Raw genomic sequence first — 114,261 nt, forward strand, 5'->3', positions numbered from 1 at the left:
TCGATAAGCGGGAAGAGTTCCTTGATCTCTTTCGGATCTACCAGGCGCACATTGGTGCCGAACGCCTTGCCGGAGGTTACCTTGCGCTTGATTTCTTCCATCCAGGCATCGTCACCGGTGCGGGCGATTTCAAGGCCGCCGACACGGGCGTAGCAACCCATCTTGTCGAAGAAGTCGATGGAATATTGGGTGGTCCAGACCGACAGGTAGTCGTGGCTGGTGGTGTAGCAGAAGTCGGAAGCATGCGCTGTTGACCCGATATCAGTCGGAATGCCGGATTTGTCGATGCCGACAACATCCGTCCAGCCGCGCTCGATCAGGTGGTGCGCCACCGATGCGCCGACAATGCCGCCCAAACCGACGATGACGACTTGTGCCTTGTCAGGAAATGCTGACATGATTCATTCCTCTTTAGTAGACCGGGGCGCTCAGCCAATTGCTCGCCCCTTTCTGCGTATCCCATCCACGACGGATTTATCTATTCCGACCAATACTGATGGACACCCGACAAGGTGAACCAGCCTCGATCATTTGGCCGCCAGTATTGCGGCAGATCGACTGCCAAAATAGCTCAATTGCGGCATGGCGGCATGTTGCCACGACACCTGGATAGTTTTACCGACGAGACCAAGGCATCGGGCGAGCATCTCGCCGCTCTTCAGACTCTATGCCGGAAATAGAGTAGGTTAAGACGCATCTGCACAAAGGTTGCTGGTCAACCTCTCTAAGACTTGACATAACGACACAAATTTTACTGTTCAGGGAGCCCCACAATGTCAGACGCCGCCGCCAGCACTGGCCGCCGTGGCCGATCAGCACGCCGGGAACGGCGCAAATCCGGTTCAGGTCTCGTAGGCGCGCCCTATATTAGCCGGGGTATTCCAAACTACGAAGTTCTGAGCGATGAAGGCGCCGCCATCATCGAAGCCAATGCAGATCGCATTTTGGCAGAAATTGGCTTGGAATTCCGGGAAGATCCGGACGTCTTGAACATCTGGAAGATCGCCGGTGCTGAAGTTGATGGCGAGCGTGTGCGCTTTCCGAAAGGCATGCTGCGCGAGATCCTGAAAACGGCGCCATCGCAATTCACCCAGCACGCGCGCAATCCAGCCCGCAACGTCGAAATTGGCGGCAACAATCTGGTGTTCGCGCCAGTTTATGGCCCTCCCTTTGTGACCGATCTCGATCAGGGCCGCCGCTACGGCACCATCGAAGACTTCCGCAATTTCGTGAAACTGGCCTACATGTCACCGTGGATGCACCATTCCGGCGGCACGGTCTGTGAACCGGTCGATCTTCCGGTCAACAAGCGCCACTTTGATATGGTCTATTCCCATATCAAATACTCCGACAAGCCATTTATGGGGTCTGTGACTGCTCCTGAGCGTGCCGAAGATTCGGTCCGTATGGCTCAGCTCACGTTCGGCGAAGACTTCGTCGACCAGAACTGTGTGATGATCCAGCTGATCAACGCCAATTCCCCGCTGGTGTTTGACGCAACCATGCTCGGCGCGCTGAAAGTCTACGCCCGCGCCAATCAGGCCTGTATCGTTTCGCCGTTCATTCTGGCCGGCGCGATGAGCCCGGTAACCGTTGCCGGCACGCTGGCCCAGGTTCTGGCGGAAGCATTGGCAGGCTGCGCCCTCACCCAGCTGGTGCGCGCAGGCGCTCCTGTCGTGTTTGGCGCCTTTGTCAGCTCCATCTCCATGCAATCCGGTGCGCCGACCTTCGGCAGCCCGGAAGGCTCTCTGCTGCTCAACGGCGCTGCCAAACTGGCCCGCCGGGCCGGCTTGCCGTTCCGCTCAGGCGGCTCATTTACAGCCTCCAAAGTGCCAGATGCGCAATCAGCGCAGGAAGCAGCTCAGACCATCACGGCAACCGTACAAAGCGGTGTCAATTTCTGCCTGCACTCCGCCGGATGGCTCGAGGGCGGCCTGTGTTCGTCTTACGAGAAATTCATCATGGACGCCGATCAGCTCGGCATGATGCACGTTCTGGCCAAGGGCATTGACGTTAACGACGAAACGCTCGCGATGGACGCACTGGAAGAAGTCGGCCCAGGCGGTCACTTCCTTGGCGCTGCCCACACGCAGCGCAACTTTGAGAGCGCGTTCTACCGCTCGTCTGTTGCTGACAACAATTCGTATGAGCAATGGCTGGCGGACGGTGAATTGGATGCCGCCTGGCGGGCCAACAAGATCTGGAAAGAGCAGCTGGCCGCTTACACAGGCCCAGAGCTTGACCCGGGCATCGACGAGGCCCTGCAAGCCTATATGGCCGAACGCAAGGCATCGTTCCCGGACAGCAACGTCTGACCGGAAAGGAACGACACGATGAAAGGCAGCTGCCTTTGCGGATGTGTCAGCTATGAAGTAACGGGGCCTTTGCGCCCCGTTATTGCTTGTCATTGCATCCAGTGCCGCAAGACTTCCGGACATTTCGTAGCCGCGAGCCAAGCGGCGAAGGGTGATTTACACATCACAGGCAGCGAACATCTCACCTGGTTCCGCTCATCTGAGACCGCAAAACGCGGATTTTGTGCGGTCTGCGGAAGCCAGATGTTCTGGGAGCCAGATGGCAAAGGTGTCGTTTCCATTATGGCCGGGACTTTGGATGGGGCCACTGGCCTGCACATCGACAGCCATATTTATTGCGAGTCAAAGGGCGATTATTACGAGTTGCCGCAATCGGATTTCGGCTAGAGCTCTTTGAATTGACTATTTCGGCTCAATCAGCGGCCAGCAATTTCCCCCACGAATTACAACCAAAACCCACAATCTTGAAATGCAGGTTTGATTGCCGCTGCGCCCTTGGTCTAACGTGCGCGGACTTCCCGTTCATTGGGCGCCCCATTGCGCCCCATTATCTCGATAGGCCGCCATGTCTTCTGAAACCGCGCAAGTTAAAAAGCTCGCTGACGACCTGACCCAATGGTTGACAGAAGACGCGCTTTCCGCCTGGCACGCTGGCGGCATTGCGCCTGATACGGGCGAATGTTTTGAAGTTATCGACTTGGAAACGAAGGCTGGAGTTCCGATAGACCGCCGGGCCAGGGTCGCCCCGCGCCAGATTTATTCCTTTCTGGAAGGGGCCAGGCTCGGCTGGAATGGCCCGGCTGAAGACATCGCCACCCGGCTTTGGGCCTGGTTTAGCGAAACCTACCGCATGGCCGATGGCACTTTTGCCGCCGCAGTTTCAATCGATAACACCCTGACGGATTCCAGGTTTGATCTTTACAATCAAGCTTTTGTTCTGTTTGCCCTCGCCCAGATGGCCGACAAGATCCCGGCCAGTGCCAGCACGGCTGAAACCGAAGCCAAATCACTCTTGGAAACCCTCTACAAAACTTACAAGCATCCCGACATTGGCTTCAGGGAAGATGTCCCGGACCGCATACCTTTACGCGCCAACCCGCATATGCATTTGCTGGAAGCCTGCATGGCCTGGGAAGCTGTCTCGAAGGACCCGGCCTGGTCAAACCTGACTGACGAACTGGCGGAACTCGCGCTGACCCGGTTGATTGATCCGGTGAATGGTGGTCTGCGCGAGTTTTTTGATCTTCACTGGGCCCCATTACCGGGAGATGAGGGGCGCACGATTGAACCGGGCCACCTTTTTGAGTGGGCCTGGCTGCTGGTCCGCTGGGGCACGTCGCGCCGCGATGCGGATGCGCTTGTGGCTGCGCGGCGCCTTTATGACATTGCTTGGACTTACGGGATCGATGAGAGCCGCGGCGCGGCTTTCATGGCCATCAATGACGATTTCAGCGTGCGCGACCCAATCGCCCGCCTCTGGGGGCAAACCGAATGGATCAAAGCTGCCATTGCGCTGGCCGGTATCTCCGCCGGGCCGGAACGGGAGGCCTATGTTGCAGACATCTCTTTGTCCGTCGCAGCCCTCTCGGCCTATTTTGAAGATGTTCCAGCGGGCCTATACCGCGACAAATGGAATGTCGACGGCACCTTTGAAGACGAACCTGCACCCGCCAGTTCGCTCTATCATATCGTGTGCGCCATCTCCGAATTGAACGCCTTTGCCAAGTCGCTGTAACCAGCCAAACCGGTAAATGGCGAAAGCAGAGCATGATGCGACGTTTTCCGCAATTTACAGAACAGCTTGGCGCTCTATAGGTGAGCACCAGACATGAAACAAAAAACCGGTCTTTCGGTTAAGGGAGGCGGAATGCCAGAAGCTCAAATCATCGACGGCAAAGCTATTGCGGAATCTGTTCGCGGCGAAATTACCGAGCGCGCTGCCAAACTCCTGAGCGAAACCGGCAAACGCCCGGGTCTTGCAGTGGTTCTTGTCGGCGAGGATCCAGCCAGCCAGGTTTATGTCCGCAACAAGGACCGCGCTGCGGAAGCTTGTGGTTTCCACTCCGTCAAACACACTTTGCCAGAAGATTCGAGCGAAGAGGCCGTTCTTGCGCTTGTTGATCAACTCAACAACGACGAAGACATTCACGGTATTCTGGTTCAGCTCCCCCTGCCCGGCCATATTGATGAAAGCAAAGTGCTGCGCCTGATCAAGCCGGAAAAAGATGTCGACGGTTTTCACCCGGTCAATGTGGGCCTGCTGACAGCTGGGGAGCGCGACAGCGCATTGGTTCCCTGCACGCCAGCCGGCAGCATGATTCTTTTGAAGCGCACATTGGGTGATACCCTTTCCGGCAAAAACGCCGTCGTTGTCGGCCGCTCCAACATTGTCGGCAAACCGATGGCGGCCCTTCTGCTTGCTGAAAGCTGCACGGTCACCATCGCTCACAGCCGAACGAAAGATTTACCGGACGTCGTCCGCGCTGCCGATATCGTTGTTGCAGCGGTTGGCCGCCCGGAAATGATCAAGGGCGATTGGATTAAGGCAGGCGCGACAGTCATTGACGTTGGTATCAACCGCATTCCAGCCCCGGAAAAAGGCGAAGGCAAGTCCCGCCTGGTTGGTGATGTCGCTTTCAATGAAGCAGCAAGCCATGCAGGCGCGATCACACCTGTGCCCGGTGGCGTCGGCCCGATGACCATCGCAATGCTGATGGTCAACACATTGACAGCTGCCCGCCGCTTGATGGGTCTTCCAGACGACGAGCCGCTGTTTTAAAGCACGTATTCGGGTGCCCGGATCTGCCGCCTTGCATTCAACCCGGGCCCGTGGTCTATCGACGTTGACAGCCTCTTAACCATGACGGCACTAAAATCCGTCATGTAGGGGCTGCAAACGCGGACAAGTCGCCGATTCAAAACGGTATTTTCCGTAATCTTGATTGGCGGCTTTGAACCTGAACAGGCGGCAGTAAGTGAAGGGTCTACCGTCTCAGGGATCGGGTTTTATCCGGTCCAAGCGCTTCAGCGCATCTTACGCAAGCATTTTAGCAAAAAATGCGGCGCGTTTTGCTGTGTCTGCGCGCAGGTTTCTGCCTTTGTTCATCGCTTTACCGCTGTTAGGCCTACCGGTTCCGGTAAATGCCGTTGAAATCTTCGGCTGGAAGTTTTTTGAAAGCGCCAAAGAAGAAGCCGAAGCCGTTCCGGATCCAATCTCTTATCAAGCCGAACTGTCCGTTTCGGACGGTGACGATGGTGAACTGGCATCAGAGCTGACGTCTGCATCCTTGCTGGTCCGTCAGCAGGAAAAGCCCCCGTCTGGAGAAGCCGGTCTGATCGCCCGTGCTCTGTCCGACCGGGAAAGGTTGATTGCCCGCCTTTATGCCGCTGGTCATTATGGCGGAACGGTCGATATCTCACTGAACCGATTGCCTCTGGAATCTGCGCTGGAGCGGGCTGGTTTGCCGGATACGCGGCCGGTGAATGTCCGCATTCTCGTAAACCCGGGCCCCACTTTCACATTTGGCAAAGTCTCGATTGAAAGCCGCAATAGCGAACTTTCGACCGACCCGTCTTTCTGGGGGCTCGCGCCCGGCGACCCAGCCGGTTCCGGAAAGATCTTGAGCGCCGAAAAACGCATTGTTTCGCTTCTGCGCGGCCGCGGCTATCCAAAAGCGAAAATCGCGGAGCGTCGGATTACAGCGGACCACGCAACGAAGACACTGGATGCTACGATTGTTGCCGATGCCGGCCCGAAGGCGCGCTTCGGGGCTGTCACGGTATCGGGAACCGACGTTACCAAACCCGGTTTCGTGGTTCAGCAGGCCATGATCCCGGAAGGTGGCACCTATTCGCCGGAGGATATTGCGAGAGCCCGCAAGCGCTTGAATGATCTTGGTATCTTTTCATCCGTGCGCTTTGTCGAGGGCGAAGTTGCGGGTCCAGACGGCACACTGCCAATCACCATCGAAGTCAGCGAGCGTAAGCGCCATGTAATCGGCGCCGGGGCCTCCTGGTCTAGTTCGGAAGGGTTCAGTGCGGAGGCATACTGGCGCCGGCGCAACCTATTCGGCGGCGGCGAAACCTTGTCTGTCGAAGGCTCAGTTGGCCGCATCGGGTCGGAGAACATTTCAAACCAGGAATACTCTGCTCGGGTGGCCTTTGAAAAACCTGGTGTTTTGGGCCCCTTGACCAGCTTCTCAACCAGCTTTGAAGCCCGGCAGGAAAATCCGGATGCCTATATCAGCCGGACGATGACATATGACGCATATCTGAGCCGCGAGTTCAGCGAAACGACGCGCGGACGGGTTGGTGCAAAAATTCAATATGCCGATGAAGAAGATGCATTTGGCGAAAACCAGTACCTGCTGGTTGGCCTGCCTGCAGATCTGACATTCGACAACCGCGACAACAAGCTCAATCCGTCAGAAGGCATCTTTGCTGCCGTGTTCGGCGAACCGGCCTATGACGCCAAGAACTCTAACGGAATGGGATTCCTGAAGGGCACGGTTTCGACCTACTACGCATTGGATGACGCCAAACGGTTTATCCTTGCAGGCAAGCTCTCTGCTGGATCGATCATCGCACCGTCGGTGTCCGCCGTTCCTGCGAACCGGCGTTTAATTGCCGGCGGCGGTGGCTCCATTCGCGGATATGCCTACCGCAATGTCGGGCCACGTTTGAACGGCGAAGTTGTCGGCGGCCGGTCGCTCGTAGAAATGTCAGGCGAAGTCCGGGTCAAAATCACGGATAAGATCGGCGTTGTCGGCTTTGTCGATGCCGGTAATGCTTACGAAGACACCATTCCCGACTTTTCTGACGGCTTGAAGGTAGGCGTTGGTGCTGGCCTGCGCTATTTTACCCCCATAGGACCGCTTCGCGTCGACGCGGCGGTGCCGTTGGATCCGGAAAAGGATGATCCGGATTTTGCCCTTTATGTCGGACTGAGCCAGGCCTTCTGACGCCAATGCGTTTTTTAAAACTCTCCTTGCGGATTCTGGGACTGCTTGCCGCAGTCGCCGTTGCAGTGCCACTATTTGTGATTGTTTGCCTGCAATTCCCGTCGGGACGGACTTTGCTTTCAAATGTGGCCAGTGACCTTGCCTCGAAACCCGGCCAAACTGTTGAGATTGATGATCTCTATATCGGCTTTGGTCTGGATGCTTCGGCCAAGAGGATTGCGATTGCAGATGGCACTGGCCTGTGGCTGGAAGCAGATACGATCAGTATCTCCTGGTCGCCGTCCCATTTGTTGTCCGGCTCATTGGATCTTGATACCGTCACGCTGAAACGGCTTGATTTCAACCGGTTTCCGCACGCAACAGACGCGGCTGATCCGTCCAGTGAAACCACGAATGCATCCCAATCATCCTTGGGACTGCCGTTCGACATTTCTTTGAATGCGTTGTCCATCGGTGAAATTAATCTCGGCGAACCAGTCCTGGGAGCTCCAATTGCCATGGCGCTCACCGGGTCCGGCACAGCTGCGCTAGAGCCGGCGGTGTTTGCAGCCGAGTTGAGCGTCAAACGGATCGATGGCGTTGACGGATTTTTGACCGCAAGCGCGGAGTTTGCTCCCGAAGACGAAACACTGACCTTCGACATCAAAGCGTCCGAGCCACGCGGGGGAATGGTGGCCCGGCTCATGGATGTACCCAATCTGCCGGCCTTGGGTCTGACACTGACAGGCAGCGGGCCGATTGATGATTGGGCTGCGGATCTGGCCATTTCCCTGGATGGACATCAAACCGTCTCTGGTAACGCGAAACTGAACAAAACTCTTGCCATCCGGAACCTGACCTTTGATTTGGATGGCGATCTAGCCCCGCTCGCTCCGCCGGAAATTCAAGCGTTTTTGCTCGGAACCACCCATGCGACAGGCAGTGCGGATTTTTCTTTGGACTTTGCGCCGTATGAGGGTGCGATTGATCTGAAAACGCAGACCGTCACACTGTCGGGCACGGGGGAAATCAATGAGGATCGGATCTCCGCGAAGGCCGATCTTGCCATCAATGCAGGAAATGACGCGCTGATTGCCGTTGACTTCGACGGACGCCGCGTTGCTTTTGGCCCAGTTAACGCGCAGCTTTCTGCCGATGGCCCTCTGAAGTCCGCCGACTGGACCGCGGAGGCCGGGCTGCAGTCGTTTCGGACAACAGAGGCCCAGGTTGACCGGTTCAAATTGGTGGCCAGTGGCGCTGGAGCGAATTTCACCTCCAATGCTTTGGCGACACCGTTCAAAATCGCTCTGGATGTCCAAGGGATTCAGGGGCAGACACCCCAAACACAGGCGCTGTCCGGCAGGCTTTCGGCCACAGCCAATGGCCACCTCAAGGCCGCTGAGAAGTCTATCAATTTGGTGACGTTGGATGTGAAATCCAATGTGGCCGATATTGGCCTCTCAGACACAGTCCTTTCGCAAGACAAAGCCGCTGGGAACGGGAATGTTTCTGTTTTCGATCTCGCGCTTTTATCCCGATTGGCGGGCCGTGATCTCGCAGGAGCGCTTGCAGCCAACCTCTCGTTTGATGTTAACCCGGCCGCACTCACCGGCACGGCCGAGTTTTCTGCTGCCGGGACCGATATAAAAACTGGCGTGCGCCAAGCAGATGCCCTCTTGCACGGCAAAACCGATGTCACCGGGTCGATCGCGCTCAACGGACCAGATTCGGTTTCAATCCAGGATTTGTCGGTCAAAAACGCCACTCTTAACGCCACAGCGGCCGCCGATTATTCAAATGGTGCGCTGAAATCAGACCTGTCTCTGTCTCTGCTTGAGCTCGCCCGAGCCGATCCCCAGTTGGGGGGCGCCCTTGATTTGAGCGCTAAAACCACCGGACCAGTCGACAAGCTTGAAATCTCGGCGACCGCCCGTTCAAAACAAATTCTTTTGGCCGGCACGCCGCTCGATAATCTGGATCTTAACGTCGACGCGATTGCCGACCGTACAGCGCCGTCTGCGGATATCAAGGGATCAGCCGATCTCAGCGGCCAGACTGTCTCAATTGATGTGGACTTGAAGAGCAAAAACGGTTCTGCCGGCCTTGACCCGCTCGCCATCCGCCTTGCGGGCAACAGTGTGACCGGCGCTCTTACCGTCGCAGATCTGGAAAAGCCGCTGGAGACCTTGAGCGGTGCACTGAAAATCGATGCACCGGACCTTGCTTCGATCTCGCCGCTCGTGCTCACAGATTTAAGCGGCAGCGTTAAGGGAACGCTGACAGCGGATCCGGACAAGACCAAGCTCCTGCTGGATCTGACGGGCGCCGATATTGACATCCCGTCCCTCAGTCTCGGGTCTCTCAGTTTAAAGGCGGATCTGGCCCAGCCATACGATCCCAGAAGCCTTTCCGCCCATCTTCAGCTCACCGATCTCATCACACCGGCAACGCCTGTGCGCAGCGCTGATATCACGGCTCGGCCAACCGGCGAAGGCACTGCTTTAAGTGCGGATGTAAAACTCGAAGAAGGTGCCGAAGATGGACTGTCGCTGTCCGCGCACTTAAGCCAACCTTCGACAGTTAGCTATACGCTGGCCCTCAACCAGCTGGCCCTGACGTACCAAGGCATCAAGAGCCAGCTCAAACAACCCGCGGCGATCCGCTATACAGACGGCACGGCGGAGATTTCGCCGCTGGAGCTGGCGCTTGGCAAAGGGTCTTTGTCGATTTCCGGCACTGTGGGTCAAACACTCGGACTTCAGGCGGCTCTCAATGCGGTCCCCCTCTCGCTTGCCAACGCCTTTGTTCCGGCCCTTGATATCGGAGGCACCCTCTCCGGCTCAGTTTCTGCAACGGGCAGTGCCTCGGTTCCGCAAGCGGATTGGACCTTAACCGGTGCGGGCCTAACCGCTGCGCCGCTTAAAGCAAATGGACTCTCCGCTTTGGGACTATCGTCCACCGGGTCGCTCAAAAACAATCAAATCAGCCAGCAGACCAAACTCACGGATGCCAGCGGCTTGTCGGTCAGCGCAGACGGCAGCATTGGACTCACGTCACCTCAGCCAATTTCGCTCTCTGTCGCGGGAACCATCCCGATGGCAGCCCTGAGACGCCCGCTGTTGGAAGCCGGGATCCGGGCAGATGGCGGTGTCTCCTTGAAAGGCACCGTGGGTGGCGGCGTCCAAGCGCCTGCCTACACTCTCACGGCCGCGCCATCCGGCTTAAAAATCACCAGCTTGTCGACCGGATTGACCGTGCAAAACATCCGGGGCTCTGCTGCAATCACTCAAGACCAGGCCTCTTTGAACGGCATCGCAGGTGATCTGGCAACGGGCGGATCGCTGTCGGCGACCGGAACCGTCGGCATGAAAAATGGGTCTCCTGCCAATCTGTCCTTGGCGCTGGATCGAGCCCGCTACATTGACCCTGGCCTCGTCAATGCCGAAGTCGATGCCAAGATATCCGTGACAGGGCCCCTGGCATCAGCCTCCGCCGCACCGCTGATTGGTGGAACGGTCACCATCAACAAAGCCGATGTTTCCATACCGGAATCGCTCCCTGGTGCGATCGCGCCTGTGGAAGTGCGCCATCTGCATGCGTCAGCCGCAGTCCGCCGGCAGGCCGCCGAATTGGGCGGCGGTAAAAAGCAAAGCGCTACAGAGCAAAAGAGCAATCCCCCCCGCCTCGACGTCCTGGTCTCAGCACCTGGTCGGATTTTTGTTCGTGGCCGGGGTCTCGATGCGGAGCTGGAAGGCAATCTTAAAGTGGTGGGTACCACAGCGGATCCACAAGCCGTCGGTGCGTTTTCGCTGCGCCGAGGGCAATTCGACATCCTGACTCGACGTTTAACCTTCTCGTACGGGCGGGCAACCTTCGAAGGGTCGATGACGCCGGTTCTCGATTTTGCCGCAACCTCAACGGTGAGCGACACCACCATCACGGTGAAAGTCACCGGCGATGCCGACAATCCGGAAATCAGTTTCACATCTTCGCCGGAACTTCCGCAAGATGAAGTCCTTGCCCTGCTGCTCTTCGGCAAACGGGTGGGCAATCTTTCGGCGTCGCAGATCGCCCAGCTTGGTGCTGCGATCGCCACGCTGACCGGTGGCAGTGACAGTGGTCCGCTCGCCCAAATCCGCAAGTCGCTCGGTCTCGATGCCATCGATATCGATACCTCCGGCGAAGACGGGCCTTCGGTTTCCGTCGGCCGCTATATCAACGACAACATCTACCTTGGCGTGGAACAGGGCACCCGCAGCGATTCCAGCCGGGTCAAAGTCGATATCGATCTCGACCGGGGATTGAAGGTTCGCGGCGAAGTCGGCGCAGACGGTTCCTCAAAGGCGGGTATCTTTTTTGAACGTGAATATTAAGGCGGCAATGGATTTTGGAGCCGGTTCTGGTTGTTTTCCGTCAAAACGCGTCAACTGCCACCGGTATTTTTAGCAGTTTTGCGGTAGAAAACCGCCACCCAGCTTTCTTTTTGCGACAATTCGCCTCCGGCCTGTTGCGGTGCACACCCAGAACGTGCGAGGTTCGCGCCATGACCCATCTTCACAAAATAGACTTGCCATCAGAGCCACAGGAATCCGTTTATCCCGCGGTCGAAATGCCTGAAGACAACGGATCAAATCACATGTCAAACCGCAGCAGCGACTACACTTTGGGTGAACGCATTTGTAAGGCACGCGATATTGCTGGTCTTTCGACTGCTCAGCTCGCCCGGCGCCTCGGCATCAAAACTGCAACAATGCATAGCTGGGAAAGCGACCGGTCCGAGCCACGCTCCAACAAGTTGATCCTGCTCGCCGGTATCTTGAACGTCAGCCCAACCTGGCTGCTCGTTGGACGCGGCTCTCCGCCCGTTGCAGAAGATGCAGCTGCTGATATCGACAGCATGCGCGTTGCCCTCGATCGGATCCAGAAACAAGCACAAGCGCTTGCCGACGAGATTTCCGTCCTTCAAAGCCGTCTCGGCGGAAGCTAATCCAGCCTTCTGCTCCCGATATTTACGGTCTACCGCCCAGCCAGGCGCATCAAGTCTTCTTAAATTGCGCCGGCGGGCAAAGCTGCTTTCCCGTGCCTTTTCCTCAGGAAGAGAGCCGCCGGTTACCAGGCGGCTACGCGCAATCTGATATTGCTGTTTCAATAAACGACAGCGCATGCCCTCAGAAATCTTGTCCTTATGCAGCAGGGCATTTGTAGGTTTCATATAAAAGCCCCCGGACATTGATTTTTCACGTGCGAATGGCCTTGCCAGACCCTTAGGCGAGCGCCTATCACATTGGCACTTAAGACCGGCACGCATCCGGATCCCGCCTCTTTAGCCACGGAGTTCTCCATGTCCCTCAACCCAGCGCTTTTGAAACAGCAGGTCTACATCGACGGTTCCTGGCAGGATGCCGACAGCGGCAAAACACTGGATGTTACCAATCCGGCGACCGGCGAAACCATCGGCACCATTCCGTTTTGCGGGCGGGAGGAGACAAACCGGGCAATTGCCGCGGCTTATAAAGCCATGCCGGCCTGGAAAGCCATGACGGCTGAAGCGCGCGCCACCGTCATGCACAAGCTGTGCGATGAGATCATGGCCGTGATCGACGATCTCGCGGTGCTCCTGACCACAGAGATGGGCAAGCCGCTCGCAGAAGCCAAAGGCGAGATTGCGCTTGGCGTCAAATACATCCGCTTCTTTGCCGAAGAAGGCAAACGCATTTACGGCGACACCATCCCCTCCCCTTGGGCCGACCGCCGCATCCTGGTGACCAAGGAACCGGTTGGTGTCGTTGGTTCGATCACGCCCTGGAACTTCCCGAATTCGATGATCGCCCGCAAGCTTGGCGCTGCCCTTGCTGCGGGCTGCACCATGGTGATGAAACCGGCTGAATTCACACCGTATTCAGCGTTGATCTACGGCATTTTGGCTGAAAAAGCCGGTGTCCCGGCCGGTGTGATCAACATCGTCACCGGTGATGCTCCGGCGATTGGCGAGGAAATGTGCGAAAACCCGCAGCTCAAAAAGATCACCTTCACCGGATCGACCCGGGTCGGCAAACTGCTTGCCGGCAATGCTGGCAAGAACATGAAGAAGATCTCCATGGAGCTTGGAGGCAATGCGCCCTTCATCGTGTTCGACGACGCGGATCTCGACAAAGCGGTTGAAGGCGCGATTGCGTCTAAATTCCGCAACTCCGGACAGACCTGCGTTTGCGCCAACCGGCTCTATGTTCAGGCGGGTGTCTATGATGCCTTTGCTGCAAAGCTGAAGGACGCCATCGCAGCCCAGTTGAAAACCGGCAACGGCCTGGAAAGTGGCAGCACGCAAGGCCCGCTGATCAACGAAGCCGCCTTGGACAAGGTTGCCGATCACGTGGCAGACGCGCTCGCCAAAGGCGGCGAACTTGTGAGCGGCGGCAAACGCAGCGATGGACCGGGCACGTTCTTTGAGCCAACCCTCATCACAGGCGCCACCGCCGACATGAAGGTGGCCAGCGAAGAAACATTTGGTCCGCTGGCGGCACTCTTCAAATTCGATACGGAGGAAGAAGCCATCGCCCGCGCCAACGACACGGAATACGGGCTTGCCTGTTACTTCTTCACCAAGGATCTCGGCCGCACGTTCCGCGTTATGGAAAACCTCCAGTACGGCCTTGTGGGCGTCAATGAGGGTGTAATCACCACCGAAGTTGCCCCCTTCGGCGGTTTCAAGGACAGCGGCATCGGCAATGAAGGCTCAAAATACGGCCTCGATGACTATCTGAACATCAAATACAGCTGCCTTGGCGGCTTGGGGATCTAAAAGCGTCGTAACTGGTCCTATAGCGGATTACGCAGAAAAAAGAGATTGAAAAGGCTGCCTACCCGGCAGCCTTTTTTGCACAGAGCGGTACCAGCGCCAACAGTGCTGCCAAACCGGCAAAGGCTAGCGTCAGTCCAATTGCATCGGCAATGAAACCGATTGCGGCCGGGCCAAGCAAAATCCCGGCATATCCGGCGGTCGCCACAACAGCAATCGCCTGACCGGATGGCATCTGCCGCTGCCGGCCGGCAAGGCTGAACAGCACAGGCACGATATTCGACGCGCCAAAGCCAATGGCCAAAAACCCGATCATTGCGATAAAGATGTTTGATCCCAAAGCCGCTAGAAGCACGCCGGCAATGGTCAATGTTCCACCCCAGAACAAGGTGTTGCGGCTGCCCACAGCCGCCACGAAACGATCGCCAAACAGGCGGCCGATCATCATCGCGACCGAAAAGACCATGAACCCGATCCCGCCTTCTGAGATTGCCACAAGACCCTTTTCGGTGATCAGCAGAGCGCTCCAATCAAGGACCGCCCCTTCGATTAGAAATGTTATTGCGGCCAGAGCTGCCAGCAAAAGGATGGCTCCAGGCGGGATCCGCTTGCGGCGGGTTGTTTCATCGGCCTGGCCTTTGCAATCCAGAAGGTTCGGTCCTGCAAACAGCAAGATGAGCAACGCAAGGCCTGCCGTCAGCAGCGCAGCAATGGGCGGTGTCAGGCCAATCGCCAGAAACAGCGTCATACCACCTGCTCCAACAAAACCGCCGACACTAAACTGAGCATGAAAACCGGACATCAGCGGCCGTTCAGAGGCGCTTTCAACCTCAACCGCGTGCGAGTTCATCGCCACTTCCAGAAGCCCTAGAAAGCCGCCGATGAGAAACACCGCGGCTATCAGCGACGGGACAGAGGCTAGCACGCCTAAAGCCGGAAAAACGACGCACAGCCCGGCCCCCCCATAAAGGATCACGTTTCTGGCGCCAAACCGTGTGCACAGCCCTCCTGCCAATGGCATGTAAACCACAGAGCCAATCCCTAGGCATAATAACAATAAACCGAGACCGGCCTCATCCAGCCCGGTGCGCAATTTGGCAAAGGGGATCAGCGGCGACCATGCGCCCATGATGAAACCGGGTACAAAAAACACCATCCGGGTGGCCAGGCGGGTTTCCGGCCGGTTGCTGGACACAGCAGCAGCGCGTGCAGTCATGACGATGTCCCTCCGGCCCGGTTTCTAGGCTCATCAGCGAATAGGAGTGTGTTTGTCCCGCTGGAATAGTTTTCGCGCTCGGCCAAAGGCACATCTGACTCCAGAACAAGATAATCCACCTGATCAAAAGCAGCGACCTTATGCGCCAGGCATGTACCCAGTTTTTCGCTGGTGACCAGTGCCGCGCATTGGGAACTGTTTTTGAGCACCGCCCGCTTTAATGCAGCCTCTTCGCCGTCATGAATGCTTAAACCGGTATTCCGGCTCAATCCGCAGGCGCCCAGGAACGCCAGGTCAAACCTGTAGAGCGACACATCAGCCACTGCCTGCACGCCGGTCGTACCGCCAATCTGAGGATTTAACAGACCGCCGAGCGCATAGACTGTGATCCCGTCCCGCTCCATCAATCGGGACAGCACGGGAACAGAATTGGTGACAACAGTCAAATCCAGATCATCCGGCAGCATGGCCGTCAGGGCGGCATTTGTGCTGCCAGCATCGAGATAAAGGCATTGGCGTTTTGTGATCAGTGGCAGGGCGGCTCTGGCCAAGGCTCGTTTTTGCCCCTGCCCGCGCTCTGCCCGTTCTGAATAAAGGCTTGGAACCGGCCGGAGCGGCATTGCCCCGCCGTAGACTTTTTCGCACAGACCCTCGGCCGCGAGTTTTCGCAGGTCTCGCCGGATGGCGTCCTCGGAAACGGAAAACTCTCGGGCAAGATCGGCTGCAAACACCGGCTCACCGCCATCCAGAGTTTTCAAGATCGCAGCGCGCCGCTGCTCGGGCAAATGAGAAACATTGGACATAAACATGCATTATCATGCACAAACATGCACATCAATATGCAAACTACCTGGATCCAAAACTCAATTTCTATGAGATTTTAGTCGGGAGTTTTTTGTAGCCACGACGATCAATTCATGGCTTGGCGACAATAGATACTCAAGCGCATTCTTTGATCATAAGGTTCAAGTCGCTGGCGCTCATGGGTTTTGCGAAGAGATACCCCTGTCCGATCCGGCACCCCAAATTGGTCAGTGTTCGGGCTTGCTCTTCCGTTTCGACACCCTCCATAACCGTTTCCATCCCGAATGCATCCGCCATATGAAGGACAGCTTCAATCAGGGCGACGTCTTTCTTGTTCTCTGAAACATTGGTTATGAACATTCGATCCAGTTTGATTTTGGAAAACGGATAGTTCGGGATGTAGCCAAGGGACGAATAGCCAGTACCAAAATCGTCCAGCGAAAAACGGCACCCCATGTCCCGAAGTTCCTCCATGCTTGACCGGAGGTCGATCGTCTCGTCGATAAAAAGGGATTCCGTTATCTCTAAGTCGAGGCGCTGCGCCGGAAACCCGCTAGTGTGCAGGGCGTCGTGAATCGTTGACACAATGTCGCCGCGGCTAAACTGGAGAGCCGAAACATTGATCGCCAACCGGATGGAGCTTCCCCAAGACGCTGCTTCGCGCATTGCCCTGTTGAGGACCCAAGTCCCCAATTCGACGATAAATCCATTCTCTTCGGAGATCGGAACAAATTCTGCAGGAGAAATCTCGCCAAGTTCGCCATGACGCCACCTAAGAAGTGCCTCAACACCAATGATGTTTCGGGTCTGCAAATCAACAAGCGGCTGATAGAACATTCGTAGTTCATCTCGAGAAATGGACTTGAAAAGCTCCATTTCCAATTCTCTCCGGCGATGCAGTTCCTCATTCATTTTTGGCTGAAAGGTTACAACCTCCACACGCTCATTTCTCCGCGCCCGCGCAAGAGCATTCCCCGACTTTTTCAGGAAATCATCAACCTCAAAGGTACCGTCATCAACGATGTAACCGGCATTCAATTGAACGGCTATTCGCGACCCTTCAATCATATAATCCTGACTAAAAACCTCGCGAATTTCTTGGACGACGCCACCATAAAATGCTGAGTTTTCACGTTCAGGAAAGGCGCCTGCAAAGACATCCGCCGTGAGGGCGCCCCAAGCATAACTCTGACCGAAATGCCGCTGCAGCCGTTGCGCAATCGCGGATCGCAACATATCGCCATAGGAATAGCCCAGAGAGGCAATAATCTGATCAAGATTGGAAATAGCGACTTGGACCATACAGAATTGGTCTCCGGAAGCTCGCATCTCTGAGACGCGCTGCGCAACCACCTCTTCGAAGCCATTGCGGTTTACCAAACCGGTGACAGGGTCATATTTGGCGAGATAAGACAGCCTTTCAGTGGCTTCCTGTTGTTCGGTAATATCCCTGCAAGTCAGGCAGGCCAAAGCTTCAGTTTCTTGTGTCTTGCCGGTCGTTCGTCCTTCAATCGCTTTTTCCGAACGGGTGACCACATATTCAATAATCCGGTGGTTACCGTCTTCATCAATCAAGCTCATTTGCTTCGGCACTGGCCGGATACCGATGGGCAAGGACAAAACCGCCACAGCTTCTTCAACTAACTCTTCAGGCAGCGCTTTTCCACCTTCCTCTCCGGCAACGTCCTTCAATCCAAAAAGGCTTCGGGCGACTTGGCTTGATGCTGTAACATTCCCTTTACGATCCAGCACAACGATTGCGTCAAAGCTATCGTCGAACACTTGTCCCAGCATCCGGATACTGTTCCGTTGCCGGATTTGATAGATCTGCGACAATAGTTTCTGCAGCCCAAGCTCCCGGAAAACAATAATGATCGCCGTTAGGAAGAGAAGAAACTGCGCGCTTGCGGTTGAGATCATAATAGGACGTTCTTGCAAGATCATATAGCTGGCAACTTCCAATGAAATCGAAGCCAGAAGCAAGATTGCGATCTTGATCCCTAGACCTTCTGCTTTGCTAAGCATGAACAGAAAGAATATGCAGAAGACTGCAACGACTGCCAGCACCTCCCCTTGAATTTGAAGGGCTCGGTCTTGCAGCAGCGTTTCGGCACCCAGTGCCTGAATGACAGCCCCTGGCAGCATGCCAAAGACTGGCGTTGGAAAAAGATCCCTTAGTTCCTGCGCGCTGGCACCGATGATGACTTTTTTGCCAAACAACTGTGTAATCGGCACGTTTCCATTCAAAACGTCTATCATGGAAACTGTTGGGATCTGATCTATCGCTATGCTGTAGTCGAGCCAAAATGAACCCAAAGCATTTCCCGAATACTCACCCAAGTACGCAGCGGCGGAAACCTCCTGGTTACCGCTCAACTCGTAGCCATAAAGATTGCGCCAGATCCTGCTGTCAGCTTCCACCGGAACCATGACGACAACCGGCCACGCAACATCTAAAAACTTGTCAATCGGTTGATTTAGGACTTCTTTGTCTGTCGCTTGAGAGCCACTTGCTGCTTGCCGAAAGGCAGCCAGGCTTACGTTACCAGCTCTTTCGATTGCATCCGCGAAAATAGAGTCTTCTGCATGACTTGAAACGGAACTGAAGTCGATATCAAAAACAATATCCGACACATCCATTTCGGTGAGCTGGTTGATCAGCCTGGCGTATGTGCTGCGCGGGACTGGCCAGACGCCGAGCTCATCGAGACTCCGGGCATCAATATCGACAAACACGATATCCCCGGATACTGGGCGATTTGAGGCCGCAAACCTCTGTTCCCAAATCGTCCGGTCAAGGGCGTCCGTGATGCCCAAAGACCGAAGGGCCAGAAGGCCAGTCAGCGTAACCAGCGCAATCAACAGAGCGCTGACCGCCCTTTTGTACCAGACCTGATTTGACCTAATGCGCATAGCGTAGCTTAGCTCTCGCCACTGGAGCCGTTGCCGTTTCCGTTGCCGCTGGAATTGCCGTTACCATTCCCGTTGTTTCCGGAATTGCCGTTGCCATTCCCATTGTTTCCGGAATTGCCGTTGCCATTCCCGTTGTTTCCGGAATTGCCGTTGCCATTCCCATTGTTACCGGAATTGCCGTTGCCATTTCCGTTATTTCCGGAATTGCCGTTGCCATTTCCGTTATTTCCGGAATTGCCGTTGCCATTCCCGTTGTTTCCGGAATTGCCGTTGCCATTCCCGTTGTTACCGGAATTGCCGTTGCCATTTCCGTTGTTACCGGAATTGCCATTTCCGTTGTTACCGGAATTGCCGTTACCATTCCCGTTGTTTCCGGAATTGCCGTTGCCATTCCCATTGTTACCGGAATTGCCATTTCCGTTGTTACCGGAATTGCCGTTACCATTCCCGTTGTTTCCGGAATTGCCGTTGCCATTCCCATTGTTACCGGAATTGCCGTTGCCGTTTCCGTTGTTACCGGAATTGCCGTTGCCATTCCCATTGTTACCGGAATTGCCGTTGCCGTTTCCGTTGTTACCGGAATTGCCGTTGCCATTCCCATTGTTACCGGAATTGCCGTTGCCGTTTCCGTTGTTACCGGAATTGCCGCTGGATTCCCCGTTCCCCGAAGACCCATTTGCGCCACCGCTGTTTCCGTTTCCGCCACCTGCACTGTTGCTGGCGCTTTGCCCCTGGTTAGTTGCGGAACCACCGGAAAAAATACCGCCGAAAAGCCCACCAGACCGATTGGTGTTGTTCGCGGGCGCCGCATTCGGTGCAGTTGGCGTATTGGGCGTGGCGAATGTCGAAGCTCTCGGCGTTCCCGGAGAGACAGCCGGCGCATTCACACCTGAGACAGACAATCCGGCTTTGTTTCCAGGAGCGCTCGTCGCTGTATGTCCGGCGCCTAATGAAGCCCGTTGACCTGTTGCGAGGTCTGAAACTTCCACCAGTCCCCGCTGAACAGAGACCCGCGCTTCGCGGGAGTTAACTGAAACCCCAAACTTAGTGCCCTTTACGACCGCTGCCAAAAACGGTGTTTCGACAGTAAAATGCGGGCGCCGCCGTTTTTGTACATCAACCGTCACTTTGCCCTTGCGCTGCAGTAGCGTCGTTTTGCCGTTCTGGCTGCGGTATTTTGAGATGGCGAACTTGGTGTTTGGACCCACCGAAATTGTTTCTGACCCACGCGCAATCAGAGCCCGTCCATTAGACCGCGTGGCCATAGTGTAGCCAGGCTCAAACACCATCCCACGCTTGACACGGAATGCCTTCACCTGCGGCGCGACAAAATAAACGACCCCGGACACGCGCTTTACAATCCACTGGGCACGCGCCTCCGCTGACCCGGCAAGAAAAACTACTAAGGAAAACACACAAACCGCCAGTATCGAGGCAGTTTTTTGACAAACGACCCTTACAAACGACTTCTTCTTAAAATTGCAAAACTTTGCAACCACCACCAAACACATCCCAAGTTACGCTGAGTGAACTTGGAGTGAATATGCATTGATAAATTTAACACTAAGTGAAAACCACTTCGCAAAACTGAAAACAAAATAAGAACACTACTACTGCGCAGGAGCGAGCAGACTGTCTTCGACCGAACGGAACACATCGACATGGTCAATGTTCATCTGCTCAATGCCGCAACGGATGGCTAGTTCAAACACCGACCGGTCGTCGCCATCATAGAAAAGCTGCGTGATCAATCCGGCCTCCCGGGCAGATTCAGCAAGGTCCACATCAAGATTATGCGCCTGAAACTCCAAAATGGCAGCCCCCTGGGCGACTGCCCGCTCGACCGATCCGACATGATCGAAGAGCACCATCAATCGGAGGTCCGGTACGCGGGCCCGGGTCTCGGCGCGAATTGCCTGATCAAACGAAAAGGTCCAGGCAGCTTCCAGCATGTCCCGGGTTTGCAGCATATCGCGTACCTCGGCCGGATCCCCTTCCTTGATTTCCGCATAAACAGCAATCCGGCCTTTGCAGGCATCCAGAAACGATGAAAACCGGGGCACCCGCTCACCAGCAAAGTCTTTCGAAAACCAGGACCCGGCATCCAGCTGATCAATCTCGGAGGACAGCATGTCCCCGAGACGCCCGGTGCCATTTGTCGTGCGGTCCACCGTCTCGTCATGATGGACATACAAAACGCCGTCGCGCGATGGTCTCACATCCAGCTCGACCACCTCCACACCATCGGCGATCGCCGCTTCAAGCGCAGCCAGGGTGTTTTCCGGGGCTTTCAAACTTGCACCACGATGGCAAACGATGGCAGCACGTTTCACGGCATTGCTCCTGAGGGTTCGAACGCACAGTTACACAGGTGTTCACGGGGAAAACGCTTCCGAAGAAGCTCAGTTTATAGCCATGCCTGAAAACCTTGATGGCATGATGACATCTGCGAAGATCAGGTTTTTCTTTAAAAAAAACAAGCAGCTATTTGCAATAGAGAGCCAACTCACCGAGGTTTCCGGCTGTTCTTTGGCAGTTTCCATCCAGGTTTTCCGCTCTTTTTGGCTCCCCGATTCGTTCGACGTCTAACAATCGAACATCAAATCACAAATTGTTCACCCAGCGAAAACAGTCAGTCAAATTGCACCACGGAAAAATCACATTAAGTGAACCATCAGCGTTCCAGACGAGCGTCTTCGACATTTTCTTGATGAGGTTCAAACATGATCCGTCTTGCGACATCCGCTTTCGCGCTTTCCCTCCTGGCCGGCACCGCCTTTGCCGAACCGGTGGCCTTCGACTTCGACAAGTCGCACTCCAACCTGTCGTTCACCTACAACCACCTGGGATATTCGACCACCGACGGCCGTTTTGGCGACTGGGATGGGACGTTGAAGATCGACAAGGAAACACCAGCGAATTCTTCAGTCGAATTCACCATCCAGATCGGCAGTCTCGACACCTTCTGGGCGGACCGTGACACCCATCTGAAAAGCCCGGACTTCTTCGATGCGGCCAAGTTCCCGGAAGCCACCTTCAAAAGCACCAAGGTCGCACAAACCGGTGAGAAACAGCTTGAGGTCACCGGCGATCTGACCCTGAAAGGCATCACCAAACCGGTCACTCTGACTGTCGATGTCACTGCCATGGGCGAACATCCAATGGCCAAGAAGGAAGCTGTTGGCTTTGCAGTCAGCACCGTTATCAAGCGCTCCGACTTTGGCATGGACATGTTCGTTCCTTATGTGGGGGATGACGTCACAATCAAGTTCCACACAGAAACGCTGACCACAACAGCAACGAACTAAACAAACACCGGGAAGTCTATCTGTAGACTTCCCGCCTGTTCCCTGAGGCAACGTCATGTACCGCAACACGCCCACCGGCTACGGCCGGATCGCCATTACGTTCCACTGGCTCATGGCTATGCTGATCCTTGGCATGCTCGGGTTTGGTCTTTATCTCGACCAGCTGCCCCAATCAGATCCGCGATTGTTTGGACTTTACCAGTTGCACAAATCGTTCGGGTTTGTGGTGCTGGCGCTCGCTGCGCTGCGCCTGATCTGGCGCCTGCTCAATCCGTCCCCGAGACTTCCGGACGGAATGCCAGTTTGGGAACGGCTCGCAGCGCATCTGGGTCATGTCGGCCTTTATGCCCTGATCTTTGCCATGCCGATCACCGGCTGGCTGATGGTTTCGGCGTCGCCCTGGGGCATACCAACCGTAATCTTCAATACGCTACCTGTGCCACATCTGCCCTATCCTGAGATGCTTGGCACCAAAGAACAGGCAGAAGGCTTTTTCAAAGCGCTGCATGCCTATGGCGCCTACCTGTTGATTGCCTTGATCCTTGTTCACATCGCCGCAGCATTAAAGCACCACTTCATCGCCCGGGACGATACTTTGAAACGCATGGTATCGACCGAACCAGCCCGCAGTTCCGATGACCTATTTTCTGAGAAAGCCGACGCATGACACTGAATTTTCGCCATTTCGCTGCAGCAGCCTTTTCTCTTCTGGCAGCCCCAACCGCGATCGCGGACGTTTGGACCGTCGACCCGGCACAGAGCACGCTGGCCTTTGAAGTTCAGCAAGGTGGCGCGGCGTTGACCGGGATCTTCGGCACTTGGTCCGCAGCCATCGACTTTGATCCAGACGCGCCGGAAAAGGCCCAGATTTCTGCAAACATCCGGCCGGCCAGCGCCACCACCGGCAATGCCCAATTCGACGGCACACTGCCAAATGCAGACTGGTTTGATGTTGCCTCCTTTCCGGAAGCCAAGTTCATCGCAAGCAATGTCGAACGAGTTGAAGGCAACAGCTATCGGGCGACTGGCACGCTCGACATCAAAGGCCTTTCCCATCCGATTATTCTGGATTTTTCGCTTGATATCGACGGAGATATCGCCAAGGCCACCGGCACTGCGACACTGAACCGGCTCGACTACAAACTTGGATCGGCTGTGGCCACCGACACCGTCGGCGACGCTGTCACCGTCACGCTGGACCTGACCGCGTCACGCTGACAATCCGTCCGACCTGGAATGCCGGTTTAACTGCGCGAGGCTGCCAGGCCGATGCCGCTGGCAACGAACAAGCCGCCAATGGTTTTTTGGACACGTGCCATGATCCGCCGCGACAGCTGCAGCGCACTTAACCGGTTTCCTAAGCAGCCGTAGATCATGGCGACCGAAAACGACACAATGGCGATCACGCCCACCATTCCGGCCAACTGGCTGCTCGCGGTTCCGGTCGGATCCAAAAACTGCGGGAAGAGCGCGGTGAAAAACACAATTGCCTTGGGATTGGCGGCAGCGACCAGAAATCCGCTCCGGAACAGGCGGAGCATCTGATCGGCCTCTGACCGGCCGGTCTGGTTGAGCTCAACTGCAGCGGCGGAACTGCGCCACATGGTAATCCCGAGATAGACCAGATAGGCGGCGCCAGCATATTTGATGACCATGAACAGGACTGCGGATTTGGCCAGAACAAGCCCAAGACCGGCGCAAGCCAAAATGGCTTGTAATACTGACGCACAGGCGTTTCCAGAAGCCGTGCCAAGCGCCCGCCTCCAGCCGAACTGTGCCCCGTGAGTAAAGGCCACCAAGGTACTCGGTCCTGGAATCAGTGAGGTCGAAAAGACGGTCACGGCAAACAAAGCCCAAAACGCAAAATCCATAAAGCCCCCGGCAGATCGGGTTCGAAACTGTTCGAACCATTGAAAACTTTGTCTTGTGCCATCTATTTCACAGACGTTAGTACAGCACAACGCCAAGCTGTTTATGACAAGGAGCTCAAAACAATGCGTCTAATGGCGCCTTGGCCTTTTTGAAACTATTGCTTATGAACACGCCACAGACCTTTGCCAGGGACCGGCTCTCCGCCCGGCCTAGCCAGATCAGGAAGGCTTTCCGTATGAACGCGCCCGTCACCCCGCCCGAATATCATCACAGCGCCCTTTTCCCGCAAGGCGAAGACACAACGCCCTATCGCAAGCTGACATCGGACTATGTGAAAACGGCTGAGTTCAACGGCGAAGACGTTTTGATGGTGGAACCCGAAGGCTTGCGCCTTCTGGCCGAAGAGGCGTTCAAGGACATCAACCACTTCCTGCGCCCAGGACATTTGGAGCAGCTACAAAAAATCCTCAACGACCCGGAAGCGACAGAAAACGACAAGTTTGTCGCCTTCGACCTTTTGAAGAACGCCAATATCGCCTCCCACGGCGTCTTGCCGATGTGCCAGGATACCGGCACGGCGATCATCATGGGCAAAAAGGGCCGCCGCGTGTGGACGTCCGGTGGAGATGAAGCCGCGCTGGGGGAAGGTGCGCGCGATGCCTATTTCAAGAAAAACCTGCGGTATTCGCAACTGGCGCCGATCTCCATGTTTGAGGAGAAAAATACCAAGAACAACATGCCGGCGCAGATCGAGCTCTATTCTGAGGGTGAAGACGCCTACAAATTCCTGTTCATGGCCAAGGGCGGCGGGTCTGCCAACAAGACCTTCCTGTTCCAGGGCACACCATCGCTGCTCACCCATGACCGCATGATCGAGTTCTTGAAGGAAAAAATCCTGACCCTCGGCACCGCCGCCTGTCCGCCGTATCACCTGGCGGTTGTCATCGGCGGCACCTCGGCAGAAATGAACCTGAAAACGGCCAAATACGCCTCTGCCCGCTATCTCGACGGTCTGCCGACCGAAGGTTCTGAAGATGGCCATGCCTTCCGCGACCTGGAGATGGAAGCCGAGATCCACAAGATGACCCAGGCGACCGGCGTCGGCGCACAATTTGGCGGCAAATACTTCTGCCACGATGTGCGGGTGATCCGCCTGCCGCGTCATGGTGCGTCCCTGCCGATCGGACTGGCCGTGTCCTGCTCCGCCGACCGCCAGGCGGTTGGAAAAATCACCAAGGACGGCATTTTCCTGGAGCAGCTGGAAATGCATCCGGAAAAATACATGCCCGAGGTGACCGACGAACACCTGGGCGGTGATGTGGTCAACATTGATCTGACCAAACCGATGCCCGAGATTTTGGGCGAACTCACCAAACACCCGATCAAGACCCGCCTATCACTCACCGGCCCGTTGATCGTTGCCCGCGACCTGGCACACTCCAAGCTGCGCGACCGCCTGGAAGCTGGAGAGCCCCTGCCCGACTACATCAAGAACCACCCGGTCTATTACGCCGGTCCTGCCAAAACCCCGGACGGCATGCCGTCGGGCTCCTTCGGCCCGACGACTGCGGGGCGGATGGATGCTTATGTCGATCAGTTCCAGGCCGCAGGCGGGTCTATGGTGATGCTCGCCAAAGGCAACCGCTCCGCGCAAGTGCGCCGTGCGTGTCAGGCCCATGGCGGCTTCTACCTCGGCTCGATCGGCGGCCCCGCCGCCCGCTTGGCGCAGGACTGCATCAAGTCGGTTGAGGTGGTCGAATTTGAAGAACTCGGCATGGAAGCCGTTTGGAAAATCGAAGTCGAAAACTTCCCCGCCTTCATCGTCGTCGACGACAAGGGGAACGATTTCTTTAAAGAGCTGAACTTGAGCTAATTTTCCGGGCTGTTGAAGAGCCCGGTCGATGGTTCAGTTCAAAACCAAGAAAGCCCGCTGGCTGCAAAGCTGGCGGTTTTTTTTGAATGCGATTTTTCATTGAATGTCATCCCCGGCTCGACCGGGGATCCAATCCACTTCTCTACTCCGGCCAGAGGTTTGGATTTTCAGGGCTAAGCCTCTTCCAAAGCAACAAAAACGCTCGGTTTGATGGATACGGGCATTGGATCCCGCAACACGTGCGGGATGACCGCTTCAAGTTGCCGCGAGACCTCGCCAATTCCTTCGTCATTGCCCGGCTAGACCGCGCTATCCATGCCTTGCCCTAGCCTCAAAGTGCACATGATCGAGTAGAAACGAAACGGGATAGATCACCGGATCAAGCCCGGAGATGACCGCGGAGGATGCGGTCCGCTAGGCACGCGGCGAAGGCAGACGGTATCAGATGGACCAGCCCGTCCTGCAATTCTCCGTGACCGGTAAGGCACCGGCTTGCCAAGTTCTTCGGCACGGTTCACATAGGATACTCAGAAATTTCAATCCGGTAGCAGGGACAGAAGATGTCAGAACCTCAAGATGCAGCTGCGCTGCGGGCCATTAAACCTGTCATATGTTATCCGCCGGAAACTCTGCCTGCTCCCAATCTTGAGCTTTATGCCAAGGCGCGTGAAGGCGCTGAGAAAATCGGCGAAGTGACCGTTCCTCCGCGCGAAGCGGCCTCAATCGACGTCCCTGAGGGCTGTTTTCTGAAGATCACCTCGATAGAGGGACCCCAAGTCGGCGATCTCAATCTGTTCAACAGCGCAGATCTTTCTGAGCGGTTTTATTCGGGCAAAACCCGGGCGCTGCACGGCACTCATGTAACAACCGGAGACCGGCTCTGGTCGAATTTCCCGACCTTGCGGCCTTTGGCAACGGTCACCACAGACACGCTTAATTGGTACGGCATCGATGAATTCGGCGGTTCGGTCCACGATGTCATCGGCACCCGGTGCGATCCTTATACCGGCCGGGCGCTTGGCGGACGGGACTATCACCACTGTTGCCACTCAAACCTCACACGGGAACTCGCCCAGGCAAAAGGATTGAGCCTTGAAGAGGCCGAAGCCTACGTGCATGACGTCCTCAATGTCTTCATGTGCACCGGCTTTACCCGGGACACCGGACAATACTTCATGAAGGCCAGCCCTGTGCGGCCCGGCGATTATCTGGAGCTGTTTGCTGAAATCGGACTTCTGGCGGTGATGAGCGCGTGCCCTGGAGGAGATTGCGGATCGGAACACTCCAGCGACACCGCCCCCTGCCACCCGATGCTGATGGAAGTTTTTCGGCCTCAGACCGGCACTTTGAGCGGCTGGCAGTCCCCTGCTATCAATCCTTACGACCGCAGCCACGGCCTTTGACAGGCAGAATCACTTTTTGACAAAGCGGCAATCTGTGCTCTGCATCACCCTTTTTGCTGCCGTACAGTTGTAACTTTTGCGTGCGTGTCCGGGTTTTTCTTATCTTACGCGCGGTTTCTGTTGCCCAATTGGTACAAAACCCAGCGCATGAACCGTGATCACGGACACGTGAGATAGGAAAATTGCTGTGCTTGCGCCATTATTGTTAACAGTGCGGCAAGGACGCTTTTTTATCTTTAGAGAATAGATTCGCACCTTCGTAAGAGGGCTGGGCGCTGATGGGGAAACACTATGAGAAAACTTTTTTATCTGGTAGCGGCGCTTGTGGCGGGAGCGGTGATGCTTCAAGCACCTGCGTTTGCACAAGGCACATACTTTGATCCGGTAGCCAAAAAATGGCTCACCATGAAATATCATCCGGGCGGACCGTCTCCGATCAAGCGCAAACGGGTCCGCTATGATGGGCCTTACAGCCCTGGAACAATCGTCATCGACACATCCGAGCGCCGCCTCTATCACATTCAGTCCAACGGCCGGGCCATGAAATACGGCGTTGGTGTTGGCAAAGACGGTTTCCAGTGGGCCGGCACACACCGGGTGACCCGTAAAGCCGAATGGCCGAGCTGGACGCCGCCGGCACAAATGCGGGCTCGTGAGCGCCGCAAAGGCCGGATCCTGCCGGCATATATGGAAGGTGGCCCGAACAACCCGATGGGCGCGCGTGCGCTTTACATCGGATCAACGCTTTACCGCATTCATGGCACAACTGAGCCGTGGACTATTGGTTCTGCCGTTTCATCCGGCTGCATCCGCATGGCCAACGAAGACGTCATTCATTTGTATAAGAATGTTGGTGTCGGCACGAAAATCGTCGTCAAGCGGTAACGCTTTTCCGACCACGACCAGAAAAAGCCGGGCCATTTGGTCCGGCTTTTTTGTTTGGGTTCGCAGTCTAGAGCGCCGGGCGTTCTAAGCAAAAAATCAAACAGGCTGCAATTGGGCATCTAGCAGGGCTAAAGCTGCGGCTTTTGCCGCTTCGGCCGGATCTGGATCGAAGCCCATATGGGCGGCAACGATGGCCCCTTCCTTCAAGACCAGGATCTGCCGCGCCAAGAGCTCAGGATTACGGGCGCCCGCCTCCCCTGCGATCTCGGTAAAGGCCTTTAACAGCAGCCGCTTGTGTTCGGCCGACTGAACATAGGCTGGGTGGTCGGGCTCCTGAAACTCAGACGATGCCTTAATGAACATGCAGCCGCGAAATGCCGGCTCGGAAAACCATTCCTTCAAGACATCAAAACACGCCGCGAGCTTTTCTTTCGGCGCGGCTTGTTTTTCGTCGAGACGGCGGAAAAACCAATTGCGGAAATTTTCGTCACGCAGCCGCAAGACCGCCAGAATCAATTCGTCCTTGCTGCGGAAATGTTTGAACATGGTGGTTTTGGAGATGCCGGTTTCTGCCACCAATCGGTCCATTCCGGTGGCGTGAAAGCCATCCCGGTAAAAGATCGTCAGTGCTTTGCGCACCAGTTCATCACGTTTGCTTGGCCGCATGAGGTTCCTTTCTGTACTAATCTGTAAATAGATATTTTCCTGCCATCTCGCAAGTCCCCTCAATAAGACCGTGCGAAAATGACGACCGGATAACCCACGCCGACAAGGGCTTTATCAAATTGGCAAAGGCGTTTTCCCAAGGAGTCCGGGCGCGTGCAGCCTCCCGCTTCTGACATTATCGGCGAAATTTTTCCGAACGCACCCTTGATTTAATGTACAGATCGGTACATATAAAATTCATAACTGAACAAATCGGTACTTACTACTCTGTCCATTTAATGAAAGGCGCTGTCATGTTTTCGATGAGACCTGCCTACCCTCCCGGAGTTTATGCTCTTGGCGCCGTGACCTGCCTTCTTCTCTTGACCCTTCACGTTCTACGTCCAGCTGGCGAAGACCAGCCTGCAGACCATCTAACCACCGCCCCATCTCACCACATTCTCGCCATGGAGTTTCCACTTGACTGAGACCCGTCCCCCATTGCCACCGTTCACCGAAGAAACGGCCCGGCAAAAAGTCCGCGCAGCGGAAGATGCCTGGAACAGCCGGCAGCCGGAAAAAGTAGCGCTTGCCTACACCCCTGACACCCAATGGCGGAACCGCTCGGAATTTCCGAAAGGCCGCGAGGAGGTCGCCCGGTTTCTCACTCGAAAATGGCAACGCGAACTGGATTACCGCCTCATCAAAGAGCTTTGGACGTTTGCAGCCAACCGCATTGCCGTCCGTTTTGCCTATGAATGGCGTGATGCGGATGGCCAGTGGTTCCGCTCCTACGGCAACGAAAACTGGGAGTTTGCCGAGAGCGGCCTGATGCACCGGCGTTTTGCCAGCATCAACGACCTCAAGATTTCCAAAGCTGAGCGCAAGTTCCATTGGCCGCAAGGCCCGCGGCCCGCTGACCATCCGGGCCTCAGCGATCTTAATGTCTAACACCTCCGGGAGGGAGCCTGTATGGCCCGCGCATTTTCAGAAATCGCCTTCACGAAAACGGTGCGGGCCATACAGGAGCAAAACGGTTCGCGGCGCAGCTACGCGCCCCTGGACGACCCTGAGATTGATCCTGGCAACCGGTTCACGACAAACGAGACCCGTTTTGTCGAAGCCAGAGACGGATTCTATCAGGCCACGATTTCGGAAACCGGATGGCCATATGTCCAGTTCCGCGGCGGACCAATCGGATTTTTAAAAGTCCTGGATCCCACCACTCTCGCTTATGCCGATTACCGCGGCAACCGGCAGTACATCAGCACCGGGAACCTGACTGATAACCGCAATGTCTGCCTATTTTTGATGGATTATCCGAACCGTACCCGGTTGAAAATCTGGGCGACAGCGGGACAAGTACCGCTCAAAGACAATGAAGATCTTTTGGACCACGTGCACGACAGCACTTACAGGGCGCTTCCGGAACGGATCATCCGCTTGAAACTCCAGGCCTTTGATTGGAACTGCCCGCAGCACATCCCGCAGCGGTTCACGCTGGCTGACCTCGCTCCCGGCATCAACGAATTGCGCAGCCGGATCCGTGAATTGGAAGAAGAAAACGAAGAGCTCAAAAACTTCCTGAACACAAAACAACCTGTCGCGGAATGAGCAATCTTTCAGTCTTTTCAAAAACCTGACATCAGGAGCAAACCATGTTTCTTGTTCCAATGCACCGCTGGATCCTAGTGGCGGGATTTTTTCTTTTCGGCATCCTACTGCCCGCGTCCGCCCTGGCTTCAGCGGATACCGCTTGCTTTTCCAGATCACCTCTGAATGCAAGAGCTGGAACAATCGATAGCCCACCACTCAAGATCAGTGTCTCAGGCAATCCAAATGGCGCCACGCTATTGCTCCTCACACAGTCCGAAACCTCGCCCCTCAGGGCAACTACTCGGCGCTTGTCGCGAGATCATCTGATTATTCGTCCCTGTATCCCGGCGAATCTTGGGCTCGATCGCAAGGGCTTGGAACAGAACGCCCAACAGCTCGTAGAGACGATCAGGGCGAATGGGTTTTCCAGATTTGTGCTCGCCTTCGATGCTGAATTTTCTGATTTGGCAGCCCGCATATTGGAGATTTCTGGCCAAAAACTTGCCGGCCTTATCGGCAGTAAAGCGTTGGGTGGCAATCAGTCTCAAAACCGCTTGGCCAAATTGGTGCGCACCTATTGGCCGGATACTGATCCGGATCTCTTCCAATCCATGCAAACCGTCATTACGGCCGAAGACGATCGGATCCAGGCGACCGTTGGTTTCCATCAGCCCACCGCAGCTGACCCAGGTGCCACCTGGTCGGCTCAGTTCCTACTTAGAGCCTATTCTAGTGCAGAAAAACGCGCACCGACTGACAATGCAGCTAGTTTAAGCGAAATGCTCGGACCGGATTGGGCGGAATTGACTACGGCAAGCGATTTGCCTGTGCTTATCTATCTGCCGGCAAATGCCCCTTCCTATGCAAATCAGACTATGCTGTTTTCACAAAAAGTATCTTCTTTTCTCAGCCGCCGGTCCAAGCCGGAAAGGGTTCCGGCAAAGATCAAGACCGCGTCCAACTAAGGCCAAGGTTAGCGGTTGAGGCCTTTGTCACCTAGCTCCTGCAGATATCCACCCCAGTGTTTGGAGCGCTCGGTCGCCAGTTCGTTTAGATAGGTCCAGCTGAAAATACCGGAATGGTGCATGTCATCGAAGTGAATGCGAACCGCATAGTTGCCGACCGGATCGATCTTCATGATTCCAACGTTCTTTTTTCCCGGCACCGTCTTTTTCTGGGATGGATCATGGCCCTGAACCTCTGCGGATGGAGAACACACACGCAGGTATTCCGCACTCAGCTCATGGCGCTCGCCATCGTCAAACGCAACTGAGAGCGTCTTGCGGTCCTTGGAAACGCGCAATTCAGTCGGCCAGGGCGTTGATTTGTCGGTCATCGTGTTTTCATCCGAAATCTCTAACAAAGGCTGCGCGACGATACCGGCACCGTGTTGCGGGTCAAGCAGCATTTTGTCCAGCCAATTTGACCGCTTCATAACCTGCGAGTGCAGCTTGACGGGCTTTGCTGTGATCGACGATCGGCAAAGGGTACGTCTCACCAAGCTGAACACCGGCTTCTGATAGTATTGAAGGCGGCGCTTCGAACGGCGCAAACAGATATTGGGTCGGCAAGGCATTCAATTCCGGTATCCAGCGGCGCACATAGTCCCCATTCGGGTCGAACTTGTGACCTTGTGAAATTGGATTGAAGATCCGGAAATAAGGCGCGGCATCCGCACCGGATCCGGCCACCCATTGCCAGCTTGCCGAATTGTTGGCCAAATCCGCATCAACCAGTGTATCGCGGAACCAGGCTTCGCCGTGTTTCCAATGAATGCGCAGGTGTTTGATCAGAAAACTTGCCACAATCATCCGCACGCGGTTGTGCATGTAACCTGTCTGCCAGAGTTCGCGCATGCCCGCATCCACCATCGGGTATCCAGTCTGCCCGCGTTGCCAGCTTTTGAGATCTTCTGCGCTGTCGCGCCAGGGGTAAGCATCAAAGGTCGGACGCCAGTTTTTCTCCGGCAGATCCGGAAAATGATAGATCAGATGATAGGCAAACTCGCGCCAGGCGATTTCGGACAGGAATTTCATACCGTCCCCGGCCAAAGCCGGATTGTGGGCCATCGCATGCTGCGTGGCCGACCAGATCTGGCGCGGTGAGATTTCGCCAAAATGCAGAGGCGCGGACAAACGAGACACATTCGGCAGATCCGGCCGGTTGCGTTTGTCTCCGTAACCACAAAGACCGCTCTCCAAAAACGCAATCAACCGCTTCTGGGCACCCTGCTCTCCCGGTTGCCAGATGGTGTCCCAGCCAGCTGCCCAGTTCGGCTTCTCCGGCTGCAAATCGAGTGCGCCCAAGTCTTCATCGTTGGCATAGGGTGTAAACACGATTTCTTCAGGGGCCGCGAGAGGCGCTGAAACGGCGAACTGCTGCGCGGCCTTCCAGAACGGCGAATAAACCTTGAAGGGGCCGCCGGTTTTGGTGGCCAACTCCCAGGGTTCAAACAACAATGACGCCTTGAAACTGCGCACGTCAATAAACTGAGCTTTCAGATCCGCTTTCAGATCGGAATCGCGTTGAATGGCATGTGGTTCATAACACCGGTTCCAATAAACGCTGTCCGCCCCACTTTCCTGCACAAGCTGTGGGATCAGATGCCTTGCGCAGCCGCGTAGAATGATGAGGCCCGGTAACTGCACCTTGAGCGCTGCCAGGCTGTGGTGCAACCACCATTTGCTCGCGCCACCTAAGGGATGGCTCTCGCCAATTTGATCTGGCGGCTCGTGAATGTAGACAGGCAGAACCGGGCCCCGCCGCGCAGCTTCAAGAAGTGCCGGGTTGTCCGAAATCCGCAAATCCTGCCGGAACCAAACGATTGTCGTCATGCAGCCTCTTTTCGGTTTGATTGAATACGCGTGCAAGCAGGTTCGGATCATTTCTTTTCCACTCCCCCCTCTGCCTAGTCGCCCAAAAACCAAATTTACTCGCGCTCTTGATTTAGTGCGATTTCGGACTATATAGTTCGATATCGCACTTTATAGGAGCTTGCCATGACTGTATCTCGCCGAAAAACCCTCGCCCTGCTGGGTGGCGGCCTAATCCTTGCCGCAACCGCTACGGCTGGTGCGTTTGTGGCGACACGTTCTCCAGAAAAGGCTCTCCAACCTTGGGAGAAGGCTGGCACCTATGATGACCCGCGCCTGTTTGCGTTGTCCTATGCCTTGCTCGCGCCAAACCCGCATAACCGCCAGCCCTGGCTGATTGAGCTAACTGGAGACGACGCCTTCCGCCTTCACCGGGATGAAACCCGCGAACTGCCGCATACTGATCCCCATCTTCGCCAGATTTTTGTTGGGCTTGGCTGTTTTCTGGAACAAATGGCGATTGCTGCAACCATCAAGGGCTTTAAGGCACAGATCGATCTCTTTCCAGAAGGATTGGACGGCCCGATTGCCGATGTGCGGCTCGTAGAAGGAGCAAAAGTCGACCGCTTGGCCGATCACATCATGGACCGGCGCTCGTGCAAGGAACCTTTTCAGGAAAAACCTGTTCCTACTGCTTTGCAGGATGAACTTCGCCAATACGGATCTGTCTGGACGAAACCTGGCGATGTTGACCGGATCAAAACCCTGACTTGGGACGCCTGGATGACGGAAATGAACACCCACCGCACACTCAAGGAGAGCGTCGACTTGATGCGTTTCGGCAAAGCGGAGATCAACGCCAATCCGGACGGCATTGATCTTGGCGGGCCGTTTCTTGAAAGCCTGATGGTGGCCGGTCTGCTGACCCGCGAAAGTCAGCTTGATCCAGCGTCTACCGGTTTTCAGGAAGGGGTGAAAATGTACAGCGACATGCTGAAGGCAACACCCGCTTACATCAGCCTGACGACACCGGCAAATAGCCGGGTTGATCAGATCGACGCCGGGCGCCGCTGGCTGCGGCTGAACCTGGAAACAACCCGTCTTGGCCTGGCTTTGCATCCGGTGAGCCAAGCGTTGCAAGAATTTGAAGAAATGGCGCCGCACTATGCTGAAGCGCATCGCCTGCTTGCCAAACCTGGCGAAACCGTTCAGATGCTTGGGCGCTTAGGTTTTGGCCCGGCGCCGGCGCGCACGCCGCGCTGGTCCTTGGAAACACGGATGATGAATGGATAACAGCTCGCGGCATACGCTCTTCAGCTTCTTCAACGAAGTCGGTATCATTGCACAATTGAGCCGGGCCGCTATGGAAGCCCGGCTGCCGGATGGGCTGACCTTGCCGCACTTCAGTGTCATCAATCATTTGATCCGAGTGAAAGACGGCCAGACACCGCTTGCTCTGGCCAAAGCTTTTCAAGTTCCCAAAACTACCATGACCCATACGCTCAGCGGATTGATTGATCATGGGTTCGTGGATATCCGGCCAAATCCCAAAGATGGCCGGAGCAAAACCGTCTGGCTCACAGAAGCTGGCAAAACCTTCCGGGAAGACGCGATCAAGTCGATTGATCCCGATATGACCGCGCTCAAAGATGCAATTCCGGAAGAAAAATTCGCCGAGATTTTGCCACTGCTGGCGGAAGTCCGCGCGTTTATGGATGCTTATCGGGACTGAAAATCCATTTTATTGGCACGCAAGAAAATGCATTGCCATGTAATCCCACAATTGCACCGAACCGTTTCAAAGGAATCCCCGGCGCAAGGTCGGGGAAACGTTCTGCAAACAGTTGTAGGGGAAAGATTAGGCCGGTACCGGGACTTTGGCTTCTTTGCGCAAGCGGCCGAAATGCTCGTCCCAACCAGCATCCAACGCGCTTAACATCATAAAGGCAGCTTCGCCGGCTGCATTCTCGATGCCTTCGTGTGTCAAGGTTAGCCGTGTCCCGCCAGCAGCTTCCTCCAAGATCCAGCTGACCGTCGTCAACGCACCCTGAAGCTGTTCAAAGGTAAACGAATAGACTAGCCGGTCGTATGGTCTCATTTCCAGGACCGTTCCCCAACACACGCGGGTCATGTCCTTGTGTTGGTTAAGCAGCGTATATTCTTTACCTTCCTTCAAATCCTCTTCAGCTGGATGAAACCAGCGCGCCAGCTTGTCCTTCTCCGTCAGAAAAGCCCAGACCACATCCTTGGGGGCATCGAGAATGATTGTTTTGGTCAATGTTGTTGCAGTCATTCCTTGGTCTCCTTTTGCTCTTTCATGTCCTTGGCAATTTCACGCTGCAGTTTGGAAAGTTTGCTGTCCCAGAAGCGGTCGAAGTATCCCAGCCACTCGAAAGCCGATTTCAGCGGTTCGGGATTAAGTTCATTGCGCCGTTCGCGGCCATGCACACGGGTTTTGATCAACCCGCCCTCTTCCAGGATCGTCAGATGTTTGTTGATCGCCGTGCGCGAGATTTCGAAACGGTCGGCAATATCAGCTATGGCCAGATCCTCGTCTGCCAGATGCAGAAGGATCTGGCGCCGGGTTTGGTCCGAAAGTGCCCGGAAAACGGCTTGTGGTCCGGAATTCATATTGCCTCCACTATATAACACCATTTGGTGTTATTTATATGTCACCTTTTGGTGTCACTTCAAGAGGTAGCAATAAATAATTCTCAATACCTCGATGTGCCGGCGTTTGATCGAAGTCACCGCCTGGAACGCGAATTCGTGCTTTAGGACAATTTGACAGACCGAAACTGGCAAGTTTACCGTCTGTCTGAAAAAGGATGGTCCGCTCCGCTTTCATTTGAACTCGGCGCGGAGAACTCCATATGATAGCCGGAAAGAACCGGTGGCGCGTGGGAGAGACATACGTGACAGACATTGAGGCTCAAAAGGCTGCTCAAGCCGCAACTAGCGGCCGGAAAACGGTTGCGCCAATGATCGACCCTTTCGGCCGTGCGGTTTCCTATCTACGGGTTTCAGTCACAGACCGCTGCGATTTCCGTTGTGTCTATTGCATGGCAGAAGACATGACCTTCCTGCCTAAGCGCGAAGTTCTCAGCCTGGAAGAACTGGACCGGCTGTGCACCGCCTTTATCGAAAAAGGTGTGCGCAAGCTGCGTCTGACCGGCGGCGAGCCACTGGTACGCAAGAACATCATGAGCCTGATCCGCAATCTTGGACGTCACCTGGACAGCGGCGCGCTGGAAGAACTGACGATCACCACCAATGGCTCACAGCTCGCTCGCTACGCCGATGAACTCTATGACTGCGGTGTGCGGCGGATCAATGTTTCTATCGATACGCTTGACCCGCAAAAATTTAAGGCCGTCACCCGCTGGGGCGATTTGGGCAAGGTTATGGATGGGATTCGGGCCGCGACTGAGGCCGGCGTGTCCATTAAGATCAACATGGTCGCGCTGAAGCAAGTCAATGAGCATGAAATCGTGCCGATGCTGGAGTGGTGCCACGAGCACGGCCACGATCTGACCTTGATCGAAACCATGCCCCTTGGCGAGATCAACGAAGACCGGACCGATCAGTACCTACCGCTGTCGACAGTAAGAGAACGCCTCGCACAGCAGTTCACCCTGACCGATATACCTTATAAGACCGGCGGCCCTGCCCGCTATGTCACGATTGAGGAAACCGGTGGCCGGATGGGCTTCATCACACCGATGACGCATAACTTCTGCGAAAGCTGCAACCGCGTCCGGGTAACCTGTACTGGCCAGCTTTACATGTGTCTTGGCCAGGACGATATGGCGGACTTGCGGGCGCCCTTGCGGGCATCTGAAGGCAACGGCCTCTTAAGCGATGCGATCGATGAAGCCATTGGCCGCAAACCAAAGGGCCATGATTTTGTCATCGACCGGACAAGCAACCAACCGGCAGTCTCCCGTCACATGAGTGTGACTGGTGGGTAGTCTCCGAATTTCAGAGAATCAATTCGACATACCGGCGTACTGACGTGCGCCGGTTTTATTATGTATTGGCAAACTCATTTTGCTGTTTTTCGCCAGCATATACAGCTGCCACCGAAATGATGCCGCCAACTCCGCCGACGAACATGACCAAGATCATCGACATTTCATCACCGCCGGCGACACCTGCAGAAATCATGTAGGCCACAAGGCTACTGACAACGGCCCCGACGCCAACTTGAAAGAAACTGACCAATCCGGCAGCCGTTCCCGCAAGCTCCGGCCGCACACTTACTGCGCCAGACTGCGCACTCGGAAGACTGATCCCATTTCCAAGACCAATAAAGAACATTGGGAGGAAGAAAAGTGGCCCGTTCAAACTGTCGGTTAGGGTTCCGGCAAGCAGCAACGACACACCAAAAAATCCGATCACAGCCCCACCTGCAATCATACGGATAATTCCGACCCGCGCGGCAATCCGTCCGGTAATATAGTTGCCGAGAATGTAGCCCAGCGACACCACCATCAAATAGAGGCCGATTTCCTTCGCCGTTAGTCCAAAGGAACTGACCGCGACAAAGGGCGCGCCCCCCAGATAGGCGAAATACAACCAGGCCATAAAGACGGCGACCGCGCTAAATGCCCAGAACATTTTTTCCCGGCATAGCAAATAGTAGCTGTTCCCGATTTTCTTCACACTGACCGGCGCCTTGTTGTGAATGGTTTCCGGCAGGTGCGTCCAGGAAAAAATGGCGACCCCAATCCCAAACACAAGCATCAAGATAAAGCCGCCCTGCCAGCCGTACTGCTCATCCAGAAAACCGCCAATCGCTGGGCCGATAGTGGGAGCGACCGCCATCCCCATCGTCACATAACCAATCATGCTGGCGGCTTGTTCCCGACCGTAAACATCACGCACCATTGCTCGTGCGAGAACAAGACCCGCACCGCCGCCAAACGCCTGAATTATCCGGGCACCAATCAAAAACTCAACGGTTGGTGCCAGCAAGCACAACGTGCTTCCGATCACAAAAAGGAACATCCCGGCGACAACCACGGGACGGCGGCCATATTGGTCCGATATTGGCCCCAAAATGATTTGGCCGACAGCGATGGCAATAAAGTAGAACGCCATCGTCAGTTGGATATCTCCAGCTGACGCCTCAAACGCCTTCATCATACCATCCATGGACGGCAAATAGATGTTCATTGCAAAGGGGGACAGGCTTGATATTGCCACGAGGATTGCAACGGATGGTATCCGTTTCGAATCGCCGGAGGGCTGTGCAGTCAGTTCAGTGGCCATAAAAAACGATCTTTCTACTGAACACAGACCTTAGAAACGACTGCTCAGGAAATCAATCTCAAAAATAGAATTCTGACCTAATTATCGCATAAGTTGCAGGTCAATTTTACTCTGCTGCGCCCAACCTGCGCTCGCGGATGAAACTATAGGTTCCTGAAAAAATAACAATAGCAATTCCGACAAGTGTCAGGACGTCGGGTATATCCCCCCAAACAAGATACCCCAGAGCAATTGCCCAGACGACTATCGAATACCGGAAAGGCGCCACTACAGCGATCTCTCCCAGCCTCATTGCCAAAATGATAAAAACATACCCTGCCAGAACAAAGCCTGCGGCACCGCTCAAATACCCGATTTCGGTGAATGATAATGGTACCCAACCGGAAGCAAATGTTAGCGCTGCTCCGAGTAGAGTGACAGCCACAAAACTGATCAGCGCGACTCCCAGTGTCGGAACATCGGCCGGCAACTGCCGTGTTGCCAGATCGCGCAGAGCCATGCAGCCGACACCGGCCAGGGCAATTAGCGAAAAGACATTAAACCCCTCAAGTCCCGGCCGGATGATGATTAAAACACCTGTAAACCCGATCATGATAGCGCTCCAACGCCGCCATCCGACCGGGCTTTTTAGAAAGACCGCTGCTGCCGCCGTCACGACAAGGGGCAAGACCTGCAAAATGGCCGTGGCATTGGCAATCGGCAATTGGAACAGGGCTGTGAGATAAAGCAAAGTTGCCGCTGTTTCGGCAAAAGCCCGAACCAGAACCGCTGGATGCATCAACACCCGTGCATTTTGGAACATGCCGGTCACATAACCGGCAATGCTCAGCACCGCGATACAGATCAAACCTCGAACAAGAATGATTTGGCCCAATGGCACAGCATCAGACGCCATCTTAACGAGCGTGTCGTTCAGTATGAACCCGGCCATCGCGACAAGCATCGCAGCGATTGCCTGGCTGTTCTTCTGCCGTTCCATGAAGACCTTAAAAGAACCGGGCAGCCACTCTGCCACTGCCCGGCCTCTCTTGAATGATTGAATTAATCAAAAACGATCGATGGCGCGGCCCGTCCGCCCCCAACGGTTTCAGCTTCGATACCAGCCACGACCTTGGCAGCGATCTCCTTATAAACTTGCGCCGCTGGCCCTTGCGGATCGGACACGACAATCGGTGTTCCCGCATCCGAAGTTTCGCGGATCTTCATCGCGAGCGGGATTTCACCCAGGAATGGAACATCTAGACGTTCGGCATCGGCGCGCGCGCCGCCGTGGCCAAAGATATCGTGCCGGCTGCCGCAATCCGGACATAGGAAATAGCTCATGTTTTCCACGACCCCCAGAACCGGCACATCGACTTTTTTGAACATCGCCAGCCCTTTCCGGGCATCGATCAGGGCAAGATCTTGGGGCGTTGACACGATAACAGCGCCTGCGAGCGGCACCTGCTGAGCCATGGTCAGCTGCGCATCTCCGGTTCCCGGAGGCATATCGACAACCAAAACATCCAATTCACCCCAGGCGACTTCCCGCAACATTTGGGTGAGCGCGGAAATCACCATCGGACCGCGCCAGATCATCGGCGTTTCTTCTTCCACCATGAACCCCATGGACATGACCTTGATGCCATAGCCTTCCAGGGGTTTCAGCATCCGCCCGGACAAGGCTTCCGGCCGGCCGGAAACGTTGAATAGACGCGGGACCGACGGGCCATAAATATCGGCATCGAGCACGCCGACCTTCAGACCGTTTGCTGCCATGCCCAGCGCCAAATTGGCCGTTGTCGTCGACTTGCCAACCCCGCCCTTGCCGGAGGCGACCGCGATGATGTGCTTGATGCCAGGCACTCCAGGCTTGGCAGACGACTGTTCCTCAGCCGGACGCTGCGGTGCCCGAGCTTGCGGTGCCGGACGAGACGGCTGGCTTGGAGCACTGCCTGGTGCGCGCTCAGCTGTCAGCGCAACCATGGCGTTTTCAACGCCATCAATTTCCTTGACGACCTTTTCCGCAGCCTGGCGCAAGGGCTCCAGTTCCTGAGCCCGTTCGGCCGGGACAGTGATTGAAAAAGCCACGCGACCATCGGACACAAAAACGTCCGAGACCAATCCCAGGGAGACAATATCTCCCTCCAGATCTGGCCCTTTGATCTGGCGCAGCCGGTCCAGCACAGCGCTCTTAACGGATTCACTCATGGAAGCGTCCTGTCGTTCACAGGTGACAACGGCCCCTCCACCGCAAATGTCACCTTCTTGGAAGATATGTGTCTTCGTTTCTTAGGGTCGTTGGGGTCTGGTTACAAGGTCTGGCGCCTGCGCGAGATTGTCTCCCTGACACTTGAAGGACAATGTTCTCCTTGACGCTTGGCTGTAGAGACAGAATAGTTTTCCTCCAACCAGATTCCGTTCCTTATTCGAGACACTTTATGACCACTTGTCTGATTACCGCAGCCAATCGCGGAATTGGCCGCGAACTTGTCCGCGCAGCCCTGTCGAAAGATTGGACCGTTTACGGTTCCGTGAGAACAGAAGACGCCGCTCGAGATGTTTCTGAAAGCTTCGACGGAAAAGTTACGCCACTGATTTTTGATGTGACCGATCATTCAGCCGTCAAAGCTGCGGCTGATTATTTGGACGCGCCGATTGACGTCTTGATCAACAATGCCGGCATAATCGGCCCCAAAAACCAAGACCCGCTGAATATGGACTACTCCGGATTTCAGGAAACGCTTGCCGTAAACACGTTGGCGCCGCTCGCAGTTGCACAGGCGTTCTTGCCTCATCTCCTCAAAGACCATCCCGGCAAGATTGTTACGATCTCCAGCCAGATGTCCTGGATGGGCTATCGAAAGCCCGACAAACTGGCCTACCGCGCTTCCAAGGCAGCAGTGAACAAGGTCATGCAGGGCTTGGCCACAGAGCTTGAAGACAAAAATGTTCCGGTCATTCTGATAGATCCGGGCTGGGTCCGCACCGATATGGGCGGCGATGGCGCCGACAATGACCCGGCCGATGTTGCCAAGGGTGTGATGGCCATTTCAGAAAATCTGACGGTTCAGGATACGGGCAAATTCTTCAAATGGACCGGTGAAGAACGCCCCTTTTAATGTCTAAGTACCTTGGAACCACAAAACATCAATAATCCGGAGTTCCCATGCCCTGGCCCGCCCCAATCACTTTGACCGGAACGCACGCCTCGCTCGTTCCCCTGACGATGCAACACGCCGATGATCTCGCCGAAGCATCTGCCGAAGGGGATCTTTGGAAGGCCTGGTATACGAGTGTTCCCAGACCAGACGGCGTGCGTGCGGAAATTGAACGTCGTTTGTCTTTGCAAGCATCAGGCTCCATGTTGCCCTTTACCGTGCTGACACCGGATGGCAAGGCCGTCGGCATGACCACCTATATGAACATCGACCCGGTTCATAAACGTGTTGAGATCGGCTCCACCTGGTACCGCAAAGCGGTTCAACGCACGGGGCTAAACACTGAATGCAAACTGATGCTTTTGACCCATGCGTTTGAAGACCTGGAGTGTATCGCCGTTGAGTTCCGCACCCACTTCATGAACCGGCAAAGCCGGACAGCCATTGAACGCCTTGGAGCGAAACTGGATGGCGTCTTGCGGTCTCACCAGCGCACCGCTGATGGCGCCCTCCGGGATACCGCGGTCTATTCGATTCTACCGCACGAATGGCCTGCGGTTAAGAATGGTTTAATGTTTAAGTTAGACGCCGCCCGATAAAGGAATTGCACACAGGAAGATCAACCAGTGTAATTTTACACAGTTTTCTTGCCCCTATCCCACAATAGGAAAGCACTGAATTCTGCACATCTCTTTGAGAATGCCACAAAGAAGTAATTTCTTCTTCCGCATTGGATCAGATTTTAAGCAAATGTGAGGAATTGAAGCGCAGGCTGGTTCTATCGGCAAACGGATAGGATAGACCAATGGAACTTTACCGCGCCTGCTTTCGAAGCAAGATCAAGTGGGACAAGATGCGCTTGCCTCTGCCTGATGAAATCGACAAGACTCTCTTGCGCATTCGCCGCATCAACCGCCGCGCTGGAGTGACCGGTGCGCTGCTTTTGGTTGACCAGCATATCATCCAGGTTTTGGAAGGTTATACCGGCCCCGTTCTTGATACAGTCTATTGCGTCATGAATGACCCACGCCTGCACGACATCGAAGGCATTATCCACGAACCGGCGGACTACCGCATGTTCCCCAATTCGCTGATGTTCTTCCGTGACCTGACCGACGGCATCGCGGCATCCCGACATGAAGAATTGCGCCCGCTGCTGGATCATCCAGGCGACGTCACCCGGGATGAAACCTATCTGGCCCTCAGCCTCTTCGCTAAAGAGCTGAGCGAAGGCCGGATGACCAACGATATGCTGATGATCTAACCGGGATTTGTTCCCGTTTCTGGACGGATGCGGGCCGAACTGATCTGGCCATGTCCTATCCGAGCAGCCTAGTGTGCCTTTCCCCATCGTTGGAATCGCACTTTCATGTTCGCCAAGCGTCCGTCTTTCCAGTCCTTTTCCGCAGGCCTGCTCGCAGCAATCGTTGGGTTTGCCAGCTCCTTTGCCATTGTCATTCAGGGTTTGCTTGCTGTCGGTGCATCAACAGCTGAAGCAACGAGCGGTTTGATGGCTCTCTCCATAGCTATGGGTCTGTGCGCGATCGTCGCCTCGTTATGGACCCGCATTCCCGTCAGCATCGCCTGGTCAACTCCGGGTGCCGCGTTGTTGGCGTCAGCCGGACCGGTAGACGGCGGTTTTGCGGCTGCGGTCGGAGCCTTTCTTATCTGCGCACTCCTTATTGTGCTGGCGGGTTTGATCCGCCCCTTCGGCCGCGCGGTGGCCGCCATCCCCAGCCCACTCGCAAATGCGATGCTCGCGGGCGTTTTGTTTGGGCTGTGCCTTGCCCCAGTCCGTGCTGTCGCAGAGATGCCCCTTTATGCGCTTGCCGTCATCCTGACGTGGGCTGTGGCCTTTCGGTTTGCTAGGCTCTACGCGGTCCCGCTCGCCATGCTGATGACTTTTGCCATTGCCTTTTCCGCCGGCGGCGCACTCGATCTGGCAGAAACTCCGGCGATTAACCAGCCTATCGCGATCACGCCGGTCTTTACCGTCGAAGCACTCATCAGTATTGCTTTGCCGCTCTTCATCGTGACGATGGCTTCTCAGAACATCCCGGGAATTGCTGTCTTGCGGGCCTATGGCTATCAACCAAACAGCGGTCCGTTGTTTACACTCTCCGGCATCTTCAGTTTGTTATCGGCTCCCTTTGGCGGCCACGCCGTCAACCTGGCAGCCATAACGGCTGCCATGTGTGCAGGAGAAGATGCGCACAAAGATCCGGAAAGACGGTATTGGGCGGCTGCAGCCTCGGGAGCCATCTACATCCTGTTTGGCCTCTTTGCCGGTTTGGTCATGGCTTTCGTCGCCGCAACGCCGGGCATCCTAATTGAGGCTGTTGCCGGTTTGGCTCTCCTTGGAGCCCTTGCCTTTTCGATCGGTGAAGCCACCAAAGCTGCCGAAACCCGGGACAGCGCCATCATCACTTTTGCGATTACCGCATCCGGTGTCAGCTTCTTTGGTGTATCAGGGGCGTTTTGGGGGCTTCTGGCAGGCGGAGCCTTTATGGCCTTGATGAAGTTGAGAATTGTAAACTAACACCTTGCCCTCAGCCATTTGCCTCCCATAGTGTCTGACAAGAAACAAATCTGGAGTTACGTGCCTGTGACGGCGCCTTACATTCTTCAACCCAATCCACTCAATCCGGCACTTTCAACAACGGTCACCGGTTTCGACCACACCGGCGCGCAAGTTGACACCAAAGTGGTGACGGAAAAGCCGCTGACCCTGTTCCTCAATTCCCAGGAAGTGGTCACGATGATGACTATTGGAGATCATCCGGATTTGCTCGCGGTTGGGTACCTGAAGAACCAGAACATGCTGGCGGACGATGATGTCATCACCGGCATCGATTACGATGAGGATCTGGAAGTCGTCATCGTGCGCACTGAGCGCGAAACCGACTATGAGGAAAAGCTGAAAAAGAAGGTGCGCACTTCCGGCTGCGCCCAGGGCACCGTCTTTGGCGATATTATGGACGGCTTTGAAACGGTTAGCCTGCCCAAAGACGCCCGGCTGAAAACCTCCTGGCTCTACAGCCTCACAAAGGCCATCAACACCACGCCGTCGCTTTATCTGGAGGCCGGTGCGATCCATGGCTGCGTGTTGTGCCGCGAAGATGCACCTCTGGTTTATATGGAAGATGTTGGCCGTCACAACGCCGTCGACAAGATCGCCGGCTGGATGCAGCTCAACAATGTACCAGCTGATGACAAGATCTTTTACACCACAGGTCGGCTAACCTCGGAAATGGTCATCAAGACCGTAATGATGGGTATTCCTATCCTGGTTTCCCGCTCCGGTTTCACTGCCTGGGGTGTGGAACTTGCCCGTCAAGCGGGATTGACGTTGATTGGGCGCGCTCGCGGCAAAAGGTTTCTGACGCTTGCGGGCGCGGAACGGATAGATTTTGACATGGACCCGGCCCTTGCGGAGGATGAACCGCGCGGCTCGGAACGCAAAGGGAGTAACAAAGCGGAATGACCCCGGGAATAACCCCGCTGACACGGGACAAGGTGCTCGGCTGTGTGCTGGCCGGAGGACAATCCCGCCGGATGGGCGGCGGCGATAAGACACTACTCGATCTCAACGGCAAACCCATGCTGGAGATCATTTTGGACCGCTTGTCCCCGCAGGTTCCGCAAATCGTGCTCAATGCAAATGGCGATGCCAACCGGTTCTCCAGGTTTCCTTATCCTGTTGTTTCAGATTCGATCGCCGGGTTTGCCGGCCCACTCGCCGGTGTTCTAGCAGGATTGGACTACGCGAGAGAAAATCTGCCGGATGTCTCGCATGTGATCTCCGTCGCAGGAGACACGCCATTTTTCCCAGTCGATCTCGTCGACCGTTTCCTGGCCACGACCCCTGCCGACAAACCTGTGATCGCGCTCGCCAGCTCAGCAGACAAACTCCAGCCTGTATTTGGCCTCTGGCCCGTAGCGCTTGCCGAGGATTTGCACGACTGGCTTGCCAAAGGTCAAAGCGGCAAGGTCCTCGCTTTTGTAGACCGTCATGACAGCATTGAAGTTGCTTTCGAATTGGATCAGGCAACCGGCCTTGATCCGTTTTTTAATGCCAACCGGCCGGACGACCTTGAAACGGCCCGCAGCGCGGCGAGTCTTTTAACCTCATGACCACCACTCCCGTTTTTGGAATCACCGGCTGGAAAAACTCCGGCAAGACACAACTTGTCACTCGTTTGGTTGCTGAGTTCACAGCCCGTGGCCTCAAGGTTTCCACCGTGAAACACGCCCACCATAATTTCGATATCGATAAGCCGGGCGCGGACAGCTACCGCCACCGGGAAGCAGGCGCTGTCGAAGTGGCGCTTGTATCAGGCCGCCGCTGGGCCTTGATGCATGAACTGCGCGATGAAGAGGAACCGCCCTTGTCGGCGATCCTGCCGCGTCTTGCCCCTTGCGACCTAATCCTGATCGAAGGTTACAAACGGGAAAACCACCCAAAGATCGAAGCGCGCCGGACAGAATCGGCAGACAAAGGCCCCTTGGCGCCGGAAGACAGCAATATTCTCGCCATTGCTGCCGATCACATGGTGTCCGATACGGCACTGCCTGTTTATGATTTGAACGATGTTTCAGGCCTTGCTGATTTCATCACCGCGCATCTTGACTTGGAAAGACAAGAGCCATGACGGCCAAGCCAGACTTGAACGACTGTTTTTTGCACGACAAGGATCGGCTTAAACACGCCGAGGCTCTGGCGATCCTGAAGGAGCGCATCCAGTCAGTCGCATCCGTCGAAACCGTTTCCCTGGATGATGCCCTTGGGCGTATCCTTGCCGAAGACATAACAGCGCCGCGCAATATTCCCCTGGCAGACAACTCGGCGGTCGACGGCTATGCGTTCCGGTTCTCCGATCATGACGAAGCCGGCGGATTCTTCCGTCTGAGCCAACGCGTGGCCGCAGGTCACAAAAGCGACCAACCCCTTGCCCCCTGGAGCGCCGCGCGGATATTCACCGGCGCAGTCATGCCGCCAGGTGCCGATACTGTGGCCATGCAGGAAGATTGCGAAACGCATCAGCAGGATGGTCAGGACTTTGTCATTGTCCCGCAAGGTCTGAAAAAAGGCGCCAATTGCCGGCTGGCAGGTGAAGATGTTCAAGAAGGGGCTGCGATCTTAACGGTCGGCCACCGGCTCAGGCCGCAAGACCTTGCCGCGATTGCGTCGACGGGTGTCGCTGAGATCGCTGTTTATCGCAAGCTGAAGGTGGCCTTGGTTTCGACTGGTGATGAACTCAGGCGTCCTGGTGATCTCATTACGGTTGGCGATGTTTATGATTCCAATCATTTCCTGCTGAACGGGCTTTGCTCACATCTCCCGGTCGACATCAAAGATCTTGGAATTTTGAAAGATGAAGCGGAGCTGATTGAAAACACATTGGCGTCCGCATCTCAGGAGTTTGACGTGATCCTAACCTCTGGCGGCGCTAGCCGCGGCGAGGAAGATCACATGCAGACAGCCCTGGCAAAACTCGGCCAGCGGCATATGTGGCAACTGGCAATCAAACCAGGCCGTCCTGTAATGTTCGGTCAGATCGGCTCTTGCATTTTCCTTGGCATGCCGGGAAATCCAGTGGCCGCCATGGTTTGCTTTATGCTCTATGCGCGCCCGGTCATCAGCGTGTTGGGCGGCGGCGCCTTTGTCGAACCGCAGCGCTTTCAAATCCCGGCAGATTTCGAGGTGCCGAAGAAAAAGCCCGACCGGCGCGAGTTTTACCGGGGCATTCTGGCGGCGGATGACACTGGGCGCACAGTTGCGCAGAAGTTTGCCCGCGACGGGTCCGGATTGATTTCCGGGCTCCGCGAAGCCGACGGTTTGATCGAAATTCCGGAAGAAGTGACGTCCGTCAACCGCGGGGATCTCGTATCCTTCCTGCCGTTCACGGGCATGGGCGTTTTGTAGAAAAGTCCCGGCTGGAGGCCGGGACCACTGTATTCGGGAAAATTGCCCAATCAGAACGTATAGGGCCAGTCGGCGGCAACAAAGCGGTAGGCATTGCCCTCATTGGCGAGATAACCAAAGCCCGGGAACGGAATGTGCGCGCCTGCGAACATCACCCGGTCGGTGGCCGCTTCGTCAAAGAACTTCTTACGCGTTTCAACCGCCTGAGCCGGATCGATATCAAAGGCAATGCCCCACTCCGGATACCGGGTTTGATACAGAAGCGTATGAACGACATCTGCTGCAATGATCAGCCGTTCGCCGTTGCTCTCCAGAACAAAACCGACATGACCCGGCGTGTGCCCAGGCAACGGTTTGGCCGTGATCCCTGGCAGGATTTCTTTGCCGGAATTAAACAACGTCTGGCGCGATTTATAGGCATCCGCGCTTTTGCGCGCGCCCAAGAAGAACGGCTTGAATTGTTCCGGAGCCGCATTCATCGCCCCATCGTCGAACCAGAATGCATTGTCGACTTCCGGCAGCAACAGTTCAGCATTCGGGAACATCTTTTCGCCGGCCGGTGTCAGCACACCAAATAAGTGATCGGGATGCATGTGAGTGATCAAAACCGCATCGATCTGCTCTGGTGTCACACCAGCGGCCGCCAGCGCCTTTCCGAGATGGCCAACGGTCGGCCCAAGGCTGTCGGATGTCCCCGCATCAATCAGCACCAACTTGTCGCCGGTGTTGACCAGATAGGCATTCACCGGACCGGTCAGCGCTTGGCTATCAATAAAAGCCGCTTTGCGAAGCTGGGATGCAGCCTCCTCGTCATATCCGAGGATCAGCTCAGGGCCCATACTCAAGTAACCATCAAGAAGTGCGGTGACTTCAAAGTTTCCAATCTTGCGGCGAATGGCACCAGCCATCGGCGCACCGGCCATTGGTGCTGCGGCCTGAGCGCCTGTTGAAATCAGGTTCAAACCACTCGCAACACCAAGCGCGGCACCACCCGTTAGGGCTCCACCCAAAAAACCGCGCCTGTTCATCGCGCTCTTTTCAATCGTCATGTCTGTCTCCAAAGCCGTTTGCCAAAACGCCCCCTAGAAGAGGCCGTGCCCTTTAGTTCATTTATTCTTCTGGATTTTAAAGGCGGCTATTTATTATAAGAACCAAAAGCCATCCTTATGAATGATGCGTATTTCCCGCATTTTGGAGACTTCGATGGATAAGTTGAGTGCTCTGACAAGTTTTGTACACGCTGTGCAACTGGGCAGTTTTTCCGCTGCCGCAAGCCGTCTAGGGGTTTCACAGCCAGCTGTCAGCCAGCAAGTCCGCAGCCTGGAAGACAAACTCGGCACACGCCTGATCAATCGAACGACCCGGCGCTTGTCACTCACCGATGCGGGAGAGCGGTATTTCGCTTATGCCAGCGACATATTGGAAAAGCTTTCCGAAGCCGACCGGTCCGTACAAAGTGCAGAGGCTCAAATGAGCGGCCGCCTGACCGTCAGCCTGCCCTATGCGTTCACCGAGCCCGTTCTTGCCGATTTCCTGACGCAGTTCAAAGCAACCTACCCGGCAATCTTCTTCGATGTTCAGCTGTCGGATGCCATGGTAGATGTGCAAAAGGACCAGATCGATGTCGCGATCCGCATGGGGCACATTCTGGATGACCGACTGATAGTAAAAAAACTCGGCGACATGCAACGCTGCCTGATCGCGTCCCCTGCCTATTTGGACAAAACCGGACGGCCACAAACGATCGAGGATCTGAAAAACCACGATTTCCTGCTTTATCCGCACATAGCCGACGCCGGATACATCGAGCTTATCAGCCCTTTCGGAAAACCAACCAAAGTACCGGTGTCGCCGACAATGGTGATTAACAACTCCGCAGCCCTAAGGCGCGCAGCGGTTGCCGGACTTGGTATCAGTACTGCGGTGACCTGGTTGTCCGAACCGCATTTCAACACCGGCGAACTGGAACTCATCCTGGCAGACTGGTCTTTCGGCGTGCATCCGGTGCACGCCGTTTATCCATCCTACCGCTTCATCCCGATGAAGGTCCGCCAATTTGTATCGGACCTTCAAGCTTATATGGCCGATCAGGTAGCCTTTGTCCAAACGGCTGCCGTTGCAGCAGAATGATCCACTTAGACTTCGTCGACAGCCACGACCCAGGTTTCTTTCAAGGCCTCGGCCTCCCACGCCTGCCAAGCGGCAGTCTCTCGTAGAGCTGCGCTGTAGCGGGCGGCAACCGGTGCATCGGTCAAGGTGTAGGTATCAAACCGGCTGACAACCGGCGCATACATGGCATCGGCGATGGTGAAATCACCAAACAGGAATGGCCCGCCTGAAGCGTCCAAGCACTCTTCCCAGATCTGAACGATGCGTGCGACGTCCGCTTTGACATCTTCTCCGACTGCACGCTCTTCCACCGGACGCCGCATGTTCATCGGGCACGCTCCGCGCAATGCGGAAAAACCAGAATGCATCTCCGCTGAGATTGCCCGGGCAAGCGCCCTTTCCTTCTGCCCCTCCGGCCATAGGCCAGCGTCCGGATACCGCTCGGCGGCATATTCCAGAATGGCCAGACTGTCCCAGACCGACAGATCTCCATCCTTCAAAACTGGAACTTTCATACTCGGAGAAAAATCCCGGAACTTCGGATTGCCGTTCTCAAAGTCAAACGGCACCAGGGTTTCCTTGAAGGCAATGCCCTTGTGCTTGAGCGCAATCCAGGGCCGGAACGACCAAGAAGAATAATTCTTGTTGCCAATGAAAAGCTCAATGTCCGCCATGATGTCCTGTCCACTTTGAATGAAGTCCGCTCGCGCCATACCGGTGCCAAGCTCCTGCCTGGCACTTCATGCCCGGTAAAAACTACCTAATGAGTTCAAGCGTTCGCTTCAAATTCAATAAGTTCATGAAAACCATAAGGAAGTTTCATGACCCAACTGCGGCACAACCCTTGCATGCGATAACCAGCATCAAGCCAACCACTCTAGGTCCCAAATGATTGCCTCTGCCCCACCACCAACCTTGGCTCAAACCAACACACTTTCAACTGAGCAAAGGTTGGAAAACAAACCGGTTTTCGACATGAAGGAAATCCGTGCGGAACTTGCCCGCCAATACGAGGCCTGGAAGGAACTGCCGGAAGACCAGAAACTGCGCCACTTGAAGCTGGAAAAACACGGATTGAGCGAACAGGACCTGGATAACCTGCCTGACGCTGACCGTGCCCATTTTGAACAGAAGATTTCCGAGGCGACGAACCGCCCTGCGTTTACCGTCGATGCACAAGACTTGGACAGCGGAGACGGAGTGTGCCGCCCAGTTCTGTCTCTTGCATCGGTCTTGGCAATCTCTGGTTCAAACGCTCCAGAACAAACGAATGAGACCAAACCGCCGCTAGGTTCAACCGAATAACGGGCAAATCCTGGCCGGAACAAAAAGCAATGATCCGCCTTCTGCTGGCCTGAATTTGACTTAAAGGAAACCCTGGTGAGGGAAAATTCTTTCCAGCAAGGGCCTTTGCGCGAAAAAAGGCAATTTTGCACTGTGTTTTTTTCCTAGGCCCGCTTGAAATTTGACTCGAAGTGTATGGAATAGGGCGGTCGGGCGAAATGGTGGGAGGAACCCACCCAAGACCCAAACAAAATACTAGGGGAATAAATATGCGTTTTGTGCGTATGGCCGCAGCTGCGGTTGCAGTCCTGGCCGCCGTCGGTGGCGCGGAAGCTAAAGACTGGTCCAAAGTCCGTATCGGTACCGAGGGCGCCTACCCTCCGTTCAACTCCCTGACCGCTGACGGTCAGCTGGTTGGTTTCGACATCGACATTGCCAACGCTCTTTGCGAAGAAATGAAGGTCGAATGTGAATTTGTCACCCAAGACTGGGATGGCATGATCCCCGCCCTTCAGGCTGGCAAATACGACGCCATTATCGCGTCCATGTCGATCACCGAAGAGCGTAAGCAGAAGGTCGACTTCACCAGCAAATACTACAACACACCGCCGGCAATCGGTGTTCCGAAAGATTCGAAGATCGCAGGCGTTTCTGCTGATGATCTCAAAGGTGTCCTTTTGGGCGCCCAGTCTTCCACAACCCACTCCAACTATGCCGAAGCGCACTTCCCGGACGCTGAGCTGAAGCTCTATCCGACAGCGGATGAGTACAAGCTGGATCTGGAAAACGGCCGCATCGACGCTGTGATCGAAGATGTTGTTGTTCTGTCCGACTGGCTGGCAACCGACAACGGCGCTTGCTGTAAGGTTCTCAACACCTTGAAGTCCGATCCGGTTATCAACGGTGAAGGCGCTGGTATTGCGATCCGCAAGGGTGAAGGCGAATTGAAGGACATGTTCGACAATGCGATCAAAGCGATCCTTGCGAACGGTAAGTACAAAGAAATCAACGACAAGTACTTCTCCTTCGACGTTTACGGCGGTTAATTTGATCGTCTTATGAAAATGGAGCGTGGCGCGGTCACCGTGTCACGCTTTACTGTGAGTCCAATCTCACACGACGGCTGGCGGGGCAGCCGGACAAAGAAACAACAAAAACAGAAAGAAGCGCCGGCCGATGAATGAAGCTTTGACGCTGTTGTCCTTTGGGGATCAGGGCTGGGGAGACACGATCGCCTCAGGGGTGCTGATTACTATTTCCTTAGCTTTGGCGACGCTGCCGTTCGGGCTTGTGCTCGGTTTTGTGATCGCGCTTGCCAAGAATTCATCTGAGCCCAGCCTGAAACTTGCGGCCAACATTTACACCACGATTTTCCGAGGCCTTCCGGAACTTCTGACGCTGTTTCTGGTCTATTACGGTGCACAAATTGCCATTCAGGAAGGGCTCAAGCTCGCCGGTTTCGATGTCTACTTCGAGGTCAACTCCTTCGCCGCCGGCATGGTCGCCCTCGCCCTTGTGTTTTCATCCTACGCGTCCGAAGCCTTCCTGGCGGCCTTCAACGGCATTCCACAAGGCCAGTATGAAGGCGGACATGCTTTAGGGTTGTCGCGCTTTCAAACGATGCGGCTGATCATCTTGCCGCAACTGATCCGCCTTGCCCTGCCCGCGCTTGGCAACCTGTGGCTCATTCTATTGAAAGAAACCTCGCTGGTTTCGGTGATTGGGCTTGCCGATCTTGTGCGTGAAGCTGGCATTGCCGCCCGCGTCACCAAGGAACCTTTCCTATTCTTCGGGGTAGTTCTGCTGGTTTATTTGCTACTCGCCATGATCTCTTCGGCAGGACTGATGCGCATTGAACGCTGGTCCAAACGTGGGGAGGCTGCACGATGACCGCCGCAAACCCGACCACGGGGACACTCCGTCCGCCTACCCCTCCAAAAAAGTGGACCAACACCCGGATTGTTGGTCACGTGCTGATGGCGCTATGGATCCTGTCCGGTGTCTATCTCGTCTATTTTTTGGGTTCCAACATCGCCAGTCCGTTCGTCCAAAAATACTGGCCGAAATATGTTGATGGGTTCATCCTAACCATCCAGATTGTTGGTGTGTCCCTCGTCCTAGGCGCACTGATATCCATCCCAATCGCAGCCGGGCGCGCCTCGCAGTGGAAACTGTTTTCCTGGCCCGCCTATGCCTATGTGAATTTTTTTCGCGGCACCCCGCTGCTCGCGCAGACCTTCATGGTCTACTATGGCTTTGGCGCCTTTAGCGCCGAACTGAAGTCGATCGGCCTGTGGTGGTTCTTCCGCGACGCTTGGTATTGCGTGATCTTCACGTTCTCTTTGAATACGGCTGCCTATCAGGCAGAGATTCTGCGCGGTGCGATCCAGAACGTGCCAAAGGGACAATGGGAGGGGGGCGAAGCTCTTGGGCTTTCAAGACCGGTGATCTTTTTCAAGATCATCCTGCCGCAAGCCCTGATGGTTGCGCTGCGTCCGTATGGCAATGAGATTATTTTGATGATCAAGGGATCAGCAATCGCATCCATCATCACGATCCTAGATCTGATGGGTGAAACGCGCCGGGCCTATTCCCGCTCCTATGATTTCCAGGCGTATATTTGGGCGGCAGTCGCGTATCTCATGATCGTGGAAACACTGCGCCGGGTCTGGGACAAACTCGAAGCCCGCTTGACCCGCCATTTGAAACGGTGACACCGGTCACCGTTTCATTGCTCTGGCATACTCTGACACGGTCCCTTTGCCCGGCCGCCTCCCCGCTGTCTTTGGAGAATTTCCATGTCCGCAAACAAACCACCATTTCATGCTGACACGCTGCTTGCCCATGGCGGCGGTGGATTTGACCAGGCGACCGGAGCGGTCGTGCCACCGATCCCTGTGGCGACTACGTTTGTCCGCGATGAAGACTATGCGCTGGTCAGCGGCGATCATCTTTACAGCCGTGATGACAACGACCTCTTCCGGAAAACTGAAGCGCTCCTGGCCACATTGGAAAACGGCGTAGATAGCCGCCTGTTTTCGTCTGGCATGGCCGCGATTGCAGCCGTCGCCCGGATTATCAAACCCGGCGGCACCTTGATGGCCCAATCGGGTATTTATTGGGGCACGACACTGTTCTTGCGCCAACATTGCGCCCGCAACGACATTGCCTTGGTCGAATGCGATGCCAGCGACATCGACACTTTGCGGGACGAACTCGCGATCACCAAACCAGACCTGGTCTGGCTGGAAGTTCCGAGCAACCCCTACTTGAAGGTTGCCGACATCAGCAATGTTTCCGACCTGTGCAAATCCGCAGGCGCCTTGCTTGCCGTGGATGCAACAGCCGCAACGCCATTAATCATGAAGCCGCTCACACTCGGTGCGGATCTGGTGATGCATGCGGCCACCAAGGCACTTAACGGGCATTCGGATCTTCTAGGCGGTGTCGTCACCACCAAAGATTCGACCTCAGACGCCTGGGACTTCATCTGTACTGAACGCAAGATGGCCGGCGCCGTCATGGGGTCCTTTGAAGCCTGGCTGCTGCTGCGTGGCCTCAGAACTCTAAGCCTGCGCGTGGAACGCATGAATGCCAATGCGATGGCGCTTGCCGAACATTTGGAAGCCCATCCCAAAATCGAAAAAGTTCTTTATCCCGGCCTTCCCAGCCACAAAGACTATGCGACAGCAAGAAATCAGATGACCGGTGGGTACGGGTCGCTGATGTCCGTACAAACACAGGGCGGCAAAGATGAAGCCTTGAAAGTCACGGGTGCGCTCAAGCTGTTCCAGCGCGCCACGTCTTTGGGCGGCACGGAGAGCCTGATTGAACACCGGCGGTCGATTGAAGGCGAAACCTCAGGCATTCCGGAAAATCTGCTGCGCCTATCCCTTGGCATTGAGCATATCGCTGATCTGATCGCGGATTTTGATCAAGCTCTCGCAAAAATTTAAGTGCCATCGGACTGTTCAGGCCGCAAAGACCGCATCCAGGAAATGAACGCCTTTAGCGCCGGACGTTGAACACCTGGTCTCGTCACGAGATGGTAACCCGCGCCGGAATGGAACCGGTCCTCAAACAAAACCTGCAAATTGCCCGTTTCAATGTCTGGTTCGATAAAAGCTCGGGCCGTCGCCGAAATGCCATCGCCCCGGCGCAGCCCTTCCAAAACCATGTATCCAGGCAGATGAGTGACATTTAGTTTGGCTTGCGGAACCACACCTTGCCGTTCCAGCCAATGCGCCAGTTCATTGGTGCCGTATTCCTGAAGCCAAGGGTAATCCAGGATGTCTTCAGGTTTCTCGATTTTGCGGTCACCAATGAGGCATTTGGCGCCGACCACCACGAAATTCGTTTTCAAAAACGGTTCTGACTCAAGGCCCGGCCAAGTTCCGCGGCCAAACCGGACAGCAAGATCCGTCCCTCCGGGTGTCAATTCCACAACTTCAGCGCTGGGATTGAGCATCAATTCGATATCCGGGTGCTTATGTCTGAAATCATTGATCCGCGGCATCAGCCAACTGACAGCAAAGGAAGGTGTCATGGTGATGTTCAGCGGACGGGCTGAAGCATTCCGGCTGATCGCTTCGATGGCCTCCCCAATCGCATCGAACCCTTTGCGCAAACCTTCGTAGAGTTGTGCACCTTCTTCTGTCAGCTCAACGCCCCGCCCGGCCCGATTTGTAAGCTGCACGCCAAGGTGTTTTTCCAGTGCTCTCACCTGCTGGCTGATCGCGGCATGGGTCACATTCAAATCGCGTCCCGCTGCGGACAGGCTTTTCGTTTCGGCAACGGCCGCAAATGCCCGAAGGCTGTTGAGTGACGGGATGGCACGCCAGTCCATATGTAATTTTTCCTTACACCACAAAATTCTTCCTGACTCGCAATAAGAGCCAGAAACAAGCACATTATCCTCACACAACCGAGCATGAGGATGTAAGTTCATGTTAAATATATATGCACAGAGCTTTATGGAAGCCAGCCGTTTTTCGTCAAACACCCGCCCCGACCCGCACACACATGCGGCTTTAGAAAAAATGACCGAACACAAATCCTTCGCACCGTTTTTTTGGGCCAAGCGGACCCAGAAGCGCTAAGGAACAGGCCTGACAAGCGCAACAGAATGCCGTAGAACCTGATGCAGTTCGTTGATACCAAAGGCCCGGCCGCAGCCGGGCCTTCGTCTGCAGGGGAGCCTTATTATGGCAAAGGTGGCATTTATCGGTCTTGGGGTTATGGGATATCCGATGGCGGGATACCTGAAGACCAAAGGCGGACACGACGTAACCGTCTACAATCGCACCACGGCCAAGGCCGAGAAATGGGCTGCTGAATATGGCGGCAGCTTTGCCAAGACCCCGCAAGAAGCCGCTGAAGGCTGTGATTTCGTCTTTGCCTGTGTCGGCAACGACGATGACCTGCGGTCCGTGACCACTGGACCAGACGGTGCGTTCCATGGCTTGAAAGAAGGCGCGATTGTTGTCGATAACACAACAGCTTCTGCGGAAGTTGCCCGCGAACTCTATTCAGTCGCCAAGGAAAAGGGCTGTGGCTTCATCGATGCGCCAGTGTCCGGGGGTCAGGCGGGCGCCGAAAACGGCGTTTTGACCGTCATGTGCGGCGGTGATCAGGATGTCTTTGACAAAGCCAAGCCGGTAATTGAGTGTTTTTCCAAGTTTGTCGGCCGGATGGGCGGCAGCGGCGCTGGTCAATTGACCAAGATGTGCAACCAGATCTGCATCGCAGGCCTGGTTCAAGGGCTGTCCGAAGCCATCCACTTTGCCGAAAAAGCCGACCTCGATGTCGAAGCCGTCATTTCAGCTATCCGCGGTGGCGCGGCCCAGTCCTGGCAGATGGAAAACCGTTGGGAGACTATGCGCGATGGCAAGTTTGACTATGGCTTCGCCGTTGACTGGATGCGCAAGGATCTGGGTATTTGCCTGAAGACCGCCAATGACACGGGCGCCCGCCTGCCCGTCACCGCTCTGGTCGATCAGTTTTATGCGGAAGTCCAGGCAATGGGCGGCAACCGCTGGGATACGTCCAGCCTGATCGCGCGCCTGCGGAACGCTGACAGGAGCTAAAACCAAATGAACCGCAAACCTTCAGCCGATGATTGGCCACTCGAGGCAGTACTCGAGGCATTGAAGGAACGCGGCTCAGAAGAAAACCGCGCCGGACTGGCGCGGTTTGGGATCGATGCATCCAATGCGTTTGGCGTTCCGATGGCTGTGCTGCGGCCCTTTGCGCGCCAGATTGGCCGGTCTGAGGACCGCGCACTGGAATTATGGGCGAGCGGTTATCACGAGGCCCGCCTGTTGGCGATCCTGACGATCCCGCCTAAGGCGCTTACAGACACTCAAGCCTGGGCCTGGCTGGCCGATATTCAATCCTGGGACTTATGTGACCAGTTGACCAATATCCTGGCGAAACGCGCTGGTTCTGAGGCGATGGTCGGCCCGCTGGCTGAAGAAGAAGGCGAGTTTTTGCGCCGGGCTGCCTTTGCCCTGATTGCTTGGCGCGCCGTCCATGCCAAGACGTCACCGGATACAGAGTTTCTAGCTTATTTTCCGCTGATCAAATCAGGGGCAACCGACCCGCGCAATTTCGTCTGGAAAGCGGTTCATTGGGCGCTCCGGCAAATCGGCAAACGCTCCGCCAGCCTGCATGGACCAGCATTGCAGTTGGCCAACGACCTTGTGTCCGCGCAAGACAAGCCCAGTCAACGCGTTGGACGCGAAGCCTTTCGCGAGTTGGACTCAGCAAAGGTCCGCGGGCGCCTCGGCCTTCCCGACGCGCCCTGACCTCAAGTTTGCCTATTCAGACACAGCTTCCTGCGCGATGGAGTCCAGCAGCGCGTTGACTTCGCCGATCGCAGCTTTTGAAGCTTCTGACCCGGTTTCGCTCAGCCGGCGGAACCCGACAGTCACGCTGCCCTCGGCATCCGGTGTGTCATAGACAAAGAGCGTGTATGGGCAATAGGCGATATTTGCTGCATCGGCCTCCATTGCCTTGCGGGAGAGGTCCGCCGAACAAAACAGCATGGCCTGGGCATTGGAAAAAATTTTCTTTGATCCGCCGACATCTGCAGATGTCCGCTCCAGCATCTCGCCGATGTGCGACGTGTAATCGATCACCAGACCGCGATTGACGATCGCGTTTTCAAGGCCAAACCGTACGTCCTCAAAATCTGCCTCGACCGTGTAAGCGGTCACGCCTTCGGGTACAGATCCTTTTTCCGCTGCACTTGCTGGCACAATTGGGGTGGCCGCTGCGAAAACTGCGGCCACGGTTATCGATTTCCAAAGTTCTATCACGATGTCCTCCCGTAACTTGTTTCGGGAGGTTAAAGCACAATGGCGGTCACCGCCATTGACACATCTCAATTTTTGAATGTTTTCTCGCCGCCCCTATCAGACCTCGACCTCCAGCGTGCCGATCGGGTTGGAACAACATGCCAGGATGTAGCCGTTTTCAACATCCTCATCGCTGATACCGCCAGAGTGGACCATGTGAACGTCCCCTGCGACCTTCTTGACCTTACAGGTTCCGCAAACGCCAAAAGTACATCCGGACGGGATGTTCAGACCGGCATCCTTTGCAACGGCCAGAACCGTGTCGGTTTCCGAACACCAGGCCGACACATTGGAATTTGTGAAAACGATCTGTGCCTGGGTGTCTTCCTGCGGCACAACATCGTCGAACTCCGTCAGTTCCTCTTTGGTTTCCGCTGGCGCCTGGAAACTCTCCTGATGATAGCGATCCATGTCGTAGCCGAGCGCGTTCAAAATCTCACGCACAGATTCCATGAACCCTTCCGGCCCACAGCAATAAACATCTCGATCCAGATAATCGTTGCACATGAGACCCAGCATCAGCTGGTTGAAATGCCCCCGGTAGCCAGTCCACACTTCATAAGGATCGTTCTGATTAACGACAAAATGAAGCTGCAGTCCGTTGGTACGGCACGCCATGTATTCCAGCCGTTTGCGGAAGATGAGATCCGCCGGCCGGTTTGCGCACTGAATAAAGCAAATGTCCGGCTCTTCCCCGCGCTCAAACAAAGTGGCCGCCATGGACATCATAGGTGTGACACCGGAACCTGCGGAGATAAACAGGTATTTGCCGTCAGGGCTCGTGGGCAAATGGAACAATCCGGCCGGTCCAAACGCCTTGATCTGCATCCCCTGCTCCAAGTGATCCAGCATCCAGCGTGTCCCGACACTGCCTTCCTGCGCCTTTACCGTTACCGACAGATAGGCTTGCGTCGCCGGAGATGATGAGATCGTGTAAGTCCGCTGCACATTACCGCCCGGCACAGGCAAGTCGAGCGTGATAAACTGTCCGGCCTTATAGACGAAACGTTTGCCCGACGGCGGGCGGAATGTGAAGGTTTTCACATTCGGCGCTTCCGGCAGAACGTTTACGCATTCCAAGGGCTCGCTGTCACTCCAGACAGGCGTATCCTTGTCTGGCATTGGAATCATGGCCATGACTTACTCCGCTGCTACGCGGAAACGGCCAATCAGACCGGCTTCCAGCGTCCGTGTGTACCAGTCGATGAACTGGATCACACCGCTTTCCTGCACCGGCGAATAGGGTCCGGGCTCATAGGCCGGCGAATTGATACCAATCTGATTTTCTTCAACAATCTGACGATCTTCATCATTGGTATGCTGCCAGACTTCTGTCAGCCGCTTCAAATCATAATCGACACCTTCCTTGGCATCCTTATGGACCAGCCAAGTGGTGCTGACCCGGGTTTCCTGTGGCCCCACCGGCAATACGCTGAACGTCAGAACGCTGTCAGACAGGAAATGGTTCCAGGTGTTCGGATAGTGGAAGAACAGGCAGGATCCGGCATTGTCGAACGGAATGGATCCAACACGACGGGACACAGCGGCCTTGCCATCCATGGTGTAGCTGACCGCATCGCCAAGGAACGGAATGCGCACAAAACGCCATTGTTCGTTGTCGTTGATCACATACTTGGACGGCAGCCCGGCGTTTTCGCAGCGCGCGATATGCTCCTTACCAAGATTGGATCCAGCAGCATCCGCGCCGCCAACAATATGCGGATCATCTGAAAACGTCCGGCAAAGTGAGGGGTGCGAACCGGAGCAGTGATAGCACTCGCGGTTGTTCTCCAGGACCAATTTCCAATTGCCCTTCTCGGTGATGGTCGACTGATGGGCAACTTTCAGGTTGGAAAGATCATGCGGGCCAAGATAGCGCTCCGCTTGTGCCTTCAGGTCCAAAACATCCGGCGCAACATCAGCTAAACAAATGAACACCATCCCGGAGATATCGGCACAGTGAACCGGCTTCAAACCGTGGTTCTCCGGCTTGAAATCTTCCCCCATTTCCCGGGCCCAGAGCAGTTTGCCATCCAGCTCATAGGTCCACTGATGATAGGGGCAGACCAGCTTCGGAGAGCTGCCCTTGGATGCCGAGCAAATCCGGCTGCCACGGTGGCGGCAGGAGTTGTGGAAGCTCCGGATCTGGCCGTCTGCACCGCGCACGATGATGATCGAATAGGCGCCAATCTCCAGGGTCACATAGTTGCCGGTCTTGGGCAGTTCGGCGGCTGGAAGCGCGAAAACCCACTCTTTGTGCCAGATGTTTTTCATGTCTGCCTGAAAAACATCCTCATCGGTGTAGAACGCCTGCGGCAAGGAGTATCCGGGGCGGCGGGACATGAGTAGCGAAAGAATCTCTGCATCGCTGCGCATACTGCGTCATCCTTTGTGAGCCGAGTCTAACGGCCATTGATTTGGCAGAAAATTGCCGTGCCTTGCCGCATGGCCATAGCTCAAAACCGGCATCGGCTTATTCACAAAAGACGTGCCGCAAATTCGGTCAGCCCTGCCGCTTTTCTAGATATCTTTCACTATCCTCAAAGCGTCATAGATTGCCGCATGTGTGTTACGGGCGGAAACCGCATCGCCAATCCGGTAGAGCGCAAAGGCCCCGCCGGGATTCGCGTCCATTGGTTGCGGACGGCCGAAGATGAGCGCCTCCTGATTGACACTCCCAAGGTTTTTGGATTTCGGCTTCAGGTCGAAATAGAGCTCATCCATCGGCACCGTGCCGTGATTGACGACGATCTGATCGAAGTCCCGCTCTTCAGTGAAGGCGGAATAGTCCGTGCCTATAACTGCCGACAGCATATTACCGGCCTTCCGGACCGCCTTCAGACGATACGTCACGGTTAAGCGAACGTCTTTGTCTTGCAGCGCCCTCATATAGGGCACCAGGTTCATGGCCATGACGTCCGGCGCAAACGACCGGTCGGGGGTCATGATTTCAACATGTGCGCCAGTGTTCGCAATTAACTCGGCTGCCTGCAACGCCGGATGGTCCCCGGCATCGTCATAGACCAGGACACGCTTGCCCGGCTTGACATCCCCGGCAATGATGTCCCAAGCGGAGACAACAAGATCGTTGCCCTCGCTTAACACCTCCTTATGCGGCAACCCGCCCGTTGCGACAATAACAACATCCGGATTTTCAATTTCAACATCATATGCTTCTGCAAATTTGTTGAAGTGAAACTTTACCCCCCTCTTTGCGCATTGTTCCATACGCCAATCGATAATGGAGATCATTTCTCTCCGCCGTTCCGACTGCGCAGTCAAGCGGATCTGTCCACCCGGGTCGGGAGCAGCTTCAAACACCGTGACATCGTGCCCCCGCTCACCTGCTACCCGGGCAGCTTCCATGCCTGCCGGCCCTGCCCCGACAACCACAATCTTCTTTTTCTCAGCAGTTTCGGGAATGTCATGCGGCATGGTCAATTCACGGCCCGTTGCCGCATTGTGGATGCACAGCGCATCGCCAGCCTGGTAAATCCGGTCCAAGCAATAGGTTGCCCCAACGCAGGGACGAATGTCCTCCTCGCGTCTTTCGGCGATTTTCTTGACCAATTGCGGATCTGCCATATGGGCGCGGGTCATCCCGACCATATCGAGGAGCCCCTCTGCAATCGCATGGCGGGCCGTGGCCACATCCGGTATTTTCGCTGCATGAAATGTCGGAAGACCGATTTCCTGTTTGATCCGACCGGCAAAGTCTAAGTGCGGCGCATTGCGCATGCCTTGCACAGGGATGACATCCGTCAATCCAGGGTCGGTGTCGATATGGCCACGGATCACATTGAGAAAATCGATATTTCCTGTTGCCTTCAAGCGCCGGGAGATTTCCAGCCCCTCATCTTCGGTGATCCCACCCTCCAAATCCTCGTCGGCCGTGAACCGGATACCGAGAATGAAGTCCTCACCAACCCGCGCCCGTACCGCGTCGATCACTTCCATGGAAAACCGCATGCGGTTTTCCAGCGATCCACCATAAGGACCTTCAAGCGTGTTGGTGACCGGAGACCAGAACTGATCCATTAAGTGGCCGTAGGCCTGGAGTTCAATGCCATCCATGCCACCCGCTTTCATGCGTTCTGCGGCGTCGGCATAGTCCTGAACAATCCGGGCAATGTCCCAGTCTTCAACCTGTTTTGGAAACGCCCGGTGTGCAGCTTCGCGCTCATGGCATGAGGAGACAGCCGGCAGCCAATCACCCTTGTTCCAGTGCGTTCTCCGGCCCAGATGCGTCAGCTGGATCATCACGGCGCAGCCGTGGTCATGACAGGCATCTGTGAGCCGTTTAATCCACGGCACCACCTCGTCCTTATAAGCAAGGATATTGTTGAACACTGGAGGCGAATTGCGCGACACCGCCGCCGACCCGGCAGTCATGGTCAAGGCCACGCCTGCTTTGGCGCGTGTCTCGTGGTACGCCCGGTAGCGGTCTTTCGGCATGCCGTCTTCGGGATAGGCTGGCTCATGCGACGTGATCATGATCCGATTTTTCAACGTCAAATGTTTCAGCTGATACGGCTGCAGCAAAGGATCCTTAGACATGCCTCTCCCTCAATGCCTTTCGCTCACCTCATGAGCGGAGATTTCAGAGTAAGAGCGATCCACCGGACTTGAAAAGCCGCAAAAACGACATTCATGTCGCTTTTGAAAACACATGTGTCAATTTCGCTTGTTTCCAGGGGCCGGCACTGCTACCGCACAAGAATGAAGAGCCCTTTGATCGACAAAACATCCGGATGGCGCGGATCGCGCGATGTCTGGGTACAAGCTGCTTATGAAGCCCTCATTGAAAGCGGAATCGACTCTGTAAAGGTCATGCCGCTGGCTGACCGGCTTGGCTTGTCCCGGACCAGCTTCTATGGCCATTTTTCAAGTAGACAGGATCTACTGGATGCACTGATCACCCTGTGGCAGACCAAAAACACGGGCAACTTAGTCAAGCGGACAGAAGACTACGCCGAGACGGTCACAGAAGCGGTGTTGAACATTTTTGATCTCTGGCTGCTTCCCGACCAGTTCGACTCCCGCCTGGAATTTGCCGTCCGCAACTGGGCGCACACTGATCCGAAGCTGGCGCGATTGCTAGATGAAGCCGATCAGATCAGGGTCGAAGCCCTGGAAGCGATGTTCACCCGCTTTGGACATGAACAGGCTTTTGCCAACGTCCGCGCCAATACGGTCTACCAGACCCAGATCGGTTATATCTCGATGAAAAAAGACGGCCCGTTTGAGCCGCTGGAGCCCCGGTTGGCCCGCATGCCGTTCTATGCTGAAATCTTCACAGGCCAGCCGGTCTCAGACGCAGAATTTGCCCGCTTCCGCGCCCGGCATCCGATTACGACGTAAAGTCGGCACTGTGGGTGAAAGGTTTGGAGTCAAAACCTGCGCCAAACTCGCGCGCGGCCTTAGCACCTTCAATACGAGGCATACCATTTGTGAGCTCCCGCAACATCAGCCCACATACGCTGATCATTAGGAGTGGAACAAAAGCAGAGAACTTCCTCACTGTCTCCCAATCGATAAAACCCAGCGCCGCCTGTATTAGCGGAGCGGCACCTACGATTCCGCCCAATACCTGCAACAACACCGTCCAGCGAGGTTTGCAGCGAAGTAACAAAAGCAATCCCACTGACACCAAAAGCCAATCGTATAAGATAAATGATGGGGAAGCGATACACATTGCGAAAACAACGACCGGCAATGAGCGGTCAACTGACAATTTGCGGCCCGAGAACCAAACCAACACTGTGCAGCACATCATGACCAAGACCTGACCTGCCATTTTTACAGTATCCGAGGCTCCGAGCTTGCCCAATGAATGACTGATGGTAATCATCGGCGCAAAGGCATCCCACAATTGAGTGGAATGCCCGCCAGCGCTTATTGATGAAAAAAAGGCTTCCCATACAGAAGACCCGTAAACCGCTAAAGTCAGGAAAAACAGAAACAGCGTTCCGAATGCCGCATAAGCGAATACTGGCCAGCTCCTCACAGAAATCAGGAAAACCGGCACGAGCAAACCGAATTGCGGTTTAATCGTTGCAATCGCTAGGGCAACTCCGCTCAATAACGGCATTTTTCGATGATTGATCAACGCAAATACTAGGAGAAAAATGAAAATCGGAGATATCTGAAGGATGCTGAAAGAAAAATACGCCCCACAAGACAAGACCGTAAGAACATATGGAGTTATGCCGAGGTTAAGCCGAAGCGAATATACCAATCCAATGATTGCAACCGAATTGAGAACTATGCCAACCGCCCTTGCGACAGGATATGGAAGATGCGCCAACGGTTCAAAAAACAGAAAAGCTTGAGGCGGGTTTAGGAACAAGAGCTCCTCATTGCTCTCAGAGAAAACGCTGGCAAAATGCTGATAATCATAGGCAAGGGCGGCGTTCCCTTCGAGAGCCAGCTGTCCACCACGATAAAACGCAGCAAAATCCTCAATTCCAAGTTCTCCAAGGCCCTTATCAAATTCAAGAAGCCCATGATCGCTGCCCAAAAACAACATCAGCATACCGATACTTGTGAAGATCGAAACTGCAAGAAAGACAGGACCTCCAAACGGCTCTTTCAAACCAATGATGTTGAAGATCTTGAAATCGACGGACTCCAAGCGTTGGGCAGAATTGAAAAAAAGTCTCAAAATATGAATCCTTCAAAAACAGGGAAATCAAAAACGGCTCCCAAACAAAGAAATTCATATTTTTACATTGTAAATAATGACTAAAATTTATCCATGCAATTTTTTCATTTAATCGCAATACGCGCATTCAGGACTGCATAAACAAAGTTCACCACCCCATCGCTTTGCAATATATGAGAGACTATCTGTCCGAATTATTCTTCGGTTTTTCTGCTGCGACATAGGCAAGAGGCAGAGCTGTGGTGTTTTTGATCTGCTCCATCGCAAATGTGGTCGAGACATCTGAAATATCGATCTTGGCGATCAGGCGCTTGTAGAACGAGTCATAGGCTTCAATGTCTGGAACAGCGACGCGCAACAGGTAATCCACTTGACCCGCCATCCGGTAGAACTCAACGACTTCCGGAAACTCCTGGATGACATCCGCGAATTTCTTCAGCCAATCTTCGGAGTGCTGGCTGGTGGTTATGGCTACAAAGGCTGTCACTTTCGCATTGACCTTTGCAGGGTCAAGCAGCGCCACCCGGCCGGTGATCACGCCGTCTTCTTCCATCTTTTGAATGCGCCGCCAGCACGGTGTTGTCGACAGGCCGACACGCCGGCCGATTTCGGCAACCGGCACTGTGCAATCTTCTTGCAGAATGGAAAGGATACGGCGGTCGATACGGTCAATCATCGGATTACCTGGAAATTCTTCGCGTTGAGATGCCCGTTAGCCGCCTTAGCAGCCAGGATTCGTTTTGCCCGTCAGGACCAGTTTCCGCAATATCGTCCTACGCGGCGGAAATGCAAGAGAAATTGAGATTTTTCTTCCAATTTCCTGGTCATTTTCCCTTGATAGAGACCGATCTTGGTGCGATCTCAGGCTGAGAATAGAAAAAAATTCCAAAACCCTGCTCGGATTGGAGATAAAAATGTCCGGCCTGTCCCTCAGCCTCAAGACGTTCGCAGCCGTTGCTCTGGCAGCCCTGATCCAGTTGACAGGCCTGACAGGTGCGGCACGCGCTCTGGACGCTGCGCCTTTGGTCAATACCGGTTGGCTTCATGACAATTTGGAAGACGAAGACCTCCTTGTTCTGGACATTCGATCCCCGCTCGCCAAATCGGGCAAAGAAGATTATCTCAAGGGCCACATTCCAGGCGCCGTTTGGAGCGAATACCCCGGCTACTGGCGGACATCCCGCGGCGACGTGACAGGTGTTCTGCCGTCCATTGAAAAACTTGAAGCCTCCCTGTCCGAACTCGGTGTCCATGAAGACCGGACAGTTGTCTTGGTGCCAGCCGGCACGTCCGATCTCGATTTTGGTGCAGCAGCCCGTATCTACTGGACCTTCAAATATCTCGGCCATGACAAGGTCTCGATCCTAAACGGCGGGTACGCTGCCTGGATTTCGGCCGGACATGCCGTTGAAACCGGTGAGATTGTTCCCGAAGGCGATATGTTTGTCGCCGAACCCCGGCCGGAGTTGCTTGTTTCTACGGATGAGGTTGCATCCCTTGTTGGCGGGAATGCACTGCTGCTCGACAGCCGCCCGCAAACGCAATTCGACGGTCTTGAAAAACATGATGATGCGACACGGTTCGGACATCTTCCAGGCGCCACGCATTTCGATCAGGCCCAGTTTTACGACCGTGCCACAAACACGTTAAAGTCAAAGGATCAGTTGAAAACACTCGCGGCCGAGGTTGCCGCTTCTTCGTCGGACCCGGTCATTGCTTACTGCAACACCGGCCACTGGGCGGCCACCAACTGGTTCGTACTGACGGAACTTCTTGGCTACGAAAATGTCGCGGTTTATGACGACAGCATGGTTGGCTGGAGCCGCCAAAGCGACCTTCCGATGATTTCTGCGAAGACGGCAACAAACTAGGAAAACTCCCCTGGGGAACACGCTCACACGTGGGCGGGTCCCACGCCTTGCGCCCGGCCCAACAGCCGGGCGATCTCTTTTTGCAGGACCGGCAGCAAGTCTGTTTCGAACCACGGATTTTTCCGAAGCCAGGCATTGTTGCGCCAAGACGGATGCGGCAAGGGAATAACGCGTGGCTTGGCAGCCGTTCCGCTGTTTTCGAAATAGCTTTTCCACGCTGCGACTGTGTCCGTCAGCGATCCCTTTCGAGCGTTACCTAAGTGATAGGCTTGCGCATATTGGCCGATCACCAAGATCAATTCGATCTGCGGCATGGCTGCAAACACCCGGTCATGCCAGGCTTTGCGGCACTCGCGCCGCGGCGGCAGATCTCCGCCCTTGGTATCCAGCCCAGGAAAACAGAACCCCATCGGAACGATCGCAAGTTTGTCCGGGTGATAAAAAACGTCTTCGCCAATCCCCATCCAGGCGCGTAACCGGTCTCCAGACGGATCAGTAAATGGCTTTCCGCTTTTATGGACACGAGTTCCGGGTGCCTGACCGCAAATACATATTCGCGCTTTTGACGATGTCTGCAGCACCGGTCTCGGCTGATGTGGCAGAGGCATTTTGTCCGGCGTCTCCACACAGATCCGGCAAGCCCGAATGTCATTAGACAGCGTTGCGATGCATTCCATTTTCCGCATACCAATCAATGATTTAATTTGAACAATCCGGTTAACTCTTTGCTTACCACAATTCTAGGCATGATCTTAAGGAATGGTGAGTCAGATTGAAGAAACAAGCATAATAGAAATAACCAATTGAACACCTTGGGCAGGCCAAATGGACACCGCCGCGTCACTCAAAGACGACGAAAGCCAGGCAATCGACCGCGAGCGCGCGCAACGCCGCCGGGAGATGGCCCGGTCAATTGGTGCACCCCGCAGCCGGCTTGGCGCTCCAGACCGTCAGCATTCAACGTTTGAACTGGAACGCCAGCATCTTTTTGCCGACACCCGGATCAACGCCGCGTTTGCGGTTCCCCTGCTTGTACTGATTGTCACTGCGATTTCGGTGATCTGGCTCAATCCGTTTTTCCTCGGTGCCTGGTTGGTTCTCACGCTGTGTACCCATCTGTTTATGGTGGTCACCAGCCACACCTATGAGCGTGCGCCATCAGACCAAAAAGCCCGGATTTATTGGCGCCGGCGATTCACTCTTGGCGATCTGTTTTATGGCTGTTCCTGGGCATCGTTTTTCCTATTGCCGCAATCGGAAAATGCCGGCGACGGCTTTGTGATTTTTCATTTCGCAACGCTGCTGATCGTCGTAGCCATGAACACGATGCAATCGGCAACCCTGCCCCGGTGCCTTCTGGTCAGCACATTGCCGATGACCTTGGTGGTTACGGCAACGTTCCTGCAGCAAATCGACCCAATCCATTACACGTTGGCGGCGATGGCCATTGGCGCTCAGGGGTTCTTCTTCATTTTGGGCAATCAGCTCCTAAAAAACGCCAACACCATGCTGGAGTACCGGGCGGAAAAAGATCACTTGATCGCGGAACTTGAAACCGCAAATGCCATGTCGGATGAAGCCCGGCGCCGTGCGGAAGCCGCCAACCTGGCCAAATCCCGGTTCCTGGCCACCATGAGCCACGAGCTGCGCACCCCCCTCAACGCCATCCTCGGATTTTCCGAAATCATGAAGGATGAGGTTCTGGGAGAAATGAAGAACGACACCTACAAGAGTTATTCAGAGGACATTCACGGCTCGGGGCAGCATCTGCTCAATCTGATCAACGAAATCCTGGACCTATCGCGTATCGAGGCTGGCCGTCACGAACTGCAAGAAGAAGCGCTGTACCTTGATGACGTGGTGGAAGAATGCGGAACCATGATGAAGGTTCGCGCCAACGCCAAGGACATCATCCTGCATCACACCCACGAGCCGGATATGCCACGGGTTTGGGCGGACGAGCGAGCCTTGCGCCAAGTCGTGCTGAACCTGATGTCCAACGCAGTCAAATTCACTCCTGTTGGCGGCGAAGTGCGCATCAAGGTCGGACGGACCAGCGATGATGGCCAGTATGTGTCCATCACCGATACTGGTCCCGGCATTCCCGAAGACGAAATTCCGATTGTCCTGGAGGCCTTCGGCCAAGGCTCTCACGCCATCAAAAGCGCAGAGCCGGGCACTGGCCTCGGCCTGTCCATTGTCCAAGCACTGGTGCATATGCATGACGGCAAATTTGTCATCAAATCCGAGCTTGGCGTTGGCACAGAGGCCATCATGACCTTGCCGCGCGCCCGGATAATGAATTACTCGCCAGACGTTGTCTGGGCAGATACGGAAAGCGGCACGTTCGACCTCGACAGCGCCCGCTCAGCCTAACTTCCAGGTAATTCTGCAGATTTCTAATCTGACTTTTCAGACACACCGGCATCAGCAAAGGTCGCCATGCCTGAATGGACTTCAGCGGCCGTCTTGACGATCCCGGCTGCGAGTGCGGCGCCAGATCCTTCACCAAGGCGCATTCCGAAATCAAATAGGGCGTCTTTGCCCATGTGGGTCAGCGCTTTGGCGTGCGCCTGTTCTGCCGAGACATGCGCAAAGAGGCAATGATCAAGCCCTTCTGGATCAAGCGCATAAACTACGGCCGCTGCCGCTGTTGCAACAAAACCATCCACGATCACCGGAACCCGCTGCAGCCGCGCCGCAATGATCAGGCCGGTCATGGCTGCAATTTCGCGCCCACCCGCCTTACGCAGAACCTCCAAAGGATCCTTTTCGCCCTTCAAACGGGCAACGGTTTGTTCAACTGCCTCGCGTTTGCGCGCAAGACCGCTGTCGTCAACGCCAGTCCCGCGGCCAACCCAGTCAGCCGCTGTGCCGCCGAACAAGCAGTTCATAACTGCGGCTGCCACGGTTGTGTTGCCGATGCCCATTTCGCCAAGACAGATCAGATCAATACCGCCGGCCAGAGCTTCCATGCCATAGGCCATGGTCGCTGCGCAGTTGGCTTCATCAAGCGCATCTTCCTTAGTGATGCTCGGCGTCGGCATATCGACGGCGAGGTCGAACACCTTCAGGCCAATGTCGTTGACCCGGCAGATCTGATTGATGGCTGCGCCACCCGCTGCGAAGTTTTCAACCATCTGCCGGTTGACCGCGCTTGGAAACGCCGAAACACCTTCATCCGCAACGCCGTGGGCTGTTGCAAAAATCGCAACCATCGGCCGGCTGACCTTCGGAGTGGCTTTGCCAGACCAGGCGGCCAGCCATTCGGCGATCTCTTCCAGACGCCCTAGAGACCCAGCCGGCTTTGTCAACTCCGCATCCCGCGCCTTGATCTTTTGCAACGCTTCTTCGTCGGGTCCCGGCATGGACTTCACAAGGTTGCGGATATCATCGAACGGCAGCGCGGTTTCGGACATGGACATGATGTTCACGGTTCTGGTTGAGGAGCGGGAAATTTCACCTGCCCCTTGGTCTCATTCGGTTGCCGTTCTATAACCCGGTCTTGGCAAAACTCAAGTTCCGGACCGGTCACTATGCGGCCTGAAAACGACCAAAATACTGAAACTTCATCTAAATCAATAGCGGAGTTTTCTTGGGATCAATCGAAGGTCTTCATCCCCAGGATGAGGGAGCTCTTCGCGGATATGGCCGCATGTGTGCGATTCTTCTCCCGATTGCCGCTGCCTGCGGTCAACACATCTGACACTCCAGCGGCACTGCCCGATTTTACCCGCATCCCCCGGGCCGCTCCCTTGGCTGGCGCATTTGTCGCACTGCCTGCCGCTGGCGCGGGCCTGCTTCTTGGCATGACAGACCTGCCGGCTTTGGTGATTGCAGTCGCAGTGGCTGCTGTCCTCACCATCGTCACCGGAGCCCTTCACGAAGATGGTTTGAGCGATGTTGCAGATGGTTTTTTCGGCGGAGCTACTGTCGAGAAACGTCTCGACATCATGAAAGACAGCCGGATCGGTGCCTTTGGCGCCGTTGCGTTGATATTTGCTATCCTTCTGCGGGTCGCATTAATCACGACGTTGCTTGACCGTTTTTCTGTTGCCGATGCTGTTTTGCTTGTTGTCACCGGCGAAGCCGTCAGCCGATTTCTGCTGGTCTGGCAATGGAACCGCCACCCGCTTGCCCGGCCCGACGGACTTGCCGCCCGGTTCGGGAAACCGGATGGAGAGGCTCTTCGCCAAGCGCTGCTCGTTACTGCGGTCCTGATCCTCCCGGCGGTTTTTAGCGTATCGCTGACAGGTCTGGCGCTCGGCCTGATTACAGGAGCAATCGTCGCGCTATCAGCGGGACACCTGGCTCTTAAGAAAATCAAGGGCACCACGGGGGATGTCCTTGGTGCAATTCAACAGCTGAGCGGGCTTGGATTCCTGACCGGTTTGCTTATGGTGATCTGACAGTTTCCGCTGGGAAAAGGCGCGGCCATTGATGGTAAGTACAGAGTCCAAATTGGCGGCAATCAGAGTGCCTGTTTTGGCCATTGCATTGGCGGTCCTGTTGACAGCGTGCGGCAGCCGGCCCGAAACGGGCGCGCTTGCCATCAGCACTCAGGCAGCGCCAAAGGCGGAAGTCCATGATATCCTGATTGCCACGACCCGCGAAAAAGACACGCGGCCAGACACCTACTTCAACGGCAACCGGTCTGAAACACTAAGTTTTGCAAAAGCCAGCATCTCTGTCCCGCCTACGCACCAACCTGGTGCCATCGAATGGCCGCGATCGGCACCTGGAAATCCGAACACAGACTTTGTCGCCCGCGAGGCCGGCTACGTTGAAAGCCAGCAGGCCTTTTTAACCCGGTTAAACCAGCAACTGCGGAAGCGACCGAAAGGCCAGCGCAACATCCTATTGTTCATCCACGGCTACAATACGATGTATTCTGAAGGGCTTTACCGGCTGACGCAGTTCGTTCACGATTCAAAAGCCGATGTAGTTCCTGTCCTGTTTACGTGGGCCTCCCGCGGACAAGTCACAGGATATGTCTATGACCTCAACAGCGCAGCAATCGCACGGGACAGTTTGATCGATACGCTTCAGTTGCTGAACAAAAGCGACGCAGAAACAATCTCGATCCTTGCCCACTCAATGGGGAACTACCTGTTGATGGAAACTGGCCGGCAAATGACCCGCCAGCAGTTCCAGTCCCTCGACCGGAAACTCAAACTTGTGGTCATGGCGGCACCAGATATCGATATTGATCTCTTCAAATCTACACTGCGGCGCAACGGCCCTCCTCGCAATCCTTACATTATCGTTGTTTCGAGAGACGACAGCGCCTTAAGGATATCTCGCAGAGTTGCTGGTGGCATCGAGCGCCTAGGCGCCTATTCGGATGACGAGGAGCTTGCCGAACTTGGGGCTATTGTGGTTGATGTGACGGACCTCCAATCTGATCAAACATCAAGTCACAGCAAGTTTGCGGCCCTGGCTCAATTCTCTCCCGAATTACGTCAAGCTTTGATTTCCAGCGGACTAACAGAAGTTGCCAGTATTGCTGGGCCTGTTAATCGCGGAGAAAACCTTGGCAACTTTGTCGGCAATACAGTCGCTCTTCCGATAAAAATCGTCACCAGCCCATTTAACTGACCTCGCCAAAGCTTATCCAGCCATTGCAACCGAATGGCGATCTTGGCACGGCCACATTTGAGTCCCATATCGCCCTCATGAAGTCACCATGCATCAAAACCTGCCAGATCGATCAAGCCAGCCAGCTCTGCATCGGCTGTTTTCGTACGCTGGACGAAATTGCCGGCTGGAGCGGGTTCTCTGATACCAAGCGGCAGTCCGTTTTGGACGAACTCGACACCCGCCGGTCGAAGCTTGCCGTAAATACGGGGACAGGCCGATGAATGGCCGCAGTCAGATCCGCGGGTTTGTGCTCGTTGTGCTGATCACGGTCATTGCCGCTGCTCTGTTTTACTACATTTTCGGCGACCCAACCGATCCGGAAAACCTCAATTTTGATGACACCGGGCCCCGTGTTGTCGCCCTCTCCGCCCTCGCCTTTGTGTTTTTGGCAAGCTTCATCTTCGGCCAGCCAAAGGTGCGCGACATTCTTCAAGGCACACTCTTTTGGGGTGGCCTCGGTCTCATTTTGGTGCTCGGCTACACCTACAAACACGATCTCGTGCAAGCCGGATACCGGGTTTTGGGAGCTCTCGCTCCCGGCATGGCGGTCACGCAACCGGACGGAACTATCTTGATTGTCCGCGATGCCGGCGGCCATTTTGTTGTTGATGGCGCAACCAATGGCAGCCGAACCCGGTTTCTGCTCGATACCGGTGCCAGTGCCGTTGTGCTGACCTATCGGGACGCTCAAAGGGCCGGGATCAAGGAACGGGACCTGTCTTTCTCGGTGCCCGTGTCAACCGCCAACGGCCGGACCTTGGTGGCGCCTGTTCGTATAGACACGCTCAGAATTGGCGATCACACCTTGCGCAACATCCGAGGCTTTGTAGCCCGTGACGGATCTTTGGATTCAAGCCTGCTCGGCATGACCGCGCTTGACCGCTTGAGAAGCTGGCGGATCGAAGGCGACCGCCTGGTCATGACACCGTAGGATCTACAGCCCGGCTGGCGAATGTTGCGCATTCCCGGACGACGCACAGCGAAGGTCCGGGATCTTACCCGATAACAATCAAATTGCAGGCAAGGTCACAAAAGTTGGTCCCGGATCAAGTCCGGGACGGCACGAATGGCTGAAAGTTATTCTGCTGCATCCGCATCGAAATTGGCGGGACTAACGGCCGCCAAAGCCCGTTCAACCACCTCTACGCCCGCCCCCGGCTTGATCGCTTCAACTGTCAGAATACGGCGCCAGGAGCGCGCACCAGGACGGCCATGGAACAAACCCAGCATATGCCGGGTCATATGGGCGAGTTTAACGCCCTTCGACAGCTGATCGTCCAGATAGGCCATTTGGCCGCGCACGGCCTCCCAAGGCGAGACATCATTGGTTTCAGCGCCGTAAAGCCTCCGGTCAACTTCGCCCATGATCTGCGGCGTGTGATACGCTGCCCGGCCAAACATCAAGCCGTCGAGCGTCTCCAGATACGGCTGTGCCTGATCCAGTGTTTCGAGCCCACCATTCAGCCCAATGAATTTCTCCGGCAACCGCTGTTTCAAGCAGACCACCCGGTCATAATCAAGCGGCGGAATGTCCCGGTTTTCTTTCGGGCTCAGTCCTTTGAGCCAGGCTTTGCGGGCATGCACCCAGAGCGCGTCGGAACCGGCGGCAAAGGTTGCATCGGCCATAGCATCAAGCGCCGGTTCTGGGTCCTGATCATCGACGCCAATCCGGCATTTCACCGTGACCGGAATATCCACCGCGTCTTTCATGGCGGCAACGCACTCGGCAACCAGTTGCGGTTCCTCCATCAGGCAGGCACCAAAGCGCCCGGATTGTACCCGGTCGGATGGACAGCCAACGTTGATGTTGACCTCGTCGTAGCCGAAGTCAGCCACGATTTTGGCCGCCTCCGCCATGGCTATGGGGTCAGATCCGCCAAGCTGACAGGCAATCGGATGTTCCAGATCTGAAAAGCCGACGATGTGCTGTCGGTCGCCATGGATCACCGCGCCCGTGGTGACCATTTCGGTATATAGCAGAGCATGCTTTGACAGCTGCCGGTGAAAAGCCCGGCAATGGCGATCTGTCCACTCCATCATCGGCGCCACGGCGAAGCGTGGATGATGGGTGGTGTAAAGGCGGTCATCGGTTGTCATGGCGCCTCCATATCATTTGGCACCCCAAGACGCAAAACCCGGATTTTTCGCAGGTCCAATGTGTGAAGCTCCCTCCCTGGTTATCCTGTCCAGAAGAACATTGTGGCGACCCAAAAAGCACGATCGGAGACACTATCCGGATCATCGTGCTTGCCTCTCCCAAGTCTCAATGATTAATTGGCTCTCTTTTCGGAGTTTTCTTCCCTTGGCACCGTCTTCTTCAAATGCCCCGTCCAATGCGCGGGCGGGCCTCTTCCTGATCTGTTTGGGCATCGGCAGCTTGTCGATCAGCGATGCGATCGCCAAGGAACTCACAGGCGGATATCCGGTCCTCGAAATCCTGTTTTTAAGAAACCTGATTGCCCTGCCGATCGTCGTTCTTTTGGTCTGGAAACTGTCGGGCCCATCGGCGCTGGTCTCCCGGCAACCGGTCGCTCACTTTTTGCGCGGAATTGTCTGGGTATTGGCCGCGACATGCTTTTTCACCAGCCTGAGATACCTCGGCCTCGCGGAAGCCACCACTTTGGTGTTCATCGCGCCAGTGTTCATTACGGCCATCTCCGCTTTGTTTTTAAAAGAACAGGTGGGTTGGCGGCGCTGGTCGGCCGTTCTGGCCGGGTTCATCGGCGTTGTCATTGTTGTGCGGCCAGGCGCTGGAACTTTTCAGACAGCGTCCATTCTGCCGCTCATAACGGCCTTTCTTTATGCTGTTTTCATGTTGAGCGCGCGCTGGCTCGACAAAAGTGAAAGCGCCTGGACCTTGATGCTCTATCAGGTGATCACCGGCGGGGTGCTGACCGCGATTGCCATGCCCTTTGTCTGGGTGACACCAAACCTTGACGATATCGGGCTGTTCCTCGGAATTGCCGTCTTTGGAACGGCCGGCGTCACCATGATTACCCAAGCGTTCCGGCTGGCGCCTGCCGCCACAATCGCGCCCTTTGAATATACTGCGCTTCTTTGGGCCACCCTGCTTGGCTGGCTGTTCTGGCGTGAAATTCCTGATATGGCGACTTACGCCGGTGCGGCGGTCATTGTCGCAAGCGGCATTTTCATCGTGTTGCGGGAACAAAAAGCCGGCCGGTAAATTCGACTGGTTTGCGAACATCCCGCCAAGTGTTTCTTCGAGTACATCCAACAGTCCATGTTGATCTGGGTCAACCCGGATAGCGATCAGATTGACTACCATCCCTGACGCTAAGTCGCTTAGCCGGCTCATTTTGCCTTGGAAGTTACGAACTGGTCTCGAGCAAACCTCGACGTCTCCGAGTAGGCATCGACGTCTAGGGACCTGTTTCCGTCGGTATGAACCAATTTCATTGAGGTACCGCCAAGATGAAAGCATCGGACTTTAGGAAAATCGAACGTGCGGCAAATATTAGCCGGACTGAAGTCGGCCGGCTTGGGACTGCCGTTCTCTTTATTGTCGGTGTCATGGTGTTTACCGGCGCCAAATTCGCCGGGATTGATCAGCTCTATCTATTGGTTGCAGCAGCGGTCATCGGAGCCTATATGGCCCTCAACATCGGGGCGAACGATGTTGCAAACAACGTGGGGCCTGCCGTTGGCTCCTTTGCCATAAGCCTAACTGGGGCAATATTTATTGCCGCCATCTTTGAGGCGGGCGGGGCCATTATTGCTGGCGGCGATGTCGTGGCGACTGTCAAAAAGGGGATCATTGATCCCGACAATGTCGGTGACCCGGATGTTTTTGTCTGGGTGATGATGGGGGCCTTGATGGGGGCAGCCATCTGGCTCAATGCGGCGACCTGGCTGGGCGCACCGGTATCCACCACGCACTCCATTGTTGGCGGCGTTGCCGGTGCCGGGATCGCCGCCACAGGTTGGGACATCGTCAATTGGGATTCTATGGCAAAGATTGCCTTCAGCTGGGTGGCGTCGCCAGTCACCGGTGGATTGATCGCAGCGCTTTTTCTTTATTCCCTGAAACGGCTTGTCTTTTTCAAAACGGATCCGCTGAGTGCCGCCCAAAAAGTGGTGCCCTTCATGATCGCCATCATGGCGTGCGCATTCACAACCTACATCGCCCTTAAGGGCATCAAAAAGATCATCAAGATCGATTTTCCAACCGCTCTGATGGCGGGATTGGTTGTGGCCCTATTGGCTTACATTCTGGTCAAACCGGTCATCACAAAAGCCGTTCCCCGGCTCGACAATACCCGCGAGGGTGTCAGCCGGCTGTTCACAATCCCCCTGATTTTGTCCGCAGCTCTGTTGAGCTTCGCCCATGGTGCCAATGATGTGGCCAATGCTGTTGGCCCTCTTGCTGGGGTTGTTGACGTGCTGACCGCCGGTGATGGCGGCGCCAAGGTTGCCATTCCGCTGTGGGTGATGGTGATTGGTGCGCTCGGCATCTCCGTCGGACTGGCTCTTTTCGGTCCGAAACTGATCCGCACCGTCGGCTCGGAAATCACGGAGTTAGACAGGTCACGCGCCTTTTGCGTGGCCTTGGCCGCGGCGATCACGGTGATCATCGCCAGCCAATTGGGCATGCCGATCAGTTCCACACATGTCGCACTCGGTGCCGTGTTCGGGGTTGGTTTTTTGCGCGAGTTCCTAGAACAACGGCTCGGCGGTGTTATCGAAAATGTAATGCAGCACCACAAAGATGACCCAAATTTCGATGAGGTCGAACAAGTGCTGATGAACTTCCAGAATGCCCCCGCTGAAGACAAAAAGCGGATCTTGAGCCAGTTGCGGAAAATGGGTTCAGAAGCCGTTATCGATGCCGCAGAGCGTAAGGTTCTTCAAAAAGCATTGAAACGCCAATTGGTAAAGCGCAGCGCTCTTTTGAAGATTGTTTCAGCATGGATCATCACCGTTCCTGTTTCGGCGTTTCTGGCGGCGTTGTTCTATTTTGTCCTTCGTGGGATGATGCTGCCTTAGGACATTATCGCCATGATGAAGAAATTACTCCTTCCGGCGATCTTGCTGGCGCTGAGCCTAGGCTTTTGGGCCAGCTCGGATTTTCAGGAAATCGCTGCTGGTGTCGCCATCTTTCTCTTCGGTATGCTCATGCTGGAGGACGGTTTCCGGCTGTTCAGCGGTGGCTTTTTGGAGACGGCCCTAGCGAAGGCGACGGGTTCCATCCCCAAGGCCCTCGGATTTGGAATAGTCACAACAACGATTATGCAATCCAGTTCCCTGGTGTCCGTGATCACCATCTCCTTCCTCAGTGCCGGGTTGATCACACTGGTTGCAGGTGTCGGGATCATTTTTGGCGCCAATATCGGCACCACAACCGGTGCCTGGCTGGTGGCGGGATTTGGACTTAAGGTCAAGATATCCGCTTACGCTTTACCGATGCTTGCAGTGGCCATTGTGTTGGTCTTTCAAAGCAACAAGTATCTACGCGGCGCCGGATTTGTTCTCGCGGGCCTTGGTTTCCTTTTTCTCGGAATCCACCACATGAAGGTCGGATTTGAATCCTTCAAGGATCAGTTCGATCTCACACGGTTCGCTTTGACCGGCCTGCTCGGTCTGGTCACCTATACCGCCATTGGTGCAGCCGCCACCGTTGTCATGCAGTCCAGTCATGCAACGATGGTGCTGATTATCACCGCCCTCGCCGCAGCTCAGATATCCTATGAAAATGCGCTGGCCCTAGCGATTGGCGCCAACATTGGCACGACCATCACGGCGATCATCGGATCACTAACGGCAAACTATCAAGGCAAACGCCTGGCGCTTGCACATGTTATTTTTAATCTAGTAACAGCCGGTGTGGCACTCGCCTTCATCGGCACACTCAGGGAAAGCGTCGATTATATCAGCACCCATGTTGGCATTGCCGACACGGATTACGCGCTGAAGCTTGCCGTCTTTCATACGGTGTTTAATGTCTTGGGCGTGGTTCTGATGCTGCCCTTGATGCGTCCGCTTATAGTCTTTCTTGAACGGGTTATCGCCGAGCCTGCAGAAGACACAAGCCGGCCGAAACACTTGTCTAAAGCGGTCGATGAATTCCCAGCCACGATCAAGATCGCCATGCGCCAGGAAGTCGGCCATCTCTATGAAAATGCCGTCGAATTGATCGTCCACGGCCTTAATCTGCACCGTCATGAGTTGTTCAACGCAACCGACATCGCCGCACTGGTTGACGCCAGTACAACGCCAGTAGAATTCGATATTGACGATCGCTATGAACGCCGGGTCAAAACGCTGTATTCGGCGATTGTCGAATTTGCGACACGGGTCGGAGCTCAGGACCTACCTGCCGATGTGATGGACGACATTTATATGATGCGCGACGCAGCCGGCCGGATCGTGCGCGCCGTCAAGGCAATCAAACACCTTCGGCGAAATGCGACCGGCTACACACTCCGTCATCGCGGTGTCATAACCGACCTTTACAATGACCTTCGGACCCAAATTGCCCGGGTTCTGGTCGAGATCCACAAACTGGACCTAGCAGAACCGGATGACCGCAGCAGCTTGTGGCTGGATATGGAACGGATCCTGGTGGAAACAGACGAACGCGACACCTTCTCAACGGTGGAAGACCTGATCCGAAAACGGCAAATCAGTGCGTCAGCGGCGACGTCTTTCCTGAATGATTCAAATTATGCCTACAGTGCGATGCGCGACCTTCTTGAGGCAACGCGGGCTTCTCACATAGAGCCGGAAACGGCGATGGCCGAGGTCGAACGGATCCTCGCACTGGACGAAGACGAAGTCTTGGAGCGGGCCATAGACGACGAAGACCAAGTTGGCGCGCCCCGCAAAGCGGCGAAACCCGTCAGACAGTCTGCATCTGACCGCCCCAAACACCGCAGCCACCCGAATAGATAGGTGGTCCCTACTATGAATGAAGTGGATCAAGACCGATGGGATTAGGCAAGAGTATTGAAAAACTCGACGACTACTACGGCCGGCTCGAACGGGGCAAAGTTGAGAAAATCAAATCTGCTCATGTCGAAAAGGTGATCGCCAAGCTTCATTCCAAGGAAAAGGCGCTTAAGAGTGATCTTGCCGAGTGCTCAAAAGACAGCAAAAAAAAGCGTCTCAAAAGCAAACTCTCTATTGTGTCGGAACAGTTGGAGCGCGCCAATTGGCTGCTTAAAAAAGTGCAGTAGGATTCTGTTTTTCGGTCGAATACCAAATCAAGGCAACGCCTTATATGGGTCTTCGCATGAAAACAGCTAAGCCTACAGATGCATTGTTAATGCGTTTCTATTCTTCTCAACTTCATACCGTGGACAACTAGGCGACGCTGCCTTGTTACCAATCGGGCGGGAGGACATCCCGCCCGTTGGTTCGTGCAGGGTTTTAGACCCGCTGGGTGAACGTCGTTTCCTTGACTAGGGACGCATAGTCCTTGGCGAGATCCAAAAACGCGTTGTAGCTCTTTTGGACTTCCGCAAAGCGCGGGTTGGCCTCCGCATTCTCCGCCATGACTTCAGCTACAGCCGGTTTTAGCGATGCAATCACATCGTCTGGGAACGCGCCGAACATAACGCCATCTTCCTTAAGGCTCTTCAATGCGACGGCGTTGAAATAATCAAACTGTGCGGTCGTCTCGACAGAGGCAGCGGCGGCAGCGTTTTCAATGACCGCCTGTAGATGTGCCGGCAGTCCGTCAAAAGCATCTTTGTTGACGACAATTTCTAGAGCGGCAGACGGTTCATGGAAGGCCGGGACATAGCAGTGCTTGGCCACTTTTTGGAGACCGAACGCCTGGTCCAGGAGCGGGCCAACCCATTCTGCAGCATCAATCGCACCGGACTGGAAAGACGGGAAGATTTCCGGAGGCGGCAGCAGAACGGCGTTGACGCCGAGTTTGCGCATGGCTTCCCCGCCGAGACCTGCGATCCGCATGTTCAGTCCGGCAAGATCTTGAAGGCTGTTGATCGGTTTTTTGAACCAGCCGGCTGCCTGAACACCAGAGTTGCCGGAATAGAACGGCTTCAAACCGCGTTCGGCATAGATTTCATCCCAGAGCTTCTGGCCGCCACCAAACTGGAGCCAGGCGGTCATTTCAACGGCCGTCATGCCGAAGGGAATGGCGGAGAAGAAATGCAAGGCAGAGTTCTTGGACGCAGCATAATAGGGTGTTGAGTGGCCGATCTCGGCCGTGCCCTGTTCAACGGCATCTTCGACGCCAAACGGTGGCACCAACTCGCCGCCGGAAAAGACTTTCAGAGTCAACTGACCATCGGACATGGCGTTGACGCGCGCGGCAAAGGTGGTGGCATTAGTGCCAACGCCCGGCGCCTTAGCCGGAAACGATGTCGGCATTTTCCACTCGATCTTGCCCTGTGCAATGGCAGGCGCTGCGAGCATCGCCGCCGGTGCGGCAACGGCACCGGTTTTTAGAAAGTCGCGTCTTTTCATCGATAGTCTCCCTCGGATTTTATTTGAACAAGACGTCCGGCAGCCAAGTCGCCATCGCCGGAACGGCGGCAACAAGAGCCAGAGCGAACAATTGCAGGACCACAAACGGCAGAACCGCGACATAAATGTCCCGGGTCTTGATGGCATCCGGTGCAACCGATCTGAAATAGAACAAGGCAAAGCCAAACGGTGGCGTCAAGAAGGATGTCTGCAGGTTAAGCGCAATCAGGACGGCAAACCAGACCGGGCTGATGTCACTTTGCAAAATGATCGGACCGACGATCGGCACCACAATGAAGATGATTTCGACGAATTCAAGAATGAAGCCAAGCAGGAAGATCACCAACATGGTCAAAAGCAACATTCCGTATGCACCGCCGGGCAAGGACTGCAGAAGTTCCGCAACATGTTCATCACCGTTAAAACCGCGGAACACCAACGACAAAATGCTGGCTGCAATCACGATGCCGAAGATCATGCCGGTGATGACGACCGTTTCACTCAGCGCGGAAACCAAAACCTCGCGGCGCGGCAGCGCGGCAATCACAGCCGCCAGCAATGCGCCTAGCAGAACTATCAACGTCAGTGAGATGATCGTTGCGCCGGTCCAGGCAATCTTTCCGCCGTCAAACTCCAAGCCGAAGATCCCGCTTTGGCGCAACGCCAGTAGCAGTACCGCCAGGACAGCGCAGGCGGATGCGATTTGGGCAGTTTTCCGCCCCTGCCCGGCTGCAGCGATCACCAGGGCGCCCGCAACGCCAACACCTGCCGCTTCCGTCGGCGTCGCCACGCCGACCAAAATGCTGCCCAGCACGGCAACGATCAGGCCGAGCGTCGGCGCAATGTTTTTAATAAGCTCCAGGATCGAAGCATCTGATTTGGCCGGGGGGGCGTCGGTTTCAGAGGCCTTACCGCGCAGGCGCAAAAGCACATAACCTGCATAAAATGCAACCAGCAGAAATCCAGGAAGCAGAGCGCCGGCAAACAGATCGCCGACCGTCACCGGATCCGGCGCAAAATTGCCAGCCTCCTGCTGGGCTTCAAAATAGGCATTGGAGACCTGGTCACCGAGCAGGATCAAAACGATCGATGGCGGGATGATCTGGCCGAGTGTGCCGCTGGCGCAAATCAGGCCGCTGCTCATATGTTTGTTGATCCCGGCGTTCAAAAGTGCCGGAAGCGTGATGGTGCCCAGCATAACAATGGTCGCACCGATGATGCCGGTGGAGGCCGCAATCAACGCACTGACCAGCACCACGGCCAATGCCAGGGCGGATTGATTTCCGCCGAGCGCCGCCGTCAGGCTTTTGAGCATCTTTTCGGCTTGCTGGGATTTTTCCAGCAGCAAACCCATGAGCACAAAAAGTGGCACGGCCAAAAGCAAGGGATTGCTCATCACGCCAAAGACACGCTGGGGGACGGCCTGAAAATACCCCATGTCGAATTGACCGGCACTTGCAGCAACCAACGCAACAAGCGTCGGAGCCCCTGCAATGGCCAGCATCACCGGTACACCCGACAAAATCCCGGCAAAAACGGCAAGCGCCAGAACAAAAAGCCACAAGATGTCAGGGGTCATGCAGAGCGTCCCCGCACTGCAGAGACCAGCCGTGTCAAAACCATGAGAACAATCAGCGCCGGCAGGATCACGAGACAGGTTTTGACAACAAAAAGCCCCGGCAGACCTCCAGTTTCGCGCGAGCCTTCCAGGATCACCCAAGAACTCTTCACAAGGGGAAAGGCGGTCCAGACCATCAGTCCGAAGACTGGCAAGGTCAACAGAAGATCCCCGGCCCAGTCAATTTTTTGGTTGATCCGGGAAGACCAATTTTGCCGGAAAACATCAACCCGCACATGGCGATCTGCGTCAAAGGTCACTGCAACGGACAAGGCGACAAGCGCCGCAAACGAGTAGCTGACGGCGTCTTGAAGTTCGACGAACCCGACACCGAGCAAATAACGCATCAGCACCATGGCAAGCTGGCACACGAAGACAATCGACGCGAGCCCGATGCATAACCAACGCACCGCAGACAAAACTTTCCGCATTCCTAATTCCGAAATCGATTATCCGATTAAACCGAACGGGTGTGCTCCGACACGCCGCCTGCACCTTAGTCAGCTCATTGATAGATGTACATATACAGCTGATTTATCCCGCCATTTTGAGCGCAGAAATTCAACCAGACAAAAAATCAATATCACATATTGCAAACGAACGTTCGTTCGCCGATATATTCTACGCGTGGTTTGCGGAGGAGCTCAATTTGTCGCGCGGGGTATTTGCCCACGTTCAAGGATCACCCGTTTGCCGAAATCCAGCTCTTCTTCGAACACAGCCCAACAATTCAATTGTCAAAGGCAAAATTCATTATGGCATTCCCTCACCTTCGAGTTTGCAAAGCTCTGGCTGCTGTTGCGTTCCTGTTTTCCAGCGCATCAATAGCGGCGTCAGAAACTCAGTTAAAATATGAAGTCCAGTTGGATGGAAAGCCGGTCGGCACGCTCGACCTTGACCAGCGTGCCAACGCCGACGGCGGCTATCGATACAAACTGACAACACGCATTCAGACAAAATTTTTCCTGAGCAAAATCGATATCCGCAGCAATCTGCGAGAAACCGTGACGAAGACAGGCCTTCTTCTGGAAGCTTCCAACAAGTTATCCGACGGCAAGAAAACCTATTGGACCAAAATTGAACATTCAGGCGGAGAGTATCTTGCCTTTGCGGCACAAATGAAAAACCAACAGGAAATCGAAAACGAAGAGCTGATCGGCCTCGCCAAGGAAGTCGTTGCCTCCGTGGTGCCGTACGCTGGAGAAACGATGGCAGTTGCTGAAATTCTTTTGTCTGATGAAAAGAACAATCCAAAGCACCAGCGATTGAAACCTGACCACTTCGATACAACCCTGATCAGCCTCCCCCTCTTTTGGCAACGGAACAACCAACAGTTTCCATCATCGTTTCGCATACTCGACACAGAAAACATGTCGGTATTTGAGGCCAAAACGGAGTATTTGGGCGCAAAACACCTTTCTTCCGGCGAGCTCCAAATCCCAGTTCGTCATTATCGGCTACAAGCTGGTGACGGCAATCCTATGGACATATGGTTTGCCACTGCGAACTCCGGCCTCGCCTATTTCGCCAAACTCAAAGGCAAAGAAGATGGCACTGCATTCAACGTTCAACTCATTGGAAAAAACTAGTCAACTGATTGGGTGCCAACGTCTTTTGGTTAGATGAATCAACTGATCTCAAAATCGTCCACGGCAATTTCCACCAATTGCAAATTTGACGCATTCTAATTTGCAATCCTATCTTGCCGCAACGCAGCAAATGCGCTAGGTCGGAGCCGGTTTTTTCTTTCGGCCCGGTCCTGGCCAAATCCCTATTCCTCCACCTCAGGGCTTGTCAGCCTCCCGGCCGGCCGAAAGTCTGTTCCACGATCCGTATTGGAGATATACAAATGCTCGGCAAAAAAGTTCCTTTTGTCACCTTCCGCACCCGCGTTCGAGACGAATCCATCGAAGGCCCGAATCCGTTCCGCTGGGAAGACAAAACCAGCGACGACTACTTCAAAGGCAAGAAGGTTGTTCTGTTCTCCCTTCCGGGTGCATTCACACCAACTTGCTCCACATTCCAGCTGCCGGACTTTGAAAAGCTGTCCGATGAGTTCAAGGCTGAAGGTGTCGACGAGATCTACTGCATCTCCGTCAATGACGCATTCGTCATGAACGCTTGGGCCAAAGCTCAGGGCGTTGACAAGGTCAAGGTCATTCCGGACGGCTCCGGCGAGTTCACCCGTAAGATGGGCATGCTGGTTGCCAAAGACAATCTGGGCTTCGGCATGCGATCCTGGCGGTATGGTGCGATCGTCAATGACGGCACCGTGGACCAGTGGTTTGAAGAGGAAGGTTTCTCCGACAACTGCGAAACCGACCCGTATGGCGTCTCTTCTCCGCAGAACATCCTGGAGAAGCTGAAAGCTTCTAAGGTTGAAGCCGCCTAAGATTTCTGCTTTTCCGATTTTTTAAAGCCCCGGGACACCAGTTCCGGGGCTTTTGTTTGACTGAAACTAAAGAACTTCAGCGCAACCGGAAACGCCATCAACAGGCATGATTTCAATATCACCGTTGGCGAGTGCGGCAGTCACAGCGTCCACATCATCCACGATATCGGCAACAAGCTCCCGATTGTGGTCGTCTACTGCCCAGCCAATTCCATTGTCTTTTGCGGATAGAACTTTCAAACCGCCGGACCACGTGCCATCTGCAACAGACTTCCAACTGTCGTAGGCAGCCTCATTCACCCGTTTCAAAGCGCTGGTAAGAACTGTTCCTGGAATAAAGCCATTCTGGTTGTCATCCACCATTATGACAAATGCACCTGCTGCTTTCGCAGCCTTTGCCACCCCTTCTGAGGCCAATCCGGCCGTTGCGAACACAACATCAGCGCCTTGGGCAAACATTTCTTTGCCAACCAGTTTGCCACGTTGAATATCGCGGAAGGACAAGATGTCTTGTCCAATGAATGCTGAAAGGATTTCTACATCGGACTTTGCGTGTTTCGCGCCTGCAGCAAACCCGCACATGAACCGCCGGACAGGCGGGATGTCCATGCCGCCGATTGTGCCAACGGTTCCAGTCTCAGTTTTGAGCCCGGCCACATAGCCAGCAAGAAATCCACTTTCATCATCGGCAAACAACACCGACCGCACATTGGGAAGGTCAGCAATGGCTGCATCGATGATCGTAAATTTGATGTCCGGGTATTTCTGCGCCACGTCACGAACCGCGTCGGAGTTTTCAAAACCGAGGATCAAGACATGTGTCACGCCATCAGCCGCGAAGTTCAAAAGAACCTGATGCGTTTCTTCTTTGCTTGTGCTGCTCCACTCGCGCAAGGAAATACCGAATTCTCCCGCAGCCCGTTCAGACCCCTCGGCAGCCAGTTGATTAAAGGACCCATCGTTTTTGGTATTGGTGTAGATAACCACACCAACAGGTTCAGCAGGAGCGCTGTAAACGAATCCTGAGACTAGAAGAAAAAGCGCGAGCCCCGATGCCAGGTAAAACTGCTTCAGCATTCCGCACATCCAGCAGGTGGCGTTGACAATTTCAAAGCGCTTCGCCCACTCAGCTGCAACTGAGCAACAGAGAAACGTGCACTTAAGGCGTATTACCGAAACAATAAACAGCTACAATTCGGTAAATACGTCCAACACTGCAACACTAAAGCTGTTTGTTTTTGCTAGACAATTCGCAAATTTACCTAACATAAGCCGGTCTTTAGCTGCCATTTTTCATCCGGCGCTGTTCATCATCGGAACGCAACTCGAGCCACATGGCGTTCAAAATCGCCAGGCAGCAAGCCAGTGGCATTCCAAGAACCCAGGCAAAATACCACATGGATGTCTCCTTTGTAGTGAGCCTCAATAGGCCGTGTGGTTGTCACGTTCGATGGTCTCTTCATCCACTTTGCCCCACAGCACCTTATAAACCCAGGCCGTGTAGAGGAGGATCATCGGCAGGAAGATGATGACGGCCACCAGCATGTTGAAGAGTGTGCGATGAGTAGACGATGCATCCCAGATGGTCAGGCTGGCATCCGGTTGAACAGAAGACGGCAAGATGAAGGGGAACATCGACACACCGACAGTCGCGATGTTGCCGAAAACAGCCATTTTGGAAAATACAAAGATCGGCATTTCAAGCCGGGTCTGTAGCAGGATCAAAGTGCCGGCCATGCCCACAAAACCGAAAACCGGCGCCAGCCAAAGAACCGGATGTGCAGCGTAGTTTCGGAGCCAGGCGCCCCCTTCGATCACCGCTTGTTTGGCAAGAGGGTTGGCCTGCATGTTTGGATCGACATCAGAGGTAATCCGGAACCCCTCAACGAAGCCGGTTGCAACCAGATAGCCGCCAGCCCCGAACAGCAGAATGCCCAACAAAGCGGCGAGCGTCCCCGTCCGGCGGGCCCGGACAGCAATTTCACCCGTAGTCCGCATCACCAGCCAGACCGCGCCATGCATGACAAGCATGGTGACGGATAACAGGCCGCACAGCAGCGGAAACGGTGAAAACAGATCAAAGAACGATCCCTCATAGGTCATGCGAAGGTCCGGATCGAGCCTGAACGGCACACCAAGCAGAACGTTGCCAACCGCCACTCCGAAAACCAGGGCCGGGACGAAAGAGCCGGTAAAGAGCGCCCAGTCCCAGGCATTGCGCCAGGCAGGATCAGGCCGCTTGGAGCGGTATTTAAAAGCCACCGGCCTTAGAATCATTGCGGCGAGCACAATGAACATGGCGAGGTAAAACCCGGAAAAGCTGATCGCATAAAGCGGTGGCCATGCAGCAAAAATCGCTCCGCCCCCGAGGATAAACCAGACCTGATTGCCTTCCCATGTGGCGCCAATGGTGTTGATCACCACCCTGCGCTCAATATCCGTTCCAGCAATGAAGGGCAGCAGCGTTCCGACCCCCATGTCGAAGCCGTCCGTGACAGCAAAACCGATCAGGAGAACACCGAGCAGCAGCCACCAAATCATTTTCAGGGTCGAATAATCGATGAATTCGTGAAGGATCATGACCGATTACTCCGCTGGAACTGGGGTTGCGTCTGACACAGCAGGCCGCACCGGTTTTTGGTGAGACGGGGCCGCCTCTCCATCGTCGGGACCGATTTTGATGTATTTGATCATAAGCGCGATTTCGATCACCAGGAGCACACTGTAGAGCGCGATAAATCCGGCGAGCGTCAGCAGCACTTCGGTTACAGACAGGCTGGAAACCGCTGCCGAGGTGGGCAGCATGCTTTCGATGATCCAGGGCTGCCGGCCATATTCGGCAACGAACCATCCCATTTCGCAGGCAATCCAGGGAAGCGGGATCGACCAGACCGCGATATGCAAGATCCAGCGGCGTTTTTCGGTCAACGTGTCGAGCCGGCCGGAGGAGGAGTAATAGAAAAACACCGCAGTCAGCAGGATGAAGAAGAAGCCGCAAGCGACCATGATCCGGAATGCATAGAACATCGGCCAGACATTCGGCACTGTGGACCAGGCCGCAGCCTCAACCTGCTCGGTCGTCGCCTCCATTGGCGTGTCTGTAAATGGCAGCAGCAGATAGGCGTAGCCAAGCGAGTTGGCGTTTTGCTGGAATGTCTCCCGCAGGTCCTCATCCGCCTCGGCCGGATTGGCCCGGATCTTCTGCAAGGCATCCCAGGCAACTGCCCCCTGCCGGATACGGTCCTTGGACCGATCGACCAGCTCCTTGATCCCCGGAATGACCGTGTTCAGAGACCGGGTCGCGATCAGGCCCATGACATAAGGCACTTCGATAGCAAAAGCGTTTTCGCGTTTTTCCATATCCGGCCAGGCAACCACGTTGAACGCGGCAGGAGCCGGTTCGGTTTCCCACATCGCTTCAATGGTGGCGAGTTTCATCTTCTGGTTCAAATTGGCTTCGTAGCCGCTTTCATCACCCAGTACGACCACAGACAATGCGGAAGCAAACCCAAAGGCCGAAGCAATCGCGACGGACCGCTTGGCGATCTGCATGTGCCGGCCCTGAAGCAGGTACCAGGATGAGATCCCAATCACGAACATCGCTGCGGTGACATATCCAGCCGAAACCGTATGCACAAATTTGGCCTGTGCCACCGGGTTGAACAACACATCGAAAAAGCTGGTCACTTCCATCCGCATGGTGTCGGGATTGAACATCGCGCCGACCGGGTGTTGCATCCAGCCGTTGGCGATCAGGATCCAGAGTGCGGAGAAATTGGTGCCGAGCGCCACCGCCCAGGTGGCCGCCAAATGCTGGCGTTTCGACAACTTATCCCAGCCAAAGAAGAACAGACCAACAAAGGTCGCCTCCATGAAGAAGGCCATCAGCCCTTCGATGGCGAGTGGCGCGCCAAAGACATCGCCGACATATTGGCTGAAATAAGCCCAGTTCATGCCGAACTGGAACTCCATGGTAAGCCCGGTCGCAACTCCGAGCACAAAATTGATGCCAAAGAGCGTGCCCCAGAATTTGACCATCCGCTTCCAGATCTCGCGGCCGGTCATGACATAGACCGTTTCCATCGTGGCCAGGAGGACTGACAGTCCAATGGTCAATGGCACAAACAAGAAGTGGTAGAGAGCTGTCATGGCAAATTGCAGCCGCGACAGGTCGACGACACTGAGTTCCATCATTTCCCCCTTTTCAAGCCGGGACGGCCTGAGCACATAACGGGGATCGTGGCTTACGCTCGAGAAGAGGTCAATGCGGCAGTTTCGACGCAGGATTGCATAAGGTTACAAAAATGCAGGCGAATTTTGTTCCAAAAGGGAAACAATAGCCGGCTTATTCGGCCGCCAGATCCAGTTTTCGCTGGTTGAGGAACAGGACACTGCCAGCCGATTCAAGCTCTATACGCTTGTGGGCAATCATCAAGACGGCCGCCCGTCCGCGGAAGGAAAAAAACCGTTCCAGAACATCCATTGTTGTGTCCGCGTCCAGCCCTTCGGTCATCTCATCAAGGATGAACAAATCAGGACTGGTCAGGAAAGCGCGCGCCAAAGCAAGGCGCCTTTGCTCACCGCCCGACAGGCCAAGCCCGCCCTCACCGAGCACCGTTTCCAGGCCGTCCGGGCTTTCTGAAATTCTTTGGGCAACGGCGGCTTGCGCCAATGCGATCCAAAGTTCCGTATCCGTTGCTGCCGGATTGGCGATCCGCAGATTCGCTGCGACCGTATCATTGAAGAGATGCGGCCGCTGGCTGAGAACAGTCACTTTTGAACGCAACTCTGCTTCCGGGATACTGGCAAGATCGCGGCCATTCAGCAGGATACGCCCCTGCCCGGCGCTGCGAAGCCGTGCTCCCAGCGCTGCCACCGTGCTTTTGCCGCACCCGCTTCGCCCGGCAATCGCCAGTGTTTCTTTCTCACCGATTTCGAACGCCAGATTGTCCAAAACATCCCGTTCTGCTCCAGGATAGCGGAATGAAACGGAATCGAATTTCAAAATTGCTTGGGACTGGTCGTTTTCAGGCGCAAAACGCTCTTCAACCGGTGTCTTTCGTGGCGTCGCCACTGTGTCCTTCTCAAGAAGGTAGTTGGTCCGGTTTGCAGCCAACTCCATGCGCGGCAGTTTAATCAAGCCGGAAAGAATGGATCCGAAGACTTCGGGAACAGCGATGGCAGCAAGCACCAGACCAATGGCAAGGCCCGGAGAAAGGTCGGCGGTAGAAACGGCCGCAGCAACAGCTATCAGCATAACGGCTACGAAGACTTGTCCGACAGCTGTGGAAAGACACGTTAAGCGAACAGATCGGCGCTCTTCTATGTCTTCAGCAGCACCTTGCCGTGTGTCTGCAGTCACTATGGTCTCGGCTACCGGCGCCAATCCACCAAACACTGAAAGATCCCGGCGACCAGATACCATGTCTGTTGCCCGCAGCCGCATAGCTTCGCTTGCGGCATCTGCGCGCCGGGCTGCATTTACATCCGCAGTTTTTGCCGCGAAAACAGCAAGCCCTGTCCAGATTACCAAGAACAAGGTTCCGCTGATCGCCACGATCACCGGCATCGAAAACCATACGGCAATCAACCCTACCGTCACCACAGCAATAACCGCGAAGGGGACAACCAGCCGAAGATAAATCCCATCCAGGGCCGCAATATCGACGGTCAACCGGTTCAACAAAAGCCCGGAGCGTTGTCCCCTTGCGGACCGGTCAGCCATCGCGGAGAACAATTTGTTCCTGAGATCACTTAAGAACCGGAAAGTCGCATCGTGGGTCAGCAAGCGCTCGGCGTACCGGCCGGCTGTGCGTGAAATTGCCAGCGCCCGGATCAGGGCGCTCGGCACAAAGATATTCAGAAAGATGCCGGTCGCCCCGGCAATTCCGGCAACGGTGATAAACCAGCCAGCCACACCAAGGAGAAGCAGACCAGATATTGCCGGAATGAGTGCGGCCAAAATCCCAAGGCAGAAGGATAGCCTGTTGTGCCGATATTGGCGGCAAATGAAGGTCCAGATGGCGGTCATACGATCGCCTCCATCACCTTGGCCCCGGCATAGCGGGCCAAATCGATCTTCTGTCCCGGCAAAGCCAAAACCGCCGGATTGTGGGTCGCGATCACAGCTGTCCGGCCTTCGCAGAGTTTCTTCAAACCGGAAATCACATCCGCGGCAGTTTCATCATCAAGGCCGGCGGTTGGCTCATCTGCCAGTAACAGAGCAGCACTCTTGCGCACTGCTGCGCGGGCCAGCGCGATCCGGCGGATTTCCCCCACCGACAGACCGAAGCCATCTTCGCCAAGCGGTGTTGCCAAACCGCGCGGCAATCCGCGGACAAGCGTTTCGGCCCCCGCCAACTGCAATGCAGCCCAAAGGTTGTCGTCGCTGACCTTATTCTCCGGGTTGGCGCCCCGCAGCAAATTGGCTTTCAAAGAGCCGTGAAACAGCTTCGGTGCCTGACCGAGCCACATGGTGTTTTGGCGAAGCTGGTGGGCAAAGTCCGGATCAAGGTTCTGACCGTTAATCCGAACCGCCCCACTGTTTGGCGAATGAAATCCGAGGATGCCATCGATCAACGTGGTTTTTCCGCTGCCGCTTGGACCAAACAAAAGTACCGTTTGGCCGGACGCAATCTGAAGATCAAAGTCTTCGTATATCGGCCGCTCGCCATAAGAAATCGATACACCGTCAAAATGGATCGCTGGCGGAGCCGAGAGGCCGCCATCTTGTGTGGCAGAAGCACCCTCTGACACCTGCCTCTCCGGCTGTGGCAAGTCTCGTGTCAGGGCCGTCAACTTTTCCTGTGCAGCCAGACCCGCCGCTCTGTCATGATAGGCCGCAGCAAATCCGCGTAAGGGAGCAAAAAACTCAGGCGCCAGCAGCAACACAAACAAACCGCCCCAATACGTCAGTGGAACGCCCCACGTTCCGAAGGAGATGTCGCCGAGCAGTGAGAAACCGATATAGACAGCGGCAAAGGCAATTCCAAGCGCGGAAAACAATTCCAAAACCGTGGAAGACAGAAAGGCGATTTTCAGAACATTCATCGTGCCCCGGCGAAAGCTGTCACCGGCTTGACGCACGTTTTCTTGCGTGCGGTCCAAGGCGCCAAACAGCGTCAGGGTTTCCAAGCCGCGGATCCGGTCCAGCAATGTACCACTGAGCCGGGTCAGTTCGTCCTGTTGATCCGCGCTCGCCTTTTTCGCTCGGATCCCGATCAGCGCCATGAACAACGGGATCAACGGGCCGCAGATCAATAGGATGATTGAGGCGATCCAGCTGATCGGCAGCACTGCCAGGACGATCACCAATGGCACGATTTTCACCCGCATCATCTGTGGCAGATAATTCCGGTAATATGGCCCGAGCAGATCGACTTGTTCGGTTAAATGCGCTGCAAAGGCGCCAGAAGACGGAAACAGCGCCGACGGTGAGACTTTTGCAGCAGCGGCCAAAAGGCTGGTCCGGGCAACGCTTTGAACGGTGCGCGCGGCGCGGCGCGCCATATTCATAGCAAAAGACTGAAGACCAACGCGCAAAAGGGCGAGCATCACCACGCCAACCGCAGCTGCAAAAACAGGCATCAAAGCACCTGTTGAATCAAGCGGTTTGCTGCTGAGCAAAAATGGCTCAAGCATCGATGCAGCGGCATATGCGATCAGCGCGGCTTGTGGAATCCAAAAAAGATCCGCAATTGCCAGGAGCCGTCCGGCCCGGCGCAATTGAGATGCCTCGTCTGGCCCTGGAACTCCAATCGGCGCCTGCGCCCCCTCTCCCGGTCTATATTCAGCGCCGGACGCCGCGGTCCTTTTGGTATTACGTCGTTTCATCAAAAGCTAATTGCCGCGCTCCCACCGCGAAATTTTTGAGGCGTTTTGTGTTCCGTCCTAGCCTCAATATCCATCCACGTCAGTCTTATACCCGGTATATTCCGTTTTCCATCAATCGCCATTGTTTACTACCGTTTTCAAGAGTGTTTCCGGTGATTTCTACCCAGGAAAGACCTTCAAACTGGCTCCGATACGAAAACGGGAAACCCGATAGGGTGTTTATCCAATCGATCCGGACAAAAGAAAATGACCTTCGTCAATTCCAGATCTGCGCCCAAAACAAATTTTGTTGGCTGTGATGAAGGACAAAAAACTTCTCAAATACAAACGAAACGGGCGGACCAAATGGCCCGCCCGTTTAAATTATTGTCCAGCAGATGAATTACTTCATCGTCGGAATGGAGAACTCCGCACCCTGCCGGATGCCCGACGGCCAGCGCGACGTGACCGTTTTTGTCCGGGTGTAGAACTTGAACGCATCCGGGCCGTGCTGGTTCAGATCGCCGAAGCCGGATTTTTTCCAGCCGCCGAAGGTGTGGTAGGCCAGCGGCACAGGGATCGGCACGTTAATGCCAACCATGCCGATGTTGATCCGGTTGGCAAAGTCACGTGCGGTATCACCGTCGCGGGTGAAGATCGCGGTGCCGTTGCCGTACTCGTGGTCCATGGCAAGGCCAATGGCTTCCTCGTAGGTCTTGGCGCGCACGGTCGACAGGACCGGACCGAAAATCTCGGTCTTGTAGATGTCCATATCCTTGGTGACATGGTCAAACAGGTGCGGGCCAACGAAGAAACCGTTCTCATAACCCTGCAGTTTGAAGTCCCGGTTGTCGACAACCAGCTTCGCGCCCTGATCAACACCCGTATTGATCAGGCGCAGGATGTTTTCTTGAGCCGCTTTGGTCACGACCGGACCAAAGTCAACGTCATCGCCAGCTGTCCAAGGACCAACTTTCAGCGCTTCAACACGCGGAACCAGCTTTTCAACGAGGCGATCGGCAGTTTCTTCACCAACCGGAACGGCAACGGAGATCGCCATGCAGCGCTCGCCAGCTGCGCCGAAACCAGCACCAACCAGTGCATCTGCTGCCTGATCCAGGTCGGCATCCGGCATGATGATCATGTGGTTCTTCGCGCCGCCGAAGCACTGCGCCCGTTTCCCGTTCTCAGCGGCCCGGTGGTAGATGTAATGCGCGATCGGCGTGGAGCCGACAAAACCAACGGCCTGGATGGTCGGGTTGTCGAGGATCGCGTCAACAGACTCCTTGTCGCCGTTGACAACGTTCAGGACGCCATCCGGCAGACCAGCTTCTTTCAAGAGTTCAGCCAGCATGAGCGGAACGGACGGATCACGCTCGGAGGGCTTCATGATCATGGCGTTACCGGCAACAAGCGCCGGCCCCATTTTCCAAAGCGGGATCATGGCCGGGAAGTTGAACGGCGTGATACCGGCAACAACGCCAAGCGGCTGGCGCATGGAGTACATGTCGATCCCAGGACCGGCACTGTCGGTGAATTCACCTTTGAGGAGATGCGGCGCACCGGTGCAGAATTCGATCACTTCCAGACCCCGCTGCACATCGCCCTTGGCGTCGACAAAGGTCTTGCCGTGTTCCGAAGACAGCTTTTCCGCCAGCTTGTCCATGTCGCGGTTGATGAGGTCGACGAACTTCATCATCACGCGGGCGCGCTTTTGCGGGTTCTGTGCGGCCCAGGCCGGCTGTGCGGCAGCAGCGTTTGCAACGGCAGCTTCCATTTCGGCAGTTGTTGCCAGTGCGACTTGCGCCTGCACTTCACCGGTGGCCGGGTTGAAGACGTCTGCGTAACGGCCGGAGGTGCCTTCGACACGCTTGCCGCCAATAAAATGACCGATCTTTTCCATTTGCGTTTCTCCCATGAAGTCCGATCGACTTGCCGCGCAGCTGAACGCCCCGCGTTGATCATGAACCTGTTGTCGCTTTTATTTTTGCAACATACAAGACGAGATAACCCGTATCCGTTGTGCATTTTTTATAGTTATATTAAATGCGTTTTGTTAGTTTTCCGTCATTGCCGGGCTTGAAGAGCCTGCGCCCGGCCTGAACGGGTGGCAATCCATACCGTGAATTCCGCTTCAATAACTGAGACCACGATCATTAGATAGGAAACGGCATGGATCACCGGGTCAAGCCCGGTGATGACGACGGTAGAGAAATTGAGCAAAATCATGAACTGGGACGACATCCGCATTTTTTTGGCAATTGCCCGCACTGGGCAGATCCTGGCTGCCGGCAAGCGGCTGGGATTGAACCATGCAACTGTTGCCCGGCGTTTAACAGCGCTTGAGGACAGCCTGGGCAAACGGCTGTTCGACCGCTCCACGTCCGGCTGCGTGTTGACAGATGCTGGAAGCCGGTTCTTTGAGCGCGCGGAAACAATAGAAGCTGAAGCGCTCGCTGCCGAAGCAGATCTTGGTGGCGACACGCCGGAAATCACCGGAACGGTGCGCATTGGTGCCCCAGACGGGTTTGGCGTTGCTTATCTCGCCCCCCGCCTTGGGCTTTTGACACACCAGCACCCAGGTTTGACGGCTCAGCTTGTCCCGGTCTCCCGCTCGTTTTCCCTCTCCCGGCGCGAAGCAGACATTGCAGTCACCATCGACCGGCCCGAAACCGGGCGGCTGATCGCAGGCAAGCTGGTGGATTACGCGCTCGGTCTTTATGCGTCCAAGACCTACCTGACAGAGCGAGGCACGCCCAAGAACTCAAGCGATTTAAGCGCGCACGACCTTATCGGCTATGTAGAAGACCTTCTTTATTCCGCGTCCCTCAATTACGGCACGGAGTTTTTCAAAGGCTGGTCTGCCCGCTATGAGATTGCGTCGGCCCTTGGCCAAACTGAGGCCGTCCGGGCGGGAGCCGGGATCGGCATCCTGCACGATTTTATCGCGCGCGCGGACCCTAACCTGGTTCCGGTCTTGCCGGACATGAAATTAAAGCGCGCTTACTGGATGGTGACCCACGAAAGTTCCCGCCCCTTGCGCCACGTCGCAGCCGTGCAAGACTTTTTGCGCGATCAGGTCGCGCGAGACCGGGCAATTTTTGGGTAGATCCGGTTTGTACTGATCTGAGCAGCGCCTGTGCCCAGTACATCAAAATGTGATTCAGAAAGAGAACAGGAAATCCGGTAAGCTTCGCCTTTTACAGGGAGGAAGTATCATGCCGCTTGCCCGTTTATGCCGTGCTGTCATCCTTTGTTTGATCATGACCACAGCGCCCGCACGCGCGAGCGACCAATTGCCAGAGCCGGAACTCGGTGACAACGGACTGCACATTCAGCCCTGGTTTCACGAAGGTTTTCTGGAACTGGCCGATGACTTGGCTGAGGCGGCAGACAACGGAAAGGATCTTTTGATCCTCATCGAACAGGCAGGCTGCCCCTATTGCCGGGAGTTGCACGAAGTGAACCTGCGCATTCCGCGGATTACAGACTACTTGAATGAGAAGTTTCTGGTCGTCCAGCTCGATATGCGCGGCTCACGGGAAGTCGTCGATTTCGACGGAACAGCAATGGAAGAGCGGGCGCTGGTGCGCAAATGGGCCGTCAACTTCACCCCGACGATGATGTTCGTGCCAAAGGAAGCGCTGGACGGCACCGGAACCGCGAAGGAGCGGACAGTGATGACGATGCCGGGCTACTTCAAACCCTTCCACTTCGACACGATGTTGCATTTCATCGCATCTGACGCTTATGACGGAGGCGATTTTCAGCGGTATCTGGATGAGCGGGCGCAGACACTCCGCGCAGCGGGGGAAAAGGTCGACATCTGGTAACCCCCTGCTCCGCATTCTGACCTGAGTTACCGCCACGTCTCGGTCGCAGCGATCCACTCGCGTGTCCGGCTTTCCGGGTCGGCATTCAAGGTAATGTCGGTAACAACTGCAGCGCTGTCGGCACCATGCTCGAAAACGCCAGGAATACGCTCCACATTGAGCCCGCCAATGGCAACCAGCGGCAGATCGCCGACTTGTTTCTTCCAGCGGCCGATCTTTTCCAGACCTTGCGGTGCCCATTTCATCTTCTTCAAAATGGTCGGATAGACCGGGCCCAGCGCGACATAATCAGGGTTCACAGAAAGCGCTGCGTCCAGCTCGTCACCATCGTGGGTGGACACACCCAATTTCAGACCCGCCTTGCGGATTTCCTCCACGTCGGCGTCCGCTAGATCTTCTTGCCCGAGATGCACAAAGTCACAGCCTTCGGAAATGGCGAGTTGCCAATAATCGTTCACGATCAATTGGCAGCCGTGTTTTTCACACACGGCCTTGGAGGCTTGGATCTGCCGGGCGATGTCCGTCTCCGGATGATCCTTGACGCGCAGCTGCACCAGTTTCACGCCAACCGGCACCAGCCGTTCGATCCAATCCGAACTGTCAACGATGAGGTAAAAAGGGTCGAGCTTCATTCAAAAACCGCCATGCCAATGACTGGAGTGGAAGGAACCGCCATATCGCGCGGCGCTAAAGGTTGGGCCTTATAAGCTGTTCGCCCGGCAGAAACGGCCTCACCGAAGGCTTTGGCCATGGCCACAGGATCTCCGGCCTTGGCAACAGCAGTGTTTAAAAGCACTGCGTCAAAGCCATATTCCATGACCTCCATCGCATGCGACGGACGCCCCAACCCGGCATCAACAACCAGCGGCACATCCGGGAAATGTGCCCGATAGGTTTCTAAACCATCCGGATCAATGGGGCCTCGCGCGGACCCAATTGGTGCGCACCAGGGCATCAGAACTTCACAGCCGGCGTCCAGCAACTTTTCTCCAACGATTACATCCGCCGTTGTGTAGGGAAAGACCTTGAAACCGTCTTCGATCAGGATCTTCGCAGCTTCCACGAGCCCAAAGACATCCGGCTGCAGGCTGTCGTGATGGCCGATCACTTCCAGCTTGATCCAGTCCGTGCCGAACACTTCCCGGGCCATTTTTGCCGTGGTGACCGCTTCCTTGACCGTGTGGCATCCGGCCGTATTCGGCAGCACTTTGACGTTCAATCCCCGGATCAGATCCCAGAACCCGCCCCTTCCAGCACCTGCTGCCATTTCCCGGCGCAGGGAAACCGTCACGATCTCCGTACCGGACGCTTTGACCGCGTCGGCAAGACATTGGGGAGATGGATATTGCGCAGTTCCCAAAAGAAGACGGGATTGCACCTCTTCACCATAAAATGAAACCACCGGTCAGCCTCCCTGGCGCGGCGACAGGATCTCGATCTTGTCACCCTCTTTCAAAACACAGTCCGCCCGCTCTTCAACCGGGACAAAGTCGCTGTTGAGAGCTGTTGCCAGAAACTCCGGCTCAAAGCCAAGTTCGGCAATCAGCACATCCAACGTTTTTGCGGAGACCGTCTGATCTTCGCCGTTGACGGTGAGGTTCATATCATCGCCTCATTGCATGATGAGAGAATTTGGTTTGCGGCCCTTTGAGCCATAGAGGGCGCCAGCAAAAAGCCATGCCGGTAAAAACCGTTGAGCGAGAATCGGTTTCCGTCCTGCCGGACTTGCGGAAAATTGTCGGCATAGGCCGGGCGGATGCCGGTACCGGTTTCGACAATCTGCGCTTCGGCGAAGGCCGGGTGAACAGCATAGGCAGCGTTCAAGAGCTCCATGAGCGAGCGGACTGTAACCGGCCCGTCCTGATCGCTTTCGATCATCGTCGCCCCGACCATGAAATGATGATTGTCCCGCGGCACGATATAAACGGGGATCCTTGGATGCAGCAGGCGGACCGGACGCGACAGAGTGACATCCGGGGCATGCAAGATTGCCATTTCCCCGCGCACACCGCGCAATCCCGTCTCCGAAGCTTTCATGCCGGTGCAATCAACTTCAATATCCGCCCCGGCTGACACCTCCGCCGGTGCCTGGCAAAACCGAACGCCTAGTTTTTCCAAATTGTCCTTGAGCGCTGTCAGGGCCTTGCGCGGATCGAGATGGGCTTCGTCTTTAAAAAACAGTGCCTTTGAAAACCGCCCGGCCAGATCTGGCTCCAACTCGTCAACATCCGCACCGTCAATCCAGTCATAGCCGCTCGTGCGACTAGCAAAACGGGAGAGCTCCGTTCTGTCACGCGGAGGCGCAACTACCAGCGTGCCCTTTATATAAACATGCCCGGGCAGCACCGCGTCCCACCAGCTCACCGCCTCTTTGCCCAATAAAAGAACGTCTTCTGCAGCATTCTCCCGCTCGCACCAGGGCGCCAGCATGCCGCCGGCATACCACGAGGCGCTTTTTGAGCCGGGTCCTGACGGATCCACAACGGTGACATCAGCTCCACGCGTTGCCAACTCATGAGCAAGCGCAAGTCCTGCAACACCCGCCCCTGTGACCACCACAGTTGTCCGGCCCGCACCGGGATTGGCGCTGGTCTGATGCTGAGCTGCAAGTGCAGGCGACACTGAAGACCGCATTGGAATATCCTCTTTCAAGCGGTAAGCCGCCTGCAAGGTTAGTCCTACTGGAAATGCGAGAAGAAGGTGTCCAGCGATCAAACCAGTTTCAGCAGATCACTGACGCAGCCTGCGCGACACAGACCGTCCCACCATCCCTTCGCCAGCATGACCTGGATCAGGTTCATCGGGTCCCTGCGCTGCACGGATTATCCGTGCCAAGCAGCATCTCAGCCTCCTTTCGCAGAGGCACCCCGGGTGAAGCTCTGACATGCCTCTTCCGGGACCGGACTGTCAAGGGGTGCTCTTAAAGCTCAAAACTCAAATTGCAGGTCCGTGGGACCGGGAACCTGGAAACGGACTGTTCAATAGACAAACACAAGCGGCTTCCCAATCTCTAGCTGCAATGCATAATTGGTTTTGGATGAGAGGTTTAAGGAGAGGTCTATGAGCTGGTTGAATGTTCCCGACCCCACGCCCGGAGATGCGGCAAGCTGCGATCCGATTGACACAATCATTGTCCCACGCACGTCCGATCTCGGTGGATTTTCCGTGCGCCGCGCCTTGCCGTCTGCCAGGCGGCGGATGGTCGGCCCGTTTATCTTCTTCGATCAGATGGGTCCCGCAGAGCTGCTGGTTGGCGGCGGTGTCGATGTCCGACCGCATCCGCATATCGGCCTTGCGACCGTCACCTATCTTTTTGAAGGCGAGATGTATCACCGCGACAGTCTGGGAACGGAAATTGCGATCTCACCAGGAGCTCTCAATTGGATGAATGCGGGTAAAGGCATCGTGCATTCTGAGCGCGAACGTCCCGAGCGCATGAACCAGACACGCCCGCTGTTTGGCCTGCAAAGTTGGGTGGCGCTGCCGAACAATCTGGAGGAAAGCGACCCGACCTTCCAGCACTTTGGCACGGAAGAACAGCCGGAATTTTCTGATCAAGGGGTCTCGGTGAAGCTGATTGCCGGTTCGCTTTATGGCCATAATGCGCCAGTGAAGACGGCAACAGAGATGTTTTACGCCGACATCCATTTGGAGCCCGGCGCAAAGGTCCCACTCGACGCTGGCTGGGAAGAACGCGGCATTTATACAATCGCCGGGCAAATCTCTATCGCTGGCCAGACTTTCGATCCGGCACAGCTTCTGGTCTTCAAGCCCGGCGATTCCCTGGTGATTGAAAACATCTCGCCCTATCCGGCTCGCTTTGTTGTTTTGGGCGGCGAACCAATGGATGGACAACGTTATATCTGGTGGAACTTCGTCTCTTCGTCCAAGGAACGGATCGAACAGGCCAAGGAAGACTGGCGCCAGGGCCGGTTCGACATTGTTCCGGGCGACGAGGAAGAATTCATCCCCCTGCCCGACCGGCCCGGGCCTTAATCCGATAGCGACAGCAAACAAACGGCCGCTTCACAATTTTGGAGCGGCCTTTTATCCGAAACCGGTGCGGAAACGGCTTTCGGTCACCATTGCCCTTGAAGGTCTGTCTTGCCCTTTATACAAGACAACGATGTTTCAAGGAGTTGTCATGCCCGCACAGCCACGTCCCATATTCCCAAAAGATACTCTCGCCCTGCGCTGGGAGATTATTGAGACGGCCCGTGCCTTGCCAAAACGCGGACTGACCAAGGGCACTTCGGGCAATGTCAGTGCCCGGACGACAGACGGCTTTCTGATCACACCGTCGGGAACGCCTTATGAGGAACTCACGGAAGCCAAGATTGTCGCAGTTGACCTCAACGGCTGTTACCGCGGAGACATCTTGCCGTCGTCGGAATGGCGCATGCACCTTGATTTTTATCTGGCGAAACCGGCCTGCGGTGCCGTCGTTCATTGCCATAGCCCGCGGGCAACGGCGCTTTCCTGCCACCGCAAGGGCATTCCCGCCTTCCACTACATGGTGGCACTGGCTGGCGGGGACCGCATCGACTGCGCCCGCTATGAGAGCTTCGGCACCCGCGCCCTCTCTAAAGCCATGATCGAAGCCTTAGGCGACCGGAACGCCTGCCTTCTCGGCAACCACGGACAAATTGCCGGTGGCCCGACACTCAAGAAGGCGCTCTCGGTCGCTGAAGGGGTCGAAGACTTGGCGGATCAGTATCTTTCATCCCTTGCGCTCGGCGAACCGGTCCTGCTGAATGAAGCCGAAATGGCGGATATTCTGCAGAAATTCAAAAGTTACGGCAAACAACCCGGCGAATTGAAAGACGGCCAAGACGCTGCCTTTGAACTGCCGAAGAAAGTGGGCTGATATGCGTCTGGGCATTGATTGGGGCGGAACCAAAATCGAAATCATCGCTCTTGGCGATGAAGGCGAGGAACTTTTCCGCCAGCGCACAGGCACGCCAAAAGATGATTACGACGGCTGCCTTCAGGCCGTCAAAAGTCTCGTTGAAGCTGCGGAAAAAGCGACTGGTCTGACCGGGTCTCTCGGTCTCGGCATTCCAGGGTCTCTGTCGCCCAAAACCGGGCTCGTGAAAAACGCCAATTCCACCTGGATGAATGGCAAACCGCTCGACAAGGATCTGGAAACGCTGCTGAACCGGCCAGTCCGAATCCAAAACGACGCCAATTGCCTGGCCGTTTCTGAAGCCACCGACGGCGCGGGCGCAGGCGCTCATATCGTGCACGCCGTGATCATCGGCACTGGGTCCGGGTCTGGCATCGCCATTGATGGCCACGCCCATCTTGGCGCCAACGGTATCGGCGGCGAATGGGGCGGCATCGCCCTGCCCTGGATGACGGCCGAAGAATTTCCAGGCCCCAAAAGCTGGATCGGTCATAACGGTGTGATCGATCTTTGGTGTTCCGGAACCGGATTTCAGCTGGACTACAAGGAAAAAACCGGTACCCCGCTCAAAGGTCTCGAGATCATCGAGCTCAAGCGGGCGGGCGATCCGGTCGCCACGAAGGTCTACCGGGATTATGTCAGCCGTCTGGCTCGTGCGCTCGCGATGTCGGCCAATCTTTTGGACCCGGACGTCTTTGTGCTCGGCGGCGGCATGTCCAACATCGCCGAACTCTACGACGACCTTCCGGATGCCATGCTGCCGTTTGTGTTTTCCGACACGTTCGAAACACCTATCCGCAAAGCCAAACACGGCGACAGCTCCGGTGTGCGCGGCGCCGCCTGGCTGTGGAACGATTGATCCGAGTTTTCATTTCTTCTGCCGTGCCGGACGCATCAGACCAGAAAACCTGAACCAAAAGAGATGCCCAAAAACAAAAATCCCGGCGCAAGGCCGGGACATTTGTTCGGTTCATGAGTGTAAATAAAAACTAACCTCTGCCCTTGCCCAGAGCGACAAAGACGATGCCGAGAGCAACGGCGGCGATGGCGCCGATTTTGGCTGCATTCGGGATTTCACTGAAAACCAGGTAGCCAAGACCGAGGCCTGCGACCGCTGCGACAGACCCGATTTGGCTCAGGTACACCGGTCCGGCGACCTGCTGAAGGCGGAAGTAGAGCCCGTACTGCACCGCGAAAGCTCCGATGTTTGCAATCAGCAGACTTGCTGCTGCCGATGTCCAATCGACCGGGATGACCGGGATTCCCATGGCCGCATTGAAGACAACCAGCGCCAGAAACGCGGTCACCATCATGCCAAGGGCCAGCTCGATTGCGGTCGCCCCATCCGGCCACTTTAAGGTCCGGTAGATGTTGCCGGCTGCCAGAAAGACTGGGATCGCCAGCGTGACCACCGACCAGAACGAGGCTTCCGCCGACACGCCGGCTCCGCCGCCCGCCAGCAGAACACCGCCAACAACCCCGGCCAAGACACCAATGCTGCGCAGCATTTTGAACCGCTCCAGGCCGATCAAAACGGCAAAGGCATAGGTCAAGACCAGAGGAAAGGCGAACGTCAGCGAGACAAAACTGGCTCCCACTTTGGGCGCTGCCATCACTGCGATCATATTAGGGGCGATGAAAAGAAGCCCGGTGATTGAAATGTAGGTCAGCAGCCGGATCTTGGCGGACCTTTCCCTCCGGCTTTCCCGGCCGCTTTCGGCGCCTAAGAGTTTCGTGACGAAATACAAAAGTCCCGCGCCGCCAATAATGGACCACTGCAACAGACCAAGCGGATGCCAGCCCACCATGGGCCCGGATTTTGCGAAGATCATCGACAGCGCCAGAAAACTGCCGACGATAAGCAGAAGAAACAGCGGTTGATCATAGAGCCGCGTCAAAAGAGACCCGCGATGAGATGCAGCGGATAAGGCGCCCTCAACAGTGGTTTTTGCTGTCTCCGACATAAGAAAGTCCTTTATGAAATTGCTCACGAACCAGACGGTTCGGCTTGTCGAGAATGAACATAATCATTTTTATCTTTATATCAAGATACTTTTTTGCAAGCTTCTTGAAGTCGATTGACAAACAGACTTGATTGACGCAGTTTCCGGCCAATCACAACAAAGCTGACCGTCCCCGCCACTCAACTTTTTTAGAGGCAAAGACTTGGTCGACACCGGCGCGCCAGGAAACAAACCATGACGAAGCCCCCTTCTGAGAAAACCAAGAATCCTCAACACCTCTTTGGTGATCCCGAAGATCTGTTGATCGACCGGGCTGAACGCGCCCAGCGCCAATGGCAGAAGGAAATTCCTGAAATCCGGGACCAGCTGACCCCGATGGTCGTCTTGGGCCGGCTCAACGAAGCCTCTCAGGTCATGAGCAATGATTTTTTGACCCCGGCCTATGCCAAAATCGGCTTGAAGATTGGCGAGTTCGATGTACTGGCAACGTTGGTTCGCTCCGGTCCGCCGTACAAGCTGACACCCACCGAGCTTTACCGCACCACAATGATGAGTTCCGGCGGCATGACGGCCCGCCTCGACAAACTGGAAAAAGCCGGTCTGGTGGAACGCTGCCCGCATCCGGAAGACCGGCGCGCGCTCACGGTCTGTGTCACAGATAAGGGACTGGACCTGATCAAGGGCATGATGCCGGACTACGTGAAAGCCCAGGCAACCGCCGTGGATGGTCTGACAACAGACGAACAGGACCAGCTTTCTGGTCTCCTGGAAAAACTCATCCGCTCCGCAAACGAAAAAAAGCCGGGGTGATCTAAAGTCTCGACGTTTAGTCCAAGACAAAGCGCGCTGTTTCCCGGCTGGCGGCTTTGCCATTTCGGACAAGCACCGCCTCTCCTTGATAGGTCCCGGCCTGCCAGCGCTTTTCCCGCAATTTCCGCCCGGAAAAAGCAACCCATTGCGCCTTGGTCTTTTCCATCGGTTTACCGGAAGAGGCTGCAAATTCTCCATCCGGCCCCTCCACCTTTAAAACCAGCCGGTCGCCCTTGCGCAAATTGATGGCTCTTGCAAAGAATACCAAGGCATCAGCAGAAGCGGACGGTTGTGAGACAGTGCCGCGTTCCAACTCGCCCGTTGATACTGGGCCACTGGCAAACCCGAGCTCTATCAGACTGCCCGCAGCATCCTTCAATAAATCGCCTGCTTCGGCTTGCCACAGCGACGTTTCCTGAACCGGCCCGGCTGCGGCGCATGCATCTTGAAATTCGGCCGACGGGCTACGCCCCAAAAACGGATCGAACACCGCACCGTCTTTTCGAACCGATAAATGCACATGGGCAAAGGCCGCAAGACCAGAATAACCGATCCGGCCAAGCTTCTGTCCGCGGGCGACCTTGTCTCCCGGCTGCACAGCAACGGACCCTTTTTGAAGGTGGCAGTACTGGGTTTCCCAGCCGTCTTCATGGACAAGAACCACGCCGTTGCCACACTCCCGTCCCACGATATCAGCCCGGTCTTTCTCTGTCTGCACAAGCCGGTCGGCCATGTCATTGCGGACACCGCGGACAATGCCGGCGGCTGCGGCCAGAACATTGGCTGTTGCTTTGGTGTTCAACACCCGGAAGTCTGTTCCCTTATGGCCATCATAGGCTGCTGCGCCGCAGGCCGCATCCAACACACCAGGCTCTGGATCAAGGTCGACGTAATTCTGGACAAAACAGTCTTGGCCCAGCTTACAGTCAACAGGCAAGCTGAGGCGGAACGTCTCCTTCGCCTGCACCGCTTCATGCAAAGGTACAAAAAAGCTCAGGGCGAAGACTGCCCTTGCAAACCATGAAAAAGCCTGTGCACGCGTCACATCAGATCCTATCAAAATAGACATGCCCCCCAGACACATAACCCGTGAAAACTGTCAAGGTTTTCCAAACGTGGCCACTGGCGCTGATCACATCCTAGAATTTCTAAAAAACCAAATGCCGAACATTATGTCAGCAACTGCCGACACAGGCGTTTTTCAAACAGATTCCTCCGTCAATTCATCCTCCAATGCCTGCCACTGCCTTGGGGAAACCGCCTCTTTTGAGGCTAGCAGCCAATAGGTCTGATGGTGCGGCAAGGAATCCTCTGACAGGCGGATCAGGTCTCCGGCGGCGAGCGCGGCTTGGCATAAGGGTAACGAGCCGAGCAAAACACCAAGGCCAGCCTTGGCCGCGGTCAAAGCCGAGGAAAACGTATCGAACCTATACTCCGGCAATGGCACGGCGGGTGCGCCAAACTGCAAGATCCAATCATTCCACCCCGGACGCGGACCAGACACGGCTATGCGCGGCAAGTCATGCCAGTCCTTTTTGCTCTTGAGAAGTTCGGGCGCGGCCACCGGCGCCAGAATTTCCTTATAAAGCGGCACCTTATAGGCCACCGGCCAGGTGCCCGTGCCATAGCGCACCCGGATGATGTCGTCGTCCTGCAACCCGTCTTCGGTAAGAACCATAGTTTTAAAGGAAAACTGCGCCCCCGTGGCGTCAGAAAGCCTGTTCAATCGGGACATGATCCATAAATCGATGATCGAGGTGCTGGCTGACACTGTCAACCGGTTGCGGCTGACACCAAACAACCCTTCGGAACTGTCACGCAGCCGGTCAAAAGCCGAGCGCACATGGGGCAACCAAGCCTCCCCTTCTACGGTCAAGGCGATGCTGCGCGGCTGACGCAGAAACAACTGCGTCCCCAAGAGTTTTTCCAGTTTTCCAATCCGCTGGCTGATCGCCGATTGGGTCAGCCCGGTCTCTTCAGCGGCTCCAGTAAAACTGCCGCAACGCGCCGCCGCCTCAAAGGCCCGCACCCACTCTAATGGGAGTTTGTCGAACTTTTGCTGAGCCATTACGAAATCACCATCTCAGACTGACAAATCATAATTTGAATTTATGCATAAACCACACGATCTTGAGCGCAACCCAATTAGGAGAGGCTTTGGGACATGATCGACGTTTCTATTCAAGATGGTGGCACCTATCTGACGCTTTCTGGCAAAGGCGCATCTTACCGCTTTCATGCCATCTGGCTGCGCGACAATGCCTGGGATGCGGAAACCCGCTCTTCCGGCAATGGTCAAAGGCTGATTGCCCTGCGCGACATCAGCCCGGATGTTTCCGTCTCGGCTGCAGAAGTCCGTGGCGGCACGCTGCATGTCACCTTCGCCCCGGAGCAAAAGACCGTCGAATATGCGCTCGATTGGCTTTTCGAGAACAGCTACGACAAGGAGCATACCTGTGAACGCGGCTGGACGTCCGCAACGATTGAACCTTGGGATGGCACCTTAAACTCTGCCGTTCCATCGGCAGATTTCTCCGCCGTTCAATCCAACCTTTCTGAAAAGCGTGCGTGGCTGGAACAGGTCGCAAGATACGGTTTTGGAAAACTGACCGGCGGCCCAACCGAAGATCAGGCTTTGATGAAAGTCGTCGACCTCTTCGGCTATGTCCGCGAAACCAACTATGGCCGCCACTTTGAGGTTCGCACAGAAGTCAATCCGACCAATCTGGCCTTTACCGGCCTGGGCCTGCAGGCCCACACCGACAACCCCTACCGGGATCCCGTGCCAACCGTGCAAGTGCTCTACTGCCTGGAAAGCTCGGCTGCGGGCGGCGAAAACATGGTCGTCGACGGGTTCCGCGCTGCGCTGCGCCTTCGCGCAGAAAACCCGGAATGGTTTGATGTCCTGAGCCGATATTGCGCCAAGTTCGAATATGCCGGTGAAGACGGCGTCATCCTGCGCTCGCGCCGGCCGATGATCGAGTTGGCGCCTGACGGTGAACTGATCGCCGTGCGCTTCAACAACCGCTCCGCCGCCGCGATCACAGATGTGCCGTTTGACGACATGGCCACGTATTACGCAGCTTACCGGCGCCTTGGGGAAATCATTGACGATCCGGCAATGGAAGTGACCTTCCGCCTGGAACCGGGTGAATGTTTCATCGTCGACAACACCCGCGTTCTGCATGCCCGCAAGGCCTATTCGGGCACTGGCACCCGCTGGCTGCAGGGCTGTTACGCCGACAAGGACGGCCTGTTGTCGACGCTGGCTTCCCTGCAATCAGAGCTGCCGGAGGTGGCGGAATGACGAAGCCGGATTTTTCCATCCTGACCCAGGACAACATCGTCGCGTTTCTCGGCGACATCTTTGAACGCTGCGGCGATGAGGAATATCTGGGTGAACCGGTCACCATGGCGCAGCACATGCTGCAAGGGGCGACAATCGCCGAAGAAAATGGCCTTGAGGAAGACATCATCGTCGGTGCCCTCCTCCATGACATCGGCCATTTCACGTCCGAATTCGGCACGTTTTCGATGAACGACACCGAAGACCGCTATCACGAAGAAGCCGGAGCAGAAGTGCTGTCAGCCTTTTTCCCATCGGTGATCACGGATTGTGTCCGCTATCACGTGGCGGCCAAGCGGTATCTCTGCGCCACCAAGCCGGACTATTTCGACCGCTTGTCGGACGCTTCTGTTCACTCCCTGAACCTGCAAGGCGGGCCTATGTCTGAGGAGGAAGTTGCAGAATTTGAAAAGAACCCGAACCTGAAAAAAATCATCCAGGTCCGCTATCTGGATGAAGCGGGTAAACGCGCAGACATGCAAACGCCCGACTTCTGGCACTTCGCACCGATGGTCCAAAAGATCGTAGACGGACACATGCAGACCCTGGCAGCCGAACGCACTGCTGATGCGGACACCGAGCGGGAGGCTGGATAAATGGCAAGCCCCGTCTGCCTCATCATCATTGACGGCCTGCGTCATGATACGGCAATTGACGAGTGCGGCTATCTGATGGCCGCCGTTGAAGCCAAACAAGCCCGGGTCTGGCAAATGCAGAGCTGCCTGCCGACCATCTCCGCACCGCTCTATGAGACCATCCACACCGGGCTCGCCCCGATCGAGCACGGTATCTTGAGCAATGAGGCGATCCGTCCGTCAAACAAACCGAATGTCTTCTCGGCCTTGAAGGCCGCTGGCAAAACCACTGGCGCCGTGGCGCATTCCTATTATCACACGCTTTACGGCGGATCGCCGTTTGACCCGTTTGAGCACACGGAAATCAACGATCCGGCAGCGCCGGTCCCCTATGCCCGCTACTATTCGATGGAAGGCTATTCAAAAGTCAATCCCGCCTTGCCGTCGGAGACCGATCTTTGCGCGCAGACTTGGCACCTCGCCCAGACCCATAAACCGGACTATCTTCTGCTGCATTCTTCCAGCTGCGATTCCCTCGGCCACTACTACACCAGCAATTCGGCCGAATACCGCCATCAGGCCTGGCGGGCCGACAACGCGCTCTCCCGGCTCATTCCAAGGCTCCGGGACGCGGGCTATGATGTCCTTGTGACAGCCGATCATGGCATGAACGAAGACGGCCACCATGCGGGCAATCAGCCCGGTTTGCGCGCTGTGCCGTTTTTTGTGTTTTCTGAGCGGTTCAAGGCTCCGGAAAGTGAAACGTTGGACCAAAAGGCGATTGCACCAACAATTCTATCCCTTGTGGGCATCCCGTTGCCTGAGACGATGAAAGCCGTGCCTTTGATTTGATCGTGGTGTGCGGCAATTCGCCTAAGGAACTTCAACAGGCCTTGATTTGCAATTCGTCAGGAGATGACCGACGTTCTGATCCACTTAATTTCCAGAACTATTGGACATCGACATGATCAAATGGATCGCGAGCCTCATCACTGCCGCAATGCTTATTGTGCCTGCCGCGGCGCAGGACGAATTGCAGATCAAGGACCTTCAAAAGGGCACGGGCGAAGAAGCCAATGTCGGCGAAACGGTGGTGGTTCACTACACCGGTTGGCTGATGGACGGCACCAAGTTTGATTCCAGCGTTGACCGCGGAACACCCTTCTCCTTCACCCTCGGCGAACGCCGGGTGATACCCGGCTGGGAACAAGGGGTCGAAGGCATGCAGGTCGGCGGTAAGCGCGAACTGATCATTCCGCCGCATCTGGCCTATGGCGCTTCTGGTGCAGGCGGCGTCATCCCGCCGAATGCCACGCTGAAGTTTGAAATCGAGCTGCTTGAGGTCAAGGCCAAGAAGTATTCCAATCTCGGTAATGACCAGTTGAAAGCCAAGCTGGCGGCCGGCGCCACTGTGATCGACATCCGCCGTCCAGACGAATGGAAACAGACCGGTGTTATCCCTGGCACCCATCTGGTAACCTTCTTCGATGCCTCCGGCAACACCAATCCGAATTTCGGCAAAGCCCTACAGTCGTTGATTTCCGGGCCGAACGATGAAGTCATCTTTCTGTGCCGGACCGGCGCCCGCAGCAAAGCTTTGTCGGAATATCTCTCAGGTCAAGCCGGCTTTACTCAAGTTGCCAATGTCACCAACGGCATCACCAGCTGGATTTCAGACGGCGGTGAGGTCACCGACGCCACTCAGCCGGAAAACTGCTGGCTGTGCTGACGACCTCGGAGGGCTAGTGCCAAAAACCTCTGCGGCTACACCCCCTCCGCCAGCTTCAGGCTCAGCCGGTTATGGGTTTCGATCACCGGCCCAATGTCCATTGTTGTAATCTGACCATCTTCCACAACCACCTTTCCGTTGATCACCGTGGTGTTGACGGTTTGAGGTGCGCAGAAGACGACGGCTGCGACCGGGTCATGTAGCCCGCCGGCGAAATTAATCGAATTCAAGTCAAGTGTGAAGAAATCTGCACACTTGCCTGTTTCCAAAGAGCCAATATCGTTTCGACCAAGTACGGAGGCGCCCCCGAGTGTTGCCAGTTCTAGAGCTTCACGCGCCGTCATCCATTCTCCTGCGCGCAAGGGATGTGCCGGCGGCAGAAGCGCATATTTGCTCGGACCTTCCGGCGGCTGCAAGCCCAGCTGAAGGCGGGCCAAAAGCATGGCCTGCCGGGCTTCCATCAGCATGTTGGAGCCATCATTGCTGGCCGAGCCGTCCACGCCGAGACCTACCTTCACACCAGCGGCCATATATTTCTTTACCGGCGCAATGCCCGAGGCAAGCCGCATGTTGGAGCACGGGCAATGGGCTGCGCCGCAGCCGGTCTTGGCAAACAGACGGATCTCATCGTCATCCACATGAATGGCATGGGCGAACCAGACATCGTTTCCGGTCCAATCCAGCCCTTCCATCCATTCCACGGGCCGTTTGCCGAAGCGCTCCAGGGTGTAGCGCTCTTCATCCTGCGTCTCGCACAAATGGGTGTGCAGCATCACGCCTTTGTCGCGGGCGAGCGCCGCGCTTTCACGCAGTAGATCTTCAGAAACCGAGAACGGCGAACATGGCGCCACGACCACACGGGTCATTGCATGGTCATTCGCATCGTGAAAGCGATCAATCACCCGGACGGTGTCTTTCAGAATGAAGTTTTCGTCCTCGACACACTCATCCGGCGGCAGCCCGCCTTTGCTTTCTCCGAGCGACATGGAGCCGCGGCTGGCGTGAAAGCGCACCCCAAGGTCTTTTGCTGCTTCAATCTGGTAATCGACCTTATTGCCACTTTGAAAGAGATATGTGTGGTCGAACACCGTGGTGCAGCCGGAGAGCGCCAGTTCAGCCAAACCAATCAACGTGCTCGCACGTGAGGCTTCCGGATCTGTTTTGGCCCAGATGCGGTAATGGGCTTTGAGCCAGGGAAACAGATTGTTGTTTTGCGCAGCCGGCAAATTGCGCGTCAGGGTCTGATTGAGGTGGTGATGTGTGTTTACAAAACCGGGCAAGACGATCTGCCCGGTGGCATCAATGACCTTATCCGCTGTTGTCGGCAGATCCTCCGTCGGCCCGACCTGCTTGACCACACCGTCAACGGCAAAAAGCCCCCCGCCCCGGATTTCCCGGCGCCCACCATCCATCGTGACAAGCATTTCGGCGTTTTTCAAAAGCAGGGTTTGGGACATCATAAATCTTTCAAAAAGGAAACGTTGCCGGCCACCCTAGCCGGTCGCTTTTATTCTGACCACGCTGAGCCCCCACGAAACTCTTTCAGGCCAAACCATAGAATATTGGATTTCTGACGGCAGCTTCCCCTTAGAGGCATCAGCGGCATACGCGTGCGTTGGCAAATGATGGAGTACTTCTGACACCGGAGAGCGTTTACTGACCGATTTAGAAAATTCTGTCTGTGGAACTGCAAGCCATTGCCACCCTCCTCACTTTCCATTAAAGCTTGCTCCATGATTAGAAACCTGAAAGCAGCTTGGTGGTGGCGCGGCGCGAAATAGGCGGCCAGCGATCACTCATGCTCTGACAGGATCGAACATTTCACCAAGGCCGCCGCGGGATACCGCTGGCGGCCTTGGTGCATTATAAGGCCGCCATTAGCTCCACAAAGGCCGGAAAATACGGGGACGTACCATGCCGCAACTGGCAGACCAGAGTTATGTAACGGACAGCGGGATCACGATCCTGCGCAGCTCACGCCCTTCCGACTATGAGACCGGAACATCCGAATGGATCGACCGGCTGGATTCTGAACGCGGCGCGGTCCTTGCCTCGTCTTACGAATATCCTGGCCGTTACACCCGTTGGGATATGGCCCTGGTGAACCCACCGCTGGTTATGGAAGCAGCCGACCGGAAAGTCGAAATCCGCGCCCTCAATGACCGCGGCAAAGTCTTGATACCTGCCATTGAAGCGGCTTTGAAAGACCATGTTGATGTTGAGGCCTATACGGCGACCGCAGAAAAGATCAATCTAACGGTCAAAAAACCGGATCGGGATTTCCAGGAAGAAGAGCGTTCGCGTCAGCCGTCGACCTTCTCCATTGTCCGGGCGTTGAAGGACATGTTTGCCTGCAACGACGATCAGCTCGGCCTCTATGGCACCTTCGGCTACGACGTCGCCTTCCAGTTCGAACCGATCGATCTGAAGCTGGAGCGCCCGGACGATCAGCGCGATGTGGTTCTGTTCCTGCCGGACGAAATCTTGATCGTCGACCACCACGGCAAACGCGCCTATGTGCTGGAGTATGATTTTGTCGTCGATGGTGTCTCCACTAAGGGACTGGAGCGGACCGGAGAAAAGCAGCAATACACTCCAGCCAACCGCGATCCGGGCCGCGGCGACCATGAACCAGGCGAATACGCCAAACTGGTCGATGAAGCCAAGGAATACTTCCGCCGGGGGGATCTGTTTGAGACCGTACCTGGACAGGTGTTTTATGAATCTTGCCCGAACCCTCCGTCGGCCGTTTCCAGGCGCTTGGCCCAGATCAATCCGTCGCCCTATTCCTTCTTCTTCAATCTCGGAAACAACGAATATCTGGTCGGTGCTTCACCGGAAATGTATGTCCGGGTAACCGGTGGCCGCCGGGTGGAGACTTGCCCGATTTCCGGCACCATCCGCCGCGGCAAAAATGCCATCGAAGACGAAGCCCAGATCCGTAAGCTCTTAAATTCGGCCAAAGACGAAGCGGAACTTACCATGTGTTCCGACGTCGACCGAAACGACAAGAGTCGGGTCTGTGTGCCAGGGTCGGTCAAAGTGATCGGCCGGCGCCAGATCGAGATGTATTCCCGGCTGATCCACACGGTGGACCATATCGAAGGCACCTTGCGCGAGGACATGGACGCGCTAGACGCGTTTCTCTCCCACACTTGGGCGGTGACGGTGACCGGCGCCCCCAAACGCTGGGCAATGCAATTCATTGAAGATCATGAGAAATCACCAAGGGCTTGGTATGGCGGCGCCATCGGTGCGGTTCTCTTTAATGGCGACATGAACACTGGCCTGACTTTGCGCACCGTGCGCATCAAGGACGGTGTTGCCCAGATCCGTGCCGGAGCGACCCTGCTCTACGACAGTATCCCGGAAGATGAAGAGGCCGAAACCGAACTCAAGGCCGAAGCCATGCGTGCGGCTGTCCGCGAAGCTGGACTTGCCATTAAATCGGCAGATGCCGGTGACGCGCACAAACCTGGAGAAGGTCTGAAAATCCTGCTGGTCGATCATGAAGACAGCTTTGTGCACACGCTGGCGAACTATTTCCGCCAAACCGGCGCGGATGTTGTGACCTATCGGACCCCGGTCGCTGACCACGTCTTCCATGATGTCAATCCGGATCTTGTTGTCTTGTCCCCTGGTCCCGGCAATCCCAAAGATTTCGATTGCGCGGCAACGATTGGCCGGGCCCGCGCCCGCGCGCTGCCGATTTTCGGTGTTTGCCTCGGACTACAGGCCTTGTCGGAGTATTTCGGCGCTGAGCTTGGCCAGCTGGATGTGCCGATGCACGGCAAACCGTCCCCCATCAGCGTTGAAGGCAATTCCCTGGTCTTTGACGGTTTGACTGCACCGGTGACCGTCGGCCGCTATCATTCTCTCTTTGCGAAACGGGACACACTGCCCAGCGAGATCCGCGTTACGGCTCAAACCGAAGATGGCGTCGTTATGGCAATCGAACACCAGAAAGAAGCGATTGCCGCCGTTCAGTTCCACCCGGAATCGATCATGTCTCTCGACCAGGACGCCGGCCACAAAATAATAGAAAACGTTGTATCCCGGCTGGTTCAAGCAAAACCGCTGGCCGAAACGGGGTAAAATTTCCTGACCAGGTCTCCTTACGTCACGGATTTACCGCTTAAGAGCTGCAGGATACGATCCTGCAGCTCTTTTGTTTTGCAGC

107 protein-coding genes and 1 riboswitch (1 of these 108 cut by a window edge) are annotated in these 114,261 nt (G+C 55.5%); of the genes, 61 read left to right on the forward strand and 46 right to left on the reverse strand.

What is annotated here, in order from left to right; genetic code table 11:
• Positions 1–398 carry the start of a GcvT family protein gene (locus ACOOFE_RS14535; RefSeq protein WP_420410718.1) on the reverse strand. The gene continues 2,164 nt to the left of window position 1, outside the view, so the window shows 398 of its 2,562 coding nt (coding positions 1–398); it begins with the start codon at positions 396–398; the stop codon falls past the left edge of the window.
• Between the two features lie 375 nt (positions 399–773).
• Between ACOOFE_RS14535 and ACOOFE_RS14540 the strand changes: the two genes are divergently transcribed.
• The 8 genes from ACOOFE_RS14540 to ACOOFE_RS14575 all read left to right on the forward strand — a co-directional run bounded on the left by ACOOFE_RS14540 (position 774) and on the right by ACOOFE_RS14575 (position 14,054).
• Positions 774–2,315 (forward strand): trimethylamine methyltransferase family protein, encoded by a 1,542-nt coding sequence (locus tag ACOOFE_RS14540; protein ID WP_420410719.1) that lies wholly within the window; start codon positions 774–776, stop codon positions 2,313–2,315.
• Positions 2,316–2,333: 18 nt separating this feature from the next.
• Positions 2,334–2,702: a GFA family protein gene (locus tag ACOOFE_RS14545; RefSeq protein ID WP_420410720.1), complete on the forward strand. Its 369-nt coding sequence runs from the start codon at positions 2,334–2,336 to the stop codon at positions 2,700–2,702.
• A gap of 178 nt (positions 2,703–2,880) precedes the next feature.
• Positions 2,881–4,050 (forward strand): AGE family epimerase/isomerase, encoded by a 1,170-nt coding sequence (locus ACOOFE_RS14550; protein ID WP_420410721.1) that lies wholly within the window; start codon positions 2,881–2,883, stop codon positions 4,048–4,050.
• 132 nt (positions 4,051–4,182) lie between these two features.
• Entirely contained in the window at positions 4,183–5,094 is a 912-nt protein-coding gene (gene folD, locus ACOOFE_RS14555) for a bifunctional methylenetetrahydrofolate dehydrogenase/methenyltetrahydrofolate cyclohydrolase FolD (RefSeq protein WP_420410722.1), read from the forward strand.
• Between the two features lie 196 nt (positions 5,095–5,290).
• The gene (locus ACOOFE_RS14560) at positions 5,291–7,276 is read left to right on the forward strand and encodes an autotransporter assembly complex protein TamA (RefSeq protein ID WP_420410723.1); all 1,986 of its coding nucleotides are present in this window, start codon (positions 5,291–5,293) and stop codon (positions 7,274–7,276) included.
• A 5-nt stretch (positions 7,277–7,281) separates the two neighbouring features.
• Positions 7,282–11,628, forward strand: coding sequence for a translocation/assembly module TamB domain-containing protein (locus tag ACOOFE_RS14565; protein ID WP_420410724.1), 4,347 nt, complete (start codon positions 7,282–7,284; stop codon positions 11,626–11,628).
• Positions 11,629–11,891: 263 nt separating this feature from the next.
• A complete protein-coding gene (locus ACOOFE_RS14570; RefSeq protein ID WP_209010734.1) occupies positions 11,892–12,242 on the forward strand; it encodes a helix-turn-helix domain-containing protein in 351 nt (116 codons plus the stop codon).
• A gap of 354 nt (positions 12,243–12,596) precedes the next feature.
• Positions 12,597–14,054 (forward strand): NAD-dependent succinate-semialdehyde dehydrogenase, encoded by a 1,458-nt coding sequence (locus ACOOFE_RS14575; protein ID WP_420410725.1) that lies wholly within the window; start codon positions 12,597–12,599, stop codon positions 14,052–14,054.
• 58 nt (positions 14,055–14,112) lie between these two features.
• Here the strand turns inward: ACOOFE_RS14575 and ACOOFE_RS14580 are convergent, their stop codons facing one another.
• The 5 genes from ACOOFE_RS14580 to ACOOFE_RS14600 all read right to left on the reverse strand — a co-directional run bounded on the left by ACOOFE_RS14580 (position 14,113) and on the right by ACOOFE_RS14600 (position 21,317).
• A complete protein-coding gene (locus ACOOFE_RS14580) occupies positions 14,113–15,267 on the reverse strand; it encodes an MFS transporter (RefSeq protein WP_420410726.1) in 1,155 nt (384 codons plus the stop codon).
• Entirely contained in the window at positions 15,264–16,070 is an 807-nt protein-coding gene (locus ACOOFE_RS14585; protein ID WP_420410727.1) for a DeoR/GlpR family DNA-binding transcription regulator, read from the reverse strand. The genes ACOOFE_RS14580 and ACOOFE_RS14585 overlap by 4 nt, the downstream gene beginning before the upstream one ends.
• Before the next feature lie 136 nt (positions 16,071–16,206).
• The gene (locus ACOOFE_RS14590; protein WP_420410728.1) at positions 16,207–18,984 is read right to left on the reverse strand and encodes an EAL domain-containing protein; all 2,778 of its coding nucleotides are present in this window, start codon (positions 18,982–18,984) and stop codon (positions 16,207–16,209) included.
• A gap of 8 nt (positions 18,985–18,992) precedes the next feature.
• The gene (locus tag ACOOFE_RS14595) at positions 18,993–20,399 is read right to left on the reverse strand and encodes a FecR domain-containing protein (protein WP_420410729.1); all 1,407 of its coding nucleotides are present in this window, start codon (positions 20,397–20,399) and stop codon (positions 18,993–18,995) included.
• A 195-nt stretch (positions 20,400–20,594) separates the two neighbouring features.
• Entirely contained in the window at positions 20,595–21,317 is a 723-nt protein-coding gene (locus ACOOFE_RS14600; RefSeq protein ID WP_420410730.1) for a glycerophosphodiester phosphodiesterase family protein, read from the reverse strand.
• Here ACOOFE_RS14600 and ACOOFE_RS14605 point away from each other — a divergent pair.
• The 4 genes from ACOOFE_RS14605 to ACOOFE_RS14620 all read left to right on the forward strand — a co-directional run bounded on the left by ACOOFE_RS14605 (position 21,301) and on the right by ACOOFE_RS14620 (position 23,510).
• Positions 21,301–21,573, forward strand: a complete 273-nt coding sequence (locus ACOOFE_RS14605) for a hypothetical protein (protein WP_420410731.1) — start codon at positions 21,301–21,303, stop codon at positions 21,571–21,573. The genes ACOOFE_RS14600 and ACOOFE_RS14605 overlap by 17 nt on opposite strands.
• Positions 21,574–21,707: 134 nt before the next feature.
• Complete coding sequence (locus ACOOFE_RS14610) at positions 21,708–22,292, forward strand: YceI family protein (RefSeq protein ID WP_420410732.1); 585 nt, start codon at positions 21,708–21,710, stop codon at positions 22,290–22,292.
• Between the two features lie 55 nt (positions 22,293–22,347).
• Positions 22,348–22,959, forward strand: a complete 612-nt coding sequence (locus tag ACOOFE_RS14615; protein WP_420410733.1) for a cytochrome b — start codon at positions 22,348–22,350, stop codon at positions 22,957–22,959.
• Entirely contained in the window at positions 22,956–23,510 is a 555-nt protein-coding gene (locus ACOOFE_RS14620) for a YceI family protein (protein WP_420410734.1), read from the forward strand. The genes ACOOFE_RS14615 and ACOOFE_RS14620 overlap by 4 nt, the downstream gene beginning before the upstream one ends.
• Positions 23,511–23,536: 26 nt before the next feature.
• Here the strand turns inward: ACOOFE_RS14620 and ACOOFE_RS14625 are convergent, their stop codons facing one another.
• Positions 23,537–24,163, reverse strand: coding sequence for a LysE family translocator (locus ACOOFE_RS14625; RefSeq protein WP_420410735.1), 627 nt, complete (start codon positions 24,161–24,163; stop codon positions 23,537–23,539).
• 236 nt (positions 24,164–24,399) lie between these two features.
• Between ACOOFE_RS14625 and ACOOFE_RS14630 the strand changes: the two genes are divergently transcribed.
• The 3 genes from ACOOFE_RS14630 (at position 24,400) to ACOOFE_RS14640 (ending at position 28,325) form a co-directional block, all read left to right on the forward strand.
• Positions 24,400–26,037: a fumarate hydratase gene (locus ACOOFE_RS14630; protein WP_420410736.1), complete on the forward strand. Its 1,638-nt coding sequence runs from the start codon at positions 24,400–24,402 to the stop codon at positions 26,035–26,037.
• 560 nt (positions 26,038–26,597) lie between these two features.
• A complete protein-coding gene (locus tag ACOOFE_RS14635) occupies positions 26,598–27,440 on the forward strand; it encodes an urea carboxylase-associated family protein (RefSeq protein ID WP_420410737.1) in 843 nt (280 codons plus the stop codon).
• Between the two features lie 291 nt (positions 27,441–27,731).
• Complete coding sequence (locus tag ACOOFE_RS14640; protein WP_420410738.1) at positions 27,732–28,325, forward strand: L,D-transpeptidase; 594 nt, start codon at positions 27,732–27,734, stop codon at positions 28,323–28,325.
• A 96-nt stretch (positions 28,326–28,421) separates the two neighbouring features.
• On the opposite strand, the gene ACOOFE_RS14645 is transcribed toward ACOOFE_RS14640, so the two are convergent.
• Complete coding sequence (locus ACOOFE_RS14645) at positions 28,422–28,991, reverse strand: TetR/AcrR family transcriptional regulator (RefSeq protein WP_420410739.1); 570 nt, start codon at positions 28,989–28,991, stop codon at positions 28,422–28,424.
• A 459-nt stretch (positions 28,992–29,450) separates the two neighbouring features.
• Here ACOOFE_RS14645 and ACOOFE_RS14650 point away from each other — a divergent pair, with 459 nt between their 5' ends.
• From ACOOFE_RS14650 to ACOOFE_RS14660, 3 genes are read left to right on the forward strand one after another with little or no spacing between them, the layout of a single operon-like run.
• Positions 29,451–29,921: a DUF1348 family protein gene (locus ACOOFE_RS14650; protein WP_420410740.1), complete on the forward strand. Its 471-nt coding sequence runs from the start codon at positions 29,451–29,453 to the stop codon at positions 29,919–29,921.
• A gap of 21 nt (positions 29,922–29,942) precedes the next feature.
• Positions 29,943–30,584 (forward strand): pyridoxamine 5'-phosphate oxidase family protein, encoded by a 642-nt coding sequence (locus ACOOFE_RS14655; protein ID WP_420410741.1) that lies wholly within the window; start codon positions 29,943–29,945, stop codon positions 30,582–30,584.
• Positions 30,585–30,628: 44 nt separating this feature from the next.
• On the forward strand, positions 30,629–31,531 hold the full coding sequence (locus ACOOFE_RS14660; protein ID WP_420410742.1) for a hypothetical protein: 903 nt from the start codon (positions 30,629–30,631) through the stop codon (positions 31,529–31,531).
• Positions 31,532–31,539: 8 nt separating this feature from the next.
• Here ACOOFE_RS14660 and ACOOFE_RS14665 read toward each other — a convergent pair whose 3' ends face one another.
• The gene (locus ACOOFE_RS14665; protein WP_420415581.1) at positions 31,540–31,902 is read right to left on the reverse strand and encodes a gamma-butyrobetaine hydroxylase-like domain-containing protein; all 363 of its coding nucleotides are present in this window, start codon (positions 31,900–31,902) and stop codon (positions 31,540–31,542) included.
• Positions 31,903–31,963: 61 nt separating this feature from the next.
• The gene (locus ACOOFE_RS14670; protein WP_420410743.1) at positions 31,964–33,400 is read right to left on the reverse strand and encodes a cryptochrome/photolyase family protein; all 1,437 of its coding nucleotides are present in this window, start codon (positions 33,398–33,400) and stop codon (positions 31,964–31,966) included.
• A 165-nt stretch (positions 33,401–33,565) separates the two neighbouring features.
• Here ACOOFE_RS14670 and ACOOFE_RS14675 point away from each other — a divergent pair, with 165 nt between their 5' ends.
• Positions 33,566–34,672, forward strand: a complete 1,107-nt coding sequence (locus ACOOFE_RS14675; protein ID WP_420410744.1) for an Acg family FMN-binding oxidoreductase — start codon at positions 33,566–33,568, stop codon at positions 34,670–34,672.
• Positions 34,665–35,111 (forward strand): MarR family winged helix-turn-helix transcriptional regulator, encoded by a 447-nt coding sequence (locus ACOOFE_RS14680; protein WP_420410745.1) that lies wholly within the window; start codon positions 34,665–34,667, stop codon positions 35,109–35,111. The genes ACOOFE_RS14675 and ACOOFE_RS14680 overlap by 8 nt, the downstream gene beginning before the upstream one ends.
• Before the next feature lie 126 nt (positions 35,112–35,237).
• Here the strand turns inward: ACOOFE_RS14680 and ACOOFE_RS14685 are convergent, their stop codons facing one another.
• On the reverse strand, positions 35,238–35,672 hold the full coding sequence (locus ACOOFE_RS14685; protein WP_420410746.1) for an SRPBCC family protein: 435 nt from the start codon (positions 35,670–35,672) through the stop codon (positions 35,238–35,240).
• Positions 35,669–36,010 (reverse strand): ArsR/SmtB family transcription factor, encoded by a 342-nt coding sequence (locus tag ACOOFE_RS14690; protein ID WP_141187018.1) that lies wholly within the window; start codon positions 36,008–36,010, stop codon positions 35,669–35,671. Before ACOOFE_RS14690 ends, ACOOFE_RS14685 begins: the two co-directional genes overlap by 4 nt.
• A 350-nt stretch (positions 36,011–36,360) precedes the next feature.
• Here ACOOFE_RS14690 and moaA point away from each other — a divergent pair, with 350 nt between their 5' ends.
• Entirely contained in the window at positions 36,361–37,350 is a 990-nt protein-coding gene (moaA, locus tag ACOOFE_RS14695) for a GTP 3',8-cyclase MoaA (protein ID WP_420415582.1), read from the forward strand.
• A 58-nt stretch (positions 37,351–37,408) separates the two neighbouring features.
• Here the strand turns inward: moaA and ACOOFE_RS14700 are convergent, their stop codons facing one another.
• The 3 genes from ACOOFE_RS14700 to ACOOFE_RS14710 form a co-directional block, all read right to left on the reverse strand.
• Positions 37,409–38,653 carry a multidrug effflux MFS transporter gene (locus tag ACOOFE_RS14700; RefSeq protein WP_420410747.1) on the reverse strand — a complete coding sequence of 415 codons (1,245 nt, stop codon included), beginning with the start codon at positions 38,651–38,653 and terminating at the stop codon, positions 37,409–37,411.
• A 106-nt stretch (positions 38,654–38,759) separates the two neighbouring features.
• A complete protein-coding gene (locus ACOOFE_RS14705; RefSeq protein ID WP_420410748.1) occupies positions 38,760–39,668 on the reverse strand; it encodes a DMT family transporter in 909 nt (302 codons plus the stop codon).
• Between the two features lie 26 nt (positions 39,669–39,694).
• Positions 39,695–40,843, reverse strand: a complete 1,149-nt coding sequence (locus ACOOFE_RS14710) for an Mrp/NBP35 family ATP-binding protein (protein ID WP_420410749.1) — start codon at positions 40,841–40,843, stop codon at positions 39,695–39,697.
• Positions 40,844–41,073: 230 nt separating this feature from the next.
• Between ACOOFE_RS14710 and ACOOFE_RS14715 the strand changes: the two genes are divergently transcribed.
• The 8 genes from ACOOFE_RS14715 to glp all read left to right on the forward strand — a co-directional run bounded on the left by ACOOFE_RS14715 (position 41,074) and on the right by glp (position 47,719).
• On the forward strand, positions 41,074–41,754 hold the full coding sequence (locus tag ACOOFE_RS14715) for an SDR family oxidoreductase (RefSeq protein WP_420410750.1): 681 nt from the start codon (positions 41,074–41,076) through the stop codon (positions 41,752–41,754).
• Between the two features lie 47 nt (positions 41,755–41,801).
• On the forward strand, positions 41,802–42,392 hold the full coding sequence (locus ACOOFE_RS14720) for a GNAT family N-acetyltransferase (protein ID WP_420410751.1): 591 nt from the start codon (positions 41,802–41,804) through the stop codon (positions 42,390–42,392).
• Between the two features lie 206 nt (positions 42,393–42,598).
• A complete protein-coding gene (locus tag ACOOFE_RS14725) occupies positions 42,599–43,057 on the forward strand; it encodes a BLUF domain-containing protein (RefSeq protein WP_141187023.1) in 459 nt (152 codons plus the stop codon).
• A 105-nt stretch (positions 43,058–43,162) separates the two neighbouring features.
• On the forward strand, positions 43,163–44,332 hold the full coding sequence (locus ACOOFE_RS14730; protein ID WP_420410752.1) for a benzoate/H(+) symporter BenE family transporter: 1,170 nt from the start codon (positions 43,163–43,165) through the stop codon (positions 44,330–44,332).
• Between the two features lie 66 nt (positions 44,333–44,398).
• A complete protein-coding gene (fdhD, locus tag ACOOFE_RS14735) occupies positions 44,399–45,277 on the forward strand; it encodes a formate dehydrogenase accessory sulfurtransferase FdhD (RefSeq protein ID WP_420410753.1) in 879 nt (292 codons plus the stop codon).
• Positions 45,274–45,927 carry a molybdenum cofactor guanylyltransferase MobA gene (mobA, locus tag ACOOFE_RS14740; RefSeq protein WP_420410754.1) on the forward strand — a complete coding sequence of 218 codons (654 nt, stop codon included), beginning with the start codon at positions 45,274–45,276 and terminating at the stop codon, positions 45,925–45,927. Before fdhD ends, mobA begins: the two co-directional genes overlap by 4 nt.
• Positions 45,924–46,445 carry a molybdopterin-guanine dinucleotide biosynthesis protein B gene (mobB, locus tag ACOOFE_RS14745; RefSeq protein WP_420410755.1) on the forward strand — a complete coding sequence of 174 codons (522 nt, stop codon included), beginning with the start codon at positions 45,924–45,926 and terminating at the stop codon, positions 46,443–46,445. The genes mobA and mobB overlap by 4 nt, the downstream gene beginning before the upstream one ends.
• On the forward strand, positions 46,442–47,719 hold the full coding sequence (glp, locus tag ACOOFE_RS14750) for a gephyrin-like molybdotransferase Glp (RefSeq protein ID WP_420410756.1): 1,278 nt from the start codon (positions 46,442–46,444) through the stop codon (positions 47,717–47,719). Before mobB ends, glp begins: the two co-directional genes overlap by 4 nt.
• A 50-nt stretch (positions 47,720–47,769) precedes the next feature.
• Here the strand turns inward: glp and ACOOFE_RS14755 are convergent, their stop codons facing one another.
• Positions 47,770–48,768, reverse strand: a complete 999-nt coding sequence (locus tag ACOOFE_RS14755; RefSeq protein ID WP_420410757.1) for an MBL fold metallo-hydrolase — start codon at positions 48,766–48,768, stop codon at positions 47,770–47,772.
• Positions 48,769–48,922: 154 nt separating this feature from the next.
• Here ACOOFE_RS14755 and ACOOFE_RS14760 point away from each other — a divergent pair, with 154 nt between their 5' ends.
• Positions 48,923–49,849, forward strand: a complete 927-nt coding sequence (locus ACOOFE_RS14760; RefSeq protein ID WP_420410758.1) for a LysR family transcriptional regulator — start codon at positions 48,923–48,925, stop codon at positions 49,847–49,849.
• Between the two features lie 5 nt (positions 49,850–49,854).
• Here ACOOFE_RS14760 and ACOOFE_RS14765 read toward each other — a convergent pair whose 3' ends face one another.
• The gene (locus tag ACOOFE_RS14765; RefSeq protein WP_420415583.1) at positions 49,855–50,502 is read right to left on the reverse strand and encodes a glutathione S-transferase family protein; all 648 of its coding nucleotides are present in this window, start codon (positions 50,500–50,502) and stop codon (positions 49,855–49,857) included.
• A gap of 214 nt (positions 50,503–50,716) precedes the next feature.
• Here ACOOFE_RS14765 and ACOOFE_RS14770 point away from each other — a divergent pair, with 214 nt between their 5' ends.
• The 5 genes from ACOOFE_RS14770 (at position 50,717) to ACOOFE_RS14790 (ending at position 55,068) form a co-directional block, all read left to right on the forward strand.
• On the forward strand, positions 50,717–51,133 hold the full coding sequence (locus tag ACOOFE_RS14770; RefSeq protein ID WP_420410759.1) for a hypothetical protein: 417 nt from the start codon (positions 50,717–50,719) through the stop codon (positions 51,131–51,133).
• A gap of 248 nt (positions 51,134–51,381) precedes the next feature.
• A complete protein-coding gene (locus ACOOFE_RS14775) occupies positions 51,382–52,158 on the forward strand; it encodes an ABC transporter substrate-binding protein (RefSeq protein ID WP_168206431.1) in 777 nt (258 codons plus the stop codon).
• 130 nt (positions 52,159–52,288) lie between these two features.
• On the forward strand, positions 52,289–53,002 hold the full coding sequence (locus tag ACOOFE_RS14780; protein ID WP_141187032.1) for an ABC transporter permease: 714 nt from the start codon (positions 52,289–52,291) through the stop codon (positions 53,000–53,002).
• Entirely contained in the window at positions 52,999–53,826 is an 828-nt protein-coding gene (locus ACOOFE_RS14785; protein WP_420410760.1) for an ABC transporter permease, read from the forward strand. Before ACOOFE_RS14780 ends, ACOOFE_RS14785 begins: the two co-directional genes overlap by 4 nt.
• An 84-nt stretch (positions 53,827–53,910) precedes the next feature.
• Positions 53,911–55,068, forward strand: coding sequence for a trans-sulfuration enzyme family protein (locus ACOOFE_RS14790; RefSeq protein ID WP_420410761.1), 1,158 nt, complete (start codon positions 53,911–53,913; stop codon positions 55,066–55,068).
• Here ACOOFE_RS14790 and ACOOFE_RS14795 read toward each other — a convergent pair.
• Complete coding sequence (locus tag ACOOFE_RS14795; protein ID WP_420410762.1) at positions 55,065–55,958, reverse strand: LysR substrate-binding domain-containing protein; 894 nt, start codon at positions 55,956–55,958, stop codon at positions 55,065–55,067. The two genes, ACOOFE_RS14790 and ACOOFE_RS14795, sit on opposite strands and share 4 nt — an antisense overlap.
• A 358-nt stretch (positions 55,959–56,316) precedes the next feature.
• Between ACOOFE_RS14795 and ACOOFE_RS14800 the strand changes: the two genes are divergently transcribed.
• Together ACOOFE_RS14800 and ACOOFE_RS14805 are read left to right on the forward strand one after the other, a co-directional pair.
• Positions 56,317–57,198, forward strand: a complete 882-nt coding sequence (locus tag ACOOFE_RS14800; protein WP_420410763.1) for an NAD(P)-dependent oxidoreductase — start codon at positions 56,317–56,319, stop codon at positions 57,196–57,198.
• Between the two features lie 6 nt (positions 57,199–57,204).
• Positions 57,205–57,918, forward strand: coding sequence for a DNA alkylation repair protein (locus tag ACOOFE_RS14805; protein WP_420410764.1), 714 nt, complete (start codon positions 57,205–57,207; stop codon positions 57,916–57,918).
• Positions 57,919–57,930: 12 nt separating this feature from the next.
• Here ACOOFE_RS14805 and ACOOFE_RS14810 read toward each other — a convergent pair whose 3' ends face one another.
• From ACOOFE_RS14810 to ACOOFE_RS14825, 4 genes are all read right to left on the reverse strand, one after another.
• On the reverse strand, positions 57,931–58,431 hold the full coding sequence (locus ACOOFE_RS14810; RefSeq protein WP_420410765.1) for a DUF302 domain-containing protein: 501 nt from the start codon (positions 58,429–58,431) through the stop codon (positions 57,931–57,933).
• Between the two features lie 96 nt (positions 58,432–58,527).
• Positions 58,528–59,607 carry a 2Fe-2S iron-sulfur cluster-binding protein gene (locus ACOOFE_RS14815; RefSeq protein ID WP_420410766.1) on the reverse strand — a complete coding sequence of 360 codons (1,080 nt, stop codon included), beginning with the start codon at positions 59,605–59,607 and terminating at the stop codon, positions 58,528–58,530.
• Between the two features lie 3 nt (positions 59,608–59,610).
• The gene (locus ACOOFE_RS14820) at positions 59,611–60,846 is read right to left on the reverse strand and encodes an aromatic ring-hydroxylating oxygenase subunit alpha (protein ID WP_420410767.1); all 1,236 of its coding nucleotides are present in this window, start codon (positions 60,844–60,846) and stop codon (positions 59,611–59,613) included.
• Positions 60,847–60,990: 144 nt separating this feature from the next.
• Complete coding sequence (locus tag ACOOFE_RS14825) at positions 60,991–63,027, reverse strand: FAD-dependent oxidoreductase (RefSeq protein ID WP_420410768.1); 2,037 nt, start codon at positions 63,025–63,027, stop codon at positions 60,991–60,993.
• Positions 63,028–63,201: 174 nt separating this feature from the next.
• On the opposite strand from ACOOFE_RS14825, the gene ACOOFE_RS14830 reads away from it, so the two are divergent.
• Positions 63,202–63,831 (forward strand): TetR/AcrR family transcriptional regulator, encoded by a 630-nt coding sequence (locus ACOOFE_RS14830; protein ID WP_420410769.1) that lies wholly within the window; start codon positions 63,202–63,204, stop codon positions 63,829–63,831.
• Here the strand turns inward: ACOOFE_RS14830 and ACOOFE_RS14835 are convergent.
• On the reverse strand, positions 63,821–65,134 hold the full coding sequence (locus ACOOFE_RS14835; protein ID WP_420410770.1) for a glycosyltransferase 87 family protein: 1,314 nt from the start codon (positions 65,132–65,134) through the stop codon (positions 63,821–63,823). The two genes, ACOOFE_RS14830 and ACOOFE_RS14835, sit on opposite strands and share 11 nt — an antisense overlap.
• Positions 65,135–65,315: 181 nt before the next feature.
• The gene (locus tag ACOOFE_RS14840) at positions 65,316–65,807 is read right to left on the reverse strand and encodes an Lrp/AsnC family transcriptional regulator (protein ID WP_420415584.1); all 492 of its coding nucleotides are present in this window, start codon (positions 65,805–65,807) and stop codon (positions 65,316–65,318) included.
• 241 nt (positions 65,808–66,048) lie between these two features.
• On the opposite strand from ACOOFE_RS14840, the gene ACOOFE_RS14845 reads away from it, so the two are divergent.
• The gene (locus ACOOFE_RS14845; RefSeq protein WP_420410771.1) at positions 66,049–67,005 is read left to right on the forward strand and encodes a sulfurtransferase; all 957 of its coding nucleotides are present in this window, start codon (positions 66,049–66,051) and stop codon (positions 67,003–67,005) included.
• Positions 67,006–67,028: 23 nt separating this feature from the next.
• Here ACOOFE_RS14845 and ACOOFE_RS14850 read toward each other — a convergent pair whose 3' ends face one another.
• Positions 67,029–67,613: a uracil-DNA glycosylase family protein gene (locus ACOOFE_RS14850; RefSeq protein ID WP_420410772.1), complete on the reverse strand. Its 585-nt coding sequence runs from the start codon at positions 67,611–67,613 to the stop codon at positions 67,029–67,031.
• A gap of 217 nt (positions 67,614–67,830) precedes the next feature.
• Between ACOOFE_RS14850 and ACOOFE_RS14855 the strand changes: the two genes are divergently transcribed.
• The gene (locus tag ACOOFE_RS14855; RefSeq protein ID WP_420410773.1) at positions 67,831–69,381 is read left to right on the forward strand and encodes a sensor histidine kinase; all 1,551 of its coding nucleotides are present in this window, start codon (positions 67,831–67,833) and stop codon (positions 69,379–69,381) included.
• A 23-nt stretch (positions 69,382–69,404) separates the two neighbouring features.
• Here ACOOFE_RS14855 and cobT read toward each other — a convergent pair whose 3' ends face one another.
• Complete coding sequence (gene cobT, locus ACOOFE_RS14860) at positions 69,405–70,430, reverse strand: nicotinate-nucleotide--dimethylbenzimidazole phosphoribosyltransferase (RefSeq protein ID WP_420410774.1); 1,026 nt, start codon at positions 70,428–70,430, stop codon at positions 69,405–69,407.
• Between the two features lie 222 nt (positions 70,431–70,652).
• Here cobT and ACOOFE_RS14865 point away from each other — a divergent pair, with 222 nt between their 5' ends.
• The 4 genes from ACOOFE_RS14865 (at position 70,653) to ACOOFE_RS14880 (ending at position 73,576) form a co-directional block, all read left to right on the forward strand.
• Positions 70,653–71,414 carry an adenosylcobinamide-GDP ribazoletransferase gene (locus ACOOFE_RS14865; RefSeq protein ID WP_420410775.1) on the forward strand — a complete coding sequence of 254 codons (762 nt, stop codon included), beginning with the start codon at positions 70,653–70,655 and terminating at the stop codon, positions 71,412–71,414.
• Between the two features lie 31 nt (positions 71,415–71,445).
• Positions 71,446–72,603, forward strand: a complete 1,158-nt coding sequence (locus ACOOFE_RS14870) for an alpha/beta hydrolase (RefSeq protein WP_420410776.1) — start codon at positions 71,446–71,448, stop codon at positions 72,601–72,603.
• Positions 72,604–72,680: 77 nt separating this feature from the next.
• A complete protein-coding gene (locus ACOOFE_RS14875; RefSeq protein ID WP_420410777.1) occupies positions 72,681–72,866 on the forward strand; it encodes a DUF1289 domain-containing protein in 186 nt (61 codons plus the stop codon).
• Positions 72,863–73,576: a retropepsin-like aspartic protease family protein gene (locus tag ACOOFE_RS14880; RefSeq protein WP_141187049.1), complete on the forward strand. Its 714-nt coding sequence runs from the start codon at positions 72,863–72,865 to the stop codon at positions 73,574–73,576. Before ACOOFE_RS14875 ends, ACOOFE_RS14880 begins: the two co-directional genes overlap by 4 nt.
• A 146-nt stretch (positions 73,577–73,722) precedes the next feature.
• Here ACOOFE_RS14880 and dusA read toward each other — a convergent pair whose 3' ends face one another.
• Entirely contained in the window at positions 73,723–74,742 is a 1,020-nt protein-coding gene (gene dusA, locus ACOOFE_RS14885) for a tRNA dihydrouridine(20/20a) synthase DusA (RefSeq protein ID WP_420410778.1), read from the reverse strand.
• A 205-nt stretch (positions 74,743–74,947) separates the two neighbouring features.
• Here dusA and ACOOFE_RS14890 point away from each other — a divergent pair, with 205 nt between their 5' ends.
• The 4 genes from ACOOFE_RS14890 to ACOOFE_RS14905 all read left to right on the forward strand — a co-directional run bounded on the left by ACOOFE_RS14890 (position 74,948) and on the right by ACOOFE_RS14905 (position 79,838).
• Positions 74,948–75,829, forward strand: coding sequence for a DMT family transporter (locus tag ACOOFE_RS14890; RefSeq protein ID WP_420410779.1), 882 nt, complete (start codon positions 74,948–74,950; stop codon positions 75,827–75,829).
• Between the two features lie 248 nt (positions 75,830–76,077).
• Positions 76,078–77,649 (forward strand): inorganic phosphate transporter, encoded by a 1,572-nt coding sequence (locus ACOOFE_RS14895; protein ID WP_420410780.1) that lies wholly within the window; start codon positions 76,078–76,080, stop codon positions 77,647–77,649.
• A 12-nt stretch (positions 77,650–77,661) separates the two neighbouring features.
• The gene (locus ACOOFE_RS14900; RefSeq protein WP_420410781.1) at positions 77,662–79,554 is read left to right on the forward strand and encodes a Na/Pi cotransporter family protein; all 1,893 of its coding nucleotides are present in this window, start codon (positions 77,662–77,664) and stop codon (positions 79,552–79,554) included.
• 35 nt (positions 79,555–79,589) lie between these two features.
• Complete coding sequence (locus ACOOFE_RS14905; RefSeq protein WP_420410782.1) at positions 79,590–79,838, forward strand: hypothetical protein; 249 nt, start codon at positions 79,590–79,592, stop codon at positions 79,836–79,838.
• A gap of 193 nt (positions 79,839–80,031) precedes the next feature.
• On the opposite strand, the gene ACOOFE_RS14910 is transcribed toward ACOOFE_RS14905, so the two are convergent.
• Genes ACOOFE_RS14910 through ACOOFE_RS14920 form a run of 3 tightly spaced genes read right to left on the reverse strand, consistent with a single transcriptional unit; the run spans position 80,032 to position 83,145 of the window.
• The gene (locus ACOOFE_RS14910; RefSeq protein WP_420410783.1) at positions 80,032–81,096 is read right to left on the reverse strand and encodes a TRAP transporter substrate-binding protein; all 1,065 of its coding nucleotides are present in this window, start codon (positions 81,094–81,096) and stop codon (positions 80,032–80,034) included.
• A gap of 19 nt (positions 81,097–81,115) precedes the next feature.
• Positions 81,116–82,675 carry a TRAP transporter large permease gene (locus tag ACOOFE_RS14915; RefSeq protein WP_420410784.1) on the reverse strand — a complete coding sequence of 520 codons (1,560 nt, stop codon included), beginning with the start codon at positions 82,673–82,675 and terminating at the stop codon, positions 81,116–81,118.
• Entirely contained in the window at positions 82,672–83,145 is a 474-nt protein-coding gene (locus ACOOFE_RS14920; protein WP_141187054.1) for a TRAP transporter small permease subunit, read from the reverse strand. The genes ACOOFE_RS14915 and ACOOFE_RS14920 overlap by 4 nt, the downstream gene beginning before the upstream one ends.
• Before the next feature lie 159 nt (positions 83,146–83,304).
• Between ACOOFE_RS14920 and ACOOFE_RS14925 the strand changes: the two genes are divergently transcribed.
• A complete protein-coding gene (locus tag ACOOFE_RS14925) occupies positions 83,305–84,303 on the forward strand; it encodes a DUF6134 family protein (protein WP_420410785.1) in 999 nt (332 codons plus the stop codon).
• A gap of 260 nt (positions 84,304–84,563) precedes the next feature.
• Positions 84,564–85,106: a peroxiredoxin gene (locus tag ACOOFE_RS14930; RefSeq protein ID WP_420410786.1), complete on the forward strand. Its 543-nt coding sequence runs from the start codon at positions 84,564–84,566 to the stop codon at positions 85,104–85,106.
• Positions 85,107–85,172: 66 nt separating this feature from the next.
• Here ACOOFE_RS14930 and ACOOFE_RS14935 read toward each other — a convergent pair whose 3' ends face one another.
• From ACOOFE_RS14935 to ACOOFE_RS14970, 8 genes are all read right to left on the reverse strand, one after another.
• Complete coding sequence (locus tag ACOOFE_RS14935) at positions 85,173–86,183, reverse strand: BMP family lipoprotein (protein ID WP_420410787.1); 1,011 nt, start codon at positions 86,181–86,183, stop codon at positions 85,173–85,175.
• Positions 86,184–86,385: 202 nt separating this feature from the next.
• On the reverse strand, positions 86,386–86,505 hold the full coding sequence (cydX, locus tag ACOOFE_RS14940) for a cytochrome bd-I oxidase subunit CydX (RefSeq protein ID WP_420410788.1): 120 nt from the start codon (positions 86,503–86,505) through the stop codon (positions 86,386–86,388).
• 23 nt (positions 86,506–86,528) lie between these two features.
• Entirely contained in the window at positions 86,529–87,686 is a 1,158-nt protein-coding gene (cydB, locus tag ACOOFE_RS14945; protein WP_420410789.1) for a cytochrome d ubiquinol oxidase subunit II, read from the reverse strand.
• 6 nt (positions 87,687–87,692) lie between these two features.
• Positions 87,693–89,297: a cytochrome ubiquinol oxidase subunit I gene (locus ACOOFE_RS14950; protein ID WP_420415585.1), complete on the reverse strand. Its 1,605-nt coding sequence runs from the start codon at positions 89,295–89,297 to the stop codon at positions 87,693–87,695.
• A gap of 154 nt (positions 89,298–89,451) precedes the next feature.
• Positions 89,452–91,137 carry a thiol reductant ABC exporter subunit CydC gene (gene cydC, locus ACOOFE_RS14955; protein WP_420410790.1) on the reverse strand — a complete coding sequence of 562 codons (1,686 nt, stop codon included), beginning with the start codon at positions 91,135–91,137 and terminating at the stop codon, positions 89,452–89,454.
• Entirely contained in the window at positions 91,134–92,939 is a 1,806-nt protein-coding gene (gene cydD / locus ACOOFE_RS14960) for a thiol reductant ABC exporter subunit CydD (protein ID WP_420410791.1), read from the reverse strand. Before cydD ends, cydC begins: the two co-directional genes overlap by 4 nt.
• A gap of 382 nt (positions 92,940–93,321) precedes the next feature.
• Complete coding sequence (locus ACOOFE_RS14965; RefSeq protein ID WP_141187062.1) at positions 93,322–94,821, reverse strand: CoA-acylating methylmalonate-semialdehyde dehydrogenase; 1,500 nt, start codon at positions 94,819–94,821, stop codon at positions 93,322–93,324.
• Between the two features lie 164 nt (positions 94,822–94,985).
• Positions 94,986–95,147, reverse strand: coding sequence for a hypothetical protein (locus tag ACOOFE_RS14970; RefSeq protein ID WP_420410792.1), 162 nt, complete (start codon positions 95,145–95,147; stop codon positions 94,986–94,988).
• On the opposite strand from ACOOFE_RS14970, the gene ACOOFE_RS14975 reads away from it, so the two are divergent.
• Together ACOOFE_RS14975 and ACOOFE_RS14980 are read left to right on the forward strand one after the other, a co-directional pair.
• Entirely contained in the window at positions 95,146–96,027 is an 882-nt protein-coding gene (locus tag ACOOFE_RS14975; RefSeq protein ID WP_420410793.1) for a LysR substrate-binding domain-containing protein, read from the forward strand. The genes ACOOFE_RS14970 and ACOOFE_RS14975 overlap by 2 nt on opposite strands.
• A 109-nt stretch (positions 96,028–96,136) precedes the next feature.
• A complete protein-coding gene (locus ACOOFE_RS14980; RefSeq protein ID WP_420410794.1) occupies positions 96,137–96,751 on the forward strand; it encodes a thioredoxin family protein in 615 nt (204 codons plus the stop codon).
• Positions 96,752–96,777: 26 nt separating this feature from the next.
• On the opposite strand, the gene ACOOFE_RS14985 is transcribed toward ACOOFE_RS14980, so the two are convergent.
• From ACOOFE_RS14985 to thiO, 4 genes are read right to left on the reverse strand one after another with little or no spacing between them, the layout of a single operon-like run.
• Entirely contained in the window at positions 96,778–97,383 is a 606-nt protein-coding gene (locus ACOOFE_RS14985; protein ID WP_420410795.1) for a thiamine phosphate synthase, read from the reverse strand.
• Positions 97,380–98,153, reverse strand: a complete 774-nt coding sequence (locus ACOOFE_RS14990; protein WP_420410796.1) for a thiazole synthase — start codon at positions 98,151–98,153, stop codon at positions 97,380–97,382. Before ACOOFE_RS14990 ends, ACOOFE_RS14985 begins: the two co-directional genes overlap by 4 nt.
• Positions 98,154–98,156: 3 nt before the next feature.
• Positions 98,157–98,354: a sulfur carrier protein ThiS gene (thiS, locus tag ACOOFE_RS14995; protein WP_420410797.1), complete on the reverse strand. Its 198-nt coding sequence runs from the start codon at positions 98,352–98,354 to the stop codon at positions 98,157–98,159.
• Positions 98,351–99,385, reverse strand: coding sequence for a glycine oxidase ThiO (gene thiO, locus ACOOFE_RS15000; RefSeq protein WP_420410798.1), 1,035 nt, complete (start codon positions 99,383–99,385; stop codon positions 98,351–98,353). Before thiO ends, thiS begins: the two co-directional genes overlap by 4 nt.
• A 116-nt stretch (positions 99,386–99,501) precedes the next feature.
• A riboswitch (TPP riboswitch) is annotated at positions 99,502–99,631 on the reverse strand.
• A gap of 180 nt (positions 99,632–99,811) precedes the next feature.
• On the opposite strand from thiO, the gene ACOOFE_RS15005 reads away from it, so the two are divergent.
• The 3 genes from ACOOFE_RS15005 to ACOOFE_RS15015 all read left to right on the forward strand — a co-directional run bounded on the left by ACOOFE_RS15005 (position 99,812) and on the right by ACOOFE_RS15015 (position 102,516).
• Positions 99,812–100,747, forward strand: a complete 936-nt coding sequence (locus ACOOFE_RS15005; protein WP_420410799.1) for a pirin family protein — start codon at positions 99,812–99,814, stop codon at positions 100,745–100,747.
• 148 nt (positions 100,748–100,895) lie between these two features.
• Complete coding sequence (locus ACOOFE_RS15010; protein WP_420410800.1) at positions 100,896–101,618, forward strand: class II aldolase/adducin family protein; 723 nt, start codon at positions 100,896–100,898, stop codon at positions 101,616–101,618.
• Between the two features lies 1 nt (position 101,619).
• Positions 101,620–102,516, forward strand: a complete 897-nt coding sequence (locus ACOOFE_RS15015) for an ROK family protein (RefSeq protein WP_420410801.1) — start codon at positions 101,620–101,622, stop codon at positions 102,514–102,516.
• A 130-nt stretch (positions 102,517–102,646) separates the two neighbouring features.
• Here ACOOFE_RS15015 and ACOOFE_RS15020 read toward each other — a convergent pair whose 3' ends face one another.
• Positions 102,647–103,621 carry an EamA/RhaT family transporter gene (locus tag ACOOFE_RS15020; RefSeq protein ID WP_420410802.1) on the reverse strand — a complete coding sequence of 325 codons (975 nt, stop codon included), beginning with the start codon at positions 103,619–103,621 and terminating at the stop codon, positions 102,647–102,649.
• 234 nt (positions 103,622–103,855) lie between these two features.
• On the opposite strand from ACOOFE_RS15020, the gene ACOOFE_RS15025 reads away from it, so the two are divergent.
• Positions 103,856–104,431: a MarR family winged helix-turn-helix transcriptional regulator gene (locus tag ACOOFE_RS15025; protein ID WP_420410803.1), complete on the forward strand. Its 576-nt coding sequence runs from the start codon at positions 103,856–103,858 to the stop codon at positions 104,429–104,431.
• A 16-nt stretch (positions 104,432–104,447) separates the two neighbouring features.
• On the opposite strand, the gene ACOOFE_RS15030 is transcribed toward ACOOFE_RS15025, so the two are convergent.
• Both ACOOFE_RS15030 and ACOOFE_RS15035 read right to left on the reverse strand, forming a co-directional pair.
• Positions 104,448–105,476, reverse strand: coding sequence for a M23 family metallopeptidase (locus ACOOFE_RS15030; protein ID WP_420410804.1), 1,029 nt, complete (start codon positions 105,474–105,476; stop codon positions 104,448–104,450).
• A gap of 156 nt (positions 105,477–105,632) precedes the next feature.
• Positions 105,633–106,499, reverse strand: coding sequence for a LysR family transcriptional regulator (locus tag ACOOFE_RS15035; RefSeq protein WP_420410805.1), 867 nt, complete (start codon positions 106,497–106,499; stop codon positions 105,633–105,635).
• A 96-nt stretch (positions 106,500–106,595) separates the two neighbouring features.
• Between ACOOFE_RS15035 and tmpA the strand changes: the two genes are divergently transcribed.
• The 4 genes from tmpA to ACOOFE_RS15055 all read left to right on the forward strand — a co-directional run bounded on the left by tmpA (position 106,596) and on the right by ACOOFE_RS15055 (position 110,081).
• On the forward strand, positions 106,596–107,738 hold the full coding sequence (gene tmpA / locus ACOOFE_RS15040) for a 2-trimethylaminoethylphosphonate dioxygenase (RefSeq protein WP_420410806.1): 1,143 nt from the start codon (positions 106,596–106,598) through the stop codon (positions 107,736–107,738).
• On the forward strand, positions 107,735–108,373 hold the full coding sequence (tmpB, locus tag ACOOFE_RS15045) for a (R)-1-hydroxy-2-trimethylaminoethylphosphonate oxygenase (RefSeq protein WP_420410807.1): 639 nt from the start codon (positions 107,735–107,737) through the stop codon (positions 108,371–108,373). The genes tmpA and tmpB overlap by 4 nt, the downstream gene beginning before the upstream one ends.
• Complete coding sequence (locus ACOOFE_RS15050; RefSeq protein WP_420410808.1) at positions 108,374–109,204, forward strand: alkaline phosphatase family protein; 831 nt, start codon at positions 108,374–108,376, stop codon at positions 109,202–109,204.
• Between the two features lie 112 nt (positions 109,205–109,316).
• Positions 109,317–110,081 carry an FKBP-type peptidyl-prolyl cis-trans isomerase gene (locus ACOOFE_RS15055; RefSeq protein ID WP_420410809.1) on the forward strand — a complete coding sequence of 255 codons (765 nt, stop codon included), beginning with the start codon at positions 109,317–109,319 and terminating at the stop codon, positions 110,079–110,081.
• 35 nt (positions 110,082–110,116) lie between these two features.
• Here the strand turns inward: ACOOFE_RS15055 and ACOOFE_RS15060 are convergent, their stop codons facing one another.
• Positions 110,117–111,538, reverse strand: a complete 1,422-nt coding sequence (locus ACOOFE_RS15060) for an 8-oxoguanine deaminase (protein ID WP_420415586.1) — start codon at positions 111,536–111,538, stop codon at positions 110,117–110,119.
• Between the two features lie 457 nt (positions 111,539–111,995).
• On the opposite strand from ACOOFE_RS15060, the gene ACOOFE_RS15065 reads away from it, so the two are divergent.
• Positions 111,996–114,176: an anthranilate synthase component I gene (locus tag ACOOFE_RS15065; RefSeq protein ID WP_420410810.1), complete on the forward strand. Its 2,181-nt coding sequence runs from the start codon at positions 111,996–111,998 to the stop codon at positions 114,174–114,176.
• Positions 114,177–114,261: the final 85 nt, after the last annotated feature.

It is taken from the genome of Roseibium sp. (genome assembly GCF_965216085.1).
In the GTDB taxonomy this organism is placed as follows: Bacteria; Pseudomonadota; Alphaproteobacteria; order Rhizobiales; family Stappiaceae; genus Roseibium.

Excerpts from the sequence above, each read along its gene's own strand:
- ACOOFE_RS14870 (WP_420410776.1), top strand. The coding sequence starts at position 71,446 with ATGGTAAGTACAGAGTCCAAATTGGCGGCAATCAGAGTGCCTGTTTTG.
- ACOOFE_RS14710 (WP_420410749.1), bottom strand. The coding sequence starts at position 40,843 with ATGAGTGAATCCGTTAAGAGCGCTGTGCTGGACCGGCTGCGCCAGATC.
- ACOOFE_RS14975 (WP_420410793.1), top strand. The coding sequence starts at position 95,146 with ATGAACTGGGACGACATCCGCATTTTTTTGGCAATTGCCCGCACTGGG.
- cydC (WP_420410790.1), bottom strand. The coding sequence starts at position 91,137 with ATGACCGCCATCTGGACCTTCATTTGCCGCCAATATCGGCACAACAGG.
- ACOOFE_RS14935 (WP_420410787.1), bottom strand. The coding sequence starts at position 86,183 with ATGCTGAAGCAGTTTTACCTGGCATCGGGGCTCGCGCTTTTTCTTCTA.
- ACOOFE_RS15060 (WP_420415586.1), bottom strand. The coding sequence starts at position 111,538 with ATGTCCCAAACCCTGCTTTTGAAAAACGCCGAAATGCTTGTCACGATG.
- ACOOFE_RS14625 (WP_420410735.1), bottom strand. The coding sequence starts at position 24,163 with ATGGATTTTGCGTTTTGGGCTTTGTTTGCCGTGACCGTCTTTTCGACC.
- ACOOFE_RS14755 (WP_420410757.1), bottom strand. The coding sequence starts at position 48,768 with ATGACGATTGAAAAGAGCGCGATGAACAGGCGCGGTTTTTTGGGTGGA.
- ACOOFE_RS14655 (WP_420410741.1), top strand. The coding sequence starts at position 29,943 with ATGGCCCGCGCATTTTCAGAAATCGCCTTCACGAAAACGGTGCGGGCC.
- tmpB (WP_420410807.1), top strand. The coding sequence starts at position 107,735 with ATGACGAAGCCGGATTTTTCCATCCTGACCCAGGACAACATCGTCGCG.
- ACOOFE_RS14895 (WP_420410780.1), top strand. The coding sequence starts at position 76,078 with ATGAAAGCATCGGACTTTAGGAAAATCGAACGTGCGGCAAATATTAGC.
- ACOOFE_RS14605 (WP_420410731.1), top strand. The coding sequence starts at position 21,301 with ATGGCAGCACGTTTCACGGCATTGCTCCTGAGGGTTCGAACGCACAGT.
- ACOOFE_RS15005 (WP_420410799.1), top strand. The coding sequence starts at position 99,812 with ATGAGCTGGTTGAATGTTCCCGACCCCACGCCCGGAGATGCGGCAAGC.
- ACOOFE_RS14900 (WP_420410781.1), top strand. The coding sequence starts at position 77,662 with ATGATGAAGAAATTACTCCTTCCGGCGATCTTGCTGGCGCTGAGCCTA.
- ACOOFE_RS15010 (WP_420410800.1), top strand. The coding sequence starts at position 100,896 with ATGCCCGCACAGCCACGTCCCATATTCCCAAAAGATACTCTCGCCCTG.
- ACOOFE_RS15015 (WP_420410801.1), top strand. The coding sequence starts at position 101,620 with ATGCGTCTGGGCATTGATTGGGGCGGAACCAAAATCGAAATCATCGCT.
- ACOOFE_RS14805 (WP_420410764.1), top strand. The coding sequence starts at position 57,205 with ATGAACCGCAAACCTTCAGCCGATGATTGGCCACTCGAGGCAGTACTC.
- ACOOFE_RS14770 (WP_420410759.1), top strand. The coding sequence starts at position 50,717 with ATGATTGCCTCTGCCCCACCACCAACCTTGGCTCAAACCAACACACTT.
- ACOOFE_RS14855 (WP_420410773.1), top strand. The coding sequence starts at position 67,831 with ATGGACACCGCCGCGTCACTCAAAGACGACGAAAGCCAGGCAATCGAC.
- ACOOFE_RS14905 (WP_420410782.1), top strand. The coding sequence starts at position 79,590 with ATGGGATTAGGCAAGAGTATTGAAAAACTCGACGACTACTACGGCCGG.
- ACOOFE_RS14580 (WP_420410726.1), bottom strand. The coding sequence starts at position 15,267 with ATGACTGCACGCGCTGCTGCTGTGTCCAGCAACCGGCCGGAAACCCGC.
- ACOOFE_RS14640 (WP_420410738.1), top strand. The coding sequence starts at position 27,732 with ATGAGAAAACTTTTTTATCTGGTAGCGGCGCTTGTGGCGGGAGCGGTG.
- ACOOFE_RS15050 (WP_420410808.1), top strand. The coding sequence starts at position 108,374 with ATGGCAAGCCCCGTCTGCCTCATCATCATTGACGGCCTGCGTCATGAT.
- mobA (WP_420410754.1), top strand. The coding sequence starts at position 45,274 with ATGACCCCGGGAATAACCCCGCTGACACGGGACAAGGTGCTCGGCTGT.
- ACOOFE_RS15055 (WP_420410809.1), top strand. The coding sequence starts at position 109,317 with ATGATCAAATGGATCGCGAGCCTCATCACTGCCGCAATGCTTATTGTG.
- ACOOFE_RS14660 (WP_420410742.1), top strand. The coding sequence starts at position 30,629 with ATGTTTCTTGTTCCAATGCACCGCTGGATCCTAGTGGCGGGATTTTTT.
- ACOOFE_RS14590 (WP_420410728.1), bottom strand. The coding sequence starts at position 18,984 with ATGCGCATTAGGTCAAATCAGGTCTGGTACAAAAGGGCGGTCAGCGCT.
- ACOOFE_RS14965 (WP_141187062.1), bottom strand. The coding sequence starts at position 94,821 with ATGGAAAAGATCGGTCATTTTATTGGCGGCAAGCGTGTCGAAGGCACC.
- cobT (WP_420410774.1), bottom strand. The coding sequence starts at position 70,430 with ATGTCCATGTCCGAAACCGCGCTGCCGTTCGATGATATCCGCAACCTT.
- ACOOFE_RS14865 (WP_420410775.1), top strand. The coding sequence starts at position 70,653 with ATGGCCGCATGTGTGCGATTCTTCTCCCGATTGCCGCTGCCTGCGGTC.
- ACOOFE_RS14630 (WP_420410736.1), top strand. The coding sequence starts at position 24,400 with ATGAACGCGCCCGTCACCCCGCCCGAATATCATCACAGCGCCCTTTTC.
- ACOOFE_RS15020 (WP_420410802.1), bottom strand. The coding sequence starts at position 103,621 with ATGTCGGAGACAGCAAAAACCACTGTTGAGGGCGCCTTATCCGCTGCA.
- ACOOFE_RS14620 (WP_420410734.1), top strand. The coding sequence starts at position 22,956 with ATGACACTGAATTTTCGCCATTTCGCTGCAGCAGCCTTTTCTCTTCTG.
- ACOOFE_RS14690 (WP_141187018.1), bottom strand. The coding sequence starts at position 36,010 with ATGAATTCCGGACCACAAGCCGTTTTCCGGGCACTTTCGGACCAAACC.
- mobB (WP_420410755.1), top strand. The coding sequence starts at position 45,924 with ATGACCACCACTCCCGTTTTTGGAATCACCGGCTGGAAAAACTCCGGC.
- ACOOFE_RS14635 (WP_420410737.1), top strand. The coding sequence starts at position 26,598 with ATGTCAGAACCTCAAGATGCAGCTGCGCTGCGGGCCATTAAACCTGTC.
- ACOOFE_RS14585 (WP_420410727.1), bottom strand. The coding sequence starts at position 16,070 with ATGTCCAATGTTTCTCATTTGCCCGAGCAGCGGCGCGCTGCGATCTTG.
- ACOOFE_RS14540 (WP_420410719.1), top strand. The coding sequence starts at position 774 with ATGTCAGACGCCGCCGCCAGCACTGGCCGCCGTGGCCGATCAGCACGC.
- folD (WP_420410722.1), top strand. The coding sequence starts at position 4,183 with ATGCCAGAAGCTCAAATCATCGACGGCAAAGCTATTGCGGAATCTGTT.
- ACOOFE_RS14610 (WP_420410732.1), top strand. The coding sequence starts at position 21,708 with ATGATCCGTCTTGCGACATCCGCTTTCGCGCTTTCCCTCCTGGCCGGC.
- ACOOFE_RS14850 (WP_420410772.1), bottom strand. The coding sequence starts at position 67,613 with ATGCCTCTGCCACATCAGCCGAGACCGGTGCTGCAGACATCGTCAAAA.
- ACOOFE_RS14950 (WP_420415585.1), bottom strand. The coding sequence starts at position 89,297 with ATGGAACTCAGTGTCGTCGACCTGTCGCGGCTGCAATTTGCCATGACA.
- ACOOFE_RS14725 (WP_141187023.1), top strand. The coding sequence starts at position 42,599 with ATGGAACTTTACCGCGCCTGCTTTCGAAGCAAGATCAAGTGGGACAAG.
- ACOOFE_RS15035 (WP_420410805.1), bottom strand. The coding sequence starts at position 106,499 with ATGGCTCAGCAAAAGTTCGACAAACTCCCATTAGAGTGGGTGCGGGCC.
- ACOOFE_RS14875 (WP_420410777.1), top strand. The coding sequence starts at position 72,681 with ATGAAGTCACCATGCATCAAAACCTGCCAGATCGATCAAGCCAGCCAG.
- ACOOFE_RS14915 (WP_420410784.1), bottom strand. The coding sequence starts at position 82,675 with ATGACCCCTGACATCTTGTGGCTTTTTGTTCTGGCGCTTGCCGTTTTT.
- cydX (WP_420410788.1), bottom strand. The coding sequence starts at position 86,505 with ATGTGGTATTTTGCCTGGGTTCTTGGAATGCCACTGGCTTGCTGCCTG.
- ACOOFE_RS15065 (WP_420410810.1), top strand. The coding sequence starts at position 111,996 with ATGCCGCAACTGGCAGACCAGAGTTATGTAACGGACAGCGGGATCACG.
- ACOOFE_RS14980 (WP_420410794.1), top strand. The coding sequence starts at position 96,137 with ATGCCGCTTGCCCGTTTATGCCGTGCTGTCATCCTTTGTTTGATCATG.
- ACOOFE_RS15025 (WP_420410803.1), top strand. The coding sequence starts at position 103,856 with ATGACGAAGCCCCCTTCTGAGAAAACCAAGAATCCTCAACACCTCTTT.
- ACOOFE_RS14720 (WP_420410751.1), top strand. The coding sequence starts at position 41,802 with ATGCCCTGGCCCGCCCCAATCACTTTGACCGGAACGCACGCCTCGCTC.
- ACOOFE_RS14795 (WP_420410762.1), bottom strand. The coding sequence starts at position 55,958 with ATGGACTGGCGTGCCATCCCGTCACTCAACAGCCTTCGGGCATTTGCG.
- ACOOFE_RS14615 (WP_420410733.1), top strand. The coding sequence starts at position 22,348 with ATGTACCGCAACACGCCCACCGGCTACGGCCGGATCGCCATTACGTTC.
- ACOOFE_RS14550 (WP_420410721.1), top strand. The coding sequence starts at position 2,881 with ATGTCTTCTGAAACCGCGCAAGTTAAAAAGCTCGCTGACGACCTGACC.
- ACOOFE_RS14575 (WP_420410725.1), top strand. The coding sequence starts at position 12,597 with ATGTCCCTCAACCCAGCGCTTTTGAAACAGCAGGTCTACATCGACGGT.
- moaA (WP_420415582.1), top strand. The coding sequence starts at position 36,361 with ATGATCGACCCTTTCGGCCGTGCGGTTTCCTATCTACGGGTTTCAGTC.
- ACOOFE_RS14845 (WP_420410771.1), top strand. The coding sequence starts at position 66,049 with ATGTCCGGCCTGTCCCTCAGCCTCAAGACGTTCGCAGCCGTTGCTCTG.
- thiO (WP_420410798.1), bottom strand. The coding sequence starts at position 99,385 with ATGCGGTCTTCAGTGTCGCCTGCACTTGCAGCTCAGCATCAGACCAGC.
- ACOOFE_RS14570 (WP_209010734.1), top strand. The coding sequence starts at position 11,892 with ATGTCAAACCGCAGCAGCGACTACACTTTGGGTGAACGCATTTGTAAG.
- dusA (WP_420410778.1), bottom strand. The coding sequence starts at position 74,742 with ATGACAACCGATGACCGCCTTTACACCACCCATCATCCACGCTTCGCC.
- ACOOFE_RS14670 (WP_420410743.1), bottom strand. The coding sequence starts at position 33,400 with ATGACGACAATCGTTTGGTTCCGGCAGGATTTGCGGATTTCGGACAAC.
- ACOOFE_RS14780 (WP_141187032.1), top strand. The coding sequence starts at position 52,289 with ATGAATGAAGCTTTGACGCTGTTGTCCTTTGGGGATCAGGGCTGGGGA.
- ACOOFE_RS14920 (WP_141187054.1), bottom strand. The coding sequence starts at position 83,145 with ATGCGGAAAGTTTTGTCTGCGGTGCGTTGGTTATGCATCGGGCTCGCG.
- ACOOFE_RS14790 (WP_420410761.1), top strand. The coding sequence starts at position 53,911 with ATGTCCGCAAACAAACCACCATTTCATGCTGACACGCTGCTTGCCCAT.
- ACOOFE_RS14880 (WP_141187049.1), top strand. The coding sequence starts at position 72,863 with ATGAATGGCCGCAGTCAGATCCGCGGGTTTGTGCTCGTTGTGCTGATC.
- cydD (WP_420410791.1), bottom strand. The coding sequence starts at position 92,939 with ATGAAACGACGTAATACCAAAAGGACCGCGGCGTCCGGCGCTGAATAT.
- ACOOFE_RS14730 (WP_420410752.1), top strand. The coding sequence starts at position 43,163 with ATGTTCGCCAAGCGTCCGTCTTTCCAGTCCTTTTCCGCAGGCCTGCTC.
- ACOOFE_RS14815 (WP_420410766.1), bottom strand. The coding sequence starts at position 59,607 with ATGGCCATGATTCCAATGCCAGACAAGGATACGCCTGTCTGGAGTGAC.
- ACOOFE_RS14765 (WP_420415583.1), bottom strand. The coding sequence starts at position 50,502 with ATGGCGGACATTGAGCTTTTCATTGGCAACAAGAATTATTCTTCTTGG.
- ACOOFE_RS14545 (WP_420410720.1), top strand. The coding sequence starts at position 2,334 with ATGAAAGGCAGCTGCCTTTGCGGATGTGTCAGCTATGAAGTAACGGGG.
- ACOOFE_RS14970 (WP_420410792.1), bottom strand. The coding sequence starts at position 95,147 with ATGATTTTGCTCAATTTCTCTACCGTCGTCATCACCGGGCTTGACCCG.
- tmpA (WP_420410806.1), top strand. The coding sequence starts at position 106,596 with ATGATCGACGTTTCTATTCAAGATGGTGGCACCTATCTGACGCTTTCT.
- ACOOFE_RS14820 (WP_420410767.1), bottom strand. The coding sequence starts at position 60,846 with ATGCGCAGCGATGCAGAGATTCTTTCGCTACTCATGTCCCGCCGCCCC.
- ACOOFE_RS14930 (WP_420410786.1), top strand. The coding sequence starts at position 84,564 with ATGCTCGGCAAAAAAGTTCCTTTTGTCACCTTCCGCACCCGCGTTCGA.
- ACOOFE_RS14825 (WP_420410768.1), bottom strand. The coding sequence starts at position 63,027 with ATGTCTAAGGATCCTTTGCTGCAGCCGTATCAGCTGAAACATTTGACG.
- ACOOFE_RS14665 (WP_420415581.1), bottom strand. The coding sequence starts at position 31,902 with ATGACCGACAAATCAACGCCCTGGCCGACTGAATTGCGCGTTTCCAAG.
- ACOOFE_RS14565 (WP_420410724.1), top strand. The coding sequence starts at position 7,282 with ATGCGTTTTTTAAAACTCTCCTTGCGGATTCTGGGACTGCTTGCCGCA.
- ACOOFE_RS14760 (WP_420410758.1), top strand. The coding sequence starts at position 48,923 with ATGGATAAGTTGAGTGCTCTGACAAGTTTTGTACACGCTGTGCAACTG.
- ACOOFE_RS14715 (WP_420410750.1), top strand. The coding sequence starts at position 41,074 with ATGACCACTTGTCTGATTACCGCAGCCAATCGCGGAATTGGCCGCGAA.
- ACOOFE_RS14910 (WP_420410783.1), bottom strand. The coding sequence starts at position 81,096 with ATGAAAAGACGCGACTTTCTAAAAACCGGTGCCGTTGCCGCACCGGCG.
- ACOOFE_RS14985 (WP_420410795.1), bottom strand. The coding sequence starts at position 97,383 with ATGAAGCTCGACCCTTTTTACCTCATCGTTGACAGTTCGGATTGGATC.
- thiS (WP_420410797.1), bottom strand. The coding sequence starts at position 98,354 with ATGAACCTCACCGTCAACGGCGAAGATCAGACGGTCTCCGCAAAAACG.
- ACOOFE_RS14800 (WP_420410763.1), top strand. The coding sequence starts at position 56,317 with ATGGCAAAGGTGGCATTTATCGGTCTTGGGGTTATGGGATATCCGATG.
- ACOOFE_RS14685 (WP_420410746.1), bottom strand. The coding sequence starts at position 35,672 with ATGACTGCAACAACATTGACCAAAACAATCATTCTCGATGCCCCCAAG.
- glp (WP_420410756.1), top strand. The coding sequence starts at position 46,442 with ATGACGGCCAAGCCAGACTTGAACGACTGTTTTTTGCACGACAAGGAT.
- ACOOFE_RS14675 (WP_420410744.1), top strand. The coding sequence starts at position 33,566 with ATGACTGTATCTCGCCGAAAAACCCTCGCCCTGCTGGGTGGCGGCCTA.
- ACOOFE_RS14680 (WP_420410745.1), top strand. The coding sequence starts at position 34,665 with ATGGATAACAGCTCGCGGCATACGCTCTTCAGCTTCTTCAACGAAGTC.
- ACOOFE_RS14785 (WP_420410760.1), top strand. The coding sequence starts at position 52,999 with ATGACCGCCGCAAACCCGACCACGGGGACACTCCGTCCGCCTACCCCT.
- cydB (WP_420410789.1), bottom strand. The coding sequence starts at position 87,686 with ATGATCCTTCACGAATTCATCGATTATTCGACCCTGAAAATGATTTGG.
- ACOOFE_RS14775 (WP_168206431.1), top strand. The coding sequence starts at position 51,382 with ATGCGTTTTGTGCGTATGGCCGCAGCTGCGGTTGCAGTCCTGGCCGCC.
- ACOOFE_RS14700 (WP_420410747.1), bottom strand. The coding sequence starts at position 38,653 with ATGGCCACTGAACTGACTGCACAGCCCTCCGGCGATTCGAAACGGATA.
- ACOOFE_RS14645 (WP_420410739.1), bottom strand. The coding sequence starts at position 28,991 with ATGCGGCCAAGCAAACGTGATGAACTGGTGCGCAAAGCACTGACGATC.